Here is a 115343-nt window from a genome sequence, read left to right on the forward strand (position 1 = left end):
GAGTGTGATGCGATAGAGGTCCTTTTCCCGGGCAAGCGCCTCTGCGTTCAGGACCTCTTCTGTTATATCCCAGATGCTACCCATCAACATGTCGGGCATCGTTTCATGACGGACACGCCGCGCTAGGGCGAACACATGGCGGACTTCGCCATCAGGTTTGATGATCCGGTAGCTCGTCTTCATGGGCTCGCCGGTTTCAAACGTGGATTCTATCTCACGCTCGGCTCTCGCAGCATCGTCCGGGTGCAAAAGATTATGCCACGTGGCGCGGGGTACTTCATCGGGGCCTGGGCCTATGCCGAAGATCTCGCGCATGCGGCGATCCCACAAGACGATCTCGGTCTCGCTGTTGAAATGCCATAGCCCAACCTGGCCAGCGTCGAGCGCGAGTTGAATGCGCTCGTTCAGCAATGTCAGTTCCAGTTCGGCGTTCTTCTGATCGGTTATGTCCGTCTGGACGCCGATCATTCTCGATGGGTGACCATTTTTGTCCCATTCGACAACACGGCCTCGGTCGAGAACCCACACCCAGTGACCATCCTTGTGGCGCAGTCTGAACTCGGTTTCAATCTGCGACGTTTCGCCGGAAATATGCCGTTCGCCACTTTCGATTGCACGCTGCTTGTCATCAGGATGTATGAGTGTCAGCCAAAGATCGCTGCTATCGCCGAGCTCGTCTTCACGATAGCCCAGCATTTTCTTCCACGTAGCTGAATAATAGCACTGCCCGGTGGTAAGATTGGAATCCCAAACACCGAGGCCGGCGGATTCAAGCGCGAAGCTCCACCGGTTTGCCTCGGCATCGGCGGGCGTTAGGGAAGGTCTTGAGTGCAGGCGCATATTCCGAACGTCTGTCATGCCTGAAGCTAACATGAAAAGCAGAAAAATACAGTTAATGTCTTCGCAGGAATACGGCTCGAAGTGTTCATCATTGGAGACAATTATCGGCTTCAGCTTCAATATTATAGCCAGTAAAAAGATGTATCCACCTATAATGGTATCTTCGCGATCCGTGGCTTAAGGCAAGTGTCTCAGGTTGAGCTGGCATCGAAATTGCTTGCTTGTCATTGCAGACATCGAATGGAAAGATGACTGAATTGATGTTTCAAAGCCGGAAGGATCGCTGGTGTTATGACAAGCGCAGTTGAAAAAGGAAGCACAATAGCCAATGGAGATGCAATTCTCTCCGTTGAAAATCTGACGGTGGATCTGCCGCAAGGCATGGAGCGGCGCTACGCTGTGGAAGATATTTCTTTTGAACTGCGACCTGGCGAAATTCTTTGCATAATCGGCGAGTCTGGATCGGGAAAGTCAGTCACCGCAAATGCAATCATGGGCCTGCTGCCATCGTCCATTCGAGCCAGCAAAGGCGCGATCCGCTTCAAAGGCGTCAATATCCTCGATGCCAAGGACGAATATGTGCGCGGATTGCGCGGGCGTGCTGTTTCGATCATCTTCCAGGATCCTCTCTCTGCACTCAATCCCTTGATGACGGTCGGCGCGCAGATCGCCGAGGTCATGGAGGTGCACAATGTCGGCACTCCCGAAACGCGGGCAAAAGCGGTGCTGGATCTGCTCGATGAGGTAGGTCTGCCAGACCCGTTGCTTATGCAGCACCAATATCCTTTTCGGCTGTCCGGCGGACAGCGACAGCGTGTGATGATCGCGATCGCCCTGGCTCTTGGTCCTGATGTATTGATTGCCGATGAACCGACGACGGCACTCGATGTAACAACGCAGGCTCAGATCCTGGAATTGATCCGCAAGATCCAGCGCGACAAGCACATGAGCGTCATGTTCATCACGCACGACTTCGGTGTCGTGGCCGAGATCGCTGATCGCGTCGTCGTCATGGAAAAGGGCAAGATAGTCGAGCAGGGCAAAGCCGACGACGTCCTCAACCATCCATCGCATCCCTATACGCAGCGCCTTACAGCAGCCGTGCCTCGAATGCGCGACAAGGACAGAGCGAGCGATGCAGAAACCCCAGTCGTGCTTGACGTGCAAAAGCTCAACAAAATCTATACGAGCGGCGGCAGCTTTTTTACCAAGGGCCGCAGGGTGCATGCGGTCAATGACGTGAGTTTTACGATCCGCAAGGGCCGCACGCTCGGCGTCGTCGGAGAGTCCGGTTCTGGAAAGTCCTCTCTTGGGCGGGTGCTGCTCAAGCTGATGGATGCCGATGGCGGCAAGATACTGTTCAACGGTCAGGACATCGCACCGCTGGACGCCAAGGAATTCCGGTCGATGCGCCCCTATATCCAGATGATTTTCCAGGATCCCTTTGCGTCACTCAATCCCCGCCACACAATCGGACAAATACTGGTCGTCGGACCGATGGCGCACGGCGTCAGCGCCGCCGATGCAAGAGCAAAGGCGGTGCAGCTCCTTGAACTTGTTGGCCTGGATGAAGGCGCTTACGATCGCTACCCGCACGAGTTTTCAGGTGGGCAGAGACAACGTATTGGTATCGCTCGCGCCCTGATGTTCGATCCGGTGCTTCTCGTCGCCGATGAGGCGGTGTCAGCCCTCGATGTTTCCATCCAGGCTCAGATACTTGAGTTGCTGACGAAAATTCAAAAACTCCTCCACGTGGCGATGATCTTCATCACCCATGATTTGCGCGTAGCCAGCCAGATCTGTGATGACATCGCAGTCATGTATCGCGGCGAGATCGTAGAATTCGGACCGCCCTCGCAAATCTTCCGCAGTCCGGCGCACGCGTACACTCAGCGGCTGGTCTCGGCAATTCCAGGCAGCCAGTGGGAACCTGCTGCCTGATTTTTGGGCTTGGAGTGCTTTTTTGATGCCCGTTTGGCTCGTCAAACGGGCAATTTCTTTGTTTGCTCGGTATTCCTGCAACATCACATAAAAAAATAGTTGCATTTGTCCACTATTTGCCGAAGCATGTATAGAAAGCTGCATAACAAATTCAGAAGCCTTGGAATCCCGGATGCAATGCATCGTGTCGGGAGCGGAAGGAATTTGCCCGAATGCCGAAGATGATGCCGAAGCCGACCACGATTGAACATGTCGATCTCGACGTGCTCGAAGACACGTTGAGCTTCTACATCCGCACCATGAACATTGCGGTTTCCCGCGATCTTGATGCTCGTCTGGATGGATGCGACGTGGCGCGCGGAACCGGCAAGATTACAACGCTGCTTCTTGTGGACAGTCACCCCGGAATCCGCCCGTCGGTCATCGCGCAGATCATCATGAAAGACCGCTCGGCGATGGGTCGTCTCATAGAGCAGATGATCGAACACGATCTTCTCAGGCGGCAAATTTCTGCCAGTGAACGACGCGCGCAGGAGCTCTATGTCACTCCGAAAGGTGCGGAGCTTGCGGCCATGATCAGGCCGATTGTCACCAAGCAGTCAAAGGATTTCTTCTCGTTCATTGCGGAAGAAGAGCAGGCGCAAGTGATGGATATATTGCGCCGAGCGTACCGGAAGATGGTCGGCATGGCTGGGGAGCAACATTGATATGACGGAAGAACGTGTCGTCCTGATATCGGGGGCAAACAGAGGAATAGGGGAGGCGATTGCGCGCTTTCTTGGTGGTGCAGGATGGCGATTGTCGCTGGGCATGCGCAGCCCGCAATTGCCTGACTGGGCTGATCCGGATCGCGTGCAGGTCGTTGCCTATGATGCAAGCGATCCTTCGGCAGAAGCCGCATGGACGGAGCAAGCCTTAGTGAGGTTTGGCCGTATCGACGCGATAATCGCCAATGCCGGCATCATGATTCCGAAGAACGTGATCGAGGCAGATGATGCGGATCTCGATGCCATGCTGGCGATCAATGTCAAGGCGCCGCGCCGGCTCGCGGCCGCGGCTTGGGGCGCGCTTGGCAAAAGCGGGCGAGGACGCGTTATCATCCTTGGCTCGCTGTCCGGCAAGCGAGTGAAATCTTCGACTGCCAGCCTTTACTCAATCTCCAAGTTTGCGGCCGTGGCTCTGGCCCATGGCATTCGCCATACGGGTTGGGACCTCGGTATACGCGCAACTGCTCTTTGTCCTGGGTTTGTCGCAACCGACATGGCGCGCGCTCTGACCAACCGTGCTGACAATCTGCTGACCGATCCCGGCGACATCGCCCGTATCACGGCAATGCTGCTCGATCTTCCAAATGAGGCGAGCGTTGCCGAATTCACCATCAACTGCCAGTTAGAGGAATGCTATTAAATGCCCGGTCCCCATGTCGTGCGCGTGCACGGCGATGAAAATCTGCCTGAAAAAGTCGATGTGGTTGTCATCGGCGGCGGCATTATCGGAACGTCTACGGCGCTGGAACTTGCCGAGCGCGGTCACAAGGTTGCTTTGTGTGAAAAAGGGGGCATCGGTCAGGAACAGTCGAGCCGCAACTGGGGCTGGGTGCGCATCTCCCGCCGTGACCCGCGCGAAGTTCCGCTCATGGCTGAGGCGCTGCGCATCTGGTCCGGCTTCGACAAGAGACTTGGCCGTGACACGGGTTACAAACGCGCCGGCATCATATTCGCCTGCCCCGATGACAAATCCTATGACGAGCACGAGCGATGGGGCCACAATCTCGAAGGCTATCAACTGCCGAGCCGAATGGTGAGCGGCAAGGAACTCGAAGACCTTTTGCCTGGCGGTAGCATGAAACTCAAGGGCGCTCTGTATACGCCCGCCGATGGTCGCGCCGAACCGCAAAAAGCCGCACCCGCAGTTGCTGAAGCCGCGCGCGACAAGGGCGCGGCAATCCTTACGGAGTGTGCCGTACGCGGCATAGAGACGTCTGGCGGCAAGGTTTCGGGTGTTGTCACCGAGCGCGGACGCATCGCTTGCGACGCTGTCGTACTCGCCGGCGGCGCCTGGTCCAACCTCTTCTGCGGGCTTTACGGGATCGACCTGCCACAGCTGAAGGTGATGAATACCGTCATGCGCACGAAGCCGCTGGAAGGCGGTCCTGAATCGGCGCTTTGGTCCAAGGATTTTGCCATACGGAAACGCCAGGATGGCGGTTATACGATTGCCTCCGGCCACGAAAACATTGTCGACATCGTGCCAAAATCTTTCCGCTATGCATTTAAATTCTTGCCGGCGCTGAAAATGGAATGGGGATCGCTGTCGTTTCGCTTCGGCGGCCGTTTCTTCGACGAGGCGCGGCTACCGACACGCTGGAAGATGGATGAGGCGAGTCCGTTTGAGTATAACAGAGTCCTCGACCCCAAGCCTTCGCTGGATATGTCAAACAAAGCCTTCAATGGGCTCAAGGCGGCCTTCCCGGTCTTCAACAAGGCGGAGATCGCGCAGCGCTGGGCGGGCTACATCGATGTTACGCCGGATGCAATTCCTGTGATTTCCGCAGTGGATGAGATCCCCGGCTTTCACATCGCCACAGGGTTTTCGGGTCATGGTTTTGGCATTGGTCCGGCGGCAGGTCGACTGATGGCGGATATCGTTACCGGCCGCACGCCGGTCGTCGATCCCACAGATTTTCGTTTTTCCCGCTTCAGCGACGGATCGAAGGTGCGGCCACTCAGCGGTTTCTGAGATCGGCGTGGTTGAGGAGCCACGCCGTAATGAAAATGCTCTGCCGACTGGCAGATAGAATGCAAACAGGAACATTGAACACAAACCAATAAAGAAGGGAAACGACAATGTCTGATAAGCATCGAAATGCAATTCTCCACCCCAACCGGCGTCAGGCACTCGCCATGATGGGCATGGTTGGTGCAACTGGCCTGGTCCTGCCGGGAATTCTTGGAAGAGATAAAGCCTATGCCGCTCCGCCATCAGCGCCCAAGGGACAGGTGATTATCGGCTTCTCGCAGGAACCTACCGTCTTCAATCCGCATATGCTGCATATCGAAGTCGATGAGGGTATCCATTTCAGCGTCTTCGATCCGCTATTCAACGTCGACCCGGAAGGGAAGTTTACGCCCGCCCTGGCGGTTGAAGTTCCGACAGTCGAGAATGGCGGCATCTCCGCCGACGGCCTCAACTGGAAGGTGAAACTCCGCGACGGCGTGAAGTGGCATGACGGCAAGCCCTTCACCGCCGACGACGTAAAATTCACGCTCGATCTCGTCGTCGACAAGGATTTCCGTAGCGCGCGGCGCGCCGGCCACGACCAGGTACGTGACATCAAGGTTGTATCGCCGACGGAAATCACCTGGCGTATGGAAAAGCCGTATGCGCCCTATGCTTCCATCCTCGCGGCGACTTTTATCGTACCCAAACACATTCTGGAGCCAGAAAAAGACAGAAACACCGCACCGTTCAACAACGCACCCGTGGGTACAGGACCATTCAAATGGGTTGAACGCGTTGCAGGCGATCACATCGAGCTTGCCGCCAACGCGGATTATTATGGCGACGGTCCTTATCTCGAAAGGGTGATATACAAATACATCCCGGACCTCACCGTCCTCTACACGCAGTTCAAGACCGGCGATATCGATGTGACCGGCTTGCAGTGGATCACGCCTGACCACTACGACGAGGCAAAGGCGCTGGAAGGCAAGACGGTCCAGGTGGTTCCCGGCGGTACTGTCGAGTCCGTTACGTTCAATATGGAAAAGCCGCAGTTCAAGGACCCGGCCGTACGTCAGGCGCTCTATCATGCGCTCGACAAGACCACGATTATCGATGCGCTCTATTACGGTTTGCCGGCGCCCACCGAAACCTACATGCCGCAGCAGTCCTTCTACTTCAATCCCGACCTGCCAAAGCATGAATTCGATATAGAGAAAGCCAAGAAGTTACTCGACGATGCTGGCTGGAAACCGGGCGAAGATGGTATCCGCGCCAAGGACGGAGTCCGGCTTTCGTTCTCCAATTCGACCACGGCCGGCAATCATATCCGGGAACAGGTGCAGCAATTCATGCAACAATCCTTTAAGGACATCGGCGTCGAGATGACCATCTCCAACCTCCCCCCGGCTGTCATGTGGGGCGAATACTGGATGCAGTCGAAGTTCGACTCCGTCGTGGTCGGTCTCGATTTCCTTACCGGACCGGATCCCGATACGTCCGACTATTTCCTCACGAGCTCGATCAACGCAAAGGGAGGTGCGGGTCAAAACACATGGCAGTACTCCAATCCCGAAGTCGACAAGCTCCTTGCCGAAGGCGGGCAGGTCTTCGTGCCGGAAGACCGCAAGAAAGCCTACCTCAAAATCCAGGAGATCATGCGAGACGACCTGCCATTCCTGCCGATCTTCCAATACGCAACGATTCGTGGACGCAAGAAGGGCATGACCGGTTTCACGCCAAACGTGAACAATCGCATCGACTCCTGGAACGTCGGGACCTGGTACTGGGAGCAGGCATAGGATCTGCAGGGCCAGGGCAACGATCCCTGGCCCTGTCCTGCCTTCGAACCTCCATCGGAGATCGACGCAATGACACGCTACATATTGAACAGGCTCGGACAAAGCCTTGTGCTGCTCGTACTGGTATCCATGATCGGCTTTGCGGTGCTGAATCTGGCACCGGGCGGTCCGTTGTCGCAATTTGCGCTGACACCTGGCATGACGCAGGCAGACCTTGACCGTATTTCCGCACAGATGGGCCTCGATCGGCCACTGGTGGTACAATATGCGGACTGGTTCTGGCGCTTGCTGCGGGGCGATTGGGGCAGGTCGTTCAGAGACAGCCGCCCTGTTCTCGATGTCATTGGCGGTCACTTCGGCGCTACTTTGCTGCTCATGGGCACAGCAACGGTGATTTCGGTTACCATCGGGACCTGGGTCGGCATTAAGGGAGCGACCAAGCGCTACTCCATTTTTGACTACGCGGCGACAGTTGGCGCCATGGTGGCGCTGTCGATTCCGACGTTCTGGTTTGGACTTGTTGCGATTTACATTTTCTCATTGAAGCTCGGCTGGCTGCCGGCGGGCAACATGTACACGATCGGTAACGGCTCCTTTCTGGACTATGCCATTCATCTGATCATGCCAGCCATGGTTCTGGCATTGGTCGACGTGGCGGTCTGGAGCCGTTACATGCGCACCGCGACGCTCGACGTGATCAATCAGGATTTCGTTCGTACGGCGCGCGCCAAGGGCATGACGCCGCGGCGCGTATTGATGAAGCATGTCGTCGGCAACGCTCTGTTGCCGATGATAACCTTGGCGGGACTACAAGTTCCAACGCTCCTCGGCGGAGCGCTCGTCACAGAGACGGTGTTCACCTGGCCGGGCATGGGACGCCTTTTCCTCGATAGTCTCGGCTATCAGGACTACCCGGTGGTGATGGGCCTGCTGATGTTCTCGGCGATTCTCGTTCTTCTGAGCAACCTCGCGGCAGACTTGCTTACGGCATTCGTCGATCCGCGCATTCGGCTGACATAGGGAGATCGCGATGTCTGTTTCCTCAACGCCCATCAATCGCCCCATAAAGTCCGGTTGGTGGAACAGCCGGACCTTCCGGCGGTTTGTGCGGCACCGGCTCGCGGCGCTTGGTGTCGTGATGGTGATCCTGCTGACATTGGCATGCGTCATCGGGCCATATCTCCTCCCATACAATGATCTTTATATCGATCTTCGCGCGCGGTTTTCTCCCCCGCTGACCGGCTATCATTTTCTCGGCACGGACCCGCTGGGTCGTGACATTGCGGCGCGCCTTCTGATGGCGGGCAGGATCTCGATGCTTGTCGGTTTTGCCGCAATGATCCTGAGCACAATGATCGGCGCAACGATCGGCGTCGTCGCAGGGTATTACGGCGGACGAATCGGCACCGTCCTGATGCGGTTTGTCGATGCGGTCCTGTCTTTTCCCAGCATCTTCCTGCTTTTGGCGCTGGCTGCTTTCATCAAACCCAGTCCGATCATGATCACCGTGATCATCGCGATCACCAGTTGGATGGAAGTTGCACGCATCGTCGAGGCGGAAGTGCGCTCGCTGCGTGAGCGTGACTTCATCATGGCCGCACGTATGCTTGGCCTCAGCAATCGCTGGATCATGTTTCGCGAGCTGCTGCCGAATGCGATGGGACCGATCATCGTCGCCGCTACGCTGACCGTAGCCAGAGCCATACTTCTCGAAGCCTATGTGAGTTTCCTCGGCTATGGCATTCAGCCGCCGCTTCCGAGCTGGGGAAATATGCTCAATGGAGCGCAGCAATATTTGCAGTCCGCTCCTTGGCTGGCAATCATCCCGGGTGTGGCGATAACGCTCGCGGTCACCAGTTTCAATTTCATCGGCGATGGCCTCCGCGACGCGCTCGATGCGCGCAGCGACTTGAACTAGGGGAGGGCAGATAGTGCCGAAATTCTCGCCCTTCGAAGCGACGCTCTGGTATGCGACGGCGGCACCTGCGCCGGAGACATCGAAGTTGGGGGGCACAGTCAAGGCCGATGTTTGCATCGTCGGCGGGGGTTACACGGGCTTGACGACCGCACTGCAACTTGCGCGTTCGGGTGTGAAGGTCGTGCTCCTTGAGGCACAGGAGATCGGGTTTGGCGGCTCTGGCCGGAATGCGGGACACTGTACTCCGACGTTCACGCACTATAGCTTGCCGGAACTTCGCAAGATGCTGGGCGAGCCTTGGGCCGAACGGTTGATACAGCGTCAAACCCGGGCGAATGATCGCGTGGCGGATATGATCTCGCGTTATGACATTGACTGCGAATGGCAGCAAAATGGCTACGTGATGGGTGCGCATACGCCGAGTGCCATGACAACCATCGAAGAAAAGGCGCGGGATTATAACGCCGTTGGTGCGAAGACACGCGTGCTCGACAAACGCGAGGTCGAGGCAGTCACTGGAAGCTCGCGGTTCCATGGCGGTTGGTTTCATTCTGAAGCTGGGCATCTCAATGCCCTTGGGTATGCACGTGGACTGGCACGCGCCGTGATGTCGGAGGGCGGTACGGTCCATACGCATTCGGCTGTGACAAAGGTCGAGCGCGAGGGTGGAGGATGGGCGGTTAAAACGGCCGAAGGCAGTGTGATCGCACACAAGGTCATCTTTGGTACCGGCGCCTATACAGCCGGTGGCTGGCCGGGCTTAGAAAACACATTCAAGATTCAGCGTGTGTTCGTGGCCGCGACACAGCCACTGAGTGACGCTGCACGTAAAGCCATATTGCCGCAGAACACGACAATCCACGATGGGCGCGGCGACATTTTCGTCTACAAATACAACGCCGAAGGGCGCATCGTGGCATCGATGTTCCCCATGGGCCGGCGGGGCAAGGATTTGGCGTATACCAAGCAGGTAATGACTGATCGGCTCAAATGGCTTCATCCGCAAATCGATCGAGACATCCGTTGGGACTATTTCTGGTTTGGCGAACTCGACATGCAATATCGTACAGTTCCACGCCTTTACGATTTGGCTCCGGGTGTCGTCGCGCTAACTGGACTGTCCGGGCGCGGCGTGCCGACAGGCAGCATGTTAGGCGGCATTTTGTCGGAATGGGCCCTGGGCGTGCCTGACAGGGATTTGGCGCTCAAGCTTGAGCCGCTGACGGCGGCGCCGTTCTACATGAATTTTGGACCGCAACTGACGCTACGCTACTACCGCGTCAGGGATTGGCTCACCGCGAAGCGGGACCGCGCCGCACTCCCACCGCACGCCTGACACAGGCTGCATCGGCACTCGGGTGAGTCTAATTGTCAACAATTTACAATGATTGTTGACAATTTACATTCTACACCCTAGTTTTCTGACGGCGCAATATCCGGCCGAACTTTGCATATTCATCAGGAGACAAGACGCGTGAATTTATCTTCCGACATCACGGCACGGGCCATACGTTTTATCGAACGCACGACCTATGAGGACCTGCCGGAAGAAGCGCTTGTCGTTGGCCGCCGCTGCATGGTTGACACCGTCGGCCTCTATCTCGCAGGCAGTCGCGAAGCGTCGGTGCGCATCCTTATCGAAGACGCCCTTGCTCAGGGAGGTCGCGAGGATGCGCCTTTGCCGGGCAACGGATCGGCGAAAGTTCCCGCATCACTCGCCGCTCGCGTTTGGGGGACTGCCGGGCATGCTCACGATTGGGACGATACGCAAGTCTCCCATGACCCGGCCCATATCTATGGTCTGTTGACCCACCCCTCCGTTCCACCCCTTACTGCCGCACTGATCATTGCCAGTGAAAAAGGCAATGTGGATGGTCGCGATCTCATGCTCGCCTTCCAGCTCGGGTTTGAAGTCGAGTGCAAGATTGCCGAGTGGATGAAGCCGCGTCACTATCGCCGCGGACATCATACGAGCGGTACGGTTGGCACCTTTGGCGCGGCAGTTGCCGCTGCCAAGCTTCTGGGATTGACGGGAGACAAGCTCGCTCATGCACTCGGATTGGCGGCAAGTTTTGCTGCTGGCATTCGGGTGAATTTCGGTACCATGACCAAGCCGCTTCATGTCGGACGTGCGTGCGAAAACGGTGTCACTGCAGCACGTCTCGCCGCAGCTGGTTTCGAAGCGGATCCGTCCGCACTCGACGGCCCCTGGGGCTTCTTTTCGGTCATGGGCGAGGGCTTCGACGAGGGAAAGACCGCTGCGGGCTTCGGCGCTCCTTTGACCATTATCGAGCCAGGTGTCAGCATCAAGCCATACCCATCGGGTATTCTCACCCACCAATCCATGGACGCGATGCTGAAGCTGGTCCTGGATCACGATCTGAAACCTCAAGAGGTCGAACGCATCCGCTTCTTTGCCGGCAAAAATATCATCGAGCCTATTCGCTATCCAGTAGCGCAAAATCATCTCCAGGCTAAATTCTCGATGCCCGCCTTGCTCGCGATGATCGTGTTGTGCCGCCGGGCCAGTCACCATGAATTCGAGGACGCGTTTGTAGCCGGAGACGCCATGCAGGACCTGCAAGCGCGTACGGATGTCATCAACGATCTTGAGATCGATGCGCTCGGCTATGACAAGATCCGCTCGCGTATCGAGGTGATCACCAAGGACGGGCGTACCTTGATCCAATGGGCCGATGAGCGCTACCGCGGCGGGCCTTCCAACCCGATCAGCGATTCTGGACTTCAGGATAAGTTTCGCGTGTGTGCGGAGGGCGTCATTGACACCCCTTGCCAGGATGAACTGCTGGCACTGGTCCAGAGTATCGATAAAGGTGCTGATGTCGGAAGACTTGTTACACTCATCAGCGGCGAACGGGAACGCGTTACTGGATGACTTGAAGAGAGGGAAGCCGTTCTGAAGAAACGGTGCTTGAAAGGGAGAGAGACAATGAATTTCATGAAATCGATCGGCGTGGCGGCGCTCGGCCTTGCCACTGCCGCTATCTTATCCAGCGCAGCGGCTAAAGCCGATCCGCTGCCCTATCCCAATAAAGTTGTGACGCTGGTAACCCATTCCAGCCCTGGCGGCGGTAGTGACGTATTCCTGCGGGAAATGACGAAGTACCTGGGCAAGTATATCGGCGCTACTTTTATCGTGGAAAATGTCCAGGGCGGCAGTGGCGCGAAAGCCATGGCACGGGTTGCGACAGCGCCAGCCGATGGTAGTGTGTTCTACGCGACGACACCGACCTATATCTACACGTCGCTGATGAGCAAGCCGCAGAATACATACAAGGACATGGATCCGCTGGTGAATATCTTCGCCGATAGTGAGGTGATTTACACACGCACCGAGGGGCCTTTCAAGTCGCTGAAAGACGTCATCGACCATGCAAAGAAGGAGCGCGGACGTTGGGGCGCGGCCAATCCCGCATCGCTGGAACGTCAGGCAGCGGAGCAACTGAAGAAGGCGGCAGGCGTCACGCCTGCAATCGTTACCCACGAGGGTGGTGGCGACATGATGCTGAATGTTCTGAACGGCACACTCGACATCGGCATTGGCGAAATCCAGGAATTGCGCTCGCAGCTCGATGCCGGCAAGATCACTTTGCTTGCCACCTTCAATCCTGAGCGCATTACCGAGAAGCCGGACGTACCAACTGTGAAGGAATCGGGTTTCGACGTCAGTCTGGTCAAGTTCCGTGGCCTCGCCGGACCCAAAGGTATTCCGGAGGCCACGACTGCCATCTGGGACGAAGCTGTGAAGAAGCTGCTTGAAGATCCGGATTACAAGAAGGCCTACACGGCTGAAGTGCTCGTCCCTCAGTTTATCGCGCACAAGGACTATCCGGCTTTCATCGATAATTTCGGATCGACAACGGAAGCGTTTCTGAAGTCGACAGGCGCCATCAAATAATAACACGAGGGGATCGGCCATATTAGCCGCTCCCCTGTGTCGTATGAGGGCCACCTTATGAATAAAGATCTGATCAGCGGCGTTGTCCTTCTTGCTGTCTCCGGGACGTACTATGCTTGGTCCAGTCAAATCGCCGACAGTACCTTGTCCGACGAAGTCGGCGCGACGGGTTTGCCGCATGTGCTGTCCGTCATTCTTGCCATTCTTGCTGCCCTTTTGATCGCCCGTGCCATACTCCTCAGACGAGCCAGGACGGCGACTGCAGCAGGCACCGACGACGAGAGCGACGCCGGCTTGCCGCGTGCGATCGGGTTTCTCCTTCTGGGCGCAGCCTATGTCTTTGTCCTTCCGTTTATCGGCTATGTCGCCGGTACCGCTCTCCTGATTGGTGCCGTAGCGTTGTATGAGGGCGCGCCGCGCAACTGGGTGGTGTTGGCAGCGGCCGTTGGCGGTGCGGTGTTTTACTGGGCGATTTTCGTAAAACTGCTCGGCGTCCATCAGCCGGTAGGCTCGCTTTTTCAGGGAATGTTCTGATGACCACATTATGGGACATCATCCACCTCCTGACCGAGACACCACTTTTCTTCGTCGCCATTGGTGGTCTCACTTGGGGTATTCTTGGCGGCGCTCTGCCGGGCATATCCGCGTCCATCACCATGGCGCTCGTTTTGCCTTTCACCTATACGATGGACCCGGCTCAAGCGATTGCGCTCTTGGCATGCGTCTATATCGGCGCTGAATATGGCGGTTCGATCCCGGCTATTCTCATAAGGACGCCTGGAACCAACTCCTCTGCCGCCACGGTTATCGATGGCTATGAGATGAACCGGCAGGGGCGTGCCGGCGAGGCACTCGGCATCTCGCTGATGTCGGGCGTCGTTGGAAGCCTCTTTGGCCTAGCGATGCTGATTTTGCTGACCGAGCCCCTATCCTGGCTGGCGCTTGCGTTCACGCCGCCATCCTATTTCGGCCTTGGCATCCTCGGCCTCAGCGTCATCGCCTCCATGAGCGGAGGGTCGTTGATCAAGGGCCTTGCCGCCGCGACCGTCGGATTGATGATCGCGACCGTCGGCACGGACCCAATATCCGGCGTTACCCGCTTCACCTTCGATATTCCCGATCTCCTTGGCGGTATTGAACCCGTACTCGTCATGGTTGGTCTGTTCGCACTTACGGAGCTCATGAGCCAATCCGGCTCGTCAACCGTCCTGCAATTGAACGAGACAATCAGGATCAAGCTGCCGAGCTGGTCGATGATGAACAAGCTCAAGCGCTCGCAAACCATCGGTTGCATTCTTGGATTGTTCGAGGGATTGACCCCGGGAGGCGGGGGATCCATCGCCGCGTTCATGTCCTACAACGAAGCAAAGCGCTGGTCGAAAACACCGCAGCTTTTCGGCAAGGGCTCGGAGGAAGGCGTCGCGGCGCCGGAAGCTGCCAACAATACGGTGGCAAGTACAGCGCTGATCCCGCTGCTCAGCTTCGGCATCCCGAGCTCCAATTCTACAGCCGTCCTGCTTGGCGGCTTGCTGATGCACGGGCTCATCCCCGGCCCGCGCCTTTTCGAGCAGAGCGCGCAGGTCATCGACAGTATCTATGTCGGCTCGTTCATCGCTATCATCGCGCAGATCGGTGTTGGCATGATCATTCTGCCTGCCTGTATCTGGCTGGTAAACAGACCAAGGGCTTACCGCGCCGGATTCATCTTTGCGCTGATACTGTCAGGCATCTTCACCCTGAACAACAGTCTGTTCGATCTCGGCATTGCTCTTGCACTCGGCCTGGTTGGCTATCTTATGAGGATCGCCGGTTTTCCCGTGCTGCCGATGATCCTTGGCGTCGTCCTCGGCCACATGGTGGAATCGAGCTATCGCCGGTCGCTCGTTCTGTCAGGCGGCGATCACATGATATTCCTTCAGGATCCGATTGCCGTGTGCCTGCTGTCGATCGCTCTCATCTTCGTCGTCTTTTCGCTTAGCCGCGAATTCCGCGATGCCCGCAAGACCAAAATCGAGGAAGTGCATTCATGAACCATTCCGTCCCGACATCGACGCCTGTGGCGGTCAAACTGGCTGCCTTTGCCGAGGAGGCCGCGCCACCATCTGCGGTCGCTGATGTCTGCCGTCGGCTGATATTCGATATTATCGGTCTTTCCATCGCTGCAAGACACACGGACTATGTCCGCGCCGCGCTTTCCAGTGCAGTGGATGAAGGGTCGTGCACGGCCTATGGTCATGATCGCGGTCTCGGGCTTTACGATGCCGCGCTCGTCAATGGCACAGCCGCCCACGGCGAGGACTATGACGACACTTTTGAGGGCGGACCCATCCACGCCGGCGCGGTGATCGTCTCGGCTGTTCTGGCGATCGCCGAAAAACGCGGCCTCGATGGCAAGGCAGTGATGCGCGGCATTGCGGTTGGTTCCGAATTGATGTGCCGGATGAGCCTCGTTGCACCGCAGGCGACCCACAAGGCGGGGTTCCACCCCACGGCGATATTTGGTGCTCCCGCTGCCGCAGCCGCGGTTGGCGTCGTGCTCGGTCTCGATGCTGCAACGATTGGCAGAGCGCTCGGTATTTCCGGCAGTCTCGCGTCCGGCATCATTGAATATCTCGCTGATGGCAGTTCGACCAAGCGTCTGCATGCCGGAGCCGCGGCACAGGCCGGATTGCGCGCTGCCCTTCTTGCAGAGGGAGGGTTTACCGGACCTATTACTGTTTTCGATGGTTCGCACGGCTTCTACAAGGCCTTTGCTCCGTCGAAGACGCCGGATTTCGCGCCCTTGCTTGATGGACTGGGCAAAAAGTGGATACTCGAGACGCTGGCTTTCAAGCCTTACGCGTGCGGGACCATGACCCAACCCTTTATCGACTGCGTGAGGAAGCTGGCAGCCACGGGCGTGCTGCCAGCGGACATTGTTTCCATTACTTGCAAGGTAGGCGAGGGCACCGTTCATCGCCTGTGGGAGCCACTCGCTGAAAAGCACCGGCCGCCCAACGGGTATGCCGGCAAATTCTCTACGCCCTTTTGTATGGCAGTCGGCTTCCTCGATGGTGAGGCGGGTCTCGGGCAGTTTACCAATGAGCGCGTCAAGGATCCGGACGTGCGGGCACTTGCCGCGAAGATCTCCTATGAGATCGATCCGAACGATCCTTATCCCAAAAACTTCACCGGCCACCTCAAGGCAACCCTGAAGGATGGAACCGTGCACGAGTTCAGGCAGCCCTATATGCGCGGCGGCGCACATGAACCTTTGCCGGATGCCGAACTGGCTGCCAAGTTCGAGGCCAATCTGCGTTTCGGCGGCTTTGACAGCGGCAAGATCGCGGCATTGCGTGACACCCTCAATCAGATGGCAGAGGGTAGCAAAGTCGATTTGAGGGCGGCACGGGTATGAGCGAGGACAATCGTGAACTCAAAGGACGCGTCGCGCTGGTAACGGGTGCATCGCGCAATATCGGACGTGCGATCGCGCTTGCGCTGGCCGAGGCAGGTGCTTCGATCGCCATCGTTGCAAGGTCGGATCAAGCAGCCGCTGAATCCGTGGCGCGCGAAGTAGAAGCACACGGCAGCCGGGCCATTGTGCTTCTCGGCGACGTGGCGCAAGAGGCCAACGCGGAGCGGCTCGTCGGCAAGACTGTGGAAATTCTCGGTCGTCTCGATCTTCTAGTCAACAATGCAGCCATCCGGCGGGAGGCTCCTGTTGAAGAATTGTCGTTCGCCGATTGGCGCGAAGTAATGGGTGTGACGCTGGATGGAGCGTTCCTGATGAGCCGCGCTGCAATCCCGCATCTGATCGCAGGCGAGGGGGGAGCGATCGTTAATATCGGTGGTCTTACCGCCTATACCGGTGCGATGAACCGCGCCCATGTCATTTCAGCCAAGGCCGGGCTTGACGGGTTCACCAAGGCCTTGGCGCATGAGCTTGGCCCGCGCGGCGTCACCGTGAATCTGGTCTCGCCCGGTATGATCGATACCAATCGCGCGCATACCTCATCCGGAGGTGAGCCGGCGCACCATAGTACGACGCGTACGCTGGTCGGCCGGCGCGGAACCCCGGAAGAAGTTGCGGCTGCGGTGCTCTATCTCGCCGGCCCGACAGGGCGCTTCATAACGGGACAAACAATGCATGTGAACGGTGGGGCTTTCCTGCCTTGAAGCGCGGTGCGGAGTGGTCACGACAATATGTGCTGAACACGTGAAATTGCCGGTTGACTAACGCCATCAGGAAACCCAAGACGAGATCAGCGCGTATCAATTTAAAGTCGTTCAGCCAAGCAACGGACACAGCCCTTGACTTCTCCAGTCCCTGCCTCTCCGCTAGAAACACCACGCCTTCGTTCTCTCTTTCTCCTCTGCTTCAAGATCGGTGTCTTGAGTTTCGGTGGAGGCCTCAGCGGTTGGCTCTACAAGGAGTTCGTTCTCAGCAAGCGCTGGATCGACGAAGAGGATTTCTCGAGCAGTCTGGCGATTTCGCAAATGCTGCCTGGTGCGAATGTGGTCAATCTGGTCATCTGCATGGGTGAACAATTGCGCGGGCCTGTGGGCGCATTGGCCTGCGTTCTTGGTTTTCTTGTCGGTCCGTTCTTTGCGGTCGTCGGTCTTTGCCAGTTGTTCGACGCCCTTGCCGGCTATCCCTTGCTGCCGGTGATTTCGGACGGTGTGGCCTTCGCTGCAATGGGCCTTTTGATCATCATGTGTGTTCATGGCGTTCGCAGGGCGATGCGATTTCCTCCATCCATTGTTACCATTGCGGTGACGGCGATACTTGTCGGGATTTTCCGCTTTCCCCTCATTCCGGTTGCTTGCGTCATCGCCCCGATCAGTGTCGCTCTGGCCTGGCGGAGAATCTGAAGTGCGTTTGGATACTCTCATTGCGATCGCCCTGGTCTTCATCCCTTTTTCGCTCACCTCGATCGGCGGCGGCGCAGCGATTGTCGCCGGTATCCAGCATGAAACGGTCACTGTTCATGCCTGGGTGAATTCCCGCGAATTTCTCGACCTGTTCGCAGTGTCGCGCGCCGCTCCCGGGCCTGGAATGATGCTTGCTACGGTGATCGGCTGGAAGGTCGCTGGCTGGCTCGGCGCTTTCGTGGCGACGCTCGCCCTCTTCGTTCCATCATCGCTGCTATGCTACTCCGTCTTCAAGTTGACAAACCACCATCGTGACAAGAAATGGCATCGCGCCATGCGCGAGGGTTTGGCGCCAGTCGGTATCGGCTTGATCATTGCCGGCGTCTTGTCGTTGTTCCGGCTGGCCGATGGAGGGATCACAGCCTTTGTAATCGCTGGGCTTTCCGGCGCAATTCTTTATTTTGCGCCAAGGTTTCCGGTCTTGGGCGTGCTGGCGCTTGGCGGCCTTGCCGCTATGTTGGCATCGACATTGAGTACCTGGGTTTCAGCCCTGTAACGCCTTGAGCCGTTTGAACTGAACCAGCCTGCTGGCTAGTTTTATGGCGTTTTCAAACGCCCCGGTATCAGCCACGCCTTTGCCGACGATATCAAACGCCGTCCCGTGTGCCGGGGTTGTGAAGACGGTATCGAGGCCGGCAGTTACGGTCACACCCCGATTGAATCCGCGCATCTTCGTCGCGATCTGGCCCTGGTCATGATACATGGAAAGGACGCCGTCATAGTCTCCAGCAAAAGCTTTGAGATAGACTGTGTCGGACGGGAAGGGTCCCTCGCAGTTGATGCCCTTCGCCGCCATGGCTTCGACAGCCGGGCGAATGATCTCGATTTCCTCGGTTCCGAACAGACCGCCTTCGCCGCCGTGTGGATTGAGCGCGGCGACGGCGAGCCGTGGAGACCCGATCCCCGCCTTCTTCATCATCGTCGTCGCCAGAACAATTGCATCTTCGATTGCTGGGCGGTTGATCTGCTCGACGGCCTGTCTGAGCGAAACGTGCGATGTGACGCGCGACATCCACTGATTGTCGAGCACATTCATCTCGCTGAAATAGCCCTTGTGGCCGAGCAGATGAGCGAACATCTTGTGCTCGTCGGGAAATTTCCATCCGCCATCATACATCGCGCGTTTGTTGAGCGGTGCGAAGGAAACGGCGTCGACCTCACCGGCCTTGGCGAAATCGATTGCCCGGGACAATGTTTCAGCGGTTACGCGACCGGATTCCGCGCTGCCGACCCCGGGTGCATAAAGTGCGGGATCGGTGTTGGCGAGGTCGATGAGCGGTACTGCATCGTCTGACCAATCGATCGCGGCAGGCGACGCATAACGCTTATAGGAAAACGATACCCCAGCCTGACGCATCCCGAGATCTATCACCCGGGCATCGCCAACAACGACAAGCCTGGCTGTGCTCGACATCCGCCGGTCGTGCAGAATTCGCGCGGTTTGCTCCGGACCGATTCCCGTGCAATCACCTGGTGTCAGGGCAATGATCGGCAGTTCTGTGCTCATGACGCCCTCGAGGAACTTGAATTGGACGATGAAAGCGCCTCGGCGACCGCTCTTCCGCAGGAAATTGTATTTGCTGTGCCGCCGAGATCACCGGTCCGCGAAGAGGGATCGGCGAGCACCACCTCGATTGCATCAATAATAGCTGCCGCCGCCTGCGGGTGACCGAGATGCTCCAGCATCATGGCGCCCGCCCAAATCTGCCCGATCGGGTTGGCGATGCCCTTGCCGGCGATATCCGGCGCCGAACCATGTACCGGCTCGAACAGCGATGGAAAATTGCGTTCGGGATTGATGTTGCCGGAAGGCGCGATGCCGATGGTTCCCGTGCAGGCAGGGCCAAGGTCCGAGAGGATATCGCCGAAAAGATTGGATGCCACGACGACATCGAAGCGGTCGGGGTTGAGCACGAAGTGCGCGCAAAGAATATCGATGTGAAACTTGTCCCAGCGCACGTCGGCGTAGGACTTTGCCATCTCTTCCACCCGCTCGTCCCAATAGGGCATGGTGATCGAAATGCCGTTGGATTTGGTCGCCGACGTCAAGTGCTTCTTGCCACGACTCTGGGCGAGATCGAAGGCAAAACGGAGAATCCGGTCGACGCCGATGCGGCTCATCACCGTCTCCTGAACGACGATCTCCCGCTCGGTCCCGGGGTACATCTTGCCACCGATCGAAGAATATTCGCCCTCGGTATTTTCCCGGACGACAAAGAAATCGATATCGCCCGGCTTGCGGCCTGCCAATGGTGACGGCACTCCTGGCATAAGCCGCACGGGACGCAGGTTTACGTATTGGTCGAACTCGCGCCGGAACTGCAGGAGCGAGCCCCACAGCGAGACATGGTCGGGCACAGTCTCCGGCCAGCCGACGGCGCCGAAGAAGATCGCATCGTGGCCGCCGATCTGCGCTTTCCAGTCCTCGGGCATCATGCGGCCGTGCTTCGCGTAATAATCGCACGAGGCAAAGTCGAAAGTGTCGAACTTCAAATCGAGGTCGAATTTGTCCGCGGCGGTTTCGAGAACGCGCAATCCTTCCGGGACTACCTCTTTTCCGATGCCGTCGCCGGCAATCACCGCAATCTTGAGACTGTTGGCTGGCATCTTGTTTCCTTCCTATTCGTTGTCGCCGAGAATTGCCGCACAGACCGCCTCCGTGACCGTGTCCGTCGTGGCATTGCCGCGAAGGTCCGGTGTGTGAAGTGCCGGGTCAGCGGTGACCCGTTCGATGGCGCGCATGAGCCTTGCCGCGGCCTTGGGCTCGCCGAGATGTTCGAGCATCATCACCGCCGACCAGAATGTACCCACCGGGTTAGCAATGCCCTTGCCGGTGATATCGAAGGCGGAGCCATGGATGGGTTCGAACATCGAAGGAAAGCGCCCTTCGGGATTGAGGTTTGCGGTCGGTGCAATGCCGATCGATCCGGCGAGTGCGGCGGCTAGGTCAGAGAGAATATCGGCATGAAGGTTTGTGGCGACGATCGTATCGAGCGATCGCGGATTGAGCGTCATGCGTACGGTCATGGCGTCGACCAGCATCTTGTCCCAGGTGACGTCGGGAAAATCGCCCGCAACCTCCCGGGCGATCTCATCCCACAATACCATGCCATGGCGCTGAGCATTCGATTTGGTGACGACGGTCAGGAGCTTGCGCGGCCGCGATTGCGCCAGCTGAAAGGCAAAGCGCATGATGCGGGATACGCCGGCGCGCGTGAAGATCGAGACTTCCGTAGCCACCTCTTCCGGCAGGCCCCGGTGTGAGCGGCCGCCTTGGCCGGCATACTCTCCCTCGGAATTCTCGCGGACGATGACCCAATCGAGATCCTCGGCAGTAACACCTCGTAACGGGCTTTCGATACCCGGCAGAATGCGGGTCGGGCGTACATTGGCGTATTGGTCGAAAGGCTGGCAAATGGCGAGGCGCAGGCCCCATAGCGTCAAGTGATCAGGAACGTCTGGCGCACCCACCGCACCGAAGTAGATAGCGTCGAAAGCTTTCAATTTGTCGATGCCGCCCTCGGGCATCAGGACACCATTCGCCTTGTAGAAATCCGATCCCCAAGGGAAATTCTCGACATCGACAGTGAAATTGCCATCGCGGATTGCGCAGGCATCAAGGACACGAAGCCCGGCGGCAACAACCTCCTTGCCGATGCCATCACCGGGAATGGCTGCAATCTTGTGTGTCTTCATTGATTGACTCCTTGGCGGCGCATTTGGCAATTCCGTTTCGATATACTCGGATGACGATTTTTTTCATGATTGTCAATTATAAATTGTTGACAATTTACAGAAATGGGCATGACGTGATCTCCAGAATATCCTGCATGATTGATAGCAAGCGAGAAGGAGAAATGCGATGTCGCTGACAGAGTCGATGTCCAAGGTGCCCCCGTTCTTTGAAGAAAAGGGAAAGCTGATGCACGGTTTCCGCTATGAGCGGATACGAACTGCGGGCGCCGAGATCAATGTAGCGATCGGTGGTGAGGGGCCACCGCTTTTGTTGTTGCATGGCAATCCGCTGACACATGTCAGCTGGCACAGGATCGCGCCGGCGCTCGCCAAAAGTTTTACTGTTGTTGCCCCGGATCTGCGCGGTTATGGCGACAGTTCGAAGCCTGATGGAGGAGACGATCATTCGGCTTACTCATTCCGTGCTATGGCTCAGGACAATGCTGAAGTCATGTCTCACTTTGGCTTCGAGAGGTTTCAGGTTGCCGGACATGATCGCGGTGCGCGCGCTGCTTTCCGTATGGCGCTCGATTTTCCCGATCGCGTTGAGCGGCTGGCTTCGCTTGATATCGTGCCCACATATCATGCCCTTACCAACGTTACGCTCGGCTGGGGGCTCGAAGCCTATCATTGGTTTTTCATGGCGCAGAAGGCGCCGTTCCCTGAAAAGCTGCTGACGGCTGACCTTGACTACTACATCGACTACAAACTCAACAAGAAAGGCGTCGGCCTTGAAATCTTCAGCCCGGAAGCGATGGCTGAATACAAGCGCTGTACCACGCCTGAGCAGATCCATGCTGTATGCGAAGACTATCGGGCGACTGTCAGCGTCGATCTCGCCATGGACACGGCAGACTTCGGCAATCGCAAGATCGACTGTCCGGTCCTGGTTCTGTGGGGTTCCAACAGTCATTGTGGGCGTCATTTCGCTCCGCTTGAGGCGTGGCGGCCCTGGGCTCCCGACATGCGAGGATGGGCGATGCCAACCGGCCATTATCCGGCTGAACAACGTCCAGATCTTGTCTATGACGCGTTTTGGAAATTCTTCAACGGCCAGGAGCCGGAAGAGATCAAGGCTTAATTCACGACTGCGCTGTAGGCGGCAGAAGTGGCGCTGTTACCCTCCCCTTGTGGGGAGGGAGGCTGCGAAGCAGCAGTGAGGGGTCTTAGAACGAACTTGGCGAACTAACCCAGTGCCGCAATAATTCCCTTTGTCATTCCGGCGGTGTCGGCGGTCCCCTTGATGTCGCGGGTACGCGTGGCGGGGTCGCCGAGTGCCGTAGCGATTGCTTTCTCCATGATGGATGCTGCCTCGACGGCCTGAGCTATCTTGCGGTTATGGCCTAGCCACTCGATCATCATCCGTGCGGATTCGATCATGGCGAATGGGTTGGCTATGCCCTTGCCGGCGATGTCGGGAGCCGAGCCGTGCGTGGCCTGCGCCATGGCCAGGTTGCCCTCGCCGATACACAGGCCTGGCGCCATGCCGAGACCGCCAACGAGTCCCGCCGCTTCGTCCGTCAGTATGTCGCCGAACATGTTGGTGGTAACGATAACGTCGAAACTCTGCGGATCCCGAATGAGACGCATCGCCATGGTGTCGACGATAACCTCGTCGACAGTCACCTCGGGAAATTCCTTGGCGACCCGGTGGCACTCCTCGACAAACATGCCGCAACCGAGCTTGAACACAGTGTTCTTGTGGACAAGCGTTAGTCGTTTCTTACGTTGCTGCGCGATTTCGAATGCCGCCCGTGCCACACGCGATGAGCCCACGCGCGTTATGACGCGAACCGAGATCGTCACATCTTCCGTCGGCCGGAATTCGCCAGAGCCGGCAACCACGTTGCGGTCGGGCTGAAACCCTTCATTGTTCTCTCGCACAATAACGAGGTCGATACCCTCATGAATCGCCCCGAGTCCAGGAAAGGACTTCGTCGGACGGACATTGGCGAATAGGTTGAAGCCCTTGCGCATGATTGGGTGCGGATTGATGGCTCCTGGAACTTTTGGATAGGCCTGATGCCCGATCGGACCGAGAATGAAGCCATCCATCTTCGAAAGCGTTTCCATCGTGCCTTCAGGAAAAGTCGAGCCGTGCGTGTCAAGCGCCGACCGACCGATCGGCATCGGCCGCCAATCGATTTGCAGACCCGTCTTGGCAGCAGCTGCGCGCGTCACTTCGACCGCTGCCGGCACGATTTCATGGCCGATGTCATCGCCGTTTAGAATGCCGATCACGAGATGGCTTGTCATGGAACAATCCTTTCAATCAGAGGATGCGTCGAGGCGACGCGAAAAGGTTTCAAATATCCGAAACGTGAAGAGGATCGTCGTCATCACGACAGCAATCCGCGTGATCTGGAATGCGGTCACGGTCGTGGCATCGAGATGCATTCCCGTAGCGGTGAGGGCCATTTCAGTGACCCCTGCCGGCGCCACGGCAAGCAGGCTCGTGACGAACGAAAGGCCCGTCGCCGCCGAAAGCGCCAAGGCTATTGCCATGGCAACAGCAAGCAGGAACGCTGTGGTCACGAGAGCTGAAGAGGTTACCCGCCATAGCCTGCCGAGCAGCGATCGTCTGAAGCGGCAGCCGAGCCAGACACCGATGACGACCTGCGCTATCGTCAGGACAATCGACGGAACCGCAAAAGGGCCAAAGCCAAAGCCTGAGACGATCGCGCCAATAGCCGCGGGAACAAGCAGCCAGCTATTGGGCAGCTTGAACCGTCGCACCAGAAATGCAGCGGCAGCGCCCACGACGAACAGGGCAACGAGCGGTATTGCTTCGCCCCGAAACGGTATTGGCGCGAGATGAATGCCGCCATCCTCGCCAAAGATCGTTACGAGGAATGGAACGATTGTCACAATCGATGTAACGCGGATCAGATGGACGACAGCGACAGTATCACTGTCCGCGTTCTTCTGATGGGCGACGACAGCCATCTCCGCAAGGCCGGCAGCGGCCGTAGCGAAGAAGGCGGTCTTGCGATCGGTGCCGGCAAGCTTTTGCAACAACAGCGCTGCAACCATTGTGGCGATAATCGTCAAGACGGTTGCTAGCAACATGAGCGGCAGCAGTTTCGCGATTGCAATGACCACGACGGGAACAAAGCGCAAGCCGATAGCCAGCCCGACTGCCACCTGGCCGAGCTCCCGGCCATAAGGCAATGCAGCAAGTGGTGCGCCCAAGATGGAGGCGCTGCCGCACGCCAGAAGCGGGCCCAGCAGATAGGGGAGCGGCATCGAGACGCTTCTAGCGATAGAAGCTCCTGCGATGCCGATCAGCAATGCCAGACCCATTCTCGCGAGGGTGCGGTCGAAGACACGCGGACCGCCACCCAATGTTCCCGAGTCTGGCATGATGGATTTCGTCAGGCGACGGAGATAAGACGCGCTGACAGATCGTCGAGCGTGCGTAGGTTTTCCAGCCCGCGCACCAGTTCGACGATCTCATCCGCTTTGCTGCGGGACATCCCTGCGAACTCGGCGTTTTCACGGAACTTGCCTGCTACCTCGTCATAGCTCATAGGGAATGCCGGGCTGCCCTTACCGAAATCGGCGCGGCCGGAAATCTTGCGGCCATCCTTGAGTTCGATATCGATCAGCGTTGTCATGAGATGATAACCCGCTGCTTCGGCCTCGTCGTCTATAACGAAATCCACCTTCTCGATCATCGCCTTGACGTCCTCGCGTTCGACTGCGGCGTCCGTAAACTCGTTGAGGCCGGCGCGGCCTTCAAGCAGCAGGATCGCCATGCAGAATTCCATGGAGAATTTCGCCTGCAGTTCATCCTTGGGACGATGATGGATCAAGGCATTCGGCATATTGGAATTGGTGCCAACGCGTACATGCTTCACGTCCTCGGCGCGAATACCATGCTCTTTGATCAATCGCAGCATTTCGGTCATTCCGGGGTGGGTGAGGGAGCCCGACGGATGCGGTTTGATAGAGATGCCAGGATTGGCGAAGGTCCAGGGGGCGCCCAGCTTGTCGAAGATTGCACTCTGGTCGTAGCCGCCGCCCGCTGCCGCAAAGAACCCGCGCGGTGCCTCGAGTATCCGAGGCGTGGCGGTCCAGCCGTAGGAAGCGAACTGTGCCGCCGCTACGCCACTTTCCGAAGAACGTCCGGCATGGAATGGCTTTGTCATCGTGCCGAAATTCTCGCGCAAACCCGCGGACTGGCTGCCCGCAATCGATAGCGCACGCTGCGTGGTCGCAACGTCGAAGCCCATTAGTCTGGCACTCGCTGCGGCGGCGGCGAAAGTTCCACATGTAGCTGTCGCGTGAAAGCCTGTCTGGTAGTGACGGGGCGCGATTGCTTCGGCGATCTTGCATTCGACCTCGACGCCGAGATGGTATGCCAGCATGAAGTCCTTGCCGGAAGACCTGACAAGTTCGCCGATCGCAAAGGCAGCTGGCAAGGCAGGCGCCGTCGGATGTGTGAGCAGGCCATAGACACGGTCTTTGGCGACGGCCAATTGTGTGTCGTCATAATCATCCGCGTGGATGCCAACACCGTTGGCAAATGCAGCGAACCGAGGTGCTACCTTGCGGCCACCGCCGATAACGGTCGCGGCGCCGTCAGCAAGCCCGAGATCTCCGAGATGCTGGCGAACGAGTTCGCCGCTTTTGGCGACCGAACCGGACAGTGCAAGACCGAAGCCGTCGAGTATCGATTTCTTGCCTAACTCGATAACTTCCGTCGAAAGATCGGCAAATGCTGTCTCGACCACGAATTCGGCCACGTATTTCGTCAGCTCGATATCGACTGCCTTGTTCTGATTCATCCCAAATCCTCTTATGTCACGTCTGTCTTGAGTAAATTCTCAAATCGACTGTGCTGGGAGGATTGTTAATTGTCAACAGTTTTGTGTTTGCAAAAGCCTCGAGCCATCGTGGACTGGATCAAGTTTCGTCAGTGGACCTCTCGTCGCTCGTTTTGCGCGATTGTTTCTCAAGCTGTTCAACCGGGCCCGGCTGTCCAGCCTGACGGGTACGTACGATGCCATTGAGAATATGGGTGCGCGCAGCGATGAGACTGCGGACAGGGTCGCGCGCTTCGAGCGCATCGACAATTGCACGATGTTCCTCGTTGGAGATGTGAAGCACATCGTGGCTGGAAAGCGCGCGATAGCGCTGGATATGCAACTCGCGCACAAAGCTCTGATAGATGAGTTCGAGGCGATTGTTCCCGGCCATATGCGTGATCTGCTTATGGAACTCAAGATTAACCGGGTAGTAGATGTGCACGTCGCCGAGCTCGACAATCTCATCCATGCGTTGCAACAGCGCGCGAAGGATGGCGATCTCGGCGTCAGTCACTCGCTCCGCCAGCATCATGGCCATGCATCCGAAGACGCCGGCCCGGGCTTCCGACAGGTCCTGGGCTTCGTCATTGGTAAGCGCCCGGATAAAGAAGCCGCGGTTGGGGATAATCTCGATAAGTCCCATGGCGGCCAACGCGCTGCAGGCCTCGCGGATTGGTCCGCGGCTCACACCGAGGCGCTGGGAAAGACCGTTTTCGTTCACCCGTTCGTTGGGCTTGAGCTCGCCATCAATGATCATCCGCTCGATCTCGGCCTGTACAACGTTGGCGAGCGAACGGGTGCGAAGGAAATCGATCGCGGATAAATTGTGCGGGGCGTTCGTTATCTCTGACATGCGCAAGCCATCGTGAAGGTTCCAGTATAAGCGGAGCAAGAACCTTGCGGATTGCTCCTCCAGCCTCGTTTAGCAGCAATTCCCGCGATTGGCGACCCTGCCGACTGGCAGGGCTCTAGCCTCGCGTATTCATTTGCGAACCACCAAGTACCGGAACCCGGTTGGCGATAAACACCACGGCAAAAGAAGCGGCAAGGAGAATGATGCCGAGAACACAGATCGCCCCGAGATCGCCGCTCTCGTTAAGATCGTAGATGATGACCGAGACAAGCTTGGTGTTTGCGGTAGTCAGCAGGATTGTTGCGGAGAGTTCGCGGATTGTGCCGACGAAAACGAAGCACCAGGCCGCGACGACGCTCGTCCGCAGCAACGGAGCTGTGATGTCCCAGAGCGTTCTCAACCGTGAAGCGCCCACGATACGGCCGGCTTCCTCCAATTCCGGATGGACGCCGGAAAAGGCCGAAGACATCTGTTGATAACCCGCCGGGAGTTCGATTGTCATGAAAGCGATGAGGAGGATCCAGATCGTTCCATAAAGTTGGAATGTCGGATTGGCATAGCTGAGGAACAGGCCAACGCCGAGGACGATGCCCGGGATCGCAACTGGAGCCGTGGCAAGAACGCCGAGGAAACCAGAACCCGGAACCGAGCGGCGGATCACCAGATACGATACGATCAGCGCAATGGCGGTGACGGCAGTCGCTGTCAGAAATCCAAGGAGAAACGTATTGCGAAGGGCAAGCTGTGTCGCCGAGAATTCAAACAGCACGAACCGCCAATGGCTCAACGTCAGCGTGCTGAGGTTAATCGGGTCGCCAACAGTGCCAGTGAATGCCGTCTTGATAATAGCCAGATACGGCAAGATGATCGTCAGGCTGAGCACACAGAAAACGAAGGCGATGGCTGGCCATTTCCACGGGCCGAGTTCGGTGATCCTTGGCGTGCCGCTCTTGCCGCCGAGAACCGTGTAGCCCTTGCGTCCAAGGATCGATTTCTGTGCGCGTAGAAGAATGACGGTAATAATCAGCAAAGGCAGCGCAGCGGCAGCCGCGAGGCCGAGACGCGGTGGAAACTGAAAAAGGCTCCAGATTTTTGTGGTGATAACGTGAAAGCCGGCAGGCAATGCGAGGATCGCCGGGGAGCCAAACATCGTCAGGGCCTGCAGAATGGCGATCAAAGTTCCCGCAAGCATGGCCGGAAGTACCAGGGGAATCGTCACCTTCCGCAACGTGGTCATCGATTTGCCGCCGAGAATTGAAGAAGCATCCTCGAGATCGGATGGAACCTTGTCGAGTGCGTTCGCCACAAGCGTGAAAACGTAGGGGAAGGTGAAGCAGGCGATGGCAAAGACGAGGCCACTGAACGTATAGATGTTCACCAGATACTCGGATGCTTCAAGCCCGAAGACACTCCTGTACATGATATTGACAATGCCGCTGTTTGGCGCAGCCAATATCTCGTAGGCGATAGCACCAAGAAAGGGCGGAGTGACGAACGACGCTGTTACCAGCATGCGGATTGTCCGTCTGCCGGGTAAGTCCGTGCGCGCAACAAGCCATGCCATCGGCGTTGCGATGATGCAGGCGAGGACGCCAACGGCCAAGGCCATCCCGATCGCAAGGCCGTAAGCGCGAAGAAGGGTCGGGTCGGCGACGAGGGCAATGTAATTGGCGAAGGTGGCGCCCGCGCCGGTATCGCTGCGAAAGCTATAGTAGACGAGCCAGAATAATGGCAGGAGAACCAAGACACTCAGGACAAGCGTCAACAGAGCGAAGGTCGGCCATGAAAAATCGATGCTGCGGCGCCGACCCTGAACCGGCAAAGCTTGAACCTGAATGTCACTGGTCATGATCAATTATGTCCCGAAATACTTTTCATAGTTGGCTTTGATGGTGGGAATCTCGGGCTCGAGTTTCTCAGGATCCGAATGCAGAATCTTGATCTTCGACAAAGGCGTGCGATCCGCCTTTTCCTTGACGCCCGGGTGGAATGATCTCAGCCCGCCGAAATCACTGTTGAGCTGCTGCGCATCGAGCGAAAAGAGAAATGCGTAGAATAGTTTGGCGGCGTTCGGGTTGGGGGCCTGTTTCAGCACCGCTGCATTACCGACGGCAAGCGGTGTGCCTTCGTCCGGGTAAACGATCTTGATGGGTTTTCCCTCGTCGATGAGCCGGAAGACGTTGTATTCATTGCCATCGACTTCGAGCGCCCGTTCGCCCTGAGCGAGCTTCTTCGGAGGCTCGGTCGAAGATTGCACCTGCATTATGTTTTGCTTGCCGAGCTTTTCGAAATAATCCCAGCCAAGAAGCTGGCTCAACACGAATGTCGAGGTCATGACCGTGCCGCTATAACCCGGGTGGGCCTTGACCATCTTGTCCTTGAAACGGGGATCAAGCAGATCTTCCCATGTCTTCGGGGCATCGGCATCCTTCATAAGGTCGGTACGGTAGGCGATGACGGATAGATGCGCGCGGTAGGCGGCGAAGTTACCGTCCGGGTCGCGCTCATCGGCCGGCCACTTGTCGGCCACTTCTTGGGGCACCATTGGTGCAAGCCAGCCCTGGCGCTTGAAATATTCGAAATGCACTGCATCGGAGGTTTCGATCACATCGGCATTGTAGATGCCGGTCGAGTATTCCTGACCGATGCGCTGGAAGACGCGTTCGGATCCGGCGCGCTCTACTTGTACCGCGATGCCCGGGTACTTGGATTTGAAGAGCTCGGCGAGCTTTTCGGCCACCGCGACGTCGGTAGCGGTATAGAACACCACCTTGCCTTCAGCCTTGGCGGCTGCTTCGAGCTCGGGGGTAATCTGATACGGTGCCGGTGCTTCAGCCCAGGCGGCGGGTGAGGCCGCCAGTCCTGTAGCCAAGAGCGCGGCAGATAGAGCTTTCTTCCACATGCATAGTTCCTCCCTTATTGTGCGAGCGCCCGGCATTTCTCTGGTGGGAAATGCAGCCATACTTCTTGGCCAACCGGGATCGCAACGTTGACTGGCGCGACTGTGCGCACCGTTTCTCCACCAGCGATTGAAACGAGATAGTCCCGGTGCGAACCGAGATAGATTTGCCGCGTGACTGTGCCGACCGTCACATTCGTGTCGGCACTCTTGGGCTTGGCCGATGACAGTTCGATGTCATGATGCCGAACTGAAACTGCCGTTTTTCCGGAAGCCGCGGTGCTGCCGCTGCCGCATCGGAGCACAAGCCCGCCTTCGCCAACAACGCTATCCTTATCGCCGCGGGTGCCGCTGAGAATATTTGTGCCGCCAATGAAGCGCGCGACAAATTCAGTCTCCGGACGTTCGTAGATATCTTCCGGCGAACCCGCCTGCTCGATACGGCCGTCATTCATGACGACGATCATGTCGGCGGTGGTCATTGCTTCCGCCTGATCGTGCGTCACATAAACTGTCGTGTAGCGAAACTCGTCGTGAAGCCGGCGGATCTCAAAGCGCATTTCCTCGCGCAGATTGGCGTCGAGGTTTGAAAGCGGCTCATCCAGTAGCAGGATTTCGGGCTTGATGACCAGCGCTCGCGCTAGCGATACGCGCTGCTGCTGGCCGCCGGAGAGTTCACCCGGATAGCGATTTTCCAGCGGAAGGAGTTGTGTGGCCGACAGGATCGTCCGGACGCTCTTGGTCACCTCCGATTGTGGAAGACGCCGCAGCTTCAGGCCGTAAGCCACATTCTCGAAAACCGTCATGTGCGGCCACAGCGCGTAGCTCTGGAAGATCATCGACATGTTGCGCCCCTCGGGCGGAACGGTCGAGTGTGCTGAAGATATGGTCTTTCCGCCGACGCGTATCTCGCCAGCATTAGCGGGAACGAAGCCCGCGATAAGCCTTAGCGTTGTGGTCTTGCCGCAGCCCGAGGGCCCAAGAAGGCAGACGAGTTTGCCTTTGTCGACGGCTAGATTGACGCCTTTGACAACCGTAAGCGAACCATAGCTCTTGGTCAGGCCGTCTAATTCCAGGAATGCCATTCCACCTCCCGAGTGTTCACGGAACCGACAGGTCGGTTTTCCGCTGATATTGGCTTCACGGAAACGTACGGAGCAAATTGAAGACTGTCAACAGATTACTATTTTCAACTTCTTCACATTGAGTTGTAGGATTTTTCGGAGAGCTAGTGCTGTCCTGTTGACAGATATCCTACAAGTGGTTATCTAGTCCAAGCTGCATCACCACCGAGATTGGAATCCGCATAATGGCATTCAAATCCCTCAAGCCTCTGCACCGCGCGCCTTTGTTGCATGTGTCGGTGCAAGAAAGCTTGCGGGCTTACATCAACGAAAATGGCCTGGAAGCAGGGGCGCCGATGCCGCCCGAAGGCGAACTGGCCAGCCAGCTCGGCGTCAGCCGGAACTCGCTGCGCGAAGGCATCAAGGCATTGGAGTCGGTTGGTGTTCTGGAGTCGCGGCGAGGTGTTGGCGTCTTCGTCAAGGCTTTCTCCTTCGAGCCGCTACTTGATAATCTTGCCTATGGCTTGGGCGGGGCGCTGCGCCAGATCGAGGAAGTGCTGGAGATACGCAGAACGCTCGAAGTCGGCTTGATCGCCAAAACGCTGCAGAAAATTACTGACGAAGATATTCGGGAGCTACGGCAGGTGGTGGCCCGCATGCGTGTCCATGCCGAGCGCAATGAAGCATTTGTCGACGAAGACAGGCTTTTCCACCGGCTGCTTTTCCGCTGTCAGGAAAATGAGACGCTCGTGCGGCTCATCGAGGTGTTCTGGCTCGCGTTCTACAAGGCATCCGATTTCGTCAATCTCGAAAATACAGATCCGATGGCGACATGGCGCGATCATGAGGCGATCGTTGACGCAGTCGAGGCAAGAAATCTCGAAGACGCGCGCAACCGCCTCGACAGTCATTACGAGGGGATCGCTCGGGTGATTGCACATAACAAAACCAATACGTTCAATGGGAGGATACCATGAAACTACGAATGATCGCTTCGGCACTGGCATTGTCTGCTGCGCTGATCGGAAACGTAACGTTGGCGCCGTCCGCCACACAGGCTGCAACGCTGTCTGGTGGGTTCGATGTCGGCCCCGGAGGGTTCCAGGGCAACTTCAACCCGCTGGCTGCTACGGCCGGGTTCACATGGCTCAGTGTCTATTTCGAGCCGCTAGTCACCTATGACGACAAACTTCAGAAGGTCGTCGGTGTGCTGGCGGACAGCTACGAAGTCAGTCCGGATCAAATGACATATACGTTCAAGCTTGCGGACGCCAAATGGCACGACGGCAAGCCCTTCACCGCCAAGGACGCGAAGTTCACCATGGGTCTGGCCATGGACGCGAAGTCGGGCTCGGTGCTTGCTGCCAGGTTGAAAGCAGTCTCATCGGTCGAAGCTCCGGATGATCACACCCTGATCGTCAAGCTGAGCGCCCCAAGCGCAAGCACTCTCGACACAATGACCAAGGTGATGATGCTGCCCGAACATGCACTGGCATCGATACCGGCAGATCAACTCGCCAAGAATAGCTGGTGGTCTACCTCGCCAATCGGGACCGGACCTTTCAAGTTCACCAAATACGTCACCGATCAATATGTGGAACTTGCCGCCAACACCGATTATCGCGGCGGCAAACCGGCACTCGAGCGGGTGATCAACCGATACTTCTCCAATCCGGCAGCCGCTATTGCCGCCCTTCGCGCCGGTGAAATCCAGTTCACCTATGTCGACTCCAATGATGTGTCGACATTCAAGGGCGATGAAGCTTTCAAGGTCATCGAAGGTGACAGCTTCGTCGTCAACTATCTTGGTTTCAATCATGAGTCACCGATCTGGAAAGATCCGCGGGTCCGCAAGGCGGTGATGTATGCGATCAACCGCGATGCAATTATCAAGAGCCTCTACGCAGGTGCCGCCAAGCCGGCAAATTGCGCCTATGTCGCCGACCAGCTGATCCCGCAGGGTATTGACCCCTACGCCTACGATCCGGAAAAGGCGAAGCAACTTCTGGATGAAGCCGGATGGTCGCAAATCAATGGTGACAAGCCGATTACCCTTCTGACCTACTACACGACGCCTCTCGCGACCAACGTGCTCGCCGCCGTGCAGGCCATGCTTTCGCAGGTTGGGATCAATGTCGTGCCGCGCGCCGTCGATACACCGACTTACAACAGCATCGTCTTGAATCCGAAGCCGGATGTCGCGCAGTTCCAGCTAGTCTATGCCGGTCTCCAAAACGGACCTGACGCCGGCAGCATCAATGTCGGTCTCAATGAAAAGCAGATCCCGCCAGCAGGTCCCAATGTGGTGCGCGCACGTATGCCGGAACTCAACAAGGCGCTGGATGCTGCTCTCGCAGAGCCCGATGCCGCCAAACGTGACGGCCGGTATCAGGATGTCTGCAAGGTCATGAATTCCGATCTGCCCTGGGCGACGCTGTGGGTGGCGAACCGCTATGGTGTTGTGTCGTCAAAGGTCAAGGATTTCATCTGGACGCCGGCACCGGGTGGTGGCCCTTATCAGGCTCATCCGGAAAAATGGTCACTCGGCGAATAATCGCCCGCGCCTGATCACGGTTCGAGGGGTGGCGCTGGCCACCCCGGCAAAACGGAACGAATATGCTTCAATACAGTCTTCGACGTCTGCTGATAGGAGTAGGCATGCTCCTTGCCTTGAGCGTGCTTATCTTCTTGCTGTTGCGTCTCACTCCCGGTGATCCGATCGATGCCTATATCGATCCGAACATCCCGATGTCGCCAGAGCAGCTTTCCGAGCTGCGCAGCCAGCTTGGGCTCGACAGACCCTTGCCGGTTCAATATCTGGCATGGCTGCAACAGGCCGTTACGGGAAATCTCGGCTTCTCGATCAAGCGCCAGGATCAGCCGGTGCTGGATCTGGTGCTGTCGCGCATCGGTCCCACAGTGCTGTTGATGGGGTCGGCATTGGTTATCGCGATTATCGCGGGGATCGTCACTGGTGTCATCAGCGCGGTGCGGCGGAACTCGCCGGTGGACCTCTCATTCTCGGTATTTGCACTCGTCGGCATTTCGAGCCCGGCATTTCTGAGCGCGCTGATCGGCCTCTACGTATTCGCCGTTCGCCTGGGATGGGCCCCGTCAGGCGGCATGCTGACACCGGGTGCGGAATTTTCAGTCGCAGACCTGCTCCATCATTTGATCCTACCCGCGGCGCTTCTTTCAATCGCTCAGGCTGCCTTGATCATGCGCTATATGCGCTCTTCGCTGCTTGAAGTTCTCAATCAGGATTACGTGCGTACGGCGCGGGCGAAGGGCGTCAAGGAATTCTGGGTCATCGCCAAGCATGCGTTGCGCAATGCCTTGCTGCCTGTGGTGACGGTCATCGGCTCGACCATCGGTCTCGCGATCGGCGGCGCGATTTTCATCGAGAGTGTGTTCAATTGGCCGGGCATGGGGCTGTTGCTGGTGAATGCCGTCGAGACGCGCGACTACCCGGTCATCATGGGCGCGACGCTGATTATCGGGGCCTGTGTGATCGTGGTCAACCTTTTGACCGACATTACCTATGCGGTCATCGATCCGCGCATCAAGGTGGGTTGAGATGCTTGCACGCACCCCTTCCCACAGTCCAGGTCCGATGGCGCGCGCATTCCACCGCTTCGGCCACAACAAGGCCGCGCTGTTCGGCGTTTGCATCATTATGCCGATGCTCGCGATGATCCTGTCCTATCCGCTGTGGTGGACATTCAAGCCGAACGACATCGATCTTCTCGCCATGAACAGCGGACCGACGGCTACCCATTGGTTCGGGACCGATGGTGTTGGCCGAGATGTTTTCGTGCGTGTTCTGGAGGGCGGCCGCATTTCCCTCCTGGTGGCGGTGGCCTCGACAATCATCTCGGCGATCATCGGGTTTCTGGTCGGTGCGATCTCGGCGCTTGCCGGTCGCTGGGCCGATGCTGTCACCATGCGCTTCGTCGATCTGGTCATGACCCTCCCGCCGGTCATTTTCCTGCTGGTGCTGGCGTCGATTGCCGGTACTGGCATCTGGCCAACGGTGCTCGTCATCTCGCTGCTGTCATGGCCACTCCTTTCGCGCATGATCCGCTCGAGGCTGCTTGAACTACGGGAGCGGGATTTTGTTCTGGCGTCGCGTGGCATGGGAGCAGGGCTCGGACATCTCCTGTTCCGGCATGGCCTGCCGAACTCCATCGATATCCTCGTCGTCTATGCGACGCTGCAGATCGCCAATGCGATCCTTCTCGAGGCCGGACTGTCATTCCTCGGTCTCGGTATTGCACCACCCGCCGCCAGCTGGGGCAACATGCTCAACGCAGCGCGCTCGACGGCCGTGCTCGAACAATTTCCCTGGCAATGGCTGTTCCCCGGTGGGGCGCTGATCCTTGCCGTCCTAGCAATCAACTTCATTGGCGATGGTCTAAGGGATGCCTTCGATCCTCGCGCCGAACTGAACTGACAAAGAAAGAAAGCGAAAATGACCAAATTTCATGGGGTTGTTCCTCCCGTCGTAACACCTCTCAATCCGGATTTCACGGTAGATTACCCGTCCTACACCCGCGTGCTCGAGCATTTGCTCGGCGCGGGCTGCCACGGCGTATTCGTGCTCGGATCGACCAGCGAAGTGGTGTTCCATAACGAAAAGATCAGGCAGGAAATTCTCGAACACTCGGTCAAGGTCGTCAATGGCCGCGTGCCGGTCATTGCTGGCGTTCTCGATGCAACGACCGACAACGTCATCGGCCACGCCAAGGTCGCAAAGGCAGCGGGTGCTGCTGCCGTCGTCGTGACGGCACCATACTACACTGTCACCAGCCAGCCCGAGATCATTGACCATTTTCGCTATATCAAGGATGCCGTCGACATTCCGCTTGTCGCCTACGATATCCCGGCGTGCGTCCACGCCAAGCTGGCTCGATCGACAGTGACGACGCTGGCCAGGGAAGGCACCATTATCGGCCTCAAGGATTCAAGCGGCGATGATGGCAATTTCCGTTACGCCTTGCTGGATCTCGCCGAGCACAAGGACATCTTCCTGATGACAGGCTCCGAGATCGTCGTCGACAATGCGCTGTCGATGGGCGCGCACGGCGTCGTCCCGGGTCTCGCCAATGTGGATCCGCACGGCTACGTCCGCCTGTGGGATGCGGCGCAGCGCGGCGATTGGACGGCGGCGCGCAAGGAGCAGGAACGGCTCTGTCGCCTGTTCGAGATCGTTTGGGTGGCCCAAAGCCGCGTCAGTGGCGGCGCGTCCGGCGTGGGCGGTTTCAAGACCGCCATGCGCAGCCTTGGCATCATTGACACGAACGTCATGCCGAGGCCGAGACAGGCACTCGATGCTGCAGAATCCGCCAAGATTGACGCGATCCTGCGCTCTACCGGGCTGCTCGGCTGAGAGCGGATATGGACGAGCGCATCAATCCCATTCTCGACATTCGCGGGCTGCGGACAATCTTCCGTACCCGCGGCGGCGAGATTACCGCAGTCGATGGTATCGACCTATCGGTCGCTGCCGGCGAAACCGTTGCGCTTGTCGGCGAATCCGGTTCCGGCAAATCCGTGACCAGCCTGTCGGTTATGGGCTTGTTGACCCGCAATGTCGGTGCGATTGCCGCCGGGAGTATCCACTTCAAGAGCAAGGATGGCGCTGTGCGTGATCTCGTCCCGCTGGATGAAGAACAGATGCGGAGAATCCGCGGCGATGACATCGGCATGGTGTTCCAGGAGCCGATGTCCAGTCTCAATCCGGTGTTTACCGTGGGTGACCAGATCGCCGAACCGCTCCGCATCCATCGCAATGCCGACCGGAAATCGGCGATGAATTCGGCGGTCGGACTTCTCGATCAAGTGGGCATCCCCGATGCCAAGCGCCGGGCGGGACAGTATCCGCACGAGCTTTCGGGCGGCATGCGGCAGCGCGCGACGATCGCTATGGCGCTTGCCTGCGATCCGACATTGCTGATTGCCGACGAACCGACGACGGCGCTCGACGTGACTATCCAGGCGCAAATACTCGATCTTCTGATCACGCTGCAGCGTGAACGCGGCATGGGCATGCTTTTCGTCACCCACAATCTCGGCGTGGTGGCCGAGATCGCCCATCGCGTCGCGGTCATGTATGCCGGGCGCATCGTGGAGGAGGGCCCTGTCTGTGAGGTTTTCCGCAATCCGCGCCATCCCTATACGCTGGGACTTCTGGCGTCGATGCCCCGGCTCGGCGACGCAACACGTATGAAGCAGGCTGGGCAGAAATTGGCGGCTATTCCGGGCGTTGTCCCCAGTCTTGCTGACATGCCGGACGGATGCGCATTTTCGCCGCGCTGCAGCTATGCAATCGATGCCTGTCGCACAGCAGTGCCCCCGCTCGCCGAGGTCAATGCGATGCATCGGAGCCGCTGCATACGATGGCAGGAGGTGGGTCGATGAGCCCTGCGCCATTCCTCACCGTCTGCGATCTGGCCAAACACTACGTCTCCCGCGGCACGAAACTCAATATCCTGGAAGGCATTTCCTTCGATATCGCCAAGGGGGAGGTGGTTGGACTGGTCGGAGAATCCGGCAGCGGCAAGACGACGATCGGCCGTTCGGTCCTGCGTCTGGTCGAGCCTTCTTCCGGTAGCGTAAAATTCGACGGCACGGAATTGACAACACTTTCGGCCGCGCAGATGCGGCGAACGCGGCCCCGCATGCAGTATATATTCCAGGATCCATTTGCCAGCCTGTCGCCGCGCATGACCATTGGCGAGATTTTGACCGAAGGTCTCAAAATTCAGGGCATCGGCACCCGCAAGGAACGCATGGACCGGGCGCGAAACGCCCTCGTGCAGGTCGATCTTCCTGCCGATGCCGTCAACCGCTATGCACATGAGTTTTCCGGCGGACAACGTCAGCGGATCGGTATCGCACGCGCGTTGACACTCGCACCGGAGTTCATTGTCGCGGACGAGCCTGTTTCTGCACTCGATGTGTCGATCCAGGCGCAGGTCATCAATCTCCTGCGCGATCTGCAGCAACGGCTCGGATTGACCATGCTGTTCATCTCACACGATCTGGCGGTGGTCGAATATATCTGTGACCGGGTCATCGTGCTCTATCTTGGCCGGATCATGGAGATCGCTTCAAGCGCTGACCTTTATGCGCGGCCGCAACACCCGTATACGCGGGCTTTGCTGTCCGCGATCCCATCGCCGGATCCGGATGCGCCCCGCAACAGGCAGATCCTGAAGGGTGATATTCCAAGCCCGGCCACTCCGCCGAGCGGCTGTGTATTCCGGACACGTTGCCCGGTGGCGCTGGAGGCCTGTGCCCATACGGTGCCCGAGTTGCGCGAAGTTTCGCCTGGTCAATTCAAGGCCTGCATCCGTGATGATTTGAACTAGGAGCGCAATGTGAAATCAGGCCAACACACGATCAGCGGCAATTGGGCCAGTCTGCTCCTGCCTGTCGAAGCGGACGACAGCATCGAATTCAGCAAGCTTGGCGTTGAAATCGATATCCTGATCGACGCGAAGGTCGACGGTATCTACTCCAACGGCACCGCAGGCGAATTCCACAACCAGACCGAAGAAGAGTTCGATCGCATCCAGCTGATGCTGGCCGAGCGTTGTCGAAAAGCGGGCATGCTCTTCATCATCGGTGCCTGTCAGCCCGATCCAATGATCATGCTGAACCGTGTCCGTAGCGCAGCTACACTGGCCCCCGCTGCCATTCAGGTCATCTTGCCGGATTGGTGGCCGCTGACCGACGGGGAGGCGATCGACTATCTCAACAGGGCGTTCGAGATTGCCAACGGAATTCCACTTATCCTCTACAACCCACCCCATGCAAAACGAGTTCTTTCGCCAAAAGAACTCGGTGCGATATTGGCTGGAGCGCCGGGCGTGGTTGGTGTGAAACTCGCAGATGGCGATGCAAACTGGTACGTCGAGACACGCAAGCATCTGAGCGGCGTCTCGCTTTTTGTGCCGGGGCATCATCTCGCGACGGGCATCAGGGAAGGGGTGGCGGCAGGGGCGTTCTCCAACGTCGCCTGCCTTAGTCCACGCGGCGCGCAGCGTTGGACCGACCTTATGCAAACCAACATTGATGCTGCCATTGAAACCGAACAGCGGATCTGCAAATTCATGGCTCAGCACATTGTGCCATTCCGGCAGAAGTCCGGCTATTCAAATGCTGCGCTGGATAAATTGCTGTGCGCGATAGGCAATTGGGGACCCGTGAGCACGCGGTTGCGTTTCCCCTATCGCTGGATCGGCGAAGACGAAGCTCAACGCCTGCGCGCTGTCGCGAAACAGGAACTGGGCGACATCATGATTTGATGAGCAGCTGACCCATCTATTTCGGAGCGTGCGACTGCACCACTTTCTTGCATTCGGGTGTGAGCTTGTCCAATTGCTTGGCTAGACATTCGATAACCCGCCCGCCACCAGGCATGACGCCGGTACAATATTTCTGAAAGTCCGCCATGCATGCCGCACGTTCGGCAGCAGTGTGCGCCATGGCCGAGCTGCAAAACATCCCAATTCCAATGACAGTCAAAATCATCCGCATCACAACCCCCTACAATTTTTTATGGAGAGCTATCTCTCAGATACGGAATAACGTAGCATCGATCATGCGTTTTCTGCAAAGGCCAATTGGGGGACATAATGGCCGGAATAAGTGGATTGCACACACGGCAATTTGAACGCTCTTTCGGCGCTCGCCGGAGGTTAGGCTTTGCCTGCATCACATTATTCGGGCTAGCATTAGCTGGCTGTAATCAAGAAAACTCTTACGTTCCGCCGCCGCCACCTAAGGTCGATGTGGCGCTTCCGGTAAAACAGAACGTCACGCCCTATCTCGAGGTGACGGGTAGTACTGCAGCAGTTAATCAGACTGCGCTGGTTGCACGGGTACAGGGCTTTATCGAGGAAATCGAGTACAATGACGGGGATGCGGTAAAAGCCGGCACCACACTCTTCGTCATCGAGCCCGAATCCTATCAGCTAGCATTAAACCAGGCGAATGCTGCAAAGGCATCAGCCGACGCGTCTGTAAAGTTATCGCAGGCGGAATACGAACGTCAGGCAGCGCTCGTGGCCAAAACCTTCGCTACACAGCAGGATCTGCAGAAGGCGGAGGCGCAACGTGAAGCCGACCTGGCCATTCAGCAACAGGCGGCATCCAATGTCCAGCAGGCCCAGCTCAATCTCAGTTATACGCAGGTGAAAGCGCCGTTCGACGGTGTCGCCACCGCGCGGCTGGTGTCGATAGGCGAACTTGTTATAGCGTCCACCACGGCGCTTACGACGGTCGTCCAGCTCAATCCCATCTACGTCAATTTCAACGTCAGTGAGAAGGACGTGCTGCGTATCCGCGCTGCTATGGCGAAACACGGAATGACCGCGCAGGATTTGAAAAAGGTTCCCGCCGAAGTCGGTACGCAAAGCGAAACCGGTTTCCCGCATGTGGGGACGCTCGACTATGTGGCGCCAACCATCACGGCGTCCACCGGCATGCTGGCAGTCCGTGCCGTTTTGCCAAATGCAGAGCGGCAATTGCTGCCGGGCTACTTCGTACGAGTCCGCGTTCCCTTGTTCGAAGAGCCGGGGATGCTGCTGGTGCCGGATCGCGCCATTGGCAGTGATCAGAGCGGGCGCTATGTCCTGGTTGCCGGCAAGAATGATGTCGTCGAGCAGCGCAAGGTAGAAATCGGTCAATTGGTTGGCGAATTGCGTGTCGTGACAACTGGCATCCAGCCGGAAGACCGCATCGTCGTCTCGGGCCTGCTGTCGGCCATACCCGGCCAGAAGATAGAGCCGCAGTTGAAGGATCTTAGCGCCGTTGCGGCGAATGGCGCAGCGCAATGATCTCGAAGTTCTTCATAGAACGGCCCGTGCTGGCCAATGTGATCGCCATCCTCATGGTGGTCATCGGCTTTGTTTCGCTGTATTCGCTGCCGGTCGCGCAATACCCGAATGTCGTGCCGCCAACTGTCCAGGTCACGACCCGCTATCCCGGAGCCAGCGCCCGCACGCTGATCGATACGGTCGCATTGCCGATCGAGCAGCAGGTGAACGGCGTCGAGGACATGCTCTACATGCAGTCTTACGCGGCCTCTGACGGCAGCTATGCGCTCACGGTCACATTCGCCATCGGCACCGATCTCGACGCAGCACAAGTGCTTGTACAAAACCGTGTCTCTGCCGCGTTGGCCTCGCTGCCGCAATCGGTGCAGGTGCAGGGTGTCAACGTTCAGAAGAAGTCGACGTCGATCCTCGAAATCGTCACGCTGACCTCGCCGGACAGCAGTCACGACAGCCTTTATCTCAGCAACTACGCTACCATAGCGCTCAAGGATGAAATTGCCCGAATTCCTGGCGTTGGCAATGTTACGGTATTCGGCGCGGGCCAATATTCAATGCGTATCTGGCTCGATCCCGACAAGATGCAGGCACGCGGCTTGACGGCGCAGGACGTCATCCAGTCGCTGCAGCAGCAGAGCGAACAGGTGACCGCCGGTCAGGTAGGCATGCCGCCTGCGCCGGAAAATCAATCCTTCCAATATACGATCAATGTCGAGAGCCGACTTAATGATCCCGACGCGTTTGGTGCGGTCATCGTCAAGACCGACGCCAATGGCGGCATGACGCGCGTGCGCGATATCGGCCGTGTTGAGCTCGGTGCGCAGACCTATAGTCAGGTGTTCCGGCTCGATGGAGCGGATTCCGCGGGCCTTGCGATTTTCCTGTCTCCTGGTGCCAATGCACTTGACGTTGCCAAGAGCGTAAGCGCCAAAATGAAGACGCTTGCTGCCGGATTTCCGCAGGGCGTTGCCTATTCCATTCCATTCGACACGACGACCTTCGTCAGCCAGGCAATCGGCGAGGTCTACAAGACCTTGTTCGAGGCGGCGCTTCTGGTGCTGATCGTCATTCTCGTCTTCCTGCAGGACTGGCGCGCCATGCTGGTGCCCGCGACGACTGTTCCTGTGACCATCATCGGCGCTTTCGCAGCGATGGCTGCCATGGGATTCTCGGTCAACCTCTCGACCCTGTTCGCCATCGTGCTGGCAATCGGCATCGTCGTCGACGACGCGATCGTCGTGGTCGAAAGCGCCTCGCACAATATGGAGCGCGGCATGTCGGGCCATGACGCGGCCATCAGCGCGATGGATATGCTCTTCGGACCGATCGTCGGCATCACGCTCGTTCTCATGGCTGTGTTTCTGCCCGCCGCGTTTCTACCGGGTATCACCGGCCAGATATTTTCGCAGTTTGCTCTCGTTATTGCAGCCACTGCATTCATCAGTGCCATCAACGCTGCAACGTTGAAGCCCACCCAGTGCGCCATGTGGTTGCGGCCCCCGGTGCCGCCGGAAAAACGCAATTTCTTTTTTCGCGGCTTCAATGCAGTCTACCAGCGCCTGGAAAACGGCTATGTCCGTGTGATCGGTTCGATGGTAGCGCGCAGTGGCCTCATGGCGGTCATCGCTCTCGCCATCATCGCCGCCGCTGGTTACGGCATGTCGCGTGCGCCAACTGGCTTTCTGCCCATCGAGGATCAGGGTTATCTTCTGGCAGCGGTGCAACTGCCGGATGGCGCTGCCCTTGGCCGCACGGAAAAGTCATTGGAGGAACTGGGGAAGGTTGCGAAGGAAACGCCGGGCGTCTCCCAGGTCATCACCATTGCCGGCATCTCTGCCCTTGACAATAATTCAGCGCTCGCCAATGCGGGCCTTGCCTACATCATGCTCGATGACTGGAGCAAGCGCGGCCCTGGCGAGGACCTGGCCTCCCTCTACAAAACGCTCAACGCGAAACTCAAAGGCGTGGGCGAGGGCAGGGTGCTCGTTCTTCCACCGCCGCCGATCCAGGGCATCGGCAATGCCGGCGGGTTCACCATGCAGACTGAACTGCGCGACGGCAGTTTCGACCTCGCCAAACTGCAGAGCCTGACCAATGCCATAGTGAAAGCGGCTGAATCCCAGTCGGGTATTCAAAGCATCAATGCACCTTTTCAGGCCAATGCGCCGCAATATACCGTGGAGATCGATCGCGAGAAGATCGAGTCTCTCCAGCTGACGACCGATCTGGTTTTCGATACCCTCGCAAGCTATCTCGGCTCGAGCTATGTCGCTCAATTCAACAAGTTCGGCCGCGTGTTCCAGATTTATGTCCAGGGGGATGCACAATTCCGCCTGACGCCGGACAGCATCAACAACCTGACTGTGCGCAACAAGAATGGCGACATGATCTCGCTCGGAACGGTGTTGACCATCATACCGAGCGTCGGACCCTCTTTGATCAGTCTCTATAATCTCTATCCTTCGGCCTCGATCGTCGGCGTACCAGCGGCGACATTTTCGTCCGGCGAGGCGATGAACCTCATGGAAGAGATCGCGGCCGCCACTCTGCCGAATGGCACGAGCTACGAGTGGACGGCGCTGTCGTATCAGGAGAAGCTGGTCGGCAACCAGATGATCCTGGTCTTCGCTCTTGCGCTGTTGCTGGTCTATCTGGTGCTGGCCGGGCAATATGAAAGCTGGATTGCTCCGGTATCGGTGCTGCTTGCTGCGCCGTTGTCTCTGATCGGTCCCGTTTCCATTTTCCTGGGTCTGCATGTCGCGATCAATCTCTATGTGCAGATCGGCCTTATTCTGCTCCTTGCGCTTTCAGCCAAGAATGCCATCCTCATCGTCGAAATGGCGCGCGAATTGCGTGCGTCGGGAAAATCGATCATCGATTCCGCGACGGGCGCGGCGCGGGCTCGCTTCCGGCCGATCCTGATGACCTCGTTTGCATTCATCCTCGGTGTTGCGCCGCTGGTATTTGCGACCGGGGCCGGCGCGAGCGCCCGCAAGTCTATCGGCATCACTGTCTTCAGTGGCATGATCGCCTCGACCTGTCTTGCTGTCCTCTTCGTTCCTTCTTTCTTTGTCGTCATGCAGCGCTTTGAAGAGTGGCGTGCCACGCGCAAGCGTCCGGCCGAAGTAAAGGTGTTGGACACTTGAGTTTACGACCTGTGATCAACGTAGCAGCGAATTTCCAACCATGAGTGCCCTTGCAATCGGCGGCGTTACATTCATATGCCTGTCGTTTGCTGTTGTGGCGGGAATATTTCTTCGTGACCACCTGCCAGAACATCACCTGAGTACGGATTCAAAGGAGGCAATCAAGCTTGCTACGGCAGTGGTCGGAACATTGTCAGCACTTGCGGTCGGGTTTTTGATCGCATCGGCAAAGACGGCATTCGATGACGCCGAGGCGGAGCTGAGAACATCGGTGGCGCGCGTCGTCCTTCTCGACCGGGTCATGTCGCATTACGGTCCCGAAACCAAGGAGGCGCGGCGTCTGCTTGCGGAACTGGTGAGCTCGCGGCTGCAGGATGCCTGGGTCGACCAGGACCATGATGATACAACGCCGGACGCCCGCAGAAGCGACCTCGGTATCGAGCCTGTTCAGGATGAATTGCGAGCCCTTTCTCCCGAAACCGACGCCAAGCGCCAGCTGCAAGCGCGTGCCATCGCGATAAGCGGGGAGATTGCGGAGGCGCATTGGTTACTTCTCGAGAAAGGAGGCGAGGGTTTGCCCCAGGCTTTCCTTGTAATCCTTGTCTTCTGGCTTGCGTTGCTCTTTTTCACGTTCGGGCTTTTGGCACCGGCCAACGCCACGGTCATTGGCATGTTATTCGTGTGCGCTCTCTCGGTCGGAGGAGCAATATTTCTGATTATCGACATGGCTCACCCATATCTCGGCATTATTCAGGTGTCCGATGCTCCGCTGCGGACCGCGCTTGCGCATCTGGGGAGAAATTGAAACCTCACCATGGCGGCTGAAATTTTCCCTGCAGCCGCGGGCTAAGACCTGTTTTGTGATAGGATGTTTGAAAACAACAGCGTAGCATGTGAGGGGAAGTCACTCTCACTCGGGGACGATGATCGGGCAGGGTATCAAAACCATACCGCGCATATTGAAGCGCCTCATCGGGAGTAGGCGGTGAAGATCCTGCGTCGATCCGCGGACCGCTGGGGCATCGCTGCCATCCCGGCATTTTTACGGCGTCTTGGTCTTATGCTTCCGGACGGAAAAGCGTTGCCGCCCGACGTGCCGATGAACGCCCCTGCACTCCCGCTTTTGCCGTATGGTCTCTTGTTGCTCATGAGTGTTGGCGTCATCATAACGGTGTTCGTCGTAGGCGTTGTCGAGAGCCGGGACCGGATGGTCTTGCAATCGAAAATCCAGTTGCGCCAGAAGACTGCCCTGCTCGAAGCCTATGTCAGCAAGATACTCGAGGCGAACGACATGGTGCTTCAGGGTATTTCGTCCGAGGTTGAACCGATGTCATGGCCGGAAATTGCTTCCTCAGAGCGTCTGATCAGATTTTTGGCTACCCAGAAGCAATTTCTGAAGCACTCGGGCGTTATTGCCCTTGTAGACCGCGACGGCAAACTCGTTTCTACCAGCGAAGGCCATCGCAGTAGTTCCCTTGATGTGAACGACCGGGATTATTTCCGCTATCATCGGGATCATCCATCGGACGTCACATTTATAGGCGACCCGTTGATTGGCCGCGTGTACGGGCAACCGTCCTTGACTATGAGCAAGGCTCTACGCCAGCCAGACGGGAAGTTCGACGGCTTGATACTGATCACGATGCCGATCGAGTATTTCACCAGATTGTTCGATGGAGCGGCTTCTCCCTCGGACGCTGCTCAATTCCTGCGCGGGAACGGGGAAGTCGTGGTGAACGTCCCGTTCTGGGAAGGCGGCGCAATCGTACCTGATTGGTTTCGACAGGCGACAGCCGGGAATCCGGTGTCGGGTGAGATGCACCACGTTTCTTCCTCGGAAGGCATCGACCGGCTGGTGGCCTACCGAAAGGTCGAAGGTTTCCCATTCTACGTAACCTACGGTATTGACGAGAATGCGCTGCTTGCTGGCTGGCGGCAGTCGGTACGCGTCTACGGTACCGTTCTGGCTATCGCCCTTGCAGCGTTTCTCGCCACAGCCTGGCTGGCACGACGCCGTTCGATTGCGTTGATGTATTCGAACGAGTCGCTGCGCGAAGTCAGCGAGCGCCTTCTGGTTTCACAGGATGAGGAGCGCCGTTCCATTGCCAGGGATCTTCACGATTCCACGGGCCAACACCTGATCGGCGCGGCCATGGAATTGGCGAACGTAAAATCCTTGCTGCCCGATAATGACGGCGAAACCTCGCGGGCGCTGGCGCGCACATCGAAACTCATTTCGCAAAGTAATGAGGAGCTTCGGACACTATCCTATCTGTTGCATCCTCCGATGCTTGACGAATCCGGCCTTCCAAATGCTCTTGAGCTACTCGTCGTGGGTTTTGAGGAGCGAAGCGGACTGGAAATCGAACTGAGGGTCGATCCCGTATTGGCGACAAAACGACCCCCGCCGGATGTTGAACTCACCATTTTCCGTATTGTCCAAGAAGCGTTGACCAATATTTACCGTCATTCCCACGCCGCCAAGGCAACGATCAGGCTGATCCGCCAGGGGAGCGAGCCCGATACGATCCTGTCGCTCACCGTCAAGGATGACGGTGTCGGCATCGAAAGGCGAAAGCGCCGGAATGTCGGCGTTGGTCTTTCCGGCATGGAGGCGCGGCTTCGCCCGCTCGACGGCACGATTGATATTTCGACTGGAAGAAAGGGCACCACGATTTCGGTGAGAGTGCGCGGCTAGTCGGGAGTACGTTGAAGTTCCCCGATGTCGCGTTGATCGCGCTCTAGAAAGAAGTTGAGGAAGGTGCGGACCACTGCGATCGCCGCAATGCGGCCGATGTCGTCCCAGGCCGGAGTGATCGAGGTTTCGAGTATATCGGCTGCAAGCTGGAACGTCAGTCCCGCCACCAGCCAACGTGAATAGCGCATCCACACGTGCCGGACCGCATGATGCCCTTCCGGGTGCGAAAACATTACCCTGGTGCCGTTGATAAATGCATCCACCGTGCCGATCGCGATGATGATCAACGCGAAAATGTCGATGATCGAGACGATTGGTTCCGTAAGCTGGATCAACAGGTCCCTGAGCATCGCGCGTCTTATCCTTCGCTACCAAGCCGGACGATACAGCGGAAACCGAGATGTGAGATCGAGGTATCGACGGGCTGCGACATGCGCGCCGCCGGTCTGTAACGCCGGCAATAGTTCGGTGCGCAAAGGTGCGAGCCGCCCTTGGTCACCCTTCGCGCGACCTTCATAGAAGGTTGACGCGGATCAAAGCTTTCCTCAAGCGTGCCGCCACGCGGATTGTCCGCTGTGCAACAGGGGCTCGTTATCTTGCCGTGCTCACGATACCAGTCAGTCGTCCACTCCCAGACATTGCCTGCCATATCGTAAAGACCATAGCCATTGGCCGGAAATGACCCCACCGGAGACGTATACTCGTATCCGTCGTCGAGCGTATTCCGATAAGGAAAGTTGCCCTGCCAGGTATTAGCCATGTGCTTTCCGCCCGGGGTAAACTCATTGCCCCAGACATATTCGGCCCCGTCCTGGCCACCGCAGGCGGCGAATTCCCATTCCGCTTCGGTGGGCAATTCCTTGCCGACCCAGCGGCAATAGGTTTCGACATCCTCATAGGCGACATGGACGACGGGATGATCGGAGAGTTTCTTGATTGTGCTGGCGGGACCGCGCGGGTTGCGCCAATTGGCACCCCGCACATACACCCACCAATTGAAATGATTGCTCATGTCGACTGGGGACGAGGGTTTCTTGAACATTGTCGAGGACGGCGCCAGCATTTCCGGCAAAGCGCCCGGATAGTCTTCTGGGTTGGCCGGCCTTTCAGCCAGCGTCACATAACCGGTCGCCTCGACAAAACGGGCAAAGTCGCGGTTGGTCACGGTAAACTTGTCCATCCAGAAACCATTGACCCGGACCCTGTGCGCAGGGGCTTCCTCGGGGTAGTGGTTGTCCGAACCCATGCGACATTCGCCGCCTGGAATCCACACCATGTTGTCGAAGGGAGCGGTCCTGGGTTGCATTCGTTCCGGTTGGTCGAGCATCATTTCATCTCCGGACGCAGCGCATGAATGCGAGTGCGCCATCTCACGTAGGGTATCGAGACGATAGCACCAATGACAAGATGGTAAAGCACGACCGCCATGACGGCCTTCTCGTCGGGAAAATTCAAACTTGCTATGGCAAGCGCAACACCAGGATGCCGCGTTCCCGTGGCGAGTGCCAGCACCGTACGGTCATCCGGATCGGGACCACCAAGGAAGTGACCGAGGGCAACGCCGATAAGCGTGAACAGCACGAGCATGATGACAATTCCGTTTCCGATCAACGCCCAGATGGCATGCGAGGCGATGAACAGGACCGGTACGACTGCGACGATCAAAAGCAGCGTTGCAAACCGGGAGATCGGGCGTTCGATGCGGCTTGCAAGGTCCGGCGCAAGATGGCGGATGATGACACCCGCTACCAACGGAACGATTATGGAGATCAGCACAACGGAAGCGATAGCGCTTGCGGGTTCGTGCATATCGATGTTGAACGAACTCCCGAGGAGACTGATGGCGAGGGGAACGAGAACAATTGAAACCAGTGCCGTCGCTACCAACAAGCCGATCGTATAGGAGGCCGAGCCGCCGGCCTTTTCCTGCTTTCCCGGTAGCACCGGCGGAACCGGAGAAATGGCAAGCGTAACAAGCGCGATCTTGATGGCCGGATGGAGATTGAACAGCAGCGACAACAGCACCGCAACCGCGAGCATGAAAATATTCATGGAGAGAATTGAACGGACGAAAAGACTTGGCCTGCGGAACAGGTACGTCACGTCATCGAAGGTCGCACGCAATCCAAGTGCGAAGACAATGAGAAACATGCTCGCATTGATCGCGAATCCGATGATCTGCGCCGGCGTCATGTCTCTTTCCCTCGCCGATTGACGGGTGGCGGGCGGCTGTCTTGAGAAAGCCGCCCGTTATAATCTCTAATTGAACTTGCCGCTGGTAGCTTCGGACATTTTTGCGAGTGCGTCATCAATCGTGAAGCTCGCTGCCTTCTGACTAGGCGGAAAATCCTTGAACGTCGCTGCGAATCTGTCGGCAATCGTGTAGGCACCGAACAGGATATAATCGTGGTGGAGGAACCAGTCATAGTATGAGTTCGATGTAATGTCGGCGCGTTCGTAGGGGTCGGTCCTGAGGTTGAACAGCTTCGGAAGTCGCAGCGGTATGAACGGCTCCGCCCATACCTGCAGTGTGCCCGGGCAACGCTGTTCCATGAAGACGACTTTCCAATTGTCGTAGCGGATACCGAGAACATCGCCGTCGTCACTGAAATAGACGAAGAGCTTGCGGGGACTGCTAGCCTCTTCACCCGTGAGGTAGGGCAGCAGATTATAACCGTCGATATGGTTCTTGAATGGCTTGCCGTTGGCGGTGTAGCCCTTCTTGAGCTTGTCCATCACGTTGGGATCGCCGGCCATGGCAAGGAAGGTTGGCAGCCAGTCATGGTGTTGTACGATCTCGTTTGAAACAGATCCCGCCTTGATCTTTCCTGGCCAACGCACCAGCAGCGGGACGCGGAATGCACCTTCCCAATTGGTATTCTTCTCGCTCCGGAACGGTGTCATGCCTCCATCCGGCCAAGAATTCATGTGGGGTCCGTTGTCGGTCGAATACATGACGAACGTATCTTCGGCGATGCCAAGCTCGTCGAGATAGTCGAGCATGTCGCCGACGTTCTTGTCATGATCGATCATCGTATCATGATAGGGAGACTGCCAGCGTCCGGCCTGTCCGAGACTCGACTTTTTCGTATGTGTGAACAGGTGCATGTGTGTGGTGTTGAGCCAGACAAAGAACGGCTTGCCGGCGCTGTTCTGGCGCTTGATGAAATCCTTGGCCGCATCGACGAAGTCTTCGTCGCAGGTTTCCATGCGTTTGGTGGTCAGTGGTCCGGTGTCCTTGATCTTCTGCTTCCCCACTTTGCCCCAGCGCTTTTCTTCCGTGGGATCGTCCTTGTCCTGCGCCCAGGAATGGAGCACGCCACGCGGTCCAATGCTTGCACGCAGGCCGGGGAAGTCTTTCTCCGGGAAGTAGTCGTACATTTCCGGCTCTTCCTCGGCATTGAGGTGATAGAGATTGCCGTAGAATTCATCGAAACCATGGACCGTCGGCAGGAACTTGTTGAGATCTCCCAGGTGGTTCTTGCCAAATTGTCCTGTCGCGTAGCCCTGGTTTTTCAAAAGATCGGCAATCGTCACAATCTCGGGTTGTAGCCCGGCCGATGCACCTGGAATGCCTACCTTGGATAGACCGGTACGATAGGCGCTCTGTCCGGTGATGAAGGAAGACCTTCCGGCGGTACACGACTGCTCACCATAGCTGTCGGTGAACATCATACCTTCCTTGGCGAGGCGATCGATATTCGGCGTCTGATATCCCATCAGGCCGCGGCTGTAGCAACTCAGATTGGAGATGCCGATATCGTCGCCCCAGATAACGAGAATATTGGGCTGACCGCCAACCTTCTTTGGTTTGCCGCTCTTTTTATCTTTAGCCAACTTGTAACTCCTCTTTGAATGATTACTCCAGGAATCAGCTGCCCGTTCCGTCCTGAAATGGGCCGATATCAAAGACCATGCTTGCGACAGCGAAGAGACCGATAAGAAGCAGGATTACTGCTGTCACCAGTGTATACGAAACCGGATAGCGGCTCTCCCCGTGAACAATACCATCAGCCACCATTTCCTCGCGGGTACGTCGAAGTTCGAGCATGAACTGCGTGTGATAGATGATGCCGATCACAAGCATGCATATGCCGAGAAGGACAAGCGCCAGTCCGAAACTGCGCGGTGCCCCGGCATGGGTGAGTGTGCCGGCATCGCGCAACTTCTCGAAGAACTGGAATATTGTAAATCCAAAGCCGATCAGTGAGAGGGAAGTGCGTATCACCGACATCAAGGTGCGGTCGGCGCTCATGCGGGTCCGCTGGAACGACATTCCAGTACGACGTGCGGACAAGTCCACCGAAATCACGTCGGACGGAGATTTTGAATTCGCATGTTCCATGAAGATCATTGGCCTTGTTCGTCGCGAGCACGTTCGCCACTGGAATGCACGTTTGTAAGTACGTAACGGTAACAAAGGCTGGGGCAGAACGCGCGGAGCGACACCTCCACTCGATAATGATCAGAATATTTTCCGCCCCTTAGGACCTGTCCCCGCGGTCTTTACAGTAACGTACTCCCGCGGCGAGCATCAATTATGCACTATTGTCCGACAGAAACCGGGCGTTCTGCACAACTGCCGGTTCGCCTGCCTTTTCGCGGCATATAACTCGAATGGATTAGTTTACGACGGGAGCGGAGGTTCAGCATCGGCAATGTCAACGGCTTCATCCCAAAGGGGACTCTGGAAATTGATGCTCAAATTGCCCGCGATGCGCGGGCAGCTGCAGATGCTCAGTACCCGGAATTCTACTTTGGTAAGCCTCTGCGACGCCTTCGACGAAGCGAGTTCAACCCTTGACCGCTTGCGGAGAAATGGCTCCTCGGACGACAGACTGTTGGTGGAGTACGAGACCTTGTGTTCCGATATCGAAAACGAAGTTATTGATATTTGCATTGCGGCGCGCAGCAAAATGCCTTGACCAATCAATCTGACGTAGCTCTTTGTTTCCTGATCAATCCTGTTTAAACTAAGTGTCTCAGTATAATTCCGGTGCAACCTGGGGTATTCACCCTATGGCTTCTTGGCCTGTTCCGTTCAATTCTGTTCCAGGCTGAAGCACGGGGGTCTGCCATGGAAGTTGACGTCAATATCGACGCAACGGAAACCGAAGAGGTCACCGAACAGGAGGCGAAGCAGGAATTGGACAGGCTCTTGTCCGATCCCCAGTTTCACTCGACCGATCGCAACAGGAATTTCCTTCGATTTGTAGCCAGCGAATTGTTCGAGGGTCGTGCTGCTGCGGTGAAGGCCTATACGATCGCCGTCGATGTGTTCGGTCGCCCCTGCAGCTTTGATCCCACCACGGATCCAATTGTCCGCATAGAAGCGACACGGCTTCGCGCCTCTCTTGCCCAATATTATGAGGCTCACGCCGAAGAAGGCAGCGTCCGCATCGAGCTGCCGCGCGGACGCTATATTCCTGTTTTTACCAAGGCCCCACCTCAGACTGAAACTCTCGACGAGGCCGACCTTCTTGATGCACCCGAAATCGGGAGTACAAATTCCAGCTGGAAGAGCAGGGTCTTTGATCGACGGCTCGTTCTTGCAGGACTTGTAGCGGTCGCTTGTGGTTTCCTGTGGTTTCTTTCCGTAAGGGGCCCTGTTTATTCGGAAAAGCCAAATGTTGCCATTGAAATGAAATTGGCCGGTGACCATACGGACATCGAGGCAGGGCTCATCCGCGATTATCTGATGACGGCCCTGTCGCAGTATCAGACGCTCAAGCTTGCGGCAGGAGACACGGCGTCGGAAACGGACGGAATCCGATCGGTAGCCGGGTCCCTGTTTGGTTCCGAAAGTCGAATGGATACTCGCTATCATGTGATCCTCAAATATCACCCTGACGATCACGACCGTGCGGTGTGGTGGCAGGTTGTCAATCCTGCGACGGGAGAAGCCTTGCGTTCTGGAGTCGAGCGCGTCGAGATGGGCAGGAGGCCGGGTATCGACGTTCGCTACGAACTGATTACGGACCTCGCAAACCGGTTCGTCGGCACACGCGGCGTGATCAACAGCCTGGAGTTGACGCGTGAACTGAGGTCGCCGACGTTTGGCAATGGCTGCGTTCTGCGGTCTGCCGTGGCTCTCGAACAGCTTGATACAGGCCTGTTACAAGAGGTGCAAACTTGCCTTGGTACATCGCTGGTGGACGCACCGAACAATCCAGACATCAACGCCGAACTCGCAATCGTCAATCTTGAGCTGGACGCGCCTGAAGCGCCGACCGAATTGACTGCGCAGGCACTGACGCTGGCAAATAAAGCCGTTTCGCTCGCCCCCATGTCCGACCGCGCCGGATATGCGCAAATGCTGGCACAATTCCGCAATGGTCAGACGGAAGCGGCGTTCGTGTCCGGATATCGTGCAATGGGACTCAATCCCGGCAATAGCCTCATCCCGGCCCGGCTAGGAGCTATGCTATTCGCCGTAGGCCGATGGGCGGAAGGTGTGGGAATGGCAGTCAAAGCCGGGATGGTCGATGGCGCCGCGCCCAGCGATGCCGGCCTCACGCTTGCGCTTGATGCTTACCGGCGCGGAGAATTTGCGGAAGCGCTGCTTCGTGTGCAGCAGATGGGCAGGTCGGAAAACTATATTGCCAACATTCTCGAACTTGCGGCAGCGGGCCAGATGAAAAATGCCGCAGATATAAACGAAGCGACAAAACAGCTGAACGTCAAGCGCAAGCACTTCTCCGCGTCGTTCCGCTCCGATATGGCGGCCCGCCACTATTCGCCGGAGATCGTCGACCAGCTTGGAGCCGGCTTGACGAAGGCAGGTTTTGTTCTGCCTGCTCCAGTGGCTGACGCATCCAACTAAAAGTAACGTCTCTTGGCTACGAAAACCTGGAGGGTTCACTTCCAAGGTTCGATTTTCGTTACCTTGCTGTTGTCGGCGTTCATGGTCAGACTGTATTGCGCGAACGTCGTTTTGTCATCGCAGGTCACCTGCACGATCGTGGGGCCGCCAGCAGATCGAACCTTGTCGATCCTGGCATCGGTGATCCTGTCGCACCAGAACCCCGCATTGCGGATGGCACGGGCCGTTTGCCGCTGGAGCATGCGCGATTGCAGCGGCTCGGCTGCGGTAATCTCGGAGGCGCAGAGCAAGATCAAAAGAGCTGGCAGTATGCGTTTCATCGGTAAGCCTGCTTCAGTATTTTGCCGGAATGGGCGCGAGAAAAGCCTTCAGGCAACAAAGATGCGTCGAGGCCGAATTTCTTGCAACGATGTTACTGTAACATCGTTGCTGCAGGCGCTATTTTGGACCAGCATCGCCAAGGGCACGGGGTTGCCTCCCTTCCCCTTGCCCCGCCCGGGCGGGACCGGCGATTGACGAATTCGCTCTCCCTTGCACCCACCGCGAAGTCGGGCAGTTACGGACGCGCTCGGGCCCCCATATAGTCGACGGAACTGTGAACTTTCGCTGCCGGAACAGGAGTTTGCGATAATGCCCAAGTTGTCTCTTGTTCGTGCACTTTTCCGGCTGGTGGCGCTGGTCTCCTGTATTCTGGCAGTGGAAGCTCACTCAGCAGAAAAAAGCCTGATTCACCAACATCTGCTCGACCTCGATGGCATGATGCAGCGGCGGATCGTGCGGGTTCTTGTCCCATACAGCAAGACGATCTACTTCATCGACAAGGGCAAGCAATATGGTACAGCCGTCGAGTTTGGCACGGCGCTGGAAACTGCGCTCAATATCGGCAGGAAAAAAGAGATAAACCGTGTCCATGTCGTTTTCATCCCGACAGCGCGCGACCGGCTGTTGCCTGCGCTGAATGAAGGGTTGGGCGATATCGTCATGGCCAATCTGACGATAACGCCTGAGCGCCTCAAACAGGTCGATTTTACCATTCCCATCTATGACAAGGCCAGTGAGGTTCTCGTCGCCAGTCCTTCCTCCGATGAGGTTTTCCATCTCGACGATCTCTCTGGCAAGCAGATCGCGGTGCGTGAGACGAGCAGCTATTACGAGCATCTTCTAAAGCTGAACCAGGACCTGAAGTCGCGCGGCAAGGACGAGATCAAGTTACAGATAATGGACGAAAACCTTGAGGATGAGGATCTCCTCGAAATGGTAAACGCCGATCTGCTGCACTATACCATCGTCGACCAGTACAAGGCTGCGATCTGGTCGACGATTTTCACCGATATCAAGGTACGCGACGACATCGAGATTTCGAGCGACGGCCAGATCGCCTGGGCAATCCGCAAGAACAGCCCCCAGCTCAAGAAAGAGCTGGACGTTTTTGTTGCCGCGCATCGCGTTGGCACTGCCTTTGGCAATATTCTGAGGAACACTTATTTCAAGAGCGACCGGATACTGCAGCGCGCCTATTCGGGCGACGACGTGGAAAAATTCAAACGGCTTGTCGAGATTTTTCGCAAGCACGGGAAAACCTATTCGTTCGACTATCTTATGCTGATGGCGCAAGGCTACCAGGAATCGAAGCTCGACCAGTCAAAACGCAGCCCGCGCGGCGCCGTGGGCATCATGCAACTTTTACCGGCGACGGCCCGGGACAAGGCGGTTGGTATCGATGGCATCGACAAGAATGAGGACCGTAACGTCGAGGCTGGGTCGAAATATTTGCGCTATTTGATGGATACATATCTCGACAATCCGGGAATGAATGAGCGCGACAGACAATTACTGGCTTTCGCGGCTTATAATGCCGGCCCCGGAAACCTGAAGAAGTTCCAGGACAGGGCTGTGCAGCTCGGCCTTGACCCGGATATCTGGTTCGGCAATGTCGAAAATGCCGCCGCCGCTATCGTCGGTCGAGAGACGGTGCAATATGTGGGGAATATCTACAAATACTATGTCGCATATTCGATGCTGGTTGATCGGGTGCACGAAAATGCCAATGCCCTAAGCGTCGGAGCCAAGGGAGGCTAGAGCTCTAAAGCAGCAACAGACGCTTCAGAATCGGAGCCAGCTCCTTCATCGGCAGCTGCGTCAGACCGATCGCCACGAATGGGAGCAGGGCAGCGGCGGAGACGGGCACAAGCGTCGATCGCGTCACCAGCATCGGTGAGAGCTTTTTCGCCGCATCGTAGAGCTTGCCTGGATCGGGTATTTCATCGCCTTTGATGGTTTTTTCGCCACCGCCGACAACGTTCTTGCCAAGCGTGTTACGCTCGGATTGCCGTTGATAGTCGGTTGCCCGTGCGGATGCTGCGAGTAACGTTTGTCGCTTGAGCTTTCCGAGCACACGGGCAAAGCCGATCAGCGGTACGCCGAAATAGGCTAATATAACGGCGAGCCAAAGACCCATGACAGAGCCAAATGCGGTTGCTGTAACTGTTCCGTGCAAGACTTGGTGCGTCAAAGTGCCGGCGACGACGCTACTTACCGCGATGGTGAACAGAATATAGCCGTTGGGATAGCGGCCGACGAAACTCAGACCGGCGTGACCGTCAGGATGCGTTGCCACAAGCCTTGTCCCGAGCCTTGAAAAATCACGCAGCAATAGCGCCCACACGATGTGCCGCAATACCGCACGCAAGAGTAGAAACCAGAAAAGCGTGTTGCTGATGACGATGGACCACCAAGCCGCAAGACTGAGGGATCGTCCCTCATCGTTGATTGTCATGGCCCAGGACGAGGATGCTTGTTCCTGCATGTTCGATATCAGGAATATCGATGCAAGGATGGCAAGCGTCAAACAGATAATTTCTCCCAGTCGTGCGTCGAGACGCTCACTTGCTTTGCGAATTGCCGCCTTGGCGTACACAAGTGACTTCTCGTCAAGGAGGTGGCCTGTAAAGAAGTATCTCACCGCGTCACTCAGGTGGTTCTCTATCTGTGTTTCGGCAAAAATGAACAGCCCGATCGCCAGAAAGAAACGTGCGAAGGTGCCGGGATCGAGTAAATATGGACGCGCTTCCAGCATCCCGAAAGCCGTGCCCGCGACGAGGGTCAACAGAAGTGGTATACCCCACGCAATCGCCATGAATATCAACGCGCGCGGCAGGGGCTTGAGATCGATTCCGTCAAGCAGATGTGTTTTCAGCTGCAAGTTGTAAAACGGCCCTCCGCGAAACACGAGGAAGGCCGGATCGTTGTCCTGGTCGAGCGCCATTGTCCGCCTAGTAGCTAAGCTCGGGCGTGGGCGACTTGCTGTGCAAAGTCTCGTTCAACCTGTCGGATTTAGGACGTCTGTATTCGATCTTGTTGCCCTCGAGCACGGTGAGCGGGGCGGTGACGGTCGTGGCGGCGACTTTGCCCACGGTGCCGACGCTTCCCGCCACAACCGCCGTCACGCCGTCAGCGAAGGAAACGTCTGAATCGGTAAGCGTCTGTCCCGTCACGAGCCGCTGTCCGATGAGCTGGACGATCTCCGGGCTCTCGGCGAATTTGCCGTGGCGCAGTCCGTCATCGGTTTTGACCTGGGTCAGATCCACGACGGTTATTCCGGCCGCTTCCAGCTTGGTCTTGTAAGGCTCCGCCGCCGGATTGATCGCACCAAGGCGATCGACGTCGCCCGAGATCAACCGCGACACCTTCAAGGCCCTGTCGTCCTGCGACACGAAGATGGTGATTTTCGGCTTGTCCTTGCCAAGTTCGTTCCATTGCCTTGCGAAGACATCGACATCGATATCGGGTGAGGCAAGGATCACATTCTTTATCTTGGGCTGCACCCGGCCATCGCGTATCGCCATCTGCCGCAGCGATTCCATGGCGAGCCATGTTCCCATCGAGTGGGCCATGACCGTGATTTCCTTGACGTCCTTGTCCTTGGCAAGCGTTTGCAGTCCCTGTTCAAGCGCAGTACGCGAGAAGTTGGTGCTCTCCTTGTCGTAATTATAATCGAATACGCGTGCTCTCGAAGGCCAGGTGAACAGGATTGGCGTTACCTGCGCCTTGGAATCGTGGATGATCTGGGCGAAGCGGAAAACCGAATCTTCGTAGCGGTTGTTGAAACCATGGACGAAGACCATCGCATGCCCATTAACGACATGCTGGCGGAACCAGGCGCGTCCCTCTTCGGGGGAATGCAGTTGCTGCACTTTTGTCACGGCAAAGTCCGTTTCCGGATTCGGCGGTACCTTTTTCGGCCACTGGACTGTTCCCGCTTTGCGCTTGGCATCGGAAGGGATAGATACGGTGATATCCGTCAAATAAGGCGTCGGGCTGCGCTCCCCTGTAAACAACGTCGCCGGATCGTGCGAGGGGACGCGGCTGGTAACGACGAGCATGTCGACCGTTGAACCACCCGTTGCACCCGTCACGGCCACCGGAGCCATTACGCCTTTGGCATGCCCGGCGCAACCGGCCAATGCGAGCGTGAGCAAGAGCCCAAGCACCGGCAGTGCGGCCCGGGGACTGCGGGATGGCCGCGGCAGCTGAGCTGCTTCGGAGGTATGGTTCATGTCGATGCTTTCACTCGAGGAAATTGCGGCGGGTGAGTCATGGTAGTGCTTGGCCATTTTGCGCGAAACCATCGTCAAGCCTCGATCAACCGGTTTCTTATGGCATATCGAACAAGGGCCGCGGTGGATTTGGCATCCAGTTTCCGCATTGCAGCCGCACGGTGGCTTTCGACGGTCTTCTCGCTGAGGCCAAGCACCGCAGCCGTCTCCTTGTTGCTATGGCCCTCGGCAATCAGTTTGACCACTGCCGTTTCGCGAGAGGTGAGAATACTCGACGTAGCATCGGATTTAGCGAGATAGGATGACACGAGCATGTCAGACACCGTCTTGGTAAAGAACGGCTGGCGGTGCTCCAATGCTTCCACTGCCTGGATGAGATATTGCGTGGCATCGGATTTCAGCAAATAGCCGCGTACGCCCGCTTCAAGAATGTTGCGCAGCAGAGCTTCATTGTCGTGCTGGGTAAATATCAGGACCTCGGTCTTCGGACTGTGCAGCCGGATTTGTCGCGCCGCTTCCACACCATTGATGAACGGCAAGGCGTAGTCGAGAATGACGATTTCCGGTTCGGTCAGTCGTGCCTGTCCGACAGCGTCCCGCCCGTCGGCTGCTTCGCCGACGATTTCCCAGCGATCCCGCTTCGACAGGATCGCTTTCACGCCTTGCCGGACGATCTCATGGTCATCCGCGATCAGAATCCTCGTCATACCACCCCACGCGTCCGAATGGACTCTTAAGTTCTACACCGGAAACGCTTTTCCGGCAAAAATTAACAGTTACGTACTTACGATAATGCAGTCGATGCTTGCTAATGCCGATCATATCATGTGGGAGCGTGGCAGATGAGGCAACGATTAACGAAGCTCGGTCAATTTGCGGGATTGGTCCTGTCAGTCTGGATCACGTTTCCCGCGACTTCAATTGCAGCCGATCTGGTTGTCGCCATGCCGAATTGGCCGTCGGGCCAGGTTACCGCAAACATCATCAAGACAACCCTCGAAGCGAATATGCATATGAGCGTCGACGTCGAGGAGATGGGGACGATGACCGCTTTCGCCGGGCTTGCTTCCGGGGAGGTCGATGTCCATCCGGAGGTCTGGCTGCCGAACCTCAATTCACTGGTGGAGAAATACGGCGATAAAGTCCAACTCGCGGATTTCGGCGTCCCCGCCTGGCAGGGCATTTGCACGACCAAGCAGACAGTCGATAAAACGGGCATCCATGCGGTCGCAGATCTTCTCGATCCGAAAAAGACCGCAGCTTTCGACACGGACGGCGATGGCCAGGGAGAGATGTGGATTGGCGCCGAGACGTGGTCATCCACAGTCATCGAACGTATTCGGGCCAACAGTTATGGTTATGCCAAGACAATGCGGCTTCTCGAAATGCCGGAGGAAATGGGCATGGCGGCGGTCGATGCGGCCGAGGCGACAGACAAGCCGATCATATTTGCGTGCTATAGCCCCCATGTCGTCTTCAAGCTGCATGACATCGTCAAGCTTGATGAGCCCGCCCACGATGCGTCCAAGTGGCATGTAATCCTGCCTGCGGACGATCCTGATTGGCTGGCCAAATCGAGTGCACCCGTTGCCTGGGATGCCGCACGCTTTCACATCGCCTACTCGAAGGCATTGGCTACGAAGAGTCCGCAAGTGACCAAGTTCCTTGAAAACATCGATTTCACGCCCGACGAAATCACCGAGATGAGCTATGCGGTCGAAGTCGACCGCCAGCCCCCAGCCGACTACGCCAAGGCATGGGTCGGAAAACATGCGGACCGGGTGCAAAAATGGTTGAAGGGGACGGCGAAATGAAAAGAAGTTCCGCATCGTTTCTTGGTATGCAGTCAGCCATTTTTCTGGCTGTAGCAGGATTATTCATTGGTGGTATCGCGGCCGGACTGGCCCAGGTTCCAAAGACGCAGATCTACGATACGAAGACCCGGACCTGGATCGCCTATGACAGCAAGAAAGCCCGCAAATATTACGCGGCGAACGGTCAGGTGCCCGAGGCATTCCGCAAGCAGATGGTTCCGTTCCGGACCGCTGAAAAACCGGGAACCATCATCATCGATGGCAACCAGCATTTCCTTTATCTCGTCAAAGGTGGTGGTCAGGCCGTTCGATATGGCATTGGCGTTGGCCGCGACGGTTTCGGATGGGCGGGTATAGTGCGCGTCGGGCGTATAGCCGAATGGCCAACCTGGACGCCGCCCGCCGAGATGGTCGCGCGTGACCCGAATGCCGTGAAGTTCGCAGGGGGAATGCCCGGTGGTCCCGACAATCCACTCGGAGCACGTGCGCTTTATCTCTATGAGGGCGATCAGGACACGATCTATCGCATCCACGGCACGCCGGAGCCCTGGTCTATCGGGCTCAATGTGTCGTCGGGCTGCATCAGAATGAACAATGAAGACATTGTCGATCTGGCTTCACAGATCCAGGTCGGAGCGAAAGTGATCGTGCTCATGCAGGGCGCGTCACTCTACAAAGGTGTTTGAGTAGCAAAGTCAGGGGGAAAACGATGCTTTGCAGATCAGGTCGAGGACATTTGAAAAATATCAACTTCATTATGGTCGCGAGTGGTATATTTGCGCTGGCAGGATGTGTGTCGGACAACAGCCCCACACCCGAAAACATGGCAAGAAACACGGCGCAGACGGCACCAGCCGATTTGCAATTGGCCTGCGCCAGCGCTTCGGCGACAAAGTTTGGCGGCGACAGCGCGACGGTCCTTCCCGTGAGTTCGGCGGCGGTGGATGGCGGTAGATATCAGATCATCCTCGACTCCAAAGGTCAGCGTTCGACTTGCCTGATCGATTCCACCGGAGCCGTCCTGTCTGTGGAAAAAGTTTGATGCCCTAACGAACCGACTGCAAGCAATTACCGGGGTGCTGCACGTCATCAGAACGTGGAATTTGAGGAGAGCCGCTATGTCATTGCACCAAAAAACGATTGCCGTGGTCGCTTCGGCAGCGCTGCTGATGTGTGGGCCGGGCATGCAGGCTTGGACGCAGACGCAGCCTGCGCCCGCCGCAATAGCGCCGGCCGCACCTGTGGCACCGGCGCCTGCACTACTGACTGCGGCAGAGCTGCAAACGCTGACCGCGCGCATCGCGCTCTATCCCGACGACCTTGTGGCTCTCGTGCTTTCGGCCGCGCTCAACCCTCTACAGATCGTCCAGGCGGCGCGGTTTCAGGATCAGGCGAAGGCAAAGCCGGATGCGAAACCCGATCCATCATGGGACGGAAGCGTCATATCGCTTCTCAACTATCCAACAGTCCTCACGATGATGAACGACGATCTCGAATGGACGCAGCAACTGGGTGAGGCGGTTGTCAGTCAGCAGAAAGACGTGCTTGTGGCCATACAGGAACTCCGCGACAAGGCAGTGGACAACGGTACGATCAAGTCAAATGACAAGGTTGTCGTGGAAACGAATAACGACAACAACGTCATCATCCGTCCTGCCAAAAAGGAAGTGACGTACGTTCCGACCTATGATCCCGTCATCCTGACCAGCCCGACCTATGTTGCGACGACCCCGATCGTTTATGGCGATCCTTACCCTTCATATTATTATCCTTACGCTCCCTATTGGAGCGGATTTATCACCGGAGCGGTTTTCGGTGCGGCGGTCGACTGGGATAATTGGCACTCATGGGGAGGTAATGACGTCGACATCGACATCGGTGAAATCAATCGCAACGATTTCCACTTTGACAAAAACAATATCAATAATCTCAATTTCGATAGCAGCAAATTCAATTTCGACCGGGATTCCATCACGAACAATGTTCGTGAGAACAGGGGAAATCGGCTCGATTTGAGAGAGAATGGCGGTGGCAACCTCGGTAACCTTGGCGGGCTTGCAGGTGCCGGGCTCGCAGGCGCCGCGGGTGGCGCACTCGGATCAAGGATACAGAGCAGCGATGTACGCCGCGATGTGCAGAACCAGCTGAAGCAAAGGGATGGCGGCAACTTCGCCGACAATCGTCCTGGTCAAGGTGCAAATCGTCCAGCCAATCGCGATATCGGGCAAGGCGCAGGAGCGGGAAACCGCAACATCGGACAAGGCGCGGGCAACCGCAACATTGGACAAGGTGCAGGGGCCGCCAACAGACCTAACGCCAACCGCCCGGATCGACCTCGGCAACAGCCGGCAGGCGGCCGAGTCGATAACCGTCCGAGGCAGCCAAGTGCACTCGGCAATTATGGCTCCGGTCGGGATGCCCGTGCCTCGTCCCAGCGCGGCAATGCCAGCCTGGGCGGCGGCGGAGGACGTCCCAGAGCCCAGGGTGGCGGTGGTGCCAGGGTCCAGGGTGGCGGCCAGCGCGCCAGGGGCGGTGGCGGCCCCAGGGTGCAACGCGGCGGCGGAGGCAGAGGCGGCGGAGGTCGAGGTGGCGGAGGCCGTGGCCGTCGGTGACCTGTCAAAGCCATCACCATTCCTTGTGAAGGGATTACGAAAATGTATCGCTCGATTTTGAAATTACTTCTCGCTTCCGCATTCCTTTCGATAGCGGCAACGTCTCCTTTGATTGCGGCAGAGCCTTCGCTTCAACGTTTCGTTGGCGCAAAGTCGGAAACTTTCAAGGAACCTGGGGAGGCACTCGATGCTCTGAAGAAGGATCTCGGTGCCAAGGATGTCGACGCTTTGGCCAAGGTTCTTGGTCTGAATGCCGAAGCGGCCAAGAAATCGGATGACTTCGATGATCGTTTAACCGACCTCCAGAAGGCCTCCGGGGAGCGCGCCGAACTGAAAGACCGGAAAGATGGCAGCAAGGAAGTCATTCTTGGCAAGCTCGCATGGCCATTTCCTTTCCCCTTGGTCAAGCAGGACGCCGGCTGGCAGTTCGATACGAAGAAGGGGCTGGAGGAAATTCTGGCGCGGCGAATCGGTGAGAACGAAACCGCGGCAATAGAGACATTGCGTAATTATATCCTCGCCCAAACTGCATACGCGCAGGAGGATCACGATGGTGATGGCGTGCTCGAATTTGCTCAGAAGCTGATCAGTGAAGAAGGAAAGCACGACGGGCTCTACTGGAAATCGGACGGCGGCGAGGAAAGTCCTGCCGGGAGTTTTGGAGATGATGCCAAGATCGAAGCCAGCGCGAAGTCAGACCGGGGCTATTTCGGTTATCGCTACCGGATACTCAAAGGCCAGGGCAGCAACATTGCCGGCGGCAAGTATGATTTTGTCATCAATGGCAACATGATCGCCGGACATGCCTTGATCGCCTGGCCGGCAATATATGGCGAAACCGGAATCAAGACTTTCGTCGTCAGTCATCATGGGACCATTTACGAAAAGGACCTCGGACCGGCTACCGACAAGATGGTTAAAGAGATAAGGTCATTCAATCCGGATCATACATGGGATTCGGTTGACGACTGATCGCGACGTTCAAAAGGGGGACAGCGATGAAACTTTTTAATACTTTGGCACCGGCGCTTGCGGCTGGTTTGCTGTTTGCAAGCCCGGTCTCAGCCGCCGATATTACTTCGCCGATGGCGCCGGAACTCAAGCAAATCGAAAAGGATGGTTGGACCTTTGCGGTCAGCCCCTATTTCTGGGCAGCGGGCATGTCCGGCGATACGGGTCTTTTCGGCCTGCCCACGGTGCACATGGACATGGACTTTGGCGATATCCTCAAGGAGCTCGATTTTGCCGCCATGGCCATTGGCGAGGCGCGCTATGATCGCTACAGCATTTTCACCGATATCATGTACACGAAGATCTCCAGTGGCCGGGGCACGCCGCGAGGGATTATCGCGGACAATGTCAGCGTGACCTCCGAAACCTTTGCCGGGCTCGTCGGCGCTGGGTATTCCGTGCTGCAGAGCGAAAGAGGCAACCTCGATGTTGTCGCCGGGTTGAGGATATGGAATGCCAGCACCGAGATTGCGTTTAGTGGCGGCATTCTCGACGGTGTGAAGCGTGAAGACAGCGCGACTTGGGTCGATGGCCTCGGCGGCATTCGCGCCAAATATTCGATCACCGACAAGGTGTATTTTACCGGCTGGGGTCTTGTTGGCGGCGGCGGTGCCGATGTCGACTGGGATGTTGCCGGTGGCATCGGCTACAGTTTCAACGAAAAGGTTTCAGCCGTAGCCGGCTATCGTGCGCTTGGCGTCGATTACAGCAATGACGGTTTTGTCATGAATGTCGTCGAGCAGGGACCGATCTTCGGCGTCGTCATGCATTTCTGACAGCCAAGCCAGCCCGCAGCGCGCGGGCGGCAAGGCTCGAACATCACATGTCGCACTTCTTGTAGGTAACATACATATTATCGCCGAAGGGGTCGAACCTCTGAAACGTGTTGGCGTCGACGATCTTGAACGTCTGCGTCATATCACTTTCGATCATCGAATCGGTGCATGACAATGTCGCCGACAGGCGGTCTTTCTGTTTCTTCACGCTCTTTGTCGTGCACACTGCGTTCTGTCCAGTGACCTTGCTGCCGCTGATCAGCAATCCTGTCGATGTGGACGACGTGCGGTCCTTGAACTCGATTGTCTTGCCGACCTTCTTGAACGTATCTTCGCATTTGGTGCCGTTCATGGTCCAGGCGCCCTGCAGTTCCTTGATCGTTGCCGCCATGACGCCGGTTGTCAGGCAGAAACCGAGGACACCGCCCGCCAATATGACTTTGCCGAATTTGCTTTTCATCGAATTTGCTCCGGGATCCGTTTCACCTTGGCAACAATAGATGTTCGTCTTCGCGCTGGGAATGCAGCGGCGGTGAATATACGGCTACGATACTGTAAATGCGTCTTCTTTTTAAGGAGCTGCAAGCAGAAGCACGAAAGCAATGAAGACGACCAGATGCACCATTCCGGTCAGCACCGTGGTGCGTCCCGTTCCGAAACTGTGAATGCTGATCGAAAGGACCAGCGCCAGTAGGACCGTATCGCCCGCCGAAAGGCCGAGCGTGAGTTGCCGGCCGGTGATAATGCTTGCCATGCCGACCGCCGGGATTGTCAGCCCGATTGTAGCCAGGGCCGAACCGAGCGCAATGTTGAGGCTGCGCTGCAATTCATTGTTGAGCGCGGCACGAATGGCGGCCAAGCCTTCAGGCAGAAGCACCAGTGTCGCGATAAATGCGCCGACGATGGAATCGCTCTGCGCGACATTCAGTGCCGCAAGGCCATCTTCGATGCCGACGGCGACCTGTTCGGCGAGCAGGACAATGCCAACCAGTCCGATCACCAGGAAAATTGCATTCGCAAAAAGTGCTCGGTTGGATTGATTTCCAGCATGGATCCCTGCATATGCAGCGCTTTCGTCAAGAAAGTCTTCGCGCTGGCGCACCGTCTGCGCAAACACGAAACTCGCATAGAGCAGCACCGAACAGAAGCTGACGAAGACGAGCTGCACAGTAGAAAAGCTGCCCGGATCCGTCGAAAGTGTATAATTGGGCAGAACGAGCGTCAGCACCGTCAGGGCGGTCAGGACCGAAAGGATGGCGCTTGTTCCCTGCCGTTTCAGGTCCTGCTGGTGATGCTGCCATGCTCCAAGCGTAAGACAGAGGCCGACGACACCCGCGCAGACGATCATGACCGTCGAGAACACCGACTCGCGCGCCAGCGTTGGGTTGTTTGCACCATGCAGCATCATCGAGACGATGATCGAAACCTCCACCGTCGTTACAGCAAAGGTGAGCAGCAGCGTTCCGTAGGGCTGGCCAAGACGGAACGCCAGAGCCTCCGCATGTTCGAGGACGACGAATACGGTGACGAGCAAAATTGCGAGGGTGATCAGTGAAACGAGAACTGTTACCCAGGCATGACTATGGCCGCCCGGAACACCAAAGAGCTGCACAGCAATGGCAAGTGCCAGCGCTCCGAGCGGTACCAGATATGACGAAGCCGGTATGTGGCGCGAGATCATGGGCGCTGTTCCAAATGAGCGAATTGGCAAATCACACTAGCTTGAGGTGTCCGGCTCAACCATAGACCGATCGAATTAAAATCGCGTTCAGTAAGGCAAACCGACATAGTTTTCCGCTAGCACCGTAGAGGCGGCGCGGGAATGCGTGAGATAGTCGAGCTCAGTCTCCTGGATCTTCTGGTCGAATTCCCCCGTATCTGGAAAACGATGCATCATCGTTGTCATCCACCAGGAAAAGCGCACCGCTTTCCAGGTGCGTGAAAGCGCCCGCGCCGAATACGCGTCGATGCCGCCATCCGAACCATCGCGATAATATTCGGCAAGTCCGGAGAAAAGATAATGGACGTCGCTCGCCGCCAGATTAAGCCCCTTGGCTCCCGTCGGGGGCACAATATGCGCCGCATCGCCGACGAGGAAAAGACGTCCGAAGCGCATGGGTTCCGCAACGAAGGAGCGCAGGGGCGCGATCGACTTTTCGAACGAAGGTCCAGTTATCACCGCATCCGCATGGTGGGGAGGCAGTCGCCGCCGCAGCTCGTCCCAGAAGCGGTCGTCGCTCCAGTTCTCGATCTTCTGGTCGAGTGCACATTGCACATAGTAGCGGCTGCGGGTCACGGAGCGCATGGAGCACAGCGCGAAGCCGCGCGGATGATTGGCATAGATCAGTTCGTGATTGACCGGCGGCACATCGGCAAGGATGCCCAGCCAACCGAAGGGATAGACTTTCTCGAAGACGCGCAGCGATTTCTCCGAGATGGATTTGCGGCTGACACCATGAAAACCATCGCAACCGGCAATGAAATCGCAGTCGATCCGATGGGTGATGCCGTCTTTTTCATAAGTGACGTAGGGCGAATTGCCATCGAAATCATGCGGCTGAACGTTGCTTGCATCATAGATGCTCTCGCCGCCGTTTTTTTCGCGATGTTCCATCAGGTCGCGGGTGAGTTCCGTCTGGCCGTAGACCATGACGCGCTTGCCGCCGGTAAGGCCAGTCAGGTCGATGCGATGATCGCGTCCGTCGAAGACAAGAGAAAAGCCATCGTGCGGTAGCCCCTCGACGTGCATCCTCGCGCCGGATTTTGCCCTGTCGATCAGTTCGACTGTGCCTTCCTCGAGAACCCCCGCGCGGACGCGGCCGAGGATATATTTCTTGCCGACGCGGTCGAGGACGATGTTGCCGATCCCTGCATCGCTCAAGAGCTGTCCAAGCAGCAGGCCGGATGGTCCCGAGCCGATGATGACGATCTGGGTGCGCATGATCCCCCCGCATTTTTGGCTCAACTCTGTACCGGCGCGGCTCGGACAGCAAGGGAGATTTCGCGAACCACCTATCCCTTCACCGCACCTGCCGTCATGGAACCGCTGATCTGTCGGTACATGATGATGCCGATGAGCATTGGCGGCAATGCGCCGACGATCATGACTGCCGACGCCGCGCCCCATTGAATGCCGCCGCCGCTCGCCGCGAAGAAGAACGAAGCGCCGACTGTCATCGGAACAGCCCTGTTTGACGTCAGCATCAGTCCGAACAGGAATTCGTTCCACGCTGTGATGAACCCGAAGATGAAGACTGTGGCGAGCGCGGGGCGGCAGACCGGCAACATCATCCCCTTCATGATTCCCCATTTGCTCATACCGTCCAGCTTTGCCGCCTCGTCGATTTCGATGGGAACTTCCCCAATCGCGTTGACGAATACGATCAGCGAAAGCGGCAGATTGACGATCGTCAGGATCAGCCCGAGGCCAAGCTGTGTATCGAGCAGGCCGGCAAACTGAAACATCATGTAGAGCGGGATTGCAAAGATGATCAGCGGCACCGCGCGCAGATTGACGATCAGCGGCATCAGGACCTTGCGGCCATATTTGCCGCGCGCAATGGCATAGGCTGCCGGAAAAGTAATGATCATGGCGAGCACCGTGCCGATCAGGGAGGCCGCCAGACTGTTGAAGAGATAGGCAAAAATGTTCAACCGGTCACTCACCTGCAGAACCTGCGCATAGTTTGCAAGGGTGGGGCTCGAAATCCAGAATCCGGGATTGTCCGATATTTCCTTACCGCTCTTGAAAGAGGTCAGCAGCGTGACGATAACCGGAAAATTCAGGGCAAGAGCAGCCACGGCATAGACGATCCAGCGCGCGAGGTTGATCATGACGCGGCGCCTTTCCCGCGGCGCGACAGCCATGTCAGCGCGTACAAACCAACGAACGACGCCAGAAACAGGATGACGGAAGCGGCGATTGCCTTGCCGATCGCGCCTTGCTTGAAGAAGGCCTCGTAGATGTAGATCGGCAGCGATGTGGTCGAACCGCCGGGACCACTGCCGGTTAGCGTATAGACGTTGTCGAATACGCGAAATCCGTCGATAAACCGGATGAAAAAAGTGAAGATGAGGGTTGGCCGCATCAGGGGCAATTCAATTGCCGTCAAGATTTGGCGAGCGGAAGCACCATCGATGGCCGAGGCTTCACGCACATCGTTCGGAATGGCCCGGTAGGCGGTGTAGAAGAGTAGCAATGCGAATGGTGTCCACTGCAACGTCTCGACGACGACAAGGGTCCAGAAGGCATTTTCCGCATTGAGGAATGACGGGCTGTCGCCAAACCACAGATACAGATAGTACGGCACAGGGCCGACGAACTCGTGCAGCACGAGCCGGTACATCAGTCCGATCATTGCCGGTGCAACCATCAGTGGCAACATCAGCGGCGCCATGAGCCATGAGCGCTTCTCGATCAGAGGCGACAGGAACACGGCAAGCCCGAGACCGAGCACACATTCCAGAATTGCCGTGATCACGCCGAAGCGCAGTGAAAACCAGCTGGCCCGCCAGAATTGTCCATCGCCGAGCACCTCGCCGTAGTTCCCGAAACCGACGATTTCCGGGCTGCGCAAATTCGTGAAACTGACACGCGAAAGGCTGTAGACGAGATCGATCAGGATCGGAAATCCAAGGAAAAGCAGGAGAAACCCGACCAGCGGGCTCGCAAAAATTCTCCAGCCTTTGTGGTCCAAATTGACCATGGTTTTCCTTTGCAAATGGTCTGGAATAAGATGCCTATCTCCCCCCTTGTGGGGGAGAAAGGATTTTCCTGGATTTAGCCCTTGCTAAATCCTTGGAAAATCCAAGAGAGGGGATGTGAAATGCACCAGAAAAATCCCCTCTCTTGCGATTTCTAGCACTTAGCAAGCGCTAAGATGCTGAAATCGCTTTCTCTCCCACAAGGGAAGAGATACCGCGGCGGGAGGCTTAAGGCTTCAGCAGTTTCTCCATGCCAGCCTTTGTGTTGGCAAGCGCTTCGTCCAAGGTTTCCTGCCCCGACCAGTAGCCGGTGAATTCCTTCGCCTGCAGTTCGTAAACCGGGAAGGCATTGGCTGATGTGGCACCGGTCATGACATAGCCATAGGCGCCGGCATATTGACCGAGCGTAACGAGATCCGGTCGCTCCTTGGCAATCTTTGCCGCAACATCGGGCAGGAGCGCAGGCGAACCGCCGCTGCGGGCATAAAGCAAGGCCGCGTCCTCGGTCGCGAGCCATTGGAGGAACTTCGCCGCACCTGCCTTGTTCTTGGCATTCTTGTTGATACCAAGCCCGAGGCCATGAATATGGTCAGCCCGGACGGCCGAGCCCGCTGGTGGCGCAACGATACCGACATTCTCGGCAACCGCCGGGGATTTGGCGGGATCGGTGAGTTCGCTGGCTGCAGCATTCCACTGCAGTGCCGTCGCCACCTGACCGGAGCCGAACGCGGCATTCGTTTCAGCATATTCGTAGGATAGCGAATCCTTCGGCGAAGCACCCGCATCGTAGAGCTTCTTGTAAAGTTCCAGCGCCGTCCGGTAGGCCGGAGAGTCGATGGTGATATTACCCGAAGCATCCATCCAGTCGCCGCCATTGGCACGCGCCACGGATTGCCACACCATGATGTTGAAGAGGAGGTTCTTCATCTGGAGTACCGTGCCGTAGCGAACCGGGCTTTCGGGATTTACGGACTTTGCGAAATAGAGTGCGGTCGCCGCCCAGTCATCCCAGGTCCAGCTGTCGGGCGCTTTTGGCTCCAGGCGTTTGCCGAGATATTTCTCGCTGATCTCGGCATATTTGGCCTTGGCTGCCGGGTCCGCGAGCAGGGCGTCGACGAGGTCCTTGCGGTAATACATGAAGTGCAGGGAGAGATCGGTCGGAACGCCGTATTGCTTGCCATCGAACTGCATGGTCTTCAGCACCGACTCGCCAAATACCTTGGCGGCATCCGGGCCAAGGTCGACAGGCTCCATGTAGGACGCGTAGCGGCCGATCGAATATGTCGCGAGAAGATTAATGTCGAAGGCGCTCGATCCTGCCGCCATGTCGGCCTGTAGTTTGTCGTAGAAGCCATCGCGGCTATAGAAAAGCAGTTCAACTTTATCTGTGTTGGCAACGCCGCTTTGTGCGTTGTAGGCTTCGGCAACTGCGCGCAACGCGGTTTCTTCCGAACCGCCCGGCCATCCCAGAACGGTAACCGCGGCGTTGGCCGCGCCCAAGGAGGTGGTAATCAGTGCGAGAGCCGATAAAGTGATTTTTGTAAATTTAAGCATGTTCTAGCCTCCAATAATTGAGTTGGATTGTGCAATGGCGAGATCCGCCGCGCCGATCACCCCCGCGTGACGGCCGAGACCGGCACTCACTAGGGTTGGACGCAGCGATATTTTGGGAAATGTAAATGCACCCCGAACCTGATCGATATAGCCTTCTGCAAGCCCGATCCCGCCGCCAATGACGATGCATTTCGGATCAAGCGCCAGCTGTATGTTCTGGCAGAGTATAGCGAGTCTGCGGGCGGAAATTGCGATAATATGCGATGCCCAGGGCGCGCCGGACCTCGCTGCGGCGAAGATGGCAGGCGCCTCCAGCTCATAGCCCGCCTTGCAGGCTTCCGCATTCATCCAGTGGCCGGAAATGCTGTCTTCGAGCGGTCGGTGCGAGCATTCGAAGTAGCCCTGAAACAAGCCGAAATGACCGGCGGTTCCCTGCAAGAGCCGGCCGTTGATGACGATGCCGCCGCCAATGCCGGTCGAGATCGTGAGGAACACCATGTCCTTCTGTGCGCCAGCGCCAAACCGGTGCTCGCCCCAGGCGGCACATTGCGCATCGTTGACTGCAATTGCATCAACGCCGAACGTACCGCGCAACCTGTCGATGAGCGGATAGCCTTGCGGTAGATTGAGCGTTGCCGGATTTAGTGCCTGCCAATTTCCGTCGACGACAATCCCTGTAACGGCGGCAGCGACCCGCCCATAGGAGCCGCGCCAGTTGGAGACCTTTGCGGCGATGACGTCGATCCAGCCGTCGGGACCAAGATTGTGATCGGTAGCAAATTGGACCTCCTCGATGACTTTGCCTTCTTTCACCAGACACACCATCGTCTTGGTCCCGCCGATATCGATCGCAAGCACGGCTTGGTTGGCTCTGCGTGCCAACCCGGCATCGATTGCCTGCTTGAACCACGAGGTGACATGCTCGGTGCGGGTGATCGCGGAGCCGACGACAACGCTGAATGCCCCTCGGTGAACTGCCTCCGCTGCCTGCTCGGGCGTCCTGATACGGCCCTCTGCGATCACATGGGGGATCAGTTTCCGCAGTCCGGCGATCAGCTCGAAATCTGGCGCATCGGGAACCGGTCCGCCCGTATAACCGGACAGCGTCGACCCGACACAATCGGCACCCGCGGCCAGCGCGGCGCGACCATCCTCGACCGACGAACAGTCCGCCATTGCCAAAGCGCCTTTGGCGTGAATGGCCGTAATGATATCTGCGACCGTATCGGGCCGCGGCCGCGATGTTGCGTCGAACGCGACAATCTGTGCGCCGGCATCTACCAGCGCCACCGCGTCGGCCACATGGGGCGTGATGCGGACGGGCGACGTTTCAAGATCTTTTTTAACGATGCCGATGATCGGCGCGTCCGTCACCTGGCGGACCGCTCGCACATATTCCACCGATTCGATCCTGAGTGCGCTTGCACCTCCGGCGATCGCCGCCAAGGCAAACGCCGTGACCATTTCGGCACGGTCCATCGGGCCGTCCGGAACCGGCTGGCAGGAGACGATAAGGCTGCGTTCGATATCCCCGATTTTCACTTCAAAATCCTCGCTTATGGCGAGAACGATATCCAGTTCATACCAGATTGCAACCAGTCAAAAACTGGTATTAGCGACTTAACTCCGTAACGAAATCGTAAAGATCGCCGCGATACCTTGTTTCGGTAAATTCCACGGGCTGGTCGTCGGCAAGGAAACAACGCCGTTCAATGATAAGCAGCGGTGCGCCGGCCGCACATTTCAAGAGCTCGCTGTCACGGACCGAAGCAGGCCGCGAACGTAACCGTTGTATGGCTCGCTGGGGCAACGCGTTGCGCTTTGCCAGTGCCTCGTACAGGGAATCGCCAACGAGTTCGGGTGATGGCAGAAACCTTGCCGGAACGACTGCAGTCTCGTAGGCGGCAGGCTCCCCGTCAGCAGTTCGTATCCGTTTCAAGCGAATGACGTCTGCATTCGGCGGTAAGGCGAGCGCCATCGCTTCCGCCGGAGATGGCCGGCTGATTTCCTTGGAAATCCAGATACATCCGGGTTCAAGCCCCCGTGCAACCATATCCTCGGAAAAGCTCGCGAGGGTCGAAAGCGATTTCTCGACGGGAACGCTCACTTCAGTCTTCGCGCCATGCCGCCGCCGCAGATGGCCATCCTGGATAAGAAGTTCCAGGGCCTTCCTGACGGTCACACGCGAAAGCGAAAGAGCCTCTGCCACGGCCCGCTCGCCTGGAAGAGTAGAGCCTCGTTTTATGCGATTGCTGATGATGAGGTCCTGCAGCGCCATCTTCAATTTCTTGTGCAGCGGAATTCCAGTTTCGAACGCATCGATTCGCGATCGGATCTCCGCTAACAGCTGCTGGCGTTCCATGATCTCTCCTTGCCAGCGGTCTTTCCAAGGGCTGGATTTTCACCCTCGCATTATTTTTTTGGAAATCCAACTGGTATTATCGTATGGGCAGTTCCGGAGATGAAGAGGGCGGAATAGTTGATTTTGCGTAGCAGGTTCTCATTTCTGCGGAGCTCTTATATGGAATAGTGCCATTTTCGCAGAGGGACATCCGATTCTTGCGCAAAAATCCTTGAATCCGGAACGGTTTTTGCTACGCAGGATTGAAATTTAGGTGTGACCAGTTGTAACTGCGGGGGTTCAAACACAATCGAACGATCTATTGCAATTTCCTGCGGATCGACCTTTTGTGAAATCCTGCTTCGAGAGCCTGCAAAATTCATGGAAAGAGAGACGTGCATCAAGAGGTCTCACTCTTAGCGACGGTCGCTATCGGCTTTGTGTTTGCTGCGGTCTTCGGCTACCTGGCCGATCGCCTGCGCTTGCCGCCGCTCGTCGGCTATCTTGTCGCCGGCATCATGATGGGGCCGTACACACCAGGCATCGTCGCCGACAGCGGACTTGCTTCGCAGCTCGCGGAAATGGGCGTTATCCTTTTGATGTTCGGTGTGGGCCTGCATTTTTCCGCCTCCGATCTGTTGGCGGTTCGAGGGGTTGCGGTCCCCGGAGCGCTGGGGCGTATCCTGCTTGCTACCCTGCTCGGCATCGGCCTTTGTTCGTTGTGGGGCTGGGGTCTTGGTGCGGGGATTGTGTTTGGCCTTAGCCTTTCCGTCGCCAGCACCGTGGTCCTGCTCAAGGCGCTCGAAGAGCACAATCAGGTCGACTCAGTGAATGGCCGCGTGACCGTCGGCTGGCTCATCGTCGAAGATCTGGCGATGGTTCTCGCCTTGGTGCTGTTGCCAGCATTTTCAGGGGTTTTGGGCGGTAATGCGGACGTTGCAGCCGGAGAGGCTGGTGGCCTTGCCATCACATTGACCATCGGCATAACCCTGCTCAAGGTCGGCGCTTTTACGGTGATGGCTATATATTTCGGGCCTAAGGTCGTTCCGTGGATTCTCACATTGGTTGCCCGAACCGGCTCACCCGAACTGTTCACGCTTTCCGTTCTTGCCGTTGCGCTCGGCATCGCATTTGGCTCAGCGGAGATTTTCGGCGTATCCTTTGCGCTCGGGGCGTTTGTCGCAGGCGTCGTCATGAGCGAGTCGCATCTCAGCCATCGTGCCGCGGCCGACTCCCTGCCTCTGCAGAATGCGTTCGCCGTACTGTTTTTCGTTTCTGTCGGGATGCTTTTCGACCCCTATGTCATCATCCGCGACCCGCTTGCGGTTGCTGCCGTGCTTGCGCTGATCATCTTTGGTAAATCGTTGATTGGGTTCCTGATCGTCGTTCTCCTACGCTTTCCGATCGCGATGGGCCTGTCAGTCGCTGCCGGTCTGGCCCAGATCGGCGAGTTCTCTTTCATTTTGGCGAGTCTCGGTGTTTCACTTGGCCTTTTGCCGCGTGAGGGACAGGATCTAATACTAGCCGGTGCCATCCTGTCGATCACTGTTAATCCACTCGTTCTGCTCGGTGGAGACTGGCTACAAAAAGCCGTTCGTCGAAAGTGGCCATCGCTGTTTGAACAATACGGCAAGAGCAAGCATGACGCGCTTTGCCGCGAACTGGAGCGTATCCGGAAGATCAGCGATGAAAGAAACAGGCAGCATCAGCTCGAAATGCAGCAGCTGATCGGGACTTTCCCGATGTTTGCCCAGGTTGACGAAAATTCTCAGGAAGAGCTTCTCCTGTTGTTCCGGCCAAAGGTGGCATCACCGGGCGAACGCGTCATCCGCATCGGCGATCGTGGCGACGGCATGTATTTCATTTCATCGGGAGCGGTAGAGGTTCAACTGGAGGACGATCCGGTTCGTCTCCAGGCTGGCTCCTTCTTTGGCGAAATGGCACTTTTGAGCGGTGGGCGTAGGACCGCGGACGTCATCGCCGTCGATTTTTGTCAGTTCCTGGTTCTCGAACGTCGGGATTTCAATGTTTTCATGTCGAAGCATCCCGCACTTCGAGCCGCAGTCAGTGATATGGCCAAAGAGAGAAAAGCGATGAACGTTTCACGCAGGAAGCGCAAGAAGTCTCTCGATGCGACGTAATTGCTAATCCGACATCAGCGACAGCGTGGAAAATCCCCGCATCGCATCGGCCACGAGACACTTGTCCGTCAAGGTCAATCGATTTCCCGTCATGATATCCTGAAATTCCTTGCCGTTGATTTCCGCTGGAACATGCACAGCGGTGTCGCCCCATGCGGGTATCGGCATGAAGGGTTCGTGAAACCGTTTCACCGCTTCGAAGGGTTGGCGAGGCACGGCGACCAGACAATAGTCGGATTCGTGCTTGCGCAGAAAAGCGATAACGTTTCTTCGCTTCTTGCCGGTTACCTTCAGAGGAATGTATTGGCCCCCGATGAACAGTTCAGGCTTGCGCTTTCTTGCTCGAAGATGGGCGGCGACGAGCCGCTGTTTGATGGCACCCGTATGCCAATCTTCCAGGAGAATGTTCAAGGGGCACTGATCTGCATAGGAAAGCCGGGCAGTAAGCGCATCGAAATCAATGTCATTCGATGCCGGAATGTTCGACACGGCGAAATCCCAGGATTCCGCTCCATTGTAGATGACAGGAACGCCGGGAGCAGTTGCCTTGAGGACGGTTTGCGAAAAACTATTGAGCGCCCCGGCTATCCAGAAGGGCCCCATGGTCTTCGTGAAGTCGAGAAGGAAAGAACGGTCGGCGAAGAGCTGATCGATATAGTCCATCACGGCCAGCTCATAGGGCTTGTTTATTTCCGTCCAGAAGGAATCTCTTTGAATTTCGCTGATCGCTTTCTGGATGAATGCGCAAAGATCGTTACGGACAGCCTGCAGACTGTTTTCATCGTCGATCTGCAGCGTCAAAGGCCAGATCGCAGCAAGGGTTTGATAGATCAGCCATTCAGTCTGAGGATCCGGCGCCGGCGTTTCCTCGATCGTCGCCACATTGCCCGCATGGAGCGTGCGCCAGCGCGCCACCGCCTCGCACCAGATTTCCGGCGCTTCGGACAGCGCGAGAAGCCGCATTCTCGCATCCTCGCCGAATTTGGTAGTGTAGGAAAACGTTGTCGCCAGCATGCCTTTAGGCGCGACCGTGGCTTTGCGCATCATCTTTTCGTGGAAAAGCTGCACTGGATCCCCGGCATCACTCGAGCGTAATATGACTTCGTCAAGAGCGATCGGCCCACGGCCATATTGGTATGATTGTTCGATTGCCTGTGCCATGACAGCGGCAGTCAATTGCTGGAATCTCACAATGAATTGGCCGATTTTTCCGTCGGGATCATTCGCCGCTTCCAATATGCGCTGTACGAATTTCAGCGGAGCGGGATCGGCAGCGTCGGGGCGTGCCAGGATATCGGAAATGGTGGACTGAAGAATGGATCGATAGGATCCGAGAATTCCCGCCTCATTCGAATAGGTCCGGAAAACCGGGAGTTCGATAACGAGATCACTTACCGCGCGCCTCAGTTCAAGCTCGTCCGCTGCATTCGGTTCTATCACGATGAGCAGGTCGACCAGAGCCTGTAGTTCCGCAGCGAATCTGCTGTGCAGTACAGCTGACTTTGCCCCGCGATAGTGGAGCGTACTTTGCGCACCAATATTGCGGCTGTAGAGTTGTTCGAGCGCAGCCAGCTTTGCATGATCCACCATTAGGTTCGCGGTCACCGAAATGAACTCGTAACCTGCGGTTCCATCGACATGCCATGAAGCGGGATAAGGTTCACCGTCCAGGAGAATCTTGTCGGCGACCAGATAGGCTTTTTCACCGGCGTGCCGACGCAATTCCTGCGAATATGTTTCAGGATCGGCCAGACCGTCGATCTGGTTGACACGAAAACCAATGACTTGGCTGATCTCGAGCAGATCGAGTGGAACCTCGTGAAAATCCTTGAATGGTTGTGTCTTTTCGACCTGAACCCCGACAGAGTGCATGGATTCGAACGAGTGGCGGTAGTTCATCCGGCGGCGGGCTTTCTGACGTGTCACCAGACGCCACTTTTGCGCCGAAAGCACGTCTTCGAGCATCGAGATGTCCTGTGAGATATCTTTCAGTCGCGACGCAAGCACGAGACGATGAGCGAGTTCACTAGTGTCGTAGAGTTCCCGCAACCGGACATGAAATTCGTCGGATCGTTGCGGGTCGGCCTCGTTTACTGCATCCAGGAAATCATTCGAGAGAGGGTTGTCGACCCCGCGAAGGATAGTTTCATAGGATTTTGGATATAGCGGATAGAAGACCTCGCCGTAAGAGATGCCGAGGGCAAATTTATTCGCATCGAATTTGAGCTGTAGAGTCTCGGCCTGGACTTCTTCGATCAACGGGCGCTGCAGAACAGGCAACGCCAGGCGCTTCTTCCAGTCCACGTCGAAATGATCGGCGTAGCGGCTCTTTGATCCCCATTCGAGAACATCAAACCACCAGGGATTGTGGTGGGTCGCAGGCAGCTGATTTGGATTGATATCGACGATGAGGCCCATACCGAACTTGCGAAGTGCAGAATCGAGGGCGACGAAGCCGTCTTCACCCCCGGCCTCCCTGTCCAGCTTCGTCGGGTTATAGGATTTCTTGCCCCGCCCGACATCGATCGAGCTGAAAATTGGAGAAATGGTGAGCGTGTCGATGCCGAGATTATTCAGGTATGGCACGATCGCAGCGATGTCATTGAAGGACAGTCCGTTCCTCAATTGAATGCGATAGGCGGAATTGGGCAGGGTCATAGTCTTCACGCAACCCGTTCATTGGCGGAGTGCTGATCGCCATGTTGCAGCGCATGGAGATATTCCCGCTGCCACCATTGCGCATCGCGATCGACGACGCGTTTCAGAAGCTTGCGATGGCGTAGTTGCCGCTCTTCCAACGGCATTGTGACAGCTGTCTTCAAAGCGTGCGCGACCTCGCTGATATCGTAGGGATTTACAATGAGTGCCTCGCTCAGTTCCTCGGCTGCGCCGGCGAACTTGGAGAGGATGAGGATGCCTGGATCCTTGTTGTCCTGAGCGGCGATGTATTCTTTGGCCACAAGGTTCATTCCGTCCCGCAACGGCGTTATCAGCCCGATCAGACTTGCCCGAAACAGAGGGGCTAGCTTCTCTCTTGGAATGTTGCGATTGATGTATTGGACAGGCGCCCAGTTGAAATCCGCGAACCTGCCATTGACCGCGCCGGCGAGCTGCTCGAGTTCGGCCTTGATATCGGAATAGGCGGTAACATCCTCCCTGGATGGAGAGGCAATCTGCAAGTAGTCCGCATGCCCCTGATATTCCGGACAAATCTCCAAAAATTTTCTAAAGGCTTTCATGCGGTGCGGCAGGCCTTTCGAATAGTCGAGGCGATCCGCAGAAATGACCTGGAAGCGCTTCAGAACGGTACGGCGCATACGTTCAAGTTCGATCGTATCGTCGGTTCGGGCCGACACTTTCGCAAACTGCTTCACATCGATGCCGATGGGGAAATGCCCGATATGGATTGTGCGATCGTTGACCCGGACAAGTTCCGGCGAAATGATTGCCGCATCGGAATATTCTTTCAGATAGCGATGAAAATTATGGACGTCATTCATCGTCTGGAAGCCGATGAGATCAAACTGCAGCATGCAATATCGCAGCCATTCGTGGCGAGGGACGGCGGAGAAGATGTCCGCAGAGGGGAACGGGATGTGCAGGAAAAATCCGATCCTGTTCTTGTGTCCCCGTTTGCGAAGCTCCGCAGCCATGGGTATCAGATGGTAGTCATGCACCCAGATAACGTCGTCGTCCCGCAGATGCGGACTGACCATCTCCGCGAACTTCGCATTGGTTGCAGAATAGCAATCCACAAACTCCATGCGATAATCCATCAGGTCAAGGCGATAATGAAAGGCGGGCCAAAGGACCTTGTTGGCGAAGCCGAGGTAGTATTTTTCGTGTTCCTCGCTCGTCAGGGGGATGGTCAGGCTCGTGACATTGCCATGGGTCTGAATCTTGGTTGTTGCGGTTTCTTCGGCGTCTACGACACCTCCGTCCCAGCCGGCCCAAAGGCCGCCTTGAGCCTTAAGTGCATCCACGATACCGACAGCGAGTCCGCCAATTTGAGTATTCTTTCCCAAATTCGCCGTGCGATTTGAGATTACGACTAGCCGTCCCATAAAATGTCCCTTGCATGCAGTCAGGACTCTAACCAACTCTTCAAATTCATGATGGTTCCGGAAAAAAGTGGCAGCAAGTCAACTTTCATTGAACGATTTCGGGCTGGTTGAGTTCTCCAATTATGCGAGTCCCAGCAAAGGAAAGAGATATGCAGCCGAGCACGGCGGTCGATAATGCAAGCCACCCACTGCCAGACGATCTGAATGGTTGGGCGCTTTTCATAGACATTGACGGCACGCTGATTGATCTTGCGGCAACGCCTGAAAGCATCGTCGTTCCCCCAGAGTTGCCGCTTCAACTCCTGAAGCTGTCGCAAAAGGTAGATGGTGCCATGGCGCTCGTGACCGGCCGTTCCATTGCTGCCGTCGATGCAATGTTTGAACCCTATCACTTCACCGTCGCAGGACTTCATGGCGCGGAAATCCGCAGGGAAAATGCAGAAATTCTCCGGAAGGGAATGGAGGCAGCCGCGCTCGACAAGCCGCGCATGGTGTTGCAAAAATTTGCGAGCCGATGGCCGGGAATGGTGATCGAAGACAAGGGCTTGGGGCTCGCCGTGCACTACCGGCAGGTGCCGGAAGCCGCCATTGCCGCCACGCATGCAGTCGATGGGCTGGTCAAGGATCTCGGTTATGGGTGGAAGCGCCAGGACGGCAAGATGGTCATTGAAATTGGACCTGCCGGAACCAATAAGGGCATGGCGGTCGCGCACTTCATGGAAACCGCACCCTATGCAGGCCGCAAGCTCCTCGTGATGGGCGATGATCTGACCGACGAGACCATGTTCCGCTTTGCCAACGAAACTGGAGGACGCTCGGTAAGAGTGGGTGATCCGCCTTTCGAGAGCGTTGCCGAATTCAAGGTGGACTCTGCAGATACTGTTCGATCATGGATCGCCACGATGGTGGCTCGGCAATGATTTTGCGCCGCCGAGTGACCACCCTGACGGGGCTAATGTCTCTGGCTTAATTTTTCCGATTCGCGTATGTTTTGTCTTGTGCAGGTTTAGGTCCATTGGTACCGCCTCTAGCATGGTACCACTGGTGCCTTTCCCGCTCGAAACGAGATTGGGAGAATTGCTCATGGCACAATTTCATGTGATCGCTGGCGCAAATGATACCAGCGCCTATCCTGAGGTGCGTAAAATCAGTGTGGCAGATGTTTTTGCTGCGCTTCGTCAGGGGCTCGACGATTTTTGGGAAAAGCCCTCGCACTATGTGTTCCTATGCCTGATTTATCCTGTCGCCGGCCTGGTATTGGCGCGCTGGTCGTCGGGAGCCAACGCGCTGCCGATCCTGTTTCCGCTGATGTCGGGTTTCGCGTTAATCGGTCCGTTTGCAGCGCTCGGTCTTTATGAGATCAGCCGCAGGCGGGAGCTCGGTCTGGATACATCATGGCAGCACGCACTTGAGGTCAGGCGATCGCCTGCCATGCCATCGATCTTCGCCGTCGGTATATTGCTCTTTGCGATCTTCATCGTATGGCTGCTCACTGCCCAGGCGCTTTACGTGAACCTGTTCGGTCCCGCAGCGCCGGAGTCTATCAGTGCCTTCCTGAACCAGGTGTTCAACACATCTGAGGGCTGGCGGATGATCATCCTCGGTAACGCGATTGGATTTGTCTTTTCCGTCGTTGTCCTTTGCACCAGCGTCATCACCTTTCCGCTTCTCCTCGATCGGGATGTGGGTGCATTGGCGGCAGTCGTAACATCGATCAAGGCCGTCCTTGCCAATCCGATACCGATGCTATTGTGGGGCTTGATAGTGGCCGCGCTGCTCTTCGTCGGCTTCTTGACGCTGTTCGTCGGCCTGGCGATCTTCATCCCGGTACTCGGCCATGCGACATGGCATCTTTACCGCAAGGTTGTCGTACCGCTCCCGAGCGTGGAAGTTCAGAACGTGGCGAAGCCACGATCGCGCAGAAAGGCTTGAATGAACAAAAAACGCGGCACCTTTGGGTGCCGCGTTTTTTTGTGCCTATCAGAAGCTCTACGGCCCAGTGCCGAAGAAGGTCATCCGGCTGAGCAGTACGTAGTGGGATTCCGAAACCATCATCGCCACGAATACCAATACAAGGAGGGGCGGCAGTATGATGGCGTAGATGAGGGCCAACCTTTCCCATGCCATGTGCATGAAGATCGCGACGATCAATCCGGCCTTGAGGATCATGAAAAGCAGGATAAGCGACCAGCGCAGATAGCCATGAAGACCGACGTAGTCGACCAGATACGAGCATAGACTAAGAACGAAGAGCAGACCCCAAACAACGAGGTAAAGCTTGATCGGGTGCTCTTGATGTTCCGTATGAGCTGCCGGTTGCGTTGCCGGTTGTGTCATGATTCGAGCCCTACCACAAATAGAAGAAAGCGAAGATAAAAACCCAGACCAGATCGACGAAGTGCCAGTAGAGGCCAGTGATTTCGACGATTTCATAGTGGCCCTTCCGACTGGTGAAGAAGCCGCGTTTCTCCGTGTCGAAATCGCCGCGCCAGACCTTCCGGGCTATGATGATCAGGAAGATGACGCCGATTGTGACGTGCGTACCGTGAAAGCCGGTGATCATGAAAAAAGTCGAACCAAACTGTGGGGCGCCCCACGGATTTCCCCATGGACGAACTCCTTCGGAGATCAACTTGGTCCATTCGAAAGCCTGCATCCCCACAAAGGTCGCGCCAAACAATGCGGTCAGCAGCATCAATAGCGCCGTCTTGCGGCGGTCGCGCCGGTAACCGAAATTGACGGCCATAGCCATCGTACCGCTGCTGCTGATGAGAACGAACGTCATGATGGCGATCAGAATCAGGGGAACTTCCGTTCCGCCGATATTCAACGCAAAGACTTCGCTCGGATTGGGCCAGGGAACAGTCGTCGACATGCGGGCGCTCATATAGGCCAGCAGGAAACAACCGAAGACGAACGTATCGCTGAGAAGGAATATCCACATCATGGCCTTCCCCCAGGAGACGTTCTTGAATGTTCGCTGGTCGGAAGCCCAGTCGGAAGCGAAGCCGCGCAGGCCGTCGGGCCGCGGTTGGGATACTCTGGTTTCGGTTTCCACGACGTCGGTCATTGTCACATCCTCAGGTCAACAGTTGCCGGCAGATATCGACGAAATCATTGGCCCAGCCTGCGAACAGCGCAAAAATGACCAGCCAGACGATGAGCATGAAATGCCAGTACATGGCGCACAGTTCGATGCTGAGTCGCGCCTCTTTTGGCGGTTCGCCCTGCCATACGTTGAACGTGGTTCGGCTTAGCACCAGAAGGCCACCAAGAATGTGCAGTCCGTGCATTCCCGTGATCAGATAGAAGAAGCTGTTGGCAGGATTGTCGGCGAGGACATAGCCCTCAGACACCAACTCGTGCCAGGCGAATAACTGGCCGGCCAGGAAGCCGATCGCGGTCACGAAACTTGCCAGAAGCGCGATTCTCATGGCGTTGGCATCGTTTTGCTGCGCCGAGGATTTCGCCATCTCCAGGGCAATGCTGCTCACAACGAGCGCAGCTGTATTGACCCAGAGGACGCCGGGCAGGGGAATGGCCCACCAATCCTGCAGTCCCATGCGCATGAAGTATGCACTGATGAAAAGCGTGAACAACGCGCCGACCACGGCGAGAAATACGCCGAGGCCGATTTTTACAGTCGGTATCTGTGACCGCGTAACCGGGAAAATGTCACTGGCTCGCGCGGACTCGAGCCATGGTTTGGACGTCAGACGCTGCTGTGCCATCCACCAGATGATGATCGACGCCAGTCCGGCCAGAAAGATCAGGATTGCGCTCATGATGCGTGCTCTCGCGACCGGTTCTCGGGATCGGGCTCATTCTGTGGAATGAAATCCTCGGGAGCGCCTGGAACGCTGTAATCATAGGCCCAGCGATAGACGACCGGCAGTTCCTTGCCAAAATTGCCATGCGGCGGCGGTGTTGTCGGCGTCTGCCATTCGAGCGTCGTTGCCCGCCAGGGATTTCCCCCCGCGTCTTTTCCGTGTCGCAGACTCCAGGCGGCATTGAACAGGAAGAGGACCTGTGCGGCACCGACAGTCAGCGCCATCATGGTGATGAAGATATTCAAATCATGCGCCGACGGCGGGTTGACCACGGATTCGCCGAGTTCGTAGTAACGGCGCGGAGCCCCCAGCAGACCGAGATAGTGCATCGGGAAGAAGATCAGATAGGCGCCGAGGAACGTCACCCAGAAATGAATCCGCCCCATGGTTTCATCCAGCATTCGCCCGGTGATCTTTGGATACCAATGGTAGATCGCGCCGAAGATCACCATGATTGGCGCAACGCCCATCACCATGTGAAAATGTGCGACGACGAACATCGTATCGGAAAGCGGAACGTCCACGACGACATTGCCGAGAAACAGGCCCGTCAAGCCGCCATTGACGAATGTCACGATGAAGCCGAGCGCGAAGAGCATGGGTATCGTCAGGTGGATATCGCCGCGCCATAGAGTGAGAACCCAGTTATAGACCTTGATGGCCGTGGGAACTGCGATAATCAAGGTCGTCGTAGCAAAGAAGAACCCGAAATTGGGATTCATGCCGCTGACATACATGTGGTGTGCCCAGACAACGAAGCTCAACGCACCGATGATCACCATCGCCCAGACCATCATTCGGTACCCGAAGATATTCTTGCGGGCATGAACACTGATGAGGTCCGACACGATACCGAAGGCCGGCAAGGCGACGATATAGACTTCCGGATGGCCGAAGAACCAGAACAGATGCTGGAAAAGGATCGGACTGCCGCCGCCATGTTGCAGCTGTGTTCCCATCTCGACGATTGCGGGCATGAAGAAGCTGGTGCCAAGGACGCGGTCGAACAGCATCATGACGGAGGCGACGAACAGGGCAGGGAAGGCGAGCAGCGCCATGACCGTCGCGGTGAAAATGCCCCAGATCGTCAAGGGCATGCGCATCAATGTCATACCGCGCGCGCGCCCTTGCAGGACCGTGACGACATAGTTCAACCCGCCCATGGTGAAGCCGATGATGAACAGGATCAGCGAACTCAGCATCAGGATGATGCCCCAATCCTGCCCGCCCGGCGTGCCAGACAGGATCGCTTGTGGTGGATAAAGCGTCCAGCCGGCGCCCGTCGGTCCGCCCGGTGCGAAGAAGCCCGCGACCAGAACAAGCACGGCAAGAAGGTAAATCCAATAGCTCAGCATATTTGCGTACGGGAACACCATGTCCCGTGCTCCGAGCATCAGCGGTATCAGGTAATTGCCGAAACCACCCAGGAAGAGCGCAGTCAGGAGATAAATCACCATGATCATGCCGTGCATGGTGATGAACTGGTAGTAGCGGTCGGCATCGATGAAGGTGAAAACGCCGGGGAAAGCAAGTTGCAGCCGCATCAGCCAGGATAGGACCAGCGCAACGAGGCCGATCGAAATGGCTGTCAACGAATACTGGATGGCGATGACTTTGGCGTCCTGGCTGAAGACGTAGGTCGTCCACCAGCTATGCGGGTGATAAAGCTCCACATCTTCGACTTCCGCTGCCGGAATGGGGTCGTTGATGCTGGATGGAATATTGACCATCTATTGCCCTCCCTGTGTTCGCTCTTTCTCCCGAAGAGCGGTGCCGTTTTCACTGTGCCGTCTGCGGTTCTCCGGATGCTGCCATCATCTGTGTGAATGTCTGCTGTTGCTGCAGCCAGGTTTGGTAGTCGGCCTCGTTGTCGACCACCACCGTTCCACGCATTTGCGGGTGCCCGACGCCACAAAGCTCGGCACAAAGGACTTCGAACGTGCCCGTTCGTGTCGGCGTAATCCAGAAATAGGTGACCATGCCAGGCACCATGTCCATTTTCGCCCGGAATTCCGGCACGTAGAAATCATGCAGGACATCGATCGAGCGAAGCACCATCTTCACAGGCTTTCCGATCGGAAGATGCAGTTCGCCGCCCTGAATGATGATGTCGTCGAGCCCTGCGCTGTCGTTCTTGTTCACGCCGAGCGGATTTTCTGCGGTGATATCACGGGTTTCCGACGTTCCTAGCTTGCCATTTGCTCCAGGCAACCGGAAGCTCCAGAGCCACTGCTGGCCCACGACTTCGACCTCGGTCGCATCGCTCGGCACATTGACGAAGTGGTTCCACACGAACAAACCGGGCGCAAGCATGGCGACAACGCCAATGGTGGTCACCGTGGCGAGCCAGAATTCAAGCTTCCTGTTTTCCGGTTCATAGTGCGCCCGGTTTCCTGGTTTGTGGCGGAAACGCAAGACGCAATATGCGACGAACAAGACCACCGCGACGAACACGAAACCGGTGATCCAGAAAGTAATGATGATTGTATTATCGATGTATTGCCAATTGGACGCGATCGGCGTCCACCACCAGGGACTCAAAAGATGAAACAAGACTGACGCAACTGCAACAAAAGCAAGAATAAAGACTACAGCCATTCTATTGTCCCCTCCCTGCCGGAATCGGCTGTGGACATGAACTCGCAATCCGTAGAACCTCACCCTAGCATTTCATAAACGAGAAATACAGGTAGTCGTCTCATCGAAAGTATCGGTGCACAGAATATCGAAAACGTCGCTGGAAATTACTATCTTTTCATCGCCGCGCCGTTATCGCCGGCGCGGCGCTGGAGTTGGAATATTGGTCCGGTAAGCGTTACTTACAGCTCCACGATAGGCGCAAATCCGCCGAAGATCATACGCTTGCCGTCGAAGGGCATGTTGGCCGCGTCGCCATTCAGGCGAGGGTCCGCCATCACCTTCGCATTGATGGCATCACGCTTTTCGCGCGATTCATAAACGATCCAGGAAAAGACGACGATCTCGTCGTCTTTTGCCTGCACAGCGCGCGGGAAGGAAGTAAGTTCACCATAGGGTACATCATCGGCGACGCACTCGACAAAGGCGAGCGCACCATGGTCTTTCCAGACCTCTCCCGCCTTGCGTGCGAGTTCCTTGTAGGCTTCAAGCTTTGCTTTAGGAACGGCAAGTAAGAAACCATCGACATAGGACATAAAAAACCTCCTCTTGATTGGTACTCCCAAAGGACGTTGGCGCAAGCGGCAATCCTACACGCTCTTTCAAACTTTATCGTCGCCGCTCCAAAGCCAGATCGTCACCGAGCCGGAGCGGCCGCGTATTTCCGTTTCGAGCGGTCCGCTCAGAACGCCAGTCTTGTACGGCTCGCTGTCCGGGCCCGCGATGTGCAGGATATCGGTCGTCAGCGCGAGTTCCGCGTGGTTCTTCTTGGCCACTTCCATGAGCCGGCTAGCGACGTTTACCGTATCTCCGGTCGCGGTGATCTGCTGGCGATCGCCGCCGCCGAGTCGGGAAGCAACCACTGTGCCGAAATGTGCACCCAGTTTGAACCCGATGCGCGATGCGGTCGATGCGGGAAGCGAGGCGAGCCATAGTTTCGTTCTGTTGGATAGCCTTATGCAGCAGAGTGTGGCATTGGCCGCGTCTTGCGGGGTTGGCTCCGGCAATCCGAAAAGGATCATCGCGCCGTCGCCCATGAAACTCGTAATTGTACCGTTGGCGGCCGCGACTTCCTCGTCGACCAGCTCGTAAAACCCGTTCAATAATTCGCGGGTGGCGTTAGGCCCAAGAACCTCGCTAAGGCCGGTAAATCCGGAAAGGTCGATGAAAACCACAGCGGCGTCCTGGCGAACGGGCTCGGCCAGAAAATCGGGGTTTCTTGCCAGCCATTTTCCAAGTCCCGGCGCTTGCACGCTTTGCAGCATCGCGCTCTGCCGAGCAAAATGCTGCGCGCGGCGCCGATCAAGCAAAAGCTGGCTCGCTCCAAATAGAATGAGTGGGGGAACTGCAGCCGCGATAGGAATTGTGGCGCTGAGCCAGATGCCATTTGCAAACGCGACCATATTGATGACGAGCCATGCGCAGACGACGGCGACTATTGCGGCAAGGCCAATGATACTGCGCCGCCACGCGAGCAGTCCAACGAGAATAAGCGGCAGGCCGACGGCAAAGCCTGCATCGATCAGCCGGATATGACGATCGCGGACGGTGGCATCGCCCGCTACAAGTTGAGCTATTGCGGTTGAGATGACCTCCACGCCGGGAAGCACCTGATCGAATGGTGTCGGGAAAACGTCACCGCCGCCGGTTACCGTCGTCCCCAGCACGACAATCTTGCCGGTAATGTCCTTGGCCTCGAGCTGACCATCCAGCGCGGCAGTGGCGCTGATCGTTTTTATCGTACTCCTCGGGCCATAGAAGGTCAGAGGAAACGATTGGCCGATATCGGTGCGGATGTGTCGCTCACCCAGCGCGATGCCGCCGGGCTCGAATACAGGGTCGACTCCGGCGGCAAGCGCAACTGCACGCAGTGGAAAAGAGGGCTGGACCTCGTCACCCTTCTTGAACAGCATCGGGATGAAGCGCGGCGTTCCGGATTGGTCGGTTGCGACGTTCACAATGCCCACGGGCGCGATATCGGCAAATTCCTGCTGCGGGAGCAACAAGCTGACAGCATCCGGAATGCGATCAAGCGCGTCGTCGTGCGCCGGCTCTGTCAATTGCTTGCCACTTGCGAAAACGGCCGCTCCCGCCAGAAGTGTCGTGGCTTTCCCGAGCGACGCCGCGAGCTTGCGGTCGCCATCTTCCTGGCCGCGATCCACCAGAAGCAAATCCAGCGCAATGACTTTTGGTTTGAGCTCGGCAATTGCGTCGACGACAGCAGCGAGCGTCGAGCGGGGAACAGGATAACTCCCGACCAGCGTCACTGTCGGGTCGTCAATAGCTATGATTGTGACAGCATCCGGTGCCGGCTTTTTGCCGCGGATATTGGTGCGCAGATCGGCGAAGGTAGCTTCGACGCGTTCCAGAAACCAGGTGTTTCCCCTGATGTGCATCAGGCCGAGCCCGGCGCCCCACATGCCCGCAAGGATCAGTGCGACCATTATCTGCCGTGTACGACTGGACATGGGTGATTATTGACCGAGACGCGCCATCAATGCGTTGACACGAGGTTGGGGCCACCGCTTCACAACAAGTGCGCTGCTGCTTTCGTCCACATCAACGCCTTCACCCGGTCCGAGCACGACAGCCGCGGGTGCGGCCTGCCGCCTGACGCTGACCGCACCCCTGACAACGAAAACTGCCGTCTTGCCCGCGCTGACATCGACAGCCCATTTCGTACCCCGGACCGCTGCGATGGCCTGCGGCGTGTCGACCACGAATCCGGATGGCGACTTCGGAGCATCGAGCAATATCGCCTTGCTCCGGGCCCGAACCGCATCGACGATGCCGTCGCGGCTGCGGTCCAACAACGTGTACCTAGCGCCGCGTTCAGCGGTAATAGTGAGGCCGCCACGGCATTTCAATATCTGCCTTCCGGTCCCACCGACTTGCGTCAGCGCGCATCCAGAATTGGTGGATTGTGCCGAGGCAATTTCTGTGCCGAGCACAAAAACAAAGCCAATGGCCACCGCCGCGCGAAAAATTCCCGCCATTGAGTCCATGGAGATTGCCCCTGTTCACCGGCACCAGAATAGGCGCGGTTTCACTTGCAATATAGAACCTCCGGAGGGCATTTCAAAGCACTGATAAGGTTTTCTCTTCGGTATCGGCTTCACTAAAACGGGTTAATTCTCCGTTGCCGGGTATAGCCGGTCGATTGCCGGCAGGCATTGCGCGCCTTTACGGCTGAGAAAATCCTGGAATGCACGCATGGCCGGTGACATGGTCCGGTCGGTGCGTACGACGGAAAACCATTGGCGGCGGATTGGCATGCCGATCACGTCGAGCATCACAAGCCTGCCGACATCGAGCTCCAGTGCGATCGTGTGGGCGGAAATGAAGGCAATGCCGAGCCCCGCCATCACCGCCTGCTTGATTGTCTCGTTCGAGGACATTTCCGTGCCGAGATCATCAAGCCGGCCCGGCAGTTCGCTGAGGAAAATCTCCAGCGATATACGCGTGCCGGATCCCGGTTCGCGAATGAGGAAATGCTCCTGTGCGATGCGTTCCTTGGTGATATCGCGGCATTTGGCGAGCGGGTGATCGGGAGCGGCGATCATCACCAGCGGGTGATCGCCGAAAACGGCCGAACGCAAGGGAACGTCCTTTGGCGGTCGGCCCATCAAGGCGAGATCGACGGCATGGCTTTTCAGCCCGGCAATCGTCTCGGCGCGGTTGCCGATGGCGAGCTTTATGGCGATATCCGGGTGTTCCTTGCGAAAAATCGCCATCAGTTGCGGCGCGAAATACTTTGCCGTCGATACGACTCCCAGCGTCAGACTGCCGATGCGCAACCCCTTTATCGCATCAATCTCGTCTTCGAGGAGGCGCAGTCTTTCGTCGACCATTTGCGCAGCATCGAGAAACGCCAGCCCGGCGGCGGTCGGTCGCAGGCCCTCATTCGTGCGATCGAAAAGGATGATATTGGCATCTTCTTCAAGAAGTTTGAGCTGGATGGTTACCGCCGGTGGCGTCAGCCCCAACGCATTGGCTGCGGCGGCGATCGTGCCGTGCTGCATGATCGCCTGTATCGCCCGCAGTTGCTTCAAATTCAAATTGCGCATTCCACCAGTTAATAGAATTTATCGAATGCGTAAATATAATAAATTTTACTAAGTATGGTCCGCATGGTTCCATGTCCGAAGTCCGATGCGGAGACAATCGGACAGGGAGGACTACCATGACCACGGCAACACTAGATGCCTTTCTTGGATCCTATGCGGAGAGCGGCGATACGCTGCGCGCTTCCGTTTCGCTGGTCGTGCGCCAGCTGTCCCTGACTGCGGTCAAGATCCGCAACACGATCAATCAGGGTGCTCTCGGCAAGGCCTTCGCCAGCAGCCATGGCAGCAAGAATGCCGATGGCGATGCCCAGAAGGACCTCGATATCTTTGCAGACGACATGTTCCTCGAGGCCATGCGTCAGGCTCCTGTTGCACTTTATGGCTCCGAGGAACTCGCCCATCCAGCCTTGCTCGACCCAAGCGCACCATTGGCGCTGGCTATCGATCCGCTGGATGGCTCATCCAACATCGACACCAATGTCTCGATAGGGACCATCTTCTCCATCCTCCCGGTGGCAGGCGAGCCGGACAGCGAGCCTGGCGCATCGTTTTTCCAGAAAGGCGATCGCCAGCTCGCTGCCGGTTTCTTCATTTATGGACCCCAACTCGCCTTGGTGCTCACGCTGGGCAGCGGCACGCATGTCTTCGTGTTTTCGGCGCGGCTCGGAACCTTCATTCAGGCGTATGCGAGCATCGTTATTCCCGATCGTGCCTATGAATTCGCCATCAATGCCGCCAACTACCGCCATTGGGACGAGGCGGTGCAGCTCTATGTCGATGACTGCCTCAAGGGTAGCGAAGGGCCGCGCGAGCGTGATTTCAACATGCGCTGGATCGCATCCCTGGTCGCGGAAACCTACCGGATCCTGATGCGCAGCGGCGTCTTTCTTTATCCGGGGGACAGGCGCAAGGGCTATGGCGACGGCCGCATACGTCTCGTCTACGAGGCCAATCCCATTGCCTTTCTCATCGAGCAGGCGGGTGGCGCCGCGACCAACACGGCGAGCCGCATACTCGATCTGACACCGAAGACCATGCATCAGCGTGTGCCGTTCATCTTCGGTTCGGCCAGGGAAGTAGCTCGTATCAGCCGGTATCACACCGAGCCCAGCAACATCGGCGAACGCGCGCCGCTGTTCAGCAAGCGTGGCCTGTTCAGGGTTTGAGTGGAGGAGGAAAACATGTCGGCAAAGCACCCAATCATATCGATCACTGGCTCGTCAGGCGCGGGAACGACCTCCGTGAAGCGCATCTTCGAGCAGATTTTCCGCCGCGAGCATATTGAGGCCGCTTTCATCGAGGGCGACGCATTCCACCGGTATGACCGCAATGCCATGAAGGCGAAGGTTGCGGAGGAAGAAGCCAAGGGTAACCCCAACTTCACGCATTTCCACGTCGATGCCAACGAGTTGAATAAGCTGGATGAGGTTTTCGAGGAATACGGCCGCAGGGGTACGGGCCAGACGCGTAGCTACATCCACGACGAAGAGGAAGCCGCGCAATACGACACGCCGGCGGGCACATTCACAGAATGGCGCGATTTTCCGCCGAGCACCTTGCTGTTCTATGAAGGCTTGCATGGCTGCGCCGTAGCTGAGGGCGTCAACCTTGCCCGCCACGCGGATCTGAAGATCGGCGTCGTTCCCGTGATCAATCTTGAATGGATCCAGAAGATCCATCGCGATCGTTCGACGCGCGGCTATTCCACCGAGGCGGTCATGGATGTGATCCTGCGCCGCATGCCCGATTATGTGCGTTACATCACGCCGCAATTCACGCTGACCGACATCAATTTCCAGCGCGTACCGATTGTCGATACGTCAAACCCGTTCATTGCGCGGTGGATACCGACACCGGACGAGTCGATGCTGGTGATCCGTTTTGCCCGGCCGCGCGGGATCGATTTCCCCTATCTGCTGTCGATGATCCACGATTCCTTCATGTCGCGGGCCAATTCGATCGTCGTCCCCGGCAACAAGCTGGATCTCGCCATGCAACTTATCCTGACGCCGCTGATCATGCAGTTGATCGAACGCAAAAACCGCGCCTCGTGAAGGAGATAGCGATGAATACGCAAGCTTTGCTTCAAGAAATGCCGGAAACCGAAACCGTTTCGGAACGGGATATGGCAAATGCAATCCGGGCGCTGGTCATGGACAGCGTCCAGAAGGCCAATTCCGGGCATCCCGGCATGCCGATGGGCATGGCCGACGTCGCAACGGTTCTCTTCAACCGCTTCATCAAGCTCGATCCATTGCATCCGCAGTGGCCGGATCGTGACAGATTCGTTTTGTCGGCCGGACACGGCTCGATGCTGCAATACGCGCTGCATTATCTGATTGGCTATCCTGACATGCCGATCGAGGAACTGCAGCGTTTCCGCCAGCTTGGCGCCAAGACGGCCGGTCACCCGGAATTTGGTCATGCGCAGGGTATCGAGATGACCACCGGCCCGCTCGGGCAGGGTATCGCGACAGCCGTCGGTATGGCGCTGGCCGAACGTTTGCTTGTGCAGCGGTTCGGCGAAGATATCGTCGATCACCATACTTATGTGATCGCAGGAGATGGCTGCCTGCAGGAGGGCATAAGTCACGAGGCAATCGATCTTGCCGGTCATTTGAGACTGTCGAAGCTCATCGTCTTCTGGGACAACAACTCCATCTCGATCGACGGGCCGACCTCTCTTTCGACATCGATGGATCAGTTGATGCGGTTCGAGGCGGCGGGTTTCGATGTCCAGGAGATCGACGGTCACGACTACGAAGAAATCGCCGATGCCATTGCCCGCGCCAGGTCTTCCGACCGGCCGTCGCTGATCTCGTGCCGGACCATCATCGGCAAGGGCGCGCCGAACCTGCAGGGAACCGAGAAGACCCATGGTGCGCCTCTGGGCGACAGCGAAATCGCGGCAGTACGTCAGGCAATCGACTGGCCGCATCAGCCATTCGAGGTTCCCGAAGACATCATCGAGACCTGGCACGATGTGGCCCGTCGTGGAGCCGACGAGCGGCGCGAATGGTGTGTACGAATGGCGGCATCACCGCATGGGGACGACCTCAGGCAAGCCGTTCTGAAGCAGTTGCCGACGAGCCTTTTTGAAGAGCTTAACGCATTCCGCTGCGAACATGTCGAAAAGGCAACCAAGGTCGCGACACGCAAGGCTTCGGAAATGGTGCTTGCCGTTATCAACAATGCAACCGATCTGACGATCGGCGGTTCGGCTGACCTTACCCACTCGAACCTGACCGTTACGCCGGGAATGCGCGACGTTACACCGCAAAGTTTTTCCGGCCGCTATATCCATTATGGCATCCGCGAACATGGCATGGCGGCGGCGATGAACGGCCTTGCCCTGCATGGCGGCTTTATTCCCTATGGCGGCACGTTCCTGGCCTTCGCCGATTACGCGCGGGGTGCGATGCGTCTCTCGGCGCTGATGGGTCAGCAGGTCATCTACGTCATGACCCATGACTCGATCGGTCTCGGTGAGGATGGTCCGACCCATCAGCCGATCGAACATCTGGCGATGCTGCGGGCAACGCCCGGCATAAACGTGTTCCGCCCGGCCGATATCATCGAAACCGCCGAGTGCTGGGAGCTCGCACTGAAATATTCCGACCGGCCGAGTGTCATCGTCCTGTCACGCCAGAATCTCGCGATGCTGCGTCACGCTCATGCGGAGGAAAACCGGTCCAGCCGCGGCGCCTATGTCCTGCGCGAAACAGCGGAGCCACGCGCAATCACGCTGATGGCGACTGGCTCCGAAGTCGAGATCGCCTGTACCGCCGCCGACATGCTGCGCGGACAGTACAAGATCCCGGCCGCCGTTGTCTCGATGCCGTCCTGGGAGTTGTTCGAAGCGCAAACCCCGGCCTATCGCCGTTCGGTCCTGGCGGCGGCACCCCGCATTGGTATCGAGGCTGCCGCTCGCCTGGGCTGGGATCGCTGGATCGGTGAAAAGGGTGCCTTCATCGGCATGGAGGGCTTTGGCGCCAGCGCCCCGGCGCCGGATCTCTACCGTCATTTCAATATCACGCCTGAAAACATCGTCGCCACGGCGCGCAAGCTCATCAACTGAACTGAAAGGAGTATTGATCATGGCCCGGATAACCTTGCGACAATTGCTCGATCATGCTGCCGAGTATGGTTACGGCGTTCCCGCCTTCAACATCAACAATATGGAGCAGGGGCTTGCCGTGATGGAAGCTGCGGCAGCCTGCGATGCGCCGGTTATCCTGCAGGCATCGCGCGGTGCACGCTCCTATGCCAAGGATTTGATGCTGGCGCGGATGATCGATGCGTTGGCGGATATCTATCCATCGATTCCGATCTGCCTGCATCAGGATCACGGCAATGATGAGGCCACCTGCCTGACCGCGGTTCGCCATGGATTCACTTCGGTCATGATGGACGGCTCGCTCGAAGCCGATGCGGCAACGCCAGCCTCATACGAGTATAATGTCGAGATCACGAAGCGGGTCGCCACCATCGCCCATTGGGTCGGCGTTTCGGTCGAAGGTGAACTCGGTGTGCTTGGTTCGCTCGAAAGCGGTGAAGCCGAGGCTGAAGACGGTCATGGTGCGAGCGGCGTTCTCAGTCATGACCAGCTCGTGACCGATCCGGATCAGGCAGTGGATTTCGTGCTTCGCACCAAGGTCGATGCGCTGGCTATCGCCTGCGGTACGTCGCACGGCGCCTACAAGTTCACCCGCGCCCCCGATGGCGACATCCTGGCGATGGGCGTCATCGAGGAAATCCACCGCAAGCTACCCAATACGCATCTGGTCATGCATGGCTCGTCGTCCGTTCCGCAAGCCTTGCAGGACATCATCAACCGCTTCGGCGGCGAGATGCCGCAAACCTACGGGGTGCCTGTCGAGGAGATCGAGCGCGGCATCCGCCACGGTGTGCGCAAGGTCAATATCGATACGGACTGCCGCATGGCCATGAGCGGCCAGTTCCGCCGGATCGCCACGGAAAATCCTGCCGAGTTCGATCCACGCAAATTCCTCAAACCGGCCATGGATGCCATGCGCGATCTTTGCCGTGACCGCTTCGAGCGGTTCGGCACGGCGGGCAACGCATCGCGGATCAAGGTCATCGGACTCGATGAAATGGCAAAACGCTACGCCGCCGGCAAACTCGATCCGCAAATCGCTGCAGCCAAGGCTGCTTGAAATCAAAATTACCAAGGAAAGGACCTCATCATGTCAAACAAGTCAGAAACGGTCACAGGAAAGGACCGCTACAGGTCCGGTGTCATGGAATACAAGAAGATGGGCTACTGGGAGCCTGACTACGAACCAAAGGACACCGACATCATCGCGCTGTTTCGCATCACGCCGCAGGATGGCGTCGATCCGATCGAAGCGGCGGCTGCCGTTGCCGGTGAATCTTCGACGGCCACCTGGACCGTCGTGTGGACGGACCGGCTGACCGCAACGGAGAAGTACCGTGCCAAGGCGTACCGCGTCGATCCGGTTCCGAACGGTGAAGGCCAATACTTCGCCTACATTGCCTATGATCTCGACTTGTTCGAGCCGGGCTCCATCTCGAACCTGACGGCATCGATCATCGGCAACGTCTTTGGCTTCAAGCCTTTGAAGGCTTTGCGGTTGGAAGACATGCGCCTGCCGGTGGCCTATGTGAAGACCTTCCAGGGCCCGCCAACGGGTATCGTCGTTGAACGCGAACGCCTCGACAAGTTCGGACGTCCATTGCTGGGTGCGACGGTGAAGCCGAAGCTCGGACTGTCTGGCCGCAACTATGGCCGCGTCGTCTACGAGGCGCTGAAGGGCGGTCTGGATTTCACCAAGGATGACGAGAACATCAACTCGCAGCCCTTCATGCACTGGCGTGAGCGCTTCCTCTACTGCATGGAGGCCGTCAACAAGGCGCAGGCCGCAACAGGCGAGATCAAGGGCAGCTATCTAAACGTTACAGCTGCCACCATGGAAGATATGTATGAGCGTGCCGATTTCGCCAAGGAGCTCGGTTCGAACATCGTCATGATCGATCTGGTCATCGGTTACACGGCGATCCAGTCGATGGCCAAGTGGGCGCGGCGCAACGATATGATCCTGCATCTGCATCGCGCCGGACACTCGACCTACACGCGGCAGAAGTCACATGGCGTGTCGTTCCGCGTTATCGCCAAGTGGATGCGGCTTGCCGGCGTGGATCATATCCATGCGGGTACTGTCGTCGGCAAGCTGGAAGGTGACCCTGCCACCACGCGCGGCTACTACGACATCTGCCGCGAGGACTTCAACCCGATGCGGCTGGAGAACGGCGTGTTCTTCGACCAGCATTGGGCCTCGCTCAACAAGATGATGCCGGTGGCCTCGGGCGGTATCCACGCCGGCCAGATGCACCAGCTGCTCGACCTTCTGGGCGAGGATGTCGTTCTGCAGTTCGGCGGCGGCACCATCGGTCACCCGCTCGGCATTGCAGCCGGTGCAACGGCCAACCGCGTCGCACTCGAATGCATGGTGTTGGCGCGTAACGAAGGCCGTGACATCGTCAATGAAGGACCGGAGATCCTGCGTATGGCAGCACGCACCTGCCAGCCTCTGCAGCAGGCGCTCGAAATCTGGAAGGACGTTTCCTTCAACTATACCTCAACCGACTCGCCGGACTTCATTCCGACGGCAACAGCAGCAGAATAGGAGAAACGACATGCGTATCACTCAAGGAGCATTCTCGTTCCTGCCTGACCTGACAGATCAGCAAATCGCCAAGCAGGTGCAATATTGCATCGACAATGGCTGGGCGGTCAGCCTTGAATTCACTGATGACCCGCATCCGCGCAACACATATTGGGATATGTGGGCGCACCCAATGTTCGACAATCCGGATGCAGCTGCTCTCATGATGGAGCTGAAGGAATGCCGCAAGGTCTATGGCGATTATTACATTCGCCTTGTCGCCTTCGACAACAGCCATGGCTGGGAATCGGTCAAGCTGTCGTTCCTCGTCAACCGGCCTGCTGAAGAGCCCGGGTTCCATCTTGCAAGGCAGGAAAGCGCAGGCCGCGTGGTTCGCTACACGACGCGGTCCTACGCAACGGACAAGCCAGCGGGGCAGCGCTATGGCTGATGCCAGCATCACACAACTCGACGGGCCTCCTGTGGAGGTTCCGTCTGCCATCGACCTGCGCGCCGAATATGTCGAATCCGGCGTCAAGGAGGTGCTGGACGAACTCGACCGCGACTTGATCGGCCTGAAGCCGGTCAAGCAGCGGATCAAGGAGACTGCAGCATTGCTGCTTGTCGAGCGGGCACGCCGGCGCATGGGTCTCGCCCATGAAACGCCGACGCTGCACATGAGCTTCAGCGGTAACCCCGGCACCGGCAAGACCACGGTTGCAATGCGCATGGCGGACCTGTTGCATCGCCTCGGCTATATCCGCAAGGGCCATCTCGTCTCTGTGACGCGTGACGATCTGGTCGGGCAATATATCGGGCATACCGCCCCGAAGACCAAGGAGATCCTGAAGAAAGCCATGGGCGGCGTATTGTTCATTGACGAGGCTTATTATCTGCACCGCCAGGAGAACGAGCGCGACTACGGACAGGAAGCAATCGAGATACTGTTGCAGGTGATGGAAAACCAGCGCGACGATCTCGTAGTGATTCTCGCTGGCTATGCCGATCGCATGGACAAGTTCTTCGAGAGCAATCCCGGTTTTCGTTCGCGCATCGCCCACCATATCGATTTTCCGGATTATAGCTCGGACGAGTTGCTGAGCATTTCCGAGACGATGCTGTCGAAGCAGAACTATACGTTCGATGCGGAAGGCCGGGCCATCATGGCCGACTATATCGAACGGCGCCGCAAGCAGCCGCACTTTGCCAACGCCCGCTCCATTCGCAATGCGCTCGACAGGGCGCGACTTCGCCATGCAAACCGATTGTTCGAGGCATCCAACGGGCCGACAGATGCGGCGGCGCTTTCAACGATTACTGCGGACGATATCAGGGTCAGCCGTGTGTTTTCCGCATCGTCAGGAGAGGAGAAAACGCCATGAACAGGAACGTACTCATTGCGCCGTCCGTGCTTTCGGCAGATTTTTCCCGGCTCGGCCAGGAAGTCGAAGACGTCATGGCGGCGGGTGCCGACTGGGTGCATCTCGACGTGATGGATGGGCATTTCGTGCCCAACATTACGTTCGGGCCGCAGATCATTAAATCCATCCGCAACCGGACGTCCGCGATATTCGATTGTCATCTCATGATCGCCCCGACGGATGCCTATCTTGGCGCCTTTGCCGAGGCGGGCTGCGATTTCATCACAGTGCATGCGGAAGCTGGTCCGCATCTTGATCGCTCGCTGCAGGCAATTCGCAGTCTCGGCAAGAAGGCGGGTGTGTCGCTCAACCCGTCGACTCCGGAAAGCGTCATCGAATATGTGCTGGATCGGCTCGATCTTGTGCTCTTGATGACGGTCAATCCGGGTTTCGGCGGACAGGCGTTCATCCCCTCGGTCGTCGACAAGGTAAGGCGCGTAAAGGCGATGATCGGCAACCGCCCGATTCATATCGAAATCGATGGCGGCGTGACGCCTGAAACCGCACCGCTCGTTGCAGCGGCAGGGGCAAATGTGCTTGTCGCTGGATCGGCGGTCTTCAAGGGCAATGGCAAGGCGGCCTATGCTGACAATATCGCTGCAATCCGTCATGCTGCCGACCATGCGAGGCATCGCGCAGCAGCTTGAGCGGAGGAGAAGACAATGGCGGCGATACCACCCCTTTGTGATTTTGCCTGGAAGGCCGTTGATGCGAGCCTGACCGGTACCGATGACCGGCAGCATTCCATTCTGGCGCAGGCAGGTGACAGGGGGCTGGTCGTTGCTTTCATCTGCAACCATTGTCCTTATGTGAAAGCCGTTATCCAGCGCATCGTCCGCGACGCCCGGGATCTCAAGGAACTCGGCATCGGCTTCGTTGCAATAAACGCCAACGACGCAGATGCCTATCCCGCCGATTCGTTTGAAAACATGAAGGTTTTTGCCCGCGACAACGGTTTCCCGTTTCCCTATCTGCATGACGCCGACCAGAGCGTAGCACGTACATACGGGGCCGTCTGCACGCCCGATTTCTTCGGGTTCAATGGCGCGGGCGAATTACAATATCGTGGACGCCTCGACGCATCGCGCAAGGAGGCGGCAGCGCCAGATATCCGCCGCGACCTGTTCGAGGCGATGAAGCAAGTCGCCAATACGGGGCAGGGGCCGCGCGAGCAGATCGCATCGGTCGGCTGTTCGATCAAATGGCGTGAGATTGCCTGAGGTGCCGCCGGCCAGGTCGACCGGCGGCGATCCGGCTATTTGTATTGATTCAGATAGGCTTCAAGGTCAGTGATTTCCTTGTCGTCCTTCAGACCGGGAAAGGCCATTTTCGTGCCTTTGACCTTGGCCTTCGGATCGTGCAGATAATCACGAAGGCTGGCTGTGTCCCAGACAAGTCCGGCCGCGCCTGCCGCCTTCATTGCAGGTGAATAGCTGAAACCTGGATGGGTTCCAGCGGTTCTGCCCATCAATTTGTTCAACGACGGTCCGACCTTGTTCTTGTCGGTATCGGCCACGTGACAGACTGCACATTTCTTGAAAACTGTCGCTCCTGCCGTGGCGTCGCCGGCGTCTTGCGCCCGGGCTCCAGCAACAGACAGAATTGCGACGGATAGTCCAATCAGAACGGTAGAATAACGCATGGCATCTCCTCATTTTCGCCAAGGGTGCCCTGGACGAAGACCGGCGCCAATTTTCCATGCATTGGCGCCCCCAATTTTTAGAACACTTCCAGAAGGTACCTTCAGCGCCTGATAAGTCAATTGCTTGACCGGGATATAACGCCGCAGCTTCACGATCGTGTTTTCTCGGCCGGTTGCAATTGACGCCGAGAGATGACACCCGTAATTTGTGACGAATATTTCTCATCGGGCACCTTGAGAAATCCGCACTACGACCTTCCAGCCTGTCAGGACTCCTGAGATTTCGGCGCTATGAAGGTGGGACGTGCCAGAGGATTGGGAGGTGCCTGCATGGATGTTGTTGATCTTGTTTTGACCATCTGTCTCATATCCAACCCGGCGAGTTGCCGGGAGGAGCGCCTGCATTTTGAAAACAGGGGCGGCCTGAACAATTGCATGTTCCTCGCGCCGACAGAGATTGCCAAATGGTCCGGGGAACATCCAAAGCTCAAGGTCGTTCGGTGGAAATGCGATTATCCGTCAAAGGACCTGGAGCTCTAGGTCGTAAACTCATGGCGATCCGTCTGGGAGGACATCGTGGCAGGACTACATCAACGCCTTTTTCGCTTCGGCATCTTGCTCGCGCTCGCTCTTGGTTTTGGCACGCAGGCGAGCCCGGCTGCGGAAACGGTCCGTGTTGGCGTCCTGAAATTCGGGACTGTCAATTGGGAGCTGGACACGATCAAGCAGCACAAGCTCGACGAAAAATATGGCGTGAATGTCGACGTCCGCTTCTTCGCCAGTGAAGATGCAACCAATGTGGCCATGATGGCCGGGGATGTCGATATCATTGTCACGGACTGGCTCTGGGTGTCGCGGCAGCGCGCGTCAGGCGAAGACCTGACCTTCGTGCCCTATTCCAGTTCAGTCGGAGCCTTGATGGTTCACGATGGCTCGCCAATCAAAAGCCTGGCGGATCTGAAAGGCAAGAAGATCGGAGTGGCAGGTGGGCCGCTGGACAAGAGCTGGCTGCTCATACAGGGCTATGCCAAGCACCAATTCGCACTCGATCTGCCGGCGCAAAGCGAAATTGTCTACGGCACGCCGCCGCTACTTGCCGAAAAGGCGCAGCAAGGCGAACTGGATGCCGTGCTGAACTTCTGGAATTTTTGCGCGCGGCTTGAAGCCAATGGGTTTCACCGCCTGGTCAGTACCAGCGATGCTGCAAAGGCGCTCGGCGCTACAGGTGACGTTTCGGCCATCGGTTACATCTTTCACGACAAATGGGCCGACGCCCATCCGGACGCGATAGCGGGTTTCGTCAAGGCAAGTCGAGATGCGAAGGCCCTGCTCGGCAGTTCCGATGAGGAATGGCAACGTTTGGCGCCGGTGGTGAAGGCCGAAGGCCATGAACTGGATGTGCTGCGTGACCGCTATCGTGAAGGTGTTCCCGACCGGCCAATCGAGGACGAACAGGCCGACGCGGTGAAGCTCTATGCTATCCTTGCCGATCTTGGCGGCGAACGGCTTGTCGGCCCCGGAAAAACCTTGGCACCGGGCACATTCTGGAGGGCAGACTAATTGGCTCTTGCATCAAGCGAACGGCAGCAAACGGGCAAGCTTGTTTCCACCACGGTTTCAAAGCGGCAGTGGAGCTCACCGTTGATGGTGTTGCTGTCGTTTGGCGCATTGGTCGTCGCATGGCACCTTGGAGCGACGATCTGGCCCAGTCGCTCGTTCCCGGCGCCTTTGCTGGTTCTGCAAACCTTTATCAGCGAAACGGCGAGCGGCGATCTGCCGTATAATCTCGGTATCACCTTGTGCCGCGTGGCCGCCTCCTTCGTCCTGGCGATGCTGATAGGTTCGGTGATCGGTGTCCTGCTTGGCAGCCATCGCCGTGCAGATCAGTTTTTCAATCCCTGGGTCATTCTCTTCCTCAATATACCGGCGCTGGTCATCATCGTCCTCGCCTATATCTGGTTCGGGCTCAATGAAGCCGCAGCGATCGGCGCCGTAGCGCTCAACAAGATCCCGAATGTGGTCGTCACCATGCGTGAAGGAACGAGGGCGCTCGATCCGCGCTACGCGGAAATGGCACAGGTGTACCGCTTCAATGCACTCGATCGCTTGCGGCACATTCTGATACCCCAACTGCAGCCCTATATTGCCGCCGCGTCGCGTTCCGGCATTTCGCTGATCTGGAAAATTGTGCTCGTGGTCGAGTTGCTCGGCCGCTCAAACGGTGTCGGTTTTCAGATCAATCTGTTTTTTCAACTCTTCGATGTCGCGGCGATACTTGCCTATACGCTGGCCTTTGTCGCCGTCATGCTCTTCATCGAACTCGTCGTGGTGCAACCGCTTGAACACACATCAACTCGCTGGCGTCGCAGCGCGGCTTAAGGTCAATCTCGAGGAGAAGACGTTCCACTCGTCCAACAGTGGAACGATTGAAGTGCTGCGCGATCTGCGCTTCGAGGTCGAGCAGAACGAGTTCGCTTGTATCCTTGGACCGTCAGGCTGCGGCAAGACCACCACACTGCGCATTCTGCTTGGTCTCGATAGCGACTATCACGGGTCGATCCAGTTACCCGGATTGGCGGACGCGCGTATCGGGGCGGTGTTTCAGGAGCCGATGCTTCTGCCGTGGCGCACGGTCGAGCAGAATGTGCGGCTCGCCATGCCGAGGCCCATGCGTGAGACCAATCTCGACAGCTTGTTCAGCACGCTAGGCCTGTCGAAGATGCGCAATTTCTATCCGGCAGAGCTATCGCTGGGGCTGGCACGCCGGGCGGCGATAGCGCGCGCGCTGGCGATCGAGCCGGATATACTTTTGCTTGATGAACCATTTGTCTCGCTGGATGAGTCCACAGCGCAGCAACTCCGGCATATGCTGCTCTCCGTATGGTCCGAGCGCCCGACAACCGCATTGATGGTGACGCATAATCTGCAGGAGGCGATCATGCTCGCCGACCGTATCATCGTGCTTTCCGAACGTCCCGCCCATGTGATCGGCACGTTCGATATCCGCTTGCCGCGCAACTATCGCAATGAGCAGGTGAAGGCTGATCTGCTGCGTTCGTTCAATGAGAAATTCGCTGGGGTGAGGAACGCACCATGAGCGAGCCGACCCGGCGCAGCGTTCTTAAAACTGGCGTCTTTTTCGCCTGTTGCGGCATTTCGCATGTCCGTCTGGCGCGGGCGCAGTCGAGCCCGGTCGAGCCCTTGCCTGTCAAGGAGATTACCCGCGGGGTATTCGCCTTTGCAGGCAGGCCAGAGATGATGGCTGCGAACAACGAGGGCGAGATCTGCAATGTCAGCTTCATCATCGGTGACGAAGCGGTCGCCGTGATCGACAGCGGCGGCAGTGTTGCCGAGGGGAGGGAGCTCCTCGCCGCCATTCGCGCCAGGACAAATAAGCCGATCCGCTATCTGATCAACACGCACATGCACCCCGATCATATTTTCGGAAACGCCGCATTCGGGGAAACGGGAGCGATTGTTGTCGGGCATCACAATCTGCCGCGCGCCCTGAGCGCCCGCGGCGACTATTATTTGCAGAGCTATCGCGATGCCATGGGCAGTGAGCTGATGGCCGACATAAAGATCGTGCCACCCACGAAACTCATCACCGGCGAGGAACAGCTCGATATCGGTAATCGGAAGCTTACGTTGAAAGCCTGGAAACCTGCCCATACGGACAACGATTTGACAATTTTCGACGAACAGTCGGGCACATTCTTCACTGGCGATCTGTGCTTCATCGAGCATCTTCCGACGATGGATGGATCGCTGCTTGGCTGGATCGCACAGCTGGAGGAGCTCAAAGGGATCAAGGCAAAATTCGCGGTACCGGGACATGGTCCCGTTCCGTCGGCGTGGCCGCAGGCGCTTGAGCAGGAGCAGCGCTATTTCGATGCGCTCGCCCGCGATATTCGCAAGGCGATCGCCGATGGCGTGCCCATGGCCGAGGCGGTCAAGACAGCGGCGGAAAGCGAGCGGAACGACTGGCGCCTCTTCGACGAATATAATGTGCGCAACGCCACGGCCGCCTTTGCCGAGCTCGAATGGGAGTGAACCCGTTTGCAACTTCGTCGGCCGAGGTGGTATACTCAAACATGGCCGGGCACCGCCAAATTTCTTGGTGGAGGCAGAATATGACGATAAATGCGATGCGACTGGGCAGCCGGGTGGTTGCGCTCGTCATTCTCGTACTCGTTGGAGCGGCGATGCCGTTTGCGGCTGGCGCGCAAAGCGCAAGCGTTCCGGATACCAAAACGTGGGACGGCTTGAAGGGCGATGTATTCGGCCAAAAGCCGATCGGAGATGCTGATGGCATCATCACGATCGATGCGCCGAAACGCGCCGAGGACGCGGCAATCGTACCCATCGATCTGCATTTCAAAACCGATGCGGCAACTGGCCGGATCAAGGCTGTCACCCTCATCGTCGATGAAAATCCGTCGCCCGTCGCTGCCGTATTCCAGTTTGGCAAGGATGCAGGCGTCACCCATCTAGCGACCCGCCTTCGGGTCAATGCCTATTCCTATGTCCGCGCTATCGCGGAAACCGAAGATGGCAAACTTCATATGACGCAAACTTTCGTCAAGGCGTCCGGCGGCTGCTCCGCACCGGCGATGAAAAACCAGGACGAGGCCCTGGCCTCGCTCGGCAAGATGAAGCTTCGTGTCTTTACAGCAAAGACTCCCGGCAACGAGCCAATGACCCGCGCAACGGAAATGCAGCTGATGATTCGTCACCCCAACAACTCAGGGCTGCAGATGGATCAACTCACGCGCTATTATATTCCGGCGCACTTCATTCAGGGCCTGACCGTCTCGCAGGGCGATCGGCTTATCATGTCGATGGAAGGCGGTATTTCGATCTCTGAAGACCCGAACTTCCGCTTCGAGTTCGATGCAAAGCCCGGCGAGGATGTGAAAGTCGAGGCTGCCGATACCGAAGGCAAGAAATTCCAGGACGAATTGCCGCTGGAATCCTCCAGCCTGTGATCGAAAACGCGGCCATGAAGACCTTCCAGAATTCATTTTGATGAGTCAGGTAGGGTGGTTTTCGAGGAGCCGTAGCGCCGCGAACTATCTCGTTCGTGAGTACCGGAAGTCGAGAAAAGCTGCCCTAGATGGCCATCAAGATGAATTATCGAGGTCTTCAGAAGCAGCGGACATCGGCTTCGGCTTGTGCCCGCTTCAATTCGGTGATCGAAGCTTTCGCCGGAGCGCTCTCACGGAATAGGGCACCATTCTCTCCGGACACCAGCCCCATCTGTTTGTAGGTCTCGGCGGCTTCGTAATGAGGGTAGGTCACGACGGATGCGATGACGTCGATAGAACAGGAACAGCGCTGAAGCATATCCCGGTTCTCACCATTGGCTTTCATGCAGCCATAGACGTATTCAGCGAGGGTCGAAGTGGGGTAATCTGACGCAGCGTTTGCCGGCAAGGAAAGGACAATTGCTGCACCTGCTAACAGGGCAATATGCGTGATCTTCGTCGTCATCATGGCATCCTCGCATTTTTCGGACGGTAAATATACATTTTCCAAGTAGATAGCAAATAACAATAACAAACCGCAATCAGAATCCCTTCTATAAGTATCAAATTATGTGACAAGGTCGTCTGGCAGAATACGATAACTAAATCGGCCACTTACTGCAATGCAGCAAAAGTACACTGCAGTGCAGCAAATATAATTTGATAATCCGGCTTGCCTAATGCAATTCTTTCTCCTATCGTCAACTTGTTTCCGGCTTCAAGGACGTTGCCGTCAAGGGAGTGGTGACAGTCTTCGTAGGCCAAGCGAGGTGGGCAGTAACGGTGCCCTCTGCGCGCCTGGCTTTGTCGTGACACGCTGCCGGAAATACTTCCCCATTTGCGTGAGCTAATGGAGCGAACCCGCACTGAAAAACGGCTTCGTCCGATAGTTCATAAATGTGAACTTAGGGAGGACTCAAAATGCGTGTACACAAGAATTTAATTGGAATTGCATTGGCTACAACGGCCATGACGTTCTCATTGGCGGGGGGTGCTCTGGCCAATGACGATCTTCAGGGTCTGATTTCTGATTCGAAGAACTGGGCTATCCAGACCGGCGATTACGCTAATACGCGATATTCAAAACTCAATAAAATCACTGCGGACAATGTCAAAAACCTTCAGGTCGCCTGGACGTTTTCGACTGGTGTGTTGCGCGGCCATGAAGGAGGCCCGCTCATCGTTGGCGATGTGATGTATGTCCATGCGCCATATCCGAACACCGTCTTTGCGCTTGACCTGAACAATGATGGCAAAATCCTCTGGAAGTATGAACCCAAGCAGGACGCAAACGTCATTCCCATCATGTGCTGCGATACCGTTAATCGCGGCGTAGCTTACGGCGACGGCAAGATATTCCTTTATCAGGCCGATACAACGCTCGTTGCCCTCGATGCAAAGACGGGTAAACCGGTCTGGTCCGTGAAAAACGCCGAGGCGTCAGACGGCAGTAAGGGCGAATCCGGTACATCCGCGCCAATGGTCGTGAAAGACAAGGTCATCGTCGGTATTTCCGGTGGTGAATTTGGTGTTCGCGGTGCGTTGACCGCTTATGACATGAAGGACGGCAAGCAGGCCTGGCGTGCCTGGTCGATGGGTTCCGACAAGGAAACCTTGATCGATCCGGAAAAGACCACCCAGCTCGGCAAGCCAGTCGGAAAAGACTCCGGCACCAACACCTGGGAAGGTGATCAATGGAAAACCGGTGGTGGAACAACCTGGGGTTGGTATTCGTACGATCCCAAGCTGAACCTGATCTATTACGGTACCGGCAATCCATCCACCTGGAACCCAAGTCAGCGTCCCGGTGACAACAAGTGGTCCATGACCATCATGGCCCGCGATGCCGATACCGGCATGGCGAAATGGCTCTACCAGATGACCCCGCATGACGAGTGGGATTATGACGGTATCAATGAAATGATCCTTGCGGATGGCATCGAAGTCGGTGGCAAGCCGCGTGATGTCCTCGTGCACTTCGATCGCAACGGCTTTGCCTATACGATGGATCGTGCAACCGGCGAACTTCTGGTCGCAAAGAAATACGATCCGGCAGTGAACTGGGCGACGGAAGTCGACATGGACAAGGATAGCAAGACCTACGGCCGTCCGAAGGTCGTGGACAAATACTCGACCCAGGCTCAAGGCGAAGACGTCAACACCACGGGTATCTGCCCGGCGGCTCTTGGTACGAAAGATCAACAGCCGGCTGCCTATTCGCCAAAGACCAAGCTCTTCTATGTTCCAACAAACCACGTCTGCATGGATTACGAGCCCTACAAGGTTAGTTACACCGCCGGTCAGCCTTACGTCGGCGCGACACTTTCCATGTATCCAGCTCCGAACAGCCATGGCGGCATGGGTAACTTCATCGCATGGGATGCGGCCAAGGGCGAGATCGTCTGGTCCAAACCCGAGCAGTTCTCGGTCTGGTCAGGTGCTTTGGCCACCGATGGCGATGTCGTCTTCTACGGAACACTGGAAGGCTATCTGAAGGCGGTCGATAAGGACGGCAAGGAACTTTACAAGTTCAAGACTCCGTCCGGCATCATCGGTAACGTCACCACATACGAACATAAGGGCAAACAATATGTTGCCGTTCTGTCCGGTGTTGGCGGATGGGCTGGTATCGGTCTTGCCGCTGGCTTGACGAAGCCGAATGAAGGCCTTGGCGCGGTCGGCGGTTATGCTGCGCTCTCCGACTACACGGCCTTGGGCGGTCAGTTGACCGTTTTCGCTGTTCCTGAGTAATCGGGAACAAAGCTGACACAGTGAGCCCGCGGATGCAGGCTTTGAATAATGGGTGCCCGGTTTCAACCAGGCCGGGCCCCCCGTGTCACCTGACCCAGATTGATGATCAAACAACCGTCCAGGCGGCGCCGCGAGGTGCTGACGCGAATTGACGAGTTGAATGCGAGGTTCTTGTATGCCTATTCGAATGACATTGCTTGCCGTCACTGCCGGTCTTGCGCTTGTAGCGGGCCTAGGCAGCGCTTACGCCGATGACAAAGCCGCAGCAGCTGTTGCCTCCGACGAAAACGGCAAATATGCCGATAAGGATGGGAATCCCACGTTCAAGATCAAGGAGGATGGAACGGTCGACTGGTACACCTATAGCGGGTTTCGCCGGTTCAATTCAGATTGTTTTGTCTGCCACGGCGCTGACGGTGCGGGTTCTTCCTTCGCGCCAGCGTTGGCAGATTCGTTGAAGACAATGAGCTATGCCGACTTTTTGTCGACAGTTGCTGAAGGTCGCAAAAACCTCAAAAATGGCAATGACAAGGTGATGCCTGCTTTTGGCAACAACAAGAATGTCTACTGCTATATGGACGACCTCTACGTCTACCTTCGTGCCCGCGCCGTAGGCGATCTGCCGCGTGGGCGTCCCGCGAAACATGAGGACAAGCCGCCAGCAGCCAAAGAGGCGGAAGCCTCGTGTATGGGTGGTTAAATGATGCGATATGCGCGACCACTGATGAGATGGATTGCCGGTGGCGTTATGGCGGCGGCAGTTGCCGTGCCGTCGGGGGTCCTTGCGCAAGGCGCGGGTCTTGGAGCCTCGGGCGAGCTGGTCGATCCTGACGTCCTGCGTGTTTGCTCCGATCCATCCAACATGCCGTTCTCCGATGAGAGCGGCAAGGGGTTTGAAAACAAGCTGGCCGAACTTGTGGCCGCAAAGACCGGGCGTAAATCGGTAGCCTATACATGGTTCCCGATGGCGACCGGCTTCGTCCGCAGCACGCTGCGCGCCAATCGCTGCGACATTATCATGGGATACGCGCAAGGCGACGAACTCGTCCAGAACACCAATGCCTATTATCGCTCGACCTATGTGATGATCTACAAGAAAGACAGCGGTCTCGATGGTGTCGATACGATCGAGGACAGCAAATTGGCGAATAAGAAAATTGGCGTTGTTGCCGGAACACCGCCGTCAGCAAACCTCGCCAAAGTCGGCTACATGCGTAATGTCCATCCCTATCCTTTGATGGTCGATACAAGGCTCGCGCCTTCGATGGCGGAGGTCATGATCAAGGAACTCAAGAGCGGTGTGATCGACGTTGCGATCCTTTGGGGACCGATGGCAGGTTATTATGCCAAGGAGATCGATCCGAACCTCACGGTGATTCCCCTGGTCAAGGAAAAGACCGGGCATATGGCATACCGGATCACGATGGGTGTGCGCCCATCCGATCAGGAGTGGAAGCGCACATTGAACAAGGTAATCCGGGAGAACCAGGCTGAGATCAACAAGATCCTGCTCGATTTCGAGGTGCCCCTGGTCGACGAGAATAACAAGCCGATCACGCAGTAGCGTGGTGGGTGGATGAAGCGAGGTGAAAAACCGGTGCGGAACTGTTCCTGTGCGTTGGCCGTTTTAATTACCGTACTGGTGACGACGGCTTACGCGGGTGAAACGGCGCCGGAGCCGACAGAGTACAGGACTGAAAATTACAGGGCGCCGGTTCCCGCCACCCTGAAGGGGGCAAAGGTGGTCACCACCGAGGAAACCATCGCCTTGTGGAAAGACAAATCGGCGGTGTTCGTTGATGTCCTTCCTCACGATCCCAAGCCGGCAAATCTTCCGGCCGGGACCATCTGGAGGGAAAAAGTCCGGGAGGATATCCCCGGGAGCATATGGCTCGCAAATGTGGGCTACGGAATCATAAACAAGGAGACGGAAGCCTATTTTCGCGAGGGGCTGAAATCTCGGTTGGGCGACGACACGAAACGAAAGGTGCTTTTTTACTGTATGGCGAACTGCTGGATGTCCTGGAATGCGGCCAAACGAGCTGTTGAATGGGGATACAAATCAGTACTTTGGTATCCTCTCGGCACGGATGGCTGGACCGCGGCGAAGCAGCCAACACAGAAAAATGAGCCCTTTTAATTTCAATCTTGCGCCATAACGGCGTATGATAAGGAGAAAGATCAATCTTTGATCTTTGAGTAGAAGGAGGAAAGCATGAAGAAAACATGGACAAAGCCTACCATGTGTCAGGTTGCTGCCGGTATGGAACTTTCACGTTACCTGCCTGCAGAACTCAAGGCAAAAAAGTAAGATCTGACCCATCGCCCTGCGCGATCTGATCGCGTAGGGCGGCACCTTGTGCTTGTTCGGCCGGAACGTGGGTTTCCGGAAGGAGAGGGTTTGTGCCCGCATGCGATTGACAGTCATCGGCTCCGCAGCAGGAGGCGGGTTTCCCCAGTGGAATTGCAATTATCGATTGAGCCGCGGAGCATGGGATGGCGAAGCCAATTTCCGTGCAAGAACCCAGTCCAGCCTCGCCGCCAGTGCGAATGGGCATGACTGGGTTTTGTTCAACGCATCGCCTGACATCCGCGAGCAGATTGCGGGAACGCCTGAATTGCAACCCCGCGCCGATGGACCGCTGCGCTCAACGCCGATCCGTGCCGTCATCCTGACCAACGCCGATGTCGATCATATTGCCGGTCTGCTCAGTCTGCGCGAGCGCGAACCGTTCGCGATCTACGCGACACGGCGGGTTCTCGATGTGCTCGACTCCAATTCAATCTTCAATGTCCTTGATCGGGAAATCGTCGAGAGGCGCGAGCTCCCAGTGGACGAGAGCACGGATATTCTCGACGCCCAAGGAAATCGTGTCGGTATAACGGTCGAAACCTTTGCTGTGCCGGGCAAGGTTGCACTGTTTCTCGAAGACAAATCGAAGGCGAATCAAGGGTTTGGCACAGAGGTAGGTGATACGATCGGACTGCGCATCGCATCGGACGATGGCGCGACGGCCTTCTATATTCCTGGCTGCGCCGGTATCGACGCCCCCCTTAGACAACGCTTGTCAGGTGCCGAATGTCTTTTCTTCGATGGCACCGTCTATACCGATGACGAGATGATCACGGCAGGGGTGGGTACAAAAACCGGCGCGCGCATGGGCCATATGTACATTTCAGGCGAGGGCGGTTCGCTGGCGGCCCTGGCGGATCTTGGCATCAGGAAGCGGATCTACGTGCACATCAACAATACCAACCCCATTCTTGACGCGGCGTCGCCTCAACATGCGGCGGTTGTCGCAGCGGGCTGGAAAATAGCATTTGACGGCATGGAGGTCAGGCTTTGAGCAAATTCGGCAATGCGGCGCGAGGCGGATTGTCACCGGCTGGTCTGGAAGAAGTTCTGCGCGAGATCGGTGCGGAGCGCTATCACAATCGCCACCCTTACCACCACCAGATGGTCAACGGCTCTTTGACCAAGGGCCAGATGCAGGCTTGGGCGCTCAATCGCTATTGTTATCAGTCGGTCATTCCGCGCAAGGACGCGATGATCCTTGCTCGGGCCCAGGATCCCGAATTTCGCGCCGAATGGCGCAAGCGGATCGAGGATCATGATGGCGACGACGGCTGGAGTGGAGGCATCGCGCGCTGGCTGAAGCTTGCTACGGGTCTTGGCCTCGATGCTGATGATGTCAAAAGCGAAAAGCTGGCGCTGCCGGGCACGCGATTTGCCGTCGGCGCCTATCTTTCCTTCTGCACCAACCGCACGCTGCTTGAGGCCGTGGCCTCGTCGCTGACAGAGCTATTCTCGCCGGTTATCATCAACGAGCGCGTTCCGGCCATGCTGGCGAAATATGATTATGTGACGCCGGATATCCTGGCCTACTTCGACAAGCGACCGACACAGGCGTCACGCGATTCCGATTTCGCCCTGGCCTATGTGATGAAACATGCCGATACGCCGGAAAAGCAGCAGGCGGTCATCGACGCGCTCATTTTCAAATGCGATATCCTCTGGGCAATGCTCGATGCGTTGGCTCATGCCTACGGCGAAAAGGGCAATATCCCGCCCGGCGCTTTCGACCCGGAGGCGGCATGACTGGGGCAAGTCGCGTCCGTGCGGTTGTTTCCATGCAATCGCGACCCATATTAAAGTCTCATGCGCGGCTGCAGTATGATACGGTGCGCGAGGCATGGGCGCTGCTGTCGCCGGAACGGGTGTTCTGGCCGAATGAAGTGAGCCTCGATATTTTGAGGCTGTGTGATGGCCGCCACAGCGTTGCGCTGATGATTTCATTGCTGGCGGACCAGTATGCAGCGGATGAAGCCGAGATCGCGCCGGATGTAACCGGCTTTCTGCAGGAATGGTCCGATAAGTTTCTGGTGACGTTATGAACGAACCTGTCCTACCCCCGATCGGCATGCTGGCGGAATTGACGCATCGCTGTCCGCTGCAGTGTGCCTATTGCTCCAATCCGGTCGAGCTGTTGAAAGCCAACCGGGAAATGGATACGGCAGGCTGGCTTTCGCTGTTCGAACAGGCGGCCGACCTCGGCGTTCTGCAGGTGCATCTTTCTGGCGGTGAGCCAACGCTTCGTCCCGATCTCGGAGAGCTTATTGCGTGTCTGGCGCGGCGCGGTGTCTATACCAATCTCATCACGGCGGGCGTTGGCATCGCCGATGGCCGGATTGAGGCCTGGGCCGAGGCCGGGCTTGATCACATCCAGCTGAGTTTCCAGGGCGCGTTTGCTGCCACAACTGAAAAGATCGGCAATTCGCACGGTGCCCATGAAAAGAAGCTGGATACAGCACGCCGCGTCCGTGCGGCAGGTCTGCCCTTGACCATCAATGCGCCGATCCATCGCCACAACATGGAAGAAGTGCCGGATTTCATCGAACTCGCGCTCTCTCTTGGCGCCGAGCGGCTGGAAATCGCCAATGTGCAATATGCGGGCTGGGCTCTGCTCAATCGCAAGGCGCTCATGCCGGAACGCGAGGCGGTCGAGCGCCAGGTGCAGATCGTCGAGGAGGCGCAGGAACGTCTGCGCGGCATCATGACGATAGACTTCGTCACGCCTGATTATTTCGCCATTTATCCGAAACCCTGCATGGGCGGCTGGGCGCGCGATGCCTTCATGGTCGCGCCCGATGGAACCGTGCTTCCATGCCATGCCGCCGGCACGATCAAGTCTCTGCATTTCGAGCGTTTCGGCGACTGGAGCCTCAGCCGTATCTGGCATGAATCGTCCGCATTCAATGCGTTTCGCGGAACAAGCTGGATGCAGGAACCCTGCCGCAGCTGTGAGCGCCAGGAGATCGATTGGGGCGGTTGCCGCTGTCAGGCCATGGCAATCGCCGGCGACGCGGCTGCTACGGACCCGGCGTGCATCAAATCCCCGCTGCATGCCCGCATGGGTGCGCTCATCAACGAGGCCATCAGCACAAAGACGGCCGACACAACACCCGACGCCTTCACCTATCGCCGCATCGGCCGTGTCACCGAGCCTATGGTTTCATGATCGTTTGCTGGATCGTCTTCGACAGGCCATACAGGCGTTGCTCGATAATCGTCGGCACCTCGCAGACATAGGTCAGCGAGTGGACCCGTTCATCGTATATGCGGGTTTCCCATGTCAGCCTTTCATTTGCCCTGTCGAGTTCCTCCGGATCCGCATCAGGTTTGGCGCGCATCGCATCGACCGTCGAGGCTTCCTTGCGCAAATCCTCTGCCATGTCGCGTTGTTTGTCGGCATAACGCGAGATACCGGACATCACCTGTTCACGCTCGCGGTTCAACGTGTCGAATACACCTTGGAACAGCATCAACATCTTGTCGTTCACCTGTTCTTTCGGCAGTCCTCCGGCGAACTCCACGATCTGCTTTTGTGCCACGTCGAGCGGGTTGCGCCTTGCTGAGATCTCGCCGACGAGATCATCGATTTTTGGATCGGTATCCCAGTTTTTCGCAGTCTCCGGAATGTCCGGGCCATTCCACACCTGGCCGATCGAAAGTTCCGGTACCTTGCGCTGGACGCAAGGCCAGCTCGGATCACTGTTCGCCGCGGCGATAGCACCGTTGCCGGAAACCAGCAGGACAAGGCCAGCCGACGCCGCGAAGAATACCTCTGACCGTTTCAATTATTGCCTCCCTCTTGTTTCTTGATGACGAGACCGCGCGAAGGGTCGTAGGCGATGATTGCGCCCGCAATGAAAACAATGGTGAACCCGCAGACGACGGCAAGCGAGGTCCACTCGATCTGTCCGTAAAATGCGAAGCGCACCAGTTCGACCGCATAGGTAAACGGATTGAGCAGACAGATCTTGTAGAGCAGGGGACTTGCCTCCTGTACGCGCCACAATGGGTAAAGCGCCGAAGAGGCAAAATACATCGGGAAGATCACGAAGTTCATGATGCCGGCGAAGTTTTCCAGCTGCTTGATCAGCGATGACAGAAGCATTCCAAGCGCACCCAGCATCATGCCCGACAGGAACAGCGCCGGCAGCGTCAGCAGATACCCGGACGGCGGCGCCTTGACGCCCCAGAACCAGGCGATGAACAGGAAGGCATAGACCTGAATGATGGAAACGGCAACGCCGGCCAATAGCTTCGACACCAGCAGGAACCAGCGCGGAAACGGACTGACGAGCAGCGTGCGCATATTGCCCATTTCCCGGTCGTAGACCATGGAAAGAGATGATTGCATGCCGCTGAACAGGAGGATCATGCCGCACAGGCCGGGCGTGATATAGACCTCGTAAAGCACATAGGTCTGATAGGGCGGGATGATCGAAACGCCGAGCACCTGCCGGAAGCCTGCCGCAAAGATGAACAGCCACAACAGTGGTCGCACCAGCGAGGAGATGAAACGTTCGCGCTGGTTGAGATAGCGCAGGCCTTCGCGGATGAGAATACCCTTGAGGCAAACCAGATAATTCATCACACCGAAGCGGCTGTGTCCGATCGGGGCGTGGCTGGCGATGTCTGTCATAGCCGGTTCCCCGCATTCAGTGCATATATCCCGGTAAGCCGCGAGAACGCCTCGTTGATCGTCACCGCCCCGGCGTTCTTGACCACCTCATGCACCGGACCGTTGGCGACGAGCTTGCCCTGGTTGAGGACAATGACCTGATCCGCATGACTGACCTCGTCGATCAGATGCGTCGCCCACAGGACGCTGATGCCCTTCTCCTCGACCAGCTTGCGGATATCGGCAAGGATGGTGGCACGTGATTTGATGTCGAGGCCAACGGTCGCTTCATCGAGCAGCAACAGCGAGGGTTCGTGCAACAGCGCCCGCACAATCTCCACGCGCCGGATTTGCCCACCCGAGAGGCTGCGGGCTTTCTCATGGAGCCGATCGCTCATGTCGATGGATTGCATCAGATCGTGAATGCGCCGGTTGGCTTCGCGCGAGCGGATACCATGCAGCGATGCATGGTAGGAGAGGTTCTGGTGCACCGAAAGATCGAGATCGAGGGTGCGCGCCTGGAAAACAATACCGAGCCGCCGCAGCGCATCGCCTGGCCGTCGGTCGATGTCATGGCCGAACACATGGATGCGGCCATGCCTTGTTGCGAATAGATGACTGATCAAGGAGAACAGCGTCGTCTTGCCTGCTCCGTTCAGGCCAAGCAGCACGGCAAAGCGCCCCGGCGCTATGGAGAACGTGACATTTTCCAGCGCCTGGCGTTTGCCATAAGCATAACTCACCGATGCGAGATCAAGCGCCGGAAGATTTGCTTCCTGCATTGATTTGTCATTGATGTTCCTCAGTCCGGCATTTGTACCCATCAAGCTCCACCCTTGGTACCTTATGCGACG

109 protein-coding genes (1 of these 109 only partly in view) are annotated in these 115343 nt (G+C 57.2%); 64 read left to right on the forward strand and 45 right to left on the reverse strand.

Features of this window, described 5'->3' with window-relative positions; genetic code table 11:
* Positions 1-858: the beginning of an EAL domain-containing protein gene (locus PHA01_RS18895; protein WP_271897917.1), read on the reverse strand. The gene continues 1665 nt to the left of window position 1, outside the view; the window shows 858 of its 2523 coding nt (coding positions 1-858); it begins with the start codon at positions 856-858; its stop codon lies beyond the left edge, outside the window.
* Positions 859-1131: 273 nt separating this feature from the next.
* Between PHA01_RS18895 and PHA01_RS18900 the strand changes: the two genes are divergently transcribed.
* The 16 genes from PHA01_RS18900 (at position 1132) to PHA01_RS18975 (ending at position 18551) form a co-directional block, all read left to right on the forward strand.
* A complete protein-coding gene (locus tag PHA01_RS18900) occupies positions 1132-2781 on the forward strand; it encodes an ABC transporter ATP-binding protein (protein WP_271897918.1) in 1650 nt (549 codons plus the stop codon).
* 224 nt (positions 2782-3005) lie between these two features.
* Positions 3006-3488 (forward strand): MarR family winged helix-turn-helix transcriptional regulator, encoded by a 483-nt coding sequence (locus PHA01_RS18905; RefSeq protein ID WP_417020990.1) that lies wholly within the window; start codon positions 3006-3008, stop codon positions 3486-3488.
* A gap of 1 nt (position 3489) precedes the next feature.
* Entirely contained in the window at positions 3490-4188 is a 699-nt protein-coding gene (locus PHA01_RS18910) for an SDR family NAD(P)-dependent oxidoreductase (protein WP_271897920.1), read from the forward strand.
* The gene (locus PHA01_RS18915; RefSeq protein WP_271897922.1) at positions 4189-5520 is read left to right on the forward strand and encodes an NAD(P)/FAD-dependent oxidoreductase; all 1332 of its coding nucleotides are present in this window, start codon (positions 4189-4191) and stop codon (positions 5518-5520) included.
* A 107-nt stretch (positions 5521-5627) separates the two neighbouring features.
* Positions 5628-7304, forward strand: a complete 1677-nt coding sequence (locus tag PHA01_RS18920) for a peptide ABC transporter substrate-binding protein (RefSeq protein ID WP_271897923.1) — start codon at positions 5628-5630, stop codon at positions 7302-7304.
* A gap of 69 nt (positions 7305-7373) precedes the next feature.
* Positions 7374-8324, forward strand: a complete 951-nt coding sequence (locus tag PHA01_RS18925; RefSeq protein WP_112551378.1) for an ABC transporter permease — start codon at positions 7374-7376, stop codon at positions 8322-8324.
* A 10-nt stretch (positions 8325-8334) separates the two neighbouring features.
* Positions 8335-9222 (forward strand): ABC transporter permease, encoded by an 888-nt coding sequence (locus PHA01_RS18930; RefSeq protein WP_271897924.1) that lies wholly within the window; start codon positions 8335-8337, stop codon positions 9220-9222.
* Positions 9223-9235: 13 nt separating this feature from the next.
* Positions 9236-10558 carry an NAD(P)/FAD-dependent oxidoreductase gene (locus PHA01_RS18935; RefSeq protein ID WP_271897925.1) on the forward strand — a complete coding sequence of 441 codons (1323 nt, stop codon included), beginning with the start codon at positions 9236-9238 and terminating at the stop codon, positions 10556-10558.
* A gap of 138 nt (positions 10559-10696) precedes the next feature.
* Positions 10697-12118 carry an MmgE/PrpD family protein gene (locus PHA01_RS18940; RefSeq protein WP_271897926.1) on the forward strand — a complete coding sequence of 474 codons (1422 nt, stop codon included), beginning with the start codon at positions 10697-10699 and terminating at the stop codon, positions 12116-12118.
* A gap of 54 nt (positions 12119-12172) precedes the next feature.
* Positions 12173-13141 carry a tripartite tricarboxylate transporter substrate binding protein gene (locus tag PHA01_RS18945; protein WP_271897927.1) on the forward strand — a complete coding sequence of 323 codons (969 nt, stop codon included), beginning with the start codon at positions 12173-12175 and terminating at the stop codon, positions 13139-13141.
* Between the two features lie 57 nt (positions 13142-13198).
* The gene (locus tag PHA01_RS18950) at positions 13199-13675 is read left to right on the forward strand and encodes a tripartite tricarboxylate transporter TctB family protein (RefSeq protein ID WP_271897928.1); all 477 of its coding nucleotides are present in this window, start codon (positions 13199-13201) and stop codon (positions 13673-13675) included.
* The gene (locus PHA01_RS18955) at positions 13675-15171 is read left to right on the forward strand and encodes a tripartite tricarboxylate transporter permease (protein ID WP_271897929.1); all 1497 of its coding nucleotides are present in this window, start codon (positions 13675-13677) and stop codon (positions 15169-15171) included. The genes PHA01_RS18950 and PHA01_RS18955 overlap by 1 nt, the downstream gene beginning before the upstream one ends.
* Positions 15168-16538 (forward strand): MmgE/PrpD family protein, encoded by a 1371-nt coding sequence (locus tag PHA01_RS18960; protein WP_271897930.1) that lies wholly within the window; start codon positions 15168-15170, stop codon positions 16536-16538. Before PHA01_RS18955 ends, PHA01_RS18960 begins: the two co-directional genes overlap by 4 nt.
* Entirely contained in the window at positions 16535-17299 is a 765-nt protein-coding gene (locus PHA01_RS18965) for an SDR family NAD(P)-dependent oxidoreductase (RefSeq protein WP_271897931.1), read from the forward strand. The genes PHA01_RS18960 and PHA01_RS18965 overlap by 4 nt, the downstream gene beginning before the upstream one ends.
* A gap of 135 nt (positions 17300-17434) precedes the next feature.
* Entirely contained in the window at positions 17435-17995 is a 561-nt protein-coding gene (locus PHA01_RS18970) for a chromate transporter (RefSeq protein WP_271897932.1), read from the forward strand.
* 1 nt (position 17996) lies between these two features.
* Positions 17997-18551, forward strand: a complete 555-nt coding sequence (locus PHA01_RS18975) for a chromate transporter (RefSeq protein ID WP_271897933.1) — start codon at positions 17997-17999, stop codon at positions 18549-18551.
* On the opposite strand, the gene PHA01_RS18980 is transcribed toward PHA01_RS18975, so the two are convergent.
* Genes PHA01_RS18980 through PHA01_RS18990 form a run of 3 tightly spaced genes read right to left on the reverse strand, consistent with a single transcriptional unit; the run spans position 18540 to position 21751 of the window.
* Positions 18540-19562: a PdxA family dehydrogenase gene (locus tag PHA01_RS18980; protein ID WP_271897934.1), complete on the reverse strand. Its 1023-nt coding sequence runs from the start codon at positions 19560-19562 to the stop codon at positions 18540-18542. The genes PHA01_RS18975 and PHA01_RS18980 overlap by 12 nt on opposite strands.
* On the reverse strand, positions 19559-20662 hold the full coding sequence (locus PHA01_RS18985; RefSeq protein ID WP_271897935.1) for a tartrate dehydrogenase: 1104 nt from the start codon (positions 20660-20662) through the stop codon (positions 19559-19561). Before PHA01_RS18985 ends, PHA01_RS18980 begins: the two co-directional genes overlap by 4 nt.
* Positions 20663-20674: 12 nt before the next feature.
* Complete coding sequence (locus PHA01_RS18990) at positions 20675-21751, reverse strand: tartrate dehydrogenase (RefSeq protein ID WP_271897936.1); 1077 nt, start codon at positions 21749-21751, stop codon at positions 20675-20677.
* Positions 21752-21917: 166 nt separating this feature from the next.
* Here PHA01_RS18990 and PHA01_RS18995 point away from each other — a divergent pair, with 166 nt between their 5' ends.
* On the forward strand, positions 21918-22871 hold the full coding sequence (locus PHA01_RS18995) for an alpha/beta fold hydrolase (protein ID WP_271897937.1): 954 nt from the start codon (positions 21918-21920) through the stop codon (positions 22869-22871).
* Between the two features lie 104 nt (positions 22872-22975).
* On the opposite strand, the gene PHA01_RS19000 is transcribed toward PHA01_RS18995, so the two are convergent.
* From PHA01_RS19000 to PHA01_RS19030, 7 genes are all read right to left on the reverse strand, one after another.
* A complete protein-coding gene (locus tag PHA01_RS19000; RefSeq protein ID WP_271897938.1) occupies positions 22976-24046 on the reverse strand; it encodes an isocitrate/isopropylmalate dehydrogenase family protein in 1071 nt (356 codons plus the stop codon).
* Between the two features lie 12 nt (positions 24047-24058).
* On the reverse strand, positions 24059-25153 hold the full coding sequence (locus PHA01_RS19005) for an AbrB family transcriptional regulator (protein ID WP_271897939.1): 1095 nt from the start codon (positions 25151-25153) through the stop codon (positions 24059-24061).
* A gap of 11 nt (positions 25154-25164) precedes the next feature.
* A complete protein-coding gene (locus PHA01_RS19010) occupies positions 25165-26580 on the reverse strand; it encodes an MmgE/PrpD family protein (RefSeq protein ID WP_271897940.1) in 1416 nt (471 codons plus the stop codon).
* Between the two features lie 118 nt (positions 26581-26698).
* The gene (locus PHA01_RS19015) at positions 26699-27454 is read right to left on the reverse strand and encodes an FCD domain-containing protein (RefSeq protein ID WP_224506236.1); all 756 of its coding nucleotides are present in this window, start codon (positions 27452-27454) and stop codon (positions 26699-26701) included.
* Positions 27455-27569: 115 nt separating this feature from the next.
* A complete protein-coding gene (locus PHA01_RS19020; protein WP_271897941.1) occupies positions 27570-29303 on the reverse strand; it encodes an ABC transporter permease in 1734 nt (577 codons plus the stop codon).
* A gap of 6 nt (positions 29304-29309) precedes the next feature.
* Positions 29310-30356, reverse strand: a complete 1047-nt coding sequence (locus PHA01_RS19025; protein ID WP_271897942.1) for an extracellular solute-binding protein — start codon at positions 30354-30356, stop codon at positions 29310-29312.
* A gap of 14 nt (positions 30357-30370) precedes the next feature.
* Positions 30371-31438: an ABC transporter ATP-binding protein gene (locus tag PHA01_RS19030; RefSeq protein ID WP_271897943.1), complete on the reverse strand. Its 1068-nt coding sequence runs from the start codon at positions 31436-31438 to the stop codon at positions 30371-30373.
* Positions 31439-31662: 224 nt separating this feature from the next.
* On the opposite strand from PHA01_RS19030, the gene PHA01_RS19035 reads away from it, so the two are divergent.
* From PHA01_RS19035 to PHA01_RS19070, 8 genes are all read left to right on the forward strand, one after another.
* Positions 31663-32394: a FadR/GntR family transcriptional regulator gene (locus PHA01_RS19035; RefSeq protein ID WP_417020984.1), complete on the forward strand. Its 732-nt coding sequence runs from the start codon at positions 31663-31665 to the stop codon at positions 32392-32394.
* Positions 32391-33971 carry an ABC transporter substrate-binding protein gene (locus PHA01_RS19040; RefSeq protein ID WP_271897944.1) on the forward strand — a complete coding sequence of 527 codons (1581 nt, stop codon included), beginning with the start codon at positions 32391-32393 and terminating at the stop codon, positions 33969-33971. The genes PHA01_RS19035 and PHA01_RS19040 overlap by 4 nt, the downstream gene beginning before the upstream one ends.
* A 62-nt stretch (positions 33972-34033) precedes the next feature.
* Positions 34034-34993, forward strand: a complete 960-nt coding sequence (locus PHA01_RS19045) for an ABC transporter permease (protein ID WP_271897945.1) — start codon at positions 34034-34036, stop codon at positions 34991-34993.
* Position 34994: 1 nt separating this feature from the next.
* Positions 34995-35870 carry an ABC transporter permease gene (locus PHA01_RS19050; RefSeq protein WP_271897946.1) on the forward strand — a complete coding sequence of 292 codons (876 nt, stop codon included), beginning with the start codon at positions 34995-34997 and terminating at the stop codon, positions 35868-35870.
* Between the two features lie 18 nt (positions 35871-35888).
* Positions 35889-36806 (forward strand): dihydrodipicolinate synthase family protein, encoded by a 918-nt coding sequence (locus tag PHA01_RS19055; RefSeq protein ID WP_271897947.1) that lies wholly within the window; start codon positions 35889-35891, stop codon positions 36804-36806.
* Positions 36807-36814: 8 nt separating this feature from the next.
* Entirely contained in the window at positions 36815-37837 is a 1023-nt protein-coding gene (locus PHA01_RS19060; RefSeq protein ID WP_271897948.1) for an ABC transporter ATP-binding protein, read from the forward strand.
* Positions 37834-38790, forward strand: a complete 957-nt coding sequence (locus tag PHA01_RS19065; protein WP_271897950.1) for an ABC transporter ATP-binding protein — start codon at positions 37834-37836, stop codon at positions 38788-38790. The genes PHA01_RS19060 and PHA01_RS19065 overlap by 4 nt, the downstream gene beginning before the upstream one ends.
* Positions 38791-38799: 9 nt before the next feature.
* Entirely contained in the window at positions 38800-39729 is a 930-nt protein-coding gene (locus PHA01_RS19070) for a dihydrodipicolinate synthase family protein (RefSeq protein WP_271897951.1), read from the forward strand.
* Between the two features lie 16 nt (positions 39730-39745).
* Here the strand turns inward: PHA01_RS19070 and PHA01_RS29280 are convergent, their stop codons facing one another.
* Positions 39746-39961: a cysteine rich repeat-containing protein gene (locus tag PHA01_RS29280; RefSeq protein WP_334312039.1), complete on the reverse strand. Its 216-nt coding sequence runs from the start codon at positions 39959-39961 to the stop codon at positions 39746-39748.
* Positions 39962-40059: 98 nt separating this feature from the next.
* On the opposite strand from PHA01_RS29280, the gene PHA01_RS19080 reads away from it, so the two are divergent.
* The 4 genes from PHA01_RS19080 (at position 40060) to PHA01_RS19095 (ending at position 47103) form a co-directional block, all read left to right on the forward strand.
* On the forward strand, positions 40060-41262 hold the full coding sequence (locus tag PHA01_RS19080) for an efflux RND transporter periplasmic adaptor subunit (protein ID WP_417020985.1): 1203 nt from the start codon (positions 40060-40062) through the stop codon (positions 41260-41262).
* On the forward strand, positions 41259-44405 hold the full coding sequence (locus tag PHA01_RS19085; protein WP_271897953.1) for an efflux RND transporter permease subunit: 3147 nt from the start codon (positions 41259-41261) through the stop codon (positions 44403-44405). The genes PHA01_RS19080 and PHA01_RS19085 overlap by 4 nt, the downstream gene beginning before the upstream one ends.
* A gap of 40 nt (positions 44406-44445) precedes the next feature.
* A complete protein-coding gene (locus tag PHA01_RS19090) occupies positions 44446-45210 on the forward strand; it encodes a bestrophin-like domain (RefSeq protein ID WP_271897954.1) in 765 nt (254 codons plus the stop codon).
* 180 nt (positions 45211-45390) lie between these two features.
* The gene (locus PHA01_RS19095; RefSeq protein WP_271897955.1) at positions 45391-47103 is read left to right on the forward strand and encodes a cache domain-containing sensor histidine kinase; all 1713 of its coding nucleotides are present in this window, start codon (positions 45391-45393) and stop codon (positions 47101-47103) included.
* Here PHA01_RS19095 and PHA01_RS19100 read toward each other — a convergent pair.
* The 5 genes from PHA01_RS19100 to PHA01_RS19120 form a co-directional block, all read right to left on the reverse strand.
* Complete coding sequence (locus PHA01_RS19100) at positions 47100-47453, reverse strand: DUF1622 domain-containing protein (RefSeq protein WP_271897956.1); 354 nt, start codon at positions 47451-47453, stop codon at positions 47100-47102. The two genes, PHA01_RS19095 and PHA01_RS19100, sit on opposite strands and share 4 nt — an antisense overlap.
* A gap of 8 nt (positions 47454-47461) precedes the next feature.
* On the reverse strand, positions 47462-48430 hold the full coding sequence (locus PHA01_RS19105; protein ID WP_417020991.1) for a formylglycine-generating enzyme family protein: 969 nt from the start codon (positions 48428-48430) through the stop codon (positions 47462-47464).
* On the reverse strand, positions 48430-49296 hold the full coding sequence (locus PHA01_RS19110) for a bile acid:sodium symporter family protein (RefSeq protein ID WP_271897958.1): 867 nt from the start codon (positions 49294-49296) through the stop codon (positions 48430-48432). Before PHA01_RS19110 ends, PHA01_RS19105 begins: the two co-directional genes overlap by 1 nt.
* 66 nt (positions 49297-49362) lie before the next feature.
* Positions 49363-50940 (reverse strand): arylsulfatase, encoded by a 1578-nt coding sequence (locus PHA01_RS19115; protein ID WP_271897959.1) that lies wholly within the window; start codon positions 50938-50940, stop codon positions 49363-49365.
* Between the two features lie 34 nt (positions 50941-50974).
* The gene (locus PHA01_RS19120; protein ID WP_255626453.1) at positions 50975-51358 is read right to left on the reverse strand and encodes a YidH family protein; all 384 of its coding nucleotides are present in this window, start codon (positions 51356-51358) and stop codon (positions 50975-50977) included.
* Positions 51359-52180: 822 nt separating this feature from the next.
* Here PHA01_RS19120 and PHA01_RS19125 point away from each other — a divergent pair.
* Positions 52181-53926, forward strand: a complete 1746-nt coding sequence (locus PHA01_RS19125; RefSeq protein ID WP_271897960.1) for a hypothetical protein — start codon at positions 52181-52183, stop codon at positions 53924-53926.
* Between the two features lie 35 nt (positions 53927-53961).
* Here PHA01_RS19125 and PHA01_RS19130 read toward each other — a convergent pair whose 3' ends face one another.
* Entirely contained in the window at positions 53962-54246 is a 285-nt protein-coding gene (locus PHA01_RS19130; protein ID WP_271897961.1) for a hypothetical protein, read from the reverse strand.
* A gap of 310 nt (positions 54247-54556) precedes the next feature.
* Between PHA01_RS19130 and PHA01_RS19135 the strand changes: the two genes are divergently transcribed.
* Positions 54557-56005, forward strand: a complete 1449-nt coding sequence (locus PHA01_RS19135; protein WP_271897962.1) for an MltF family protein — start codon at positions 54557-54559, stop codon at positions 56003-56005.
* A 4-nt stretch (positions 56006-56009) separates the two neighbouring features.
* Here PHA01_RS19135 and PHA01_RS19140 read toward each other — a convergent pair whose 3' ends face one another.
* From PHA01_RS19140 to PHA01_RS19150, 3 genes are all read right to left on the reverse strand, one after another.
* Positions 56010-57191 carry a hypothetical protein gene (locus PHA01_RS19140; RefSeq protein ID WP_271897963.1) on the reverse strand — a complete coding sequence of 394 codons (1182 nt, stop codon included), beginning with the start codon at positions 57189-57191 and terminating at the stop codon, positions 56010-56012.
* A gap of 7 nt (positions 57192-57198) precedes the next feature.
* Positions 57199-58482 carry an alpha/beta hydrolase gene (locus tag PHA01_RS19145; protein ID WP_417020992.1) on the reverse strand — a complete coding sequence of 428 codons (1284 nt, stop codon included), beginning with the start codon at positions 58480-58482 and terminating at the stop codon, positions 57199-57201.
* 74 nt (positions 58483-58556) lie between these two features.
* Positions 58557-59189 carry a response regulator gene (locus tag PHA01_RS19150; RefSeq protein ID WP_271897965.1) on the reverse strand — a complete coding sequence of 211 codons (633 nt, stop codon included), beginning with the start codon at positions 59187-59189 and terminating at the stop codon, positions 58557-58559.
* A gap of 135 nt (positions 59190-59324) precedes the next feature.
* Here PHA01_RS19150 and PHA01_RS19155 point away from each other — a divergent pair, with 135 nt between their 5' ends.
* From PHA01_RS19155 to PHA01_RS19180, 6 genes are all read left to right on the forward strand, one after another.
* Positions 59325-60296 (forward strand): ABC transporter substrate-binding protein, encoded by a 972-nt coding sequence (locus PHA01_RS19155; RefSeq protein ID WP_271897966.1) that lies wholly within the window; start codon positions 59325-59327, stop codon positions 60294-60296.
* A complete protein-coding gene (locus PHA01_RS19160; RefSeq protein ID WP_417020986.1) occupies positions 60293-60982 on the forward strand; it encodes a L,D-transpeptidase in 690 nt (229 codons plus the stop codon). Before PHA01_RS19155 ends, PHA01_RS19160 begins: the two co-directional genes overlap by 4 nt.
* Before the next feature lie 50 nt (positions 60983-61032).
* The gene (locus tag PHA01_RS19165; RefSeq protein ID WP_271897967.1) at positions 61033-61338 is read left to right on the forward strand and encodes a hypothetical protein; all 306 of its coding nucleotides are present in this window, start codon (positions 61033-61035) and stop codon (positions 61336-61338) included.
* 76 nt (positions 61339-61414) lie between these two features.
* Positions 61415-62908, forward strand: a complete 1494-nt coding sequence (locus PHA01_RS19170; RefSeq protein ID WP_271897968.1) for a DUF3300 domain-containing protein — start codon at positions 61415-61417, stop codon at positions 62906-62908.
* Positions 62909-62950: 42 nt separating this feature from the next.
* Complete coding sequence (locus PHA01_RS19175; protein WP_271897969.1) at positions 62951-63880, forward strand: DUF2950 domain-containing protein; 930 nt, start codon at positions 62951-62953, stop codon at positions 63878-63880.
* Between the two features lie 26 nt (positions 63881-63906).
* Positions 63907-64695 (forward strand): hypothetical protein, encoded by a 789-nt coding sequence (locus tag PHA01_RS19180; protein ID WP_271897970.1) that lies wholly within the window; start codon positions 63907-63909, stop codon positions 64693-64695.
* Positions 64696-64738: 43 nt separating this feature from the next.
* Here the strand turns inward: PHA01_RS19180 and PHA01_RS19185 are convergent, their stop codons facing one another.
* From PHA01_RS19185 to PHA01_RS19220, 8 genes are all read right to left on the reverse strand, one after another.
* The gene (locus PHA01_RS19185) at positions 64739-65155 is read right to left on the reverse strand and encodes a hypothetical protein (RefSeq protein ID WP_271897971.1); all 417 of its coding nucleotides are present in this window, start codon (positions 65153-65155) and stop codon (positions 64739-64741) included.
* A gap of 111 nt (positions 65156-65266) precedes the next feature.
* The gene (locus PHA01_RS19190; protein WP_271897972.1) at positions 65267-66376 is read right to left on the reverse strand and encodes a calcium:cation antiporter; all 1110 of its coding nucleotides are present in this window, start codon (positions 66374-66376) and stop codon (positions 65267-65269) included.
* A gap of 87 nt (positions 66377-66463) precedes the next feature.
* Positions 66464-67636 carry a 4-hydroxybenzoate 3-monooxygenase gene (gene pobA, locus PHA01_RS19195; RefSeq protein WP_271897973.1) on the reverse strand — a complete coding sequence of 391 codons (1173 nt, stop codon included), beginning with the start codon at positions 67634-67636 and terminating at the stop codon, positions 66464-66466.
* A gap of 71 nt (positions 67637-67707) precedes the next feature.
* The gene (locus tag PHA01_RS19200) at positions 67708-68529 is read right to left on the reverse strand and encodes a carbohydrate ABC transporter permease (RefSeq protein WP_271897974.1); all 822 of its coding nucleotides are present in this window, start codon (positions 68527-68529) and stop codon (positions 67708-67710) included.
* Complete coding sequence (locus PHA01_RS19205) at positions 68526-69401, reverse strand: carbohydrate ABC transporter permease (RefSeq protein ID WP_271897975.1); 876 nt, start codon at positions 69399-69401, stop codon at positions 68526-68528. Before PHA01_RS19205 ends, PHA01_RS19200 begins: the two co-directional genes overlap by 4 nt.
* A 226-nt stretch (positions 69402-69627) precedes the next feature.
* The gene (locus PHA01_RS19210) at positions 69628-70953 is read right to left on the reverse strand and encodes an ABC transporter substrate-binding protein (RefSeq protein ID WP_271897976.1); all 1326 of its coding nucleotides are present in this window, start codon (positions 70951-70953) and stop codon (positions 69628-69630) included.
* Between the two features lie 3 nt (positions 70954-70956).
* Entirely contained in the window at positions 70957-72495 is a 1539-nt protein-coding gene (locus PHA01_RS19215; RefSeq protein WP_271897977.1) for a putative N-acetylmannosamine-6-phosphate 2-epimerase, read from the reverse strand.
* A 70-nt stretch (positions 72496-72565) separates the two neighbouring features.
* Positions 72566-73315 (reverse strand): GntR family transcriptional regulator, encoded by a 750-nt coding sequence (locus PHA01_RS19220; protein ID WP_271897978.1) that lies wholly within the window; start codon positions 73313-73315, stop codon positions 72566-72568.
* A gap of 374 nt (positions 73316-73689) precedes the next feature.
* Between PHA01_RS19220 and PHA01_RS19225 the strand changes: the two genes are divergently transcribed.
* Positions 73690-75435: a cation:proton antiporter domain-containing protein gene (locus tag PHA01_RS19225; RefSeq protein WP_271897979.1), complete on the forward strand. Its 1746-nt coding sequence runs from the start codon at positions 73690-73692 to the stop codon at positions 75433-75435.
* A gap of 3 nt (positions 75436-75438) precedes the next feature.
* Here PHA01_RS19225 and treY read toward each other — a convergent pair whose 3' ends face one another.
* Both treY and PHA01_RS19235 read right to left on the reverse strand, forming a co-directional pair.
* A complete protein-coding gene (gene treY, locus PHA01_RS19230; protein ID WP_271898078.1) occupies positions 75439-78093 on the reverse strand; it encodes a malto-oligosyltrehalose synthase in 2655 nt (884 codons plus the stop codon).
* A 5-nt stretch (positions 78094-78098) separates the two neighbouring features.
* Positions 78099-79460, reverse strand: coding sequence for an alpha,alpha-trehalose-phosphate synthase (UDP-forming) (locus PHA01_RS19235; protein ID WP_271897980.1), 1362 nt, complete (start codon positions 79458-79460; stop codon positions 78099-78101).
* Between the two features lie 188 nt (positions 79461-79648).
* Here PHA01_RS19235 and otsB point away from each other — a divergent pair, with 188 nt between their 5' ends.
* On the forward strand, positions 79649-80419 hold the full coding sequence (otsB, locus tag PHA01_RS19240; protein ID WP_271897981.1) for a trehalose-phosphatase: 771 nt from the start codon (positions 79649-79651) through the stop codon (positions 80417-80419).
* A 163-nt stretch (positions 80420-80582) separates the two neighbouring features.
* Complete coding sequence (locus PHA01_RS19245) at positions 80583-81431, forward strand: DUF2189 domain-containing protein (protein ID WP_271897982.1); 849 nt, start codon at positions 80583-80585, stop codon at positions 81429-81431.
* 57 nt (positions 81432-81488) lie between these two features.
* Here PHA01_RS19245 and PHA01_RS19250 read toward each other — a convergent pair whose 3' ends face one another.
* The 9 genes from PHA01_RS19250 to PHA01_RS19290 all read right to left on the reverse strand — a co-directional run bounded on the left by PHA01_RS19250 (position 81489) and on the right by PHA01_RS19290 (position 90033).
* Positions 81489-81836, reverse strand: coding sequence for a cytochrome C oxidase subunit IV family protein (locus PHA01_RS19250; RefSeq protein WP_271897983.1), 348 nt, complete (start codon positions 81834-81836; stop codon positions 81489-81491).
* Positions 81837-81846: 10 nt separating this feature from the next.
* Complete coding sequence (locus PHA01_RS19255; RefSeq protein WP_271897984.1) at positions 81847-82569, reverse strand: heme-copper oxidase subunit III family protein; 723 nt, start codon at positions 82567-82569, stop codon at positions 81847-81849.
* A gap of 10 nt (positions 82570-82579) precedes the next feature.
* Positions 82580-83284, reverse strand: a complete 705-nt coding sequence (locus tag PHA01_RS19260) for a cytochrome c oxidase subunit 3 (RefSeq protein ID WP_271897985.1) — start codon at positions 83282-83284, stop codon at positions 82580-82582.
* Positions 83281-85059, reverse strand: coding sequence for a cytochrome c oxidase subunit I (gene ctaD, locus PHA01_RS19265; RefSeq protein ID WP_271897986.1), 1779 nt, complete (start codon positions 85057-85059; stop codon positions 83281-83283). The genes PHA01_RS19260 and ctaD overlap by 4 nt, the downstream gene beginning before the upstream one ends.
* 49 nt (positions 85060-85108) lie before the next feature.
* Complete coding sequence (locus PHA01_RS19270) at positions 85109-85927, reverse strand: cytochrome c oxidase subunit II (RefSeq protein ID WP_271897987.1); 819 nt, start codon at positions 85925-85927, stop codon at positions 85109-85111.
* Between the two features lie 221 nt (positions 85928-86148).
* Positions 86149-86502, reverse strand: a complete 354-nt coding sequence (locus tag PHA01_RS19275; RefSeq protein ID WP_271897989.1) for a DUF1428 domain-containing protein — start codon at positions 86500-86502, stop codon at positions 86149-86151.
* 66 nt (positions 86503-86568) lie between these two features.
* The gene (locus tag PHA01_RS19280) at positions 86569-88434 is read right to left on the reverse strand and encodes a CHASE2 domain-containing protein (RefSeq protein WP_271897990.1); all 1866 of its coding nucleotides are present in this window, start codon (positions 88432-88434) and stop codon (positions 86569-86571) included.
* A gap of 6 nt (positions 88435-88440) precedes the next feature.
* Positions 88441-88962, reverse strand: coding sequence for a FecR domain-containing protein (locus PHA01_RS19285; RefSeq protein WP_417020993.1), 522 nt, complete (start codon positions 88960-88962; stop codon positions 88441-88443).
* A 132-nt stretch (positions 88963-89094) separates the two neighbouring features.
* Positions 89095-90033 (reverse strand): LysR family transcriptional regulator, encoded by a 939-nt coding sequence (locus PHA01_RS19290; protein ID WP_112529041.1) that lies wholly within the window; start codon positions 90031-90033, stop codon positions 89095-89097.
* A 116-nt stretch (positions 90034-90149) separates the two neighbouring features.
* Between PHA01_RS19290 and PHA01_RS19295 the strand changes: the two genes are divergently transcribed.
* The 9 genes from PHA01_RS19295 to PHA01_RS19335 are packed head-to-tail and all read left to right on the forward strand — an operon-like array spanning position 90150 to position 99321.
* On the forward strand, positions 90150-91199 hold the full coding sequence (locus PHA01_RS19295; RefSeq protein ID WP_271897992.1) for a class 1 fructose-bisphosphatase: 1050 nt from the start codon (positions 90150-90152) through the stop codon (positions 91197-91199).
* 15 nt (positions 91200-91214) lie between these two features.
* A complete protein-coding gene (locus PHA01_RS19300) occupies positions 91215-92087 on the forward strand; it encodes a phosphoribulokinase (protein ID WP_271897993.1) in 873 nt (290 codons plus the stop codon).
* Positions 92088-92098: 11 nt separating this feature from the next.
* Positions 92099-94111, forward strand: a complete 2013-nt coding sequence (tkt, locus tag PHA01_RS19305; protein ID WP_271897994.1) for a transketolase — start codon at positions 92099-92101, stop codon at positions 94109-94111.
* Between the two features lie 19 nt (positions 94112-94130).
* Positions 94131-95210: a class II fructose-bisphosphate aldolase gene (gene fba, locus PHA01_RS19310; protein ID WP_271897995.1), complete on the forward strand. Its 1080-nt coding sequence runs from the start codon at positions 94131-94133 to the stop codon at positions 95208-95210.
* 30 nt (positions 95211-95240) lie between these two features.
* On the forward strand, positions 95241-96701 hold the full coding sequence (locus tag PHA01_RS19315) for a form I ribulose bisphosphate carboxylase large subunit (RefSeq protein WP_271897996.1): 1461 nt from the start codon (positions 95241-95243) through the stop codon (positions 96699-96701).
* 10 nt (positions 96702-96711) lie between these two features.
* Positions 96712-97131 (forward strand): ribulose bisphosphate carboxylase small subunit, encoded by a 420-nt coding sequence (locus tag PHA01_RS19320; protein WP_271897997.1) that lies wholly within the window; start codon positions 96712-96714, stop codon positions 97129-97131.
* Positions 97124-98062 carry a CbbX protein gene (gene cbbX / locus PHA01_RS19325; protein WP_271897998.1) on the forward strand — a complete coding sequence of 313 codons (939 nt, stop codon included), beginning with the start codon at positions 97124-97126 and terminating at the stop codon, positions 98060-98062. The genes PHA01_RS19320 and cbbX overlap by 8 nt, the downstream gene beginning before the upstream one ends.
* Complete coding sequence (gene rpe / locus PHA01_RS19330; RefSeq protein WP_112529057.1) at positions 98059-98748, forward strand: ribulose-phosphate 3-epimerase; 690 nt, start codon at positions 98059-98061, stop codon at positions 98746-98748. The genes cbbX and rpe overlap by 4 nt, the downstream gene beginning before the upstream one ends.
* A gap of 15 nt (positions 98749-98763) precedes the next feature.
* Positions 98764-99321 (forward strand): thioredoxin family protein, encoded by a 558-nt coding sequence (locus tag PHA01_RS19335; RefSeq protein WP_271897999.1) that lies wholly within the window; start codon positions 98764-98766, stop codon positions 99319-99321.
* A 35-nt stretch (positions 99322-99356) separates the two neighbouring features.
* Here PHA01_RS19335 and PHA01_RS19340 read toward each other — a convergent pair whose 3' ends face one another.
* Positions 99357-99743, reverse strand: coding sequence for a c-type cytochrome (locus tag PHA01_RS19340; RefSeq protein ID WP_224506291.1), 387 nt, complete (start codon positions 99741-99743; stop codon positions 99357-99359).
* A gap of 330 nt (positions 99744-100073) precedes the next feature.
* Between PHA01_RS19340 and PHA01_RS19345 the strand changes: the two genes are divergently transcribed.
* The 6 genes from PHA01_RS19345 (at position 100074) to PHA01_RS19370 (ending at position 104731) form a co-directional block, all read left to right on the forward strand.
* Entirely contained in the window at positions 100074-100283 is a 210-nt protein-coding gene (locus PHA01_RS19345) for a hypothetical protein (protein ID WP_210002958.1), read from the forward strand.
* A gap of 36 nt (positions 100284-100319) precedes the next feature.
* Entirely contained in the window at positions 100320-101303 is a 984-nt protein-coding gene (locus PHA01_RS19350) for an ABC transporter substrate-binding protein (protein ID WP_271898000.1), read from the forward strand.
* 84 nt (positions 101304-101387) lie between these two features.
* A complete protein-coding gene (locus PHA01_RS19355; RefSeq protein ID WP_271898079.1) occupies positions 101388-102122 on the forward strand; it encodes an ABC transporter permease in 735 nt (244 codons plus the stop codon).
* On the forward strand, positions 102082-102840 hold the full coding sequence (locus tag PHA01_RS19360; RefSeq protein WP_271898001.1) for an ABC transporter ATP-binding protein: 759 nt from the start codon (positions 102082-102084) through the stop codon (positions 102838-102840). The genes PHA01_RS19355 and PHA01_RS19360 overlap by 41 nt, the downstream gene beginning before the upstream one ends.
* Positions 102837-103796: a quinoprotein relay system zinc metallohydrolase 2 gene (locus tag PHA01_RS19365; protein ID WP_271898002.1), complete on the forward strand. Its 960-nt coding sequence runs from the start codon at positions 102837-102839 to the stop codon at positions 103794-103796. Before PHA01_RS19360 ends, PHA01_RS19365 begins: the two co-directional genes overlap by 4 nt.
* An 80-nt stretch (positions 103797-103876) precedes the next feature.
* Entirely contained in the window at positions 103877-104731 is an 855-nt protein-coding gene (locus PHA01_RS19370; protein ID WP_271898003.1) for a quinoprotein dehydrogenase-associated SoxYZ-like carrier, read from the forward strand.
* 157 nt (positions 104732-104888) lie between these two features.
* On the opposite strand, the gene PHA01_RS19375 is transcribed toward PHA01_RS19370, so the two are convergent.
* Positions 104889-105236, reverse strand: coding sequence for a hypothetical protein (locus PHA01_RS19375; protein WP_417020994.1), 348 nt, complete (start codon positions 105234-105236; stop codon positions 104889-104891).
* 503 nt (positions 105237-105739) lie between these two features.
* On the opposite strand from PHA01_RS19375, the gene xoxF5 reads away from it, so the two are divergent.
* The 9 genes from xoxF5 to pqqE all read left to right on the forward strand — a co-directional run bounded on the left by xoxF5 (position 105740) and on the right by pqqE (position 113040).
* Positions 105740-107521, forward strand: a complete 1782-nt coding sequence (gene xoxF5 / locus PHA01_RS19380; protein WP_271898080.1) for a lanthanide-dependent methanol dehydrogenase XoxF5 — start codon at positions 105740-105742, stop codon at positions 107519-107521.
* 175 nt (positions 107522-107696) lie between these two features.
* Complete coding sequence (locus PHA01_RS19385) at positions 107697-108221, forward strand: c-type cytochrome, methanol metabolism-related (RefSeq protein ID WP_271898005.1); 525 nt, start codon at positions 107697-107699, stop codon at positions 108219-108221.
* On the forward strand, positions 108222-109085 hold the full coding sequence (locus PHA01_RS19390; protein WP_417020987.1) for a substrate-binding domain-containing protein: 864 nt from the start codon (positions 108222-108224) through the stop codon (positions 109083-109085).
* A 12-nt stretch (positions 109086-109097) separates the two neighbouring features.
* Positions 109098-109661: a PQQ-dependent catabolism-associated CXXCW motif protein gene (locus PHA01_RS19395; protein WP_271898006.1), complete on the forward strand. Its 564-nt coding sequence runs from the start codon at positions 109098-109100 to the stop codon at positions 109659-109661.
* 75 nt (positions 109662-109736) lie between these two features.
* Positions 109737-109832: a pyrroloquinoline quinone precursor peptide PqqA gene (locus tag PHA01_RS19400; RefSeq protein ID WP_100002498.1), complete on the forward strand. Its 96-nt coding sequence runs from the start codon at positions 109737-109739 to the stop codon at positions 109830-109832.
* Between the two features lie 100 nt (positions 109833-109932).
* Positions 109933-110868 carry a pyrroloquinoline quinone biosynthesis protein PqqB gene (gene pqqB, locus PHA01_RS19405; RefSeq protein WP_271898007.1) on the forward strand — a complete coding sequence of 312 codons (936 nt, stop codon included), beginning with the start codon at positions 109933-109935 and terminating at the stop codon, positions 110866-110868.
* Entirely contained in the window at positions 110865-111620 is a 756-nt protein-coding gene (pqqC, locus tag PHA01_RS19410) for a pyrroloquinoline-quinone synthase PqqC (protein WP_271898008.1), read from the forward strand. The genes pqqB and pqqC overlap by 4 nt, the downstream gene beginning before the upstream one ends.
* Positions 111617-111916, forward strand: a complete 300-nt coding sequence (gene pqqD, locus PHA01_RS19415) for a pyrroloquinoline quinone biosynthesis peptide chaperone PqqD (protein ID WP_271898009.1) — start codon at positions 111617-111619, stop codon at positions 111914-111916. Before pqqC ends, pqqD begins: the two co-directional genes overlap by 4 nt.
* Entirely contained in the window at positions 111913-113040 is a 1128-nt protein-coding gene (pqqE, locus tag PHA01_RS19420) for a pyrroloquinoline quinone biosynthesis protein PqqE (protein ID WP_271898010.1), read from the forward strand. Before pqqD ends, pqqE begins: the two co-directional genes overlap by 4 nt.
* Here pqqE and PHA01_RS19425 read toward each other — a convergent pair.
* From PHA01_RS19425 to PHA01_RS19435, 3 genes are read right to left on the reverse strand one after another with little or no spacing between them, the layout of a single operon-like run.
* The gene (locus tag PHA01_RS19425; protein WP_271898011.1) at positions 113027-113659 is read right to left on the reverse strand and encodes a hypothetical protein; all 633 of its coding nucleotides are present in this window, start codon (positions 113657-113659) and stop codon (positions 113027-113029) included. The genes pqqE and PHA01_RS19425 overlap by 14 nt on opposite strands.
* Positions 113656-114510: an ABC transporter permease gene (locus PHA01_RS19430; RefSeq protein ID WP_271898012.1), complete on the reverse strand. Its 855-nt coding sequence runs from the start codon at positions 114508-114510 to the stop codon at positions 113656-113658. Before PHA01_RS19430 ends, PHA01_RS19425 begins: the two co-directional genes overlap by 4 nt.
* On the reverse strand, positions 114507-115313 hold the full coding sequence (locus PHA01_RS19435; protein WP_271898013.1) for an ATP-binding cassette domain-containing protein: 807 nt from the start codon (positions 115311-115313) through the stop codon (positions 114507-114509). Before PHA01_RS19435 ends, PHA01_RS19430 begins: the two co-directional genes overlap by 4 nt.
* Positions 115314-115343 lie beyond the last annotated feature (30 nt).

The organism is Candidatus Phyllobacterium onerii (assembly GCF_028331445.1).
GTDB lineage: Bacteria > Pseudomonadota > Alphaproteobacteria > Rhizobiales > Rhizobiaceae > Phyllobacterium > Phyllobacterium onerii.

Bases quoted from the DNA above. Each gene is read 5' to 3' on its own strand.
- PHA01_RS19110 (WP_271897958.1), bottom strand. From the start codon at position 49,296: ATGACGCCGGCGCAGATCATCGGATTCGCGATCAATGCGAGCATGTTT.
- PHA01_RS19290 (WP_112529041.1), bottom strand. From the start codon at position 90,033: ATGCGCAATTTGAATTTGAAGCAACTGCGGGCGATACAGGCGATCATG.
- PHA01_RS19035 (WP_417020984.1), top strand. From the start codon at position 31,663: ATGGCATTCAAATCCCTCAAGCCTCTGCACCGCGCGCCTTTGTTGCAT.
- PHA01_RS19125 (WP_271897960.1), top strand. From the start codon at position 52,181: ATGGAAGTTGACGTCAATATCGACGCAACGGAAACCGAAGAGGTCACC.
- PHA01_RS18930 (WP_271897924.1), top strand. From the start codon at position 8,335: ATGTCTGTTTCCTCAACGCCCATCAATCGCCCCATAAAGTCCGGTTGG.
- cbbX (WP_271897998.1), top strand. From the start codon at position 97,124: ATGGCTGATGCCAGCATCACACAACTCGACGGGCCTCCTGTGGAGGTT.
- PHA01_RS18905 (WP_417020990.1), top strand. From the start codon at position 3,006: ATGCCGAAGCCGACCACGATTGAACATGTCGATCTCGACGTGCTCGAA.
- PHA01_RS19090 (WP_271897954.1), top strand. From the start codon at position 44,446: ATGAGTGCCCTTGCAATCGGCGGCGTTACATTCATATGCCTGTCGTTT.
- PHA01_RS19355 (WP_271898079.1), top strand. From the start codon at position 101,388: ATGGTGTTGCTGTCGTTTGGCGCATTGGTCGTCGCATGGCACCTTGGA.
- PHA01_RS19145 (WP_417020992.1), bottom strand. From the start codon at position 58,482: ATGAACCATACCTCCGAAGCAGCTCAGCTGCCGCGGCCATCCCGCAGT.
- PHA01_RS19065 (WP_271897950.1), top strand. From the start codon at position 37,834: ATGAGCCCTGCGCCATTCCTCACCGTCTGCGATCTGGCCAAACACTAC.
- PHA01_RS19015 (WP_224506236.1), bottom strand. From the start codon at position 27,454: ATGTCAGAGATAACGAACGCCCCGCACAATTTATCCGCGATCGATTTC.
- PHA01_RS18980 (WP_271897934.1), bottom strand. From the start codon at position 19,562: ATGAGCACAGAACTGCCGATCATTGCCCTGACACCAGGTGATTGCACG.
- PHA01_RS19400 (WP_100002498.1), top strand. From the start codon at position 109,737: ATGAAGAAAACATGGACAAAGCCTACCATGTGTCAGGTTGCTGCCGGT.
- PHA01_RS19060 (WP_271897948.1), top strand. From the start codon at position 36,815: ATGGACGAGCGCATCAATCCCATTCTCGACATTCGCGGGCTGCGGACA.
- PHA01_RS19375 (WP_417020994.1), bottom strand. From the start codon at position 105,236: ATGACGACGAAGATCACGCATATTGCCCTGTTAGCAGGTGCAGCAATT.
- PHA01_RS19105 (WP_417020991.1), bottom strand. From the start codon at position 48,430: ATGCTCGACCAACCGGAACGAATGCAACCCAGGACCGCTCCCTTCGAC.
- PHA01_RS18985 (WP_271897935.1), bottom strand. From the start codon at position 20,662: ATGCCAGCCAACAGTCTCAAGATTGCGGTGATTGCCGGCGACGGCATC.
- PHA01_RS19020 (WP_271897941.1), bottom strand. From the start codon at position 29,303: ATGACCAGTGACATTCAGGTTCAAGCTTTGCCGGTTCAGGGTCGGCGC.
- PHA01_RS19250 (WP_271897983.1), bottom strand. From the start codon at position 81,836: ATGACACAACCGGCAACGCAACCGGCAGCTCATACGGAACATCAAGAG.
- PHA01_RS19085 (WP_271897953.1), top strand. From the start codon at position 41,259: ATGATCTCGAAGTTCTTCATAGAACGGCCCGTGCTGGCCAATGTGATC.
- PHA01_RS19275 (WP_271897989.1), bottom strand. From the start codon at position 86,502: ATGTCCTATGTCGATGGTTTCTTACTTGCCGTTCCTAAAGCAAAGCTT.
- PHA01_RS18965 (WP_271897931.1), top strand. From the start codon at position 16,535: ATGAGCGAGGACAATCGTGAACTCAAAGGACGCGTCGCGCTGGTAACG.
- PHA01_RS19210 (WP_271897976.1), bottom strand. From the start codon at position 70,953: ATGCTTAAATTTACAAAAATCACTTTATCGGCTCTCGCACTGATTACC.
- PHA01_RS19000 (WP_271897938.1), bottom strand. From the start codon at position 24,046: ATGACAAGCCATCTCGTGATCGGCATTCTAAACGGCGATGACATCGGC.
- PHA01_RS19100 (WP_271897956.1), bottom strand. From the start codon at position 47,453: ATGCTCAGGGACCTGTTGATCCAGCTTACGGAACCAATCGTCTCGATC.
- pqqE (WP_271898010.1), top strand. From the start codon at position 111,913: ATGAACGAACCTGTCCTACCCCCGATCGGCATGCTGGCGGAATTGACG.
- PHA01_RS29280 (WP_334312039.1), bottom strand. From the start codon at position 39,961: ATGCGGATGATTTTGACTGTCATTGGAATTGGGATGTTTTGCAGCTCG.
- PHA01_RS18900 (WP_271897918.1), top strand. From the start codon at position 1,132: ATGACAAGCGCAGTTGAAAAAGGAAGCACAATAGCCAATGGAGATGCA.
- PHA01_RS19050 (WP_271897946.1), top strand. From the start codon at position 34,995: ATGCTTGCACGCACCCCTTCCCACAGTCCAGGTCCGATGGCGCGCGCA.
- PHA01_RS19345 (WP_210002958.1), top strand. From the start codon at position 100,074: ATGGATGTTGTTGATCTTGTTTTGACCATCTGTCTCATATCCAACCCG.
- pobA (WP_271897973.1), bottom strand. From the start codon at position 67,636: ATGCGCACCCAGATCGTCATCATCGGCTCGGGACCATCCGGCCTGCTG.
- PHA01_RS19160 (WP_417020986.1), top strand. From the start codon at position 60,293: ATGAAAAGAAGTTCCGCATCGTTTCTTGGTATGCAGTCAGCCATTTTT.
- PHA01_RS19315 (WP_271897996.1), top strand. From the start codon at position 95,241: ATGTCAAACAAGTCAGAAACGGTCACAGGAAAGGACCGCTACAGGTCC.
- pqqD (WP_271898009.1), top strand. From the start codon at position 111,617: ATGACTGGGGCAAGTCGCGTCCGTGCGGTTGTTTCCATGCAATCGCGA.
- PHA01_RS19245 (WP_271897982.1), top strand. From the start codon at position 80,583: ATGGCACAATTTCATGTGATCGCTGGCGCAAATGATACCAGCGCCTAT.
- PHA01_RS18960 (WP_271897930.1), top strand. From the start codon at position 15,168: ATGAACCATTCCGTCCCGACATCGACGCCTGTGGCGGTCAAACTGGCT.
- treY (WP_271898078.1), bottom strand. From the start codon at position 78,093: ATGACCCTGCCCAATTCCGCCTATCGCATTCAATTGAGGAACGGACTG.
- PHA01_RS19200 (WP_271897974.1), bottom strand. From the start codon at position 68,529: ATGATCAACCTCGCGCGCTGGATCGTCTATGCCGTGGCTGCTCTTGCC.
- PHA01_RS19170 (WP_271897968.1), top strand. From the start codon at position 61,415: ATGTCATTGCACCAAAAAACGATTGCCGTGGTCGCTTCGGCAGCGCTG.
- PHA01_RS19140 (WP_271897963.1), bottom strand. From the start codon at position 57,191: ATGGCGCTCGACCAGGACAACGATCCGGCCTTCCTCGTGTTTCGCGGA.
- PHA01_RS19155 (WP_271897966.1), top strand. From the start codon at position 59,325: ATGAGGCAACGATTAACGAAGCTCGGTCAATTTGCGGGATTGGTCCTG.
- PHA01_RS19175 (WP_271897969.1), top strand. From the start codon at position 62,951: ATGTATCGCTCGATTTTGAAATTACTTCTCGCTTCCGCATTCCTTTCG.
- PHA01_RS19385 (WP_271898005.1), top strand. From the start codon at position 107,697: ATGCCTATTCGAATGACATTGCTTGCCGTCACTGCCGGTCTTGCGCTT.
- PHA01_RS18925 (WP_112551378.1), top strand. From the start codon at position 7,374: ATGACACGCTACATATTGAACAGGCTCGGACAAAGCCTTGTGCTGCTC.
- PHA01_RS19335 (WP_271897999.1), top strand. From the start codon at position 98,764: ATGGCGGCGATACCACCCCTTTGTGATTTTGCCTGGAAGGCCGTTGAT.
- PHA01_RS18990 (WP_271897936.1), bottom strand. From the start codon at position 21,751: ATGAAGACACACAAGATTGCAGCCATTCCCGGTGATGGCATCGGCAAG.
- xoxF5 (WP_271898080.1), top strand. From the start codon at position 105,740: ATGACGTTCTCATTGGCGGGGGGTGCTCTGGCCAATGACGATCTTCAG.
- PHA01_RS19295 (WP_271897992.1), top strand. From the start codon at position 90,150: ATGACCACGGCAACACTAGATGCCTTTCTTGGATCCTATGCGGAGAGC.
- PHA01_RS19055 (WP_271897947.1), top strand. From the start codon at position 35,889: ATGACCAAATTTCATGGGGTTGTTCCTCCCGTCGTAACACCTCTCAAT.
- otsB (WP_271897981.1), top strand. From the start codon at position 79,649: ATGCAGCCGAGCACGGCGGTCGATAATGCAAGCCACCCACTGCCAGAC.
- PHA01_RS19365 (WP_271898002.1), top strand. From the start codon at position 102,837: ATGAGCGAGCCGACCCGGCGCAGCGTTCTTAAAACTGGCGTCTTTTTC.
- PHA01_RS19370 (WP_271898003.1), top strand. From the start codon at position 103,877: ATGACGATAAATGCGATGCGACTGGGCAGCCGGGTGGTTGCGCTCGTC.
- PHA01_RS19030 (WP_271897943.1), bottom strand. From the start codon at position 31,438: ATGGCATTCCTGGAATTAGACGGCCTGACCAAGAGCTATGGTTCGCTT.
- PHA01_RS19190 (WP_271897972.1), bottom strand. From the start codon at position 66,376: ATGATCTCGCGCCACATACCGGCTTCGTCATATCTGGTACCGCTCGGA.
- PHA01_RS19010 (WP_271897940.1), bottom strand. From the start codon at position 26,580: ATGAATCAGAACAAGGCAGTCGATATCGAGCTGACGAAATACGTGGCC.
- PHA01_RS19130 (WP_271897961.1), bottom strand. From the start codon at position 54,246: ATGAAACGCATACTGCCAGCTCTTTTGATCTTGCTCTGCGCCTCCGAG.
- PHA01_RS18920 (WP_271897923.1), top strand. From the start codon at position 5,628: ATGTCTGATAAGCATCGAAATGCAATTCTCCACCCCAACCGGCGTCAG.
- pqqB (WP_271898007.1), top strand. From the start codon at position 109,933: ATGCGATTGACAGTCATCGGCTCCGCAGCAGGAGGCGGGTTTCCCCAG.
- PHA01_RS18915 (WP_271897922.1), top strand. From the start codon at position 4,189: ATGCCCGGTCCCCATGTCGTGCGCGTGCACGGCGATGAAAATCTGCCT.
- PHA01_RS18955 (WP_271897929.1), top strand. From the start codon at position 13,675: ATGACCACATTATGGGACATCATCCACCTCCTGACCGAGACACCACTT.
- PHA01_RS19025 (WP_271897942.1), bottom strand. From the start codon at position 30,356: ATGTGGAAGAAAGCTCTATCTGCCGCGCTCTTGGCTACAGGACTGGCG.
- ctaD (WP_271897986.1), bottom strand. From the start codon at position 85,059: ATGGTCAATATTCCATCCAGCATCAACGACCCCATTCCGGCAGCGGAA.
- PHA01_RS19340 (WP_224506291.1), bottom strand. From the start codon at position 99,743: ATGCGTTATTCTACCGTTCTGATTGGACTATCCGTCGCAATTCTGTCT.
- fba (WP_271897995.1), top strand. From the start codon at position 94,131: ATGGCCCGGATAACCTTGCGACAATTGCTCGATCATGCTGCCGAGTAT.
- PHA01_RS19255 (WP_271897984.1), bottom strand. From the start codon at position 82,569: ATGACCGACGTCGTGGAAACCGAAACCAGAGTATCCCAACCGCGGCCC.
- PHA01_RS18950 (WP_271897928.1), top strand. From the start codon at position 13,199: ATGAATAAAGATCTGATCAGCGGCGTTGTCCTTCTTGCTGTCTCCGGG.
- rpe (WP_112529057.1), top strand. From the start codon at position 98,059: ATGAACAGGAACGTACTCATTGCGCCGTCCGTGCTTTCGGCAGATTTT.
- PHA01_RS18945 (WP_271897927.1), top strand. From the start codon at position 12,173: ATGAATTTCATGAAATCGATCGGCGTGGCGGCGCTCGGCCTTGCCACT.
- PHA01_RS19005 (WP_271897939.1), bottom strand. From the start codon at position 25,153: ATGCCAGACTCGGGAACATTGGGTGGCGGTCCGCGTGTCTTCGACCGC.
- PHA01_RS19395 (WP_271898006.1), top strand. From the start codon at position 109,098: ATGAAGCGAGGTGAAAAACCGGTGCGGAACTGTTCCTGTGCGTTGGCC.
- PHA01_RS19220 (WP_271897978.1), bottom strand. From the start codon at position 73,315: ATGGAACGCCAGCAGCTGTTAGCGGAGATCCGATCGCGAATCGATGCG.
- PHA01_RS19390 (WP_417020987.1), top strand. From the start codon at position 108,222: ATGATGCGATATGCGCGACCACTGATGAGATGGATTGCCGGTGGCGTT.
- PHA01_RS19430 (WP_271898012.1), bottom strand. From the start codon at position 114,510: ATGACAGACATCGCCAGCCACGCCCCGATCGGACACAGCCGCTTCGGT.
- PHA01_RS19320 (WP_271897997.1), top strand. From the start codon at position 96,712: ATGCGTATCACTCAAGGAGCATTCTCGTTCCTGCCTGACCTGACAGAT.
- PHA01_RS19280 (WP_271897990.1), bottom strand. From the start codon at position 88,434: ATGTCCAGTCGTACACGGCAGATAATGGTCGCACTGATCCTTGCGGGC.
- PHA01_RS19185 (WP_271897971.1), bottom strand. From the start codon at position 65,155: ATGAAAAGCAAATTCGGCAAAGTCATATTGGCGGGCGGTGTCCTCGGT.
- PHA01_RS19150 (WP_271897965.1), bottom strand. From the start codon at position 59,189: ATGACGAGGATTCTGATCGCGGATGACCATGAGATCGTCCGGCAAGGC.
- PHA01_RS19080 (WP_417020985.1), top strand. From the start codon at position 40,060: ATGGCCGGAATAAGTGGATTGCACACACGGCAATTTGAACGCTCTTTC.
- PHA01_RS19260 (WP_271897985.1), bottom strand. From the start codon at position 83,284: ATGAGCGCAATCCTGATCTTTCTGGCCGGACTGGCGTCGATCATCATC.
- PHA01_RS19270 (WP_271897987.1), bottom strand. From the start codon at position 85,927: ATGGCTGTAGTCTTTATTCTTGCTTTTGTTGCAGTTGCGTCAGTCTTG.
- PHA01_RS19045 (WP_271897945.1), top strand. From the start codon at position 34,034: ATGCTTCAATACAGTCTTCGACGTCTGCTGATAGGAGTAGGCATGCTC.
- PHA01_RS19040 (WP_271897944.1), top strand. From the start codon at position 32,391: ATGAAACTACGAATGATCGCTTCGGCACTGGCATTGTCTGCTGCGCTG.
- PHA01_RS19300 (WP_271897993.1), top strand. From the start codon at position 91,215: ATGTCGGCAAAGCACCCAATCATATCGATCACTGGCTCGTCAGGCGCG.
- PHA01_RS19180 (WP_271897970.1), top strand. From the start codon at position 63,907: ATGAAACTTTTTAATACTTTGGCACCGGCGCTTGCGGCTGGTTTGCTG.
- PHA01_RS19285 (WP_417020993.1), bottom strand. From the start codon at position 88,962: ATGGCGGGAATTTTTCGCGCGGCGGTGGCCATTGGCTTTGTTTTTGTG.
- PHA01_RS18995 (WP_271897937.1), top strand. From the start codon at position 21,918: ATGTCGCTGACAGAGTCGATGTCCAAGGTGCCCCCGTTCTTTGAAGAA.
- PHA01_RS19205 (WP_271897975.1), bottom strand. From the start codon at position 69,401: ATGGTCAATTTGGACCACAAAGGCTGGAGAATTTTTGCGAGCCCGCTG.
- PHA01_RS19120 (WP_255626453.1), bottom strand. From the start codon at position 51,358: ATGAGCGCCGACCGCACCTTGATGTCGGTGATACGCACTTCCCTCTCA.
- PHA01_RS19435 (WP_271898013.1), bottom strand. From the start codon at position 115,313: ATGGGTACAAATGCCGGACTGAGGAACATCAATGACAAATCAATGCAG.
- PHA01_RS18910 (WP_271897920.1), top strand. From the start codon at position 3,490: ATGACGGAAGAACGTGTCGTCCTGATATCGGGGGCAAACAGAGGAATA.
- PHA01_RS19135 (WP_271897962.1), top strand. From the start codon at position 54,557: ATGCCCAAGTTGTCTCTTGTTCGTGCACTTTTCCGGCTGGTGGCGCTG.
- tkt (WP_271897994.1), top strand. From the start codon at position 92,099: ATGAATACGCAAGCTTTGCTTCAAGAAATGCCGGAAACCGAAACCGTT.